Below are 102,774 nucleotides of genomic sequence, written 5' to 3'. Positions count from 1 at the left end.
TGGATAGAGTACTCGGCTACGAACCGAGCGGTCGGAGGTTCGAATCCTCCCGGATGCACCATCTTCTCCGAGATAACTCCCGGATGTACCATCTTCTCTCCTTTGAATCATTTCCACATACTCCCGGAACACCCCTTAATTCGCTGTCAGCGACAAAATCAATCAATTACGATAAAATAACGTCTGGTCATTCGGCTTGTGAGAAGACGATGTACGAACGTTATGCGGGTTTGATTTTTGATATGGATGGCACCATCCTGGATACCGAGCCAACGCACCGTAAGGCGTGGCATGAGGTATTGGGGCATTATGGGTTACGTTTTGATGAACAAGCCATGGTCGCCCTCAATGGCTCCCCAACGTGGCGTATTGCCCAGTCGGTAATTGAATTGAATCATGCCGATCTTGACCCTCATGCATTGGCGCGTGAAAAAACCGACAAGGTGAGAAGCATGCTGCTGGATAGCGTCCAGCCTTTGCCATTGGTTGACGTCGTGAAAGCCTGGCATGGTCGTCGTCCTATGTCGGTAGGTACGGGGAGTGAAAGCGCGATTGCGGAAGCTCTGCTCGCACACCTTGGGCTGCGTCGCTATTTTGATGCTGTAGTCGCAGCCGATCACGTACAACACCATAAACCTGCTCCTGATACGTTTTTGCTCTGTGCCGAACGTATGGGTGTTGCTCCGGCGCGCTGTGTCGTATTTGAAGATGCCGATTTTGGGCTTCAGGCGGCGCGTGCCGCAGGAATGGACGCGGTGGATGTCCGGTTATTGTGAGTGATGGACTATCGCTCCTGTCACTGTTTGCCAGCAGTTTTCTCAGCGCTACGCTATTACCCGGCAATTCTGAAGTTGTTTTAGTTGCTTTGCTGGTCTCTGGGATAAGTCATCCCTGGGTCTTAGTCTTAACAGCAACAATGGGTAATAGCCTTGGAGGGTTAACTAACGTTATCCTTGGGCGTTTCTTTCCATTGCGTAAAACATCGCGCTGGCAAGAAAAAGCCACTGGCTGGCTGCGGCGCTATGGCGCTGTCACACTATTATTAAGCTGGATGCCGGTTGTGGGTGATTTACTGTGCCTGTTAGCTGGATGGATGCGCATCTCGTGGGGTCCAGTACTTTTTTTCTTATGCCTTGGCAAGGCGCTGCGCTATGTAGTTGTCGCAGCGGTTACGACGCAAGGCATTATGTGGTGGCACTAATTGTGTTGTGAGATAGCCTTCAGGGTAACCAATACCATTATGCTAATTAAAACGATTTTGACAGGCGGGAGGTCAATTTGATCCCGGACGTATCACAGGCGCTGGCCTGGCTGGAAAACCATCCTCAGGCGTTAAAGGGGATTCAACGTGGGCTGGAGCGCGAAACGCTGCGCGTTAATGCAGATGGGTCATTAGCAACGACAGGCCATCCTGAGGTGTTAGGCTCAGCGCTAACGCATAAATGGATAACCACTGACTTTGCCGAAGCACTGCTGGAGTTTATTACGCCTCCAGGCGACGACATTGAGAAAATGCTCACGTTCATGCGCGACCTGCATCGGTATACCGCCAGGAACCTGGGCGACGAGCGTATGTGGCCGTTGAGCATGCCTTGCTATATTGCCGAAGGCCAGGATATCGAACTGGCGCAGTACGGTACGTCGAATACCGGTCGTCTGAAAACGCTGTACCGTGAAGGCCTCAAAAACCGTTACGGCGCGCTGATGCAGACTATCTCCGGCGTACACTACAATTTCTCATTGCCGATGGCTTTCTGGCAGGCGAAATGTGGCGTAACGGACGGCGAAGATGCTAAAGAGAAGATCTCCGCGGGTTACTTCCGTCTGATCCGCAACTACTACCGTTTTGGTTGGGTGATCCCGTATCTGTTTGGCGCCTCTCCGGCCATTTGTTCCTCTTTCCTGCAAGGAAAACCGACAACCCTGCCGTTTGAAAAAACCGACTGTGGGATGTATTACCTGCCGTATGCGACGTCGCTGCGTCTGAGTGATTTGGGCTATACCAATAAGTCGCAAAGCAATCTCGGAATTACGTTTAACGATTTGCATGAGTATGTGGCAGGATTAAAGCGCGCGATTAAAACCCCTTCCGAGGAGTACGCGGCGATCGGTCTGGAGAAGGACGGTAAGCGTCTGCAAATCAACAGCAACGTTCTGCAGATTGAAAATGAGCTGTATGCGCCTATTCGCCCGAAACGCGTCACTCGTCGTGGCGAAACGCCTTCTGACGCGCTTCTGCGTGGCGGTATTGAGTACATCGAAGTTCGCTCACTGGATATCAACCCGTTCTCACCGATCGGCGTGGACGAGCAGCAGGTGCGTTTCCTCGATCTGTTTATGGTCTGGTGTGCGCTGGCCGATGCCCCGGAAATGAGCAGCGATGAATTGCTGTGTACGCGTAAAAACTGGAATCGGGTGATTCTCGAAGGTCGTAAGCCTGGGCTGACGTTAGGTATTGGCTGTGAAACAGCCCAGTTCCCGCTGCCTAAGGTAGGGAAAGATCTGTTCCGCGATCTGAAACGCGTGGCACAAACGCTGGACAGCATCGATGGGGGAGAGGAGTATCAAAAGGTCTGTGATGAACTGGTTGCCTGTTTTGACAACCCAGAACTGACTTTCTCTGCCCGCATCCTACGGTCTATGATTGATGAAGGCATTGGCGGCACGGGTAAAGCGCTGGGTGAGGCTTACCGAAATCTGCTGCGTGAAGAGCCGTTAGAAATATTGCAGGAAGCGGAATTTATTGCTGAAACCGAGGCTTCAAAGCGTCGTCAGCAGGAGATCGAAGCGGCTGATACTGAGCCGTTTAGCGTGTGGCTGGAAAAGCACGCTTGATACAAAAGAAAAAGGCCACTCGGGAGTGGCCAAAATTTCATCTCTGAAAACAGGGATGATGATAACAAATGCGCGTCTTTCATATACTCAGACTCGCCCCGGAACAAAGAGTTCAGATTATTTTCAAAAAATTTATCGGAGGTGGCTAAATGCCGTTGTTAGATAGTTTTACTGTCGATCACACCCGGATGGAAGCTCCCGCGGTCCGGGTTGCAAAAACGATGAACACCCCGCATGGCGACGCAATCACCGTGTTTGATCTGCGTTTCTGCATTCCGAACAAAGAAGTGATGCCTGAGAAAGGTATCCACACGCTGGAACACCTGTTTGCAGGTTTTATGCGTAACCATCTCAACGGCAACGGCGTGGAGATTATCGATATCTCTCCGATGGGATGCCGCACTGGCTTTTACATGAGCCTGATTGGTACGCCAGACGAGCAGCGTGTTGCCGACGCGTGGAAAGCGGCGATGGCGGACGTGCTGAAAGTGCAGGATCAAAACCAGATCCCGGAGCTGAACGTTTACCAGTGTGGCACGTATCAGATGCACTCTCTTAGCGAAGCACAGGATATCGCACGTCATATTCTGGAGCATGATGTACGCGTTAACAGCAATGAAGAGCTGGCGCTGCCGAAAGAGAAACTGCAGGAACTGCATATTTAGTCATACTGATTAGTTGTTCCAGCATTTAAATTAACCTCGGCTTATAACCGGGGTTTTTTTATTGCCCCTCCCCCTAAACCACCTCCCTGGTAGGTAATGCCAGTCAGTTAAGCATTATGGAGAACATGTGATTTCGGCTCAGGGTTCCGTTCACCTCAGTGGCATCACTTTTCTGAAGCGCAGATACCCGTGAACGCGCAAGGGAGGCTCACCGCCGCCTCCCTTGCAACCCAGGCTCCCGGCGGGAAAATCGTCGCTGCGCGATTCATTCGTCTTATGCCGTCTGCCTGTCGGGTCGGGGCCGGGCCTGCGTCCCTGCAGGCCGTCCCCTCTGCCCGCATCCCTGCGGGCAGACCCGGTCAGCCGTCAACGCCTCATCGATTTTCCCGTCGGGAGCCGGGATTGTTAAGGGTACGGCGATAGTACCCTTAACACGTTCACAGGTCGTATTGCCTCAGAGAAGTGACAAACATAAGGTGAACGTAGCAATACGCCGGAGGCAACAGATTCATTACCTCTGTATGTGCCACTCATCCTCGTTAACTAACAAGCATTACTCCTAGGGGGCAATAAAAAAGGGATCCGCAGATCCCTTTTATCAGATATTTAGTGCGCGCCACCGCCGCCGCCGCCCGCACCGAAGGGTGGTTTGGCAAACCACACCAGGCCAAGCAAGACCAGGAAGATCCCCGCCGACATCCAGAAGATTTCGTTGGCGGAAATAATCAGCCCCTGATTGGTGATCTGCTGGGCTATCCAGCCTGACGCCTGCTGGTGCGTCATCCCTAAATCCTGCAGCTTATCGTACATTGCCTGCGCATTTGGATTGTAAGGATTAACGGATTCCGTTAACTGCGCATGGTGAAGTGACTCGCGGTTAGTCCACATCGTCGTCGTAATTGATGTGCCAATAGAGCCGGCCAGCGTTCGCGTAAAGTTCGACAAACTTGATGCCGCGGCCAGACGCTCAGGCGGTAAGCCGGACAGCGTGATAGTCGTCAGCGGCATAAAGAAGCAGGCTACCGCGAAACCCTGAATAAACTGTGGCCAGGCCGATGCGCCAAAGTCCATACCCGGTTCGAACGTCCACGCACGCCAGTAGAAACAGACGGCGTACATAATAAAACTGAACGTGACTAACCGACGCATATCAAGCTTGTGCGCGAAGCGGCCGATAATCGGCGATAAGATCACCGGAATCACCCCAACCGGCGCTGACGCCAGACCGGCCCAGGTTGCCGTATAGCCGTATACCTCCTGCAACAGCTGCGGCAGCAGGACGATTGCGCCGAAGTAGAGCATATAGGCCAGACTGATACACAGACAGCCGATGGTAAAGTTGCGCGACTTAAACAGTGAGAGGTCGACAATGGGGTGCTCGTCGGTAAGCTCCCAGACGATCAGGAAGCTGATGGCGACAACGGCGACCACCGTCAGGATGATAATCTCCTGAGAGGCGAACCAGTCCAGCTCTTTGCCGCGGTCGAGCATAATCTGCAAACTGCCGATACCAATGACCAGCAGGGCCAGACCAATGGCATCGATGCGCCGCTGCTCGGTTTTGGTTTCCCGACCGCGCAGGGTTTGCAGGGTCATCAATACCACCGCAGCACCGATTGGCACGTTGATGAAAAATATCCAGCCCCAGTGATAGTTGTCGCTGATATAGCCCCCAAGAATAGGGCCACATATCGGGGCAACAATCACCGTCATCGACCATAGCGCCAGGGCGATGGAACGCTTGGCGGGAGGATAGTTATTCAACAACAAGCTTTGTGACAGCGGAATTAATGGACCGGCGACAATCCCCTGGATTACGCGGAAGAAAATCAGCATGCTCAGGCTGGTGGACATCCCGCATGCCCATGACGCAATGACGAAGGCGATAGTTGACCACATGAATAGCCTTACTTCGCCAAAACGCTTTGCCAGCCAGCCGGTGATCGGAATCGAGATAGCGTTCGCCACCCCGAATGAGGTGATCACCCAGGTTCCCTGGCTCAGTGAAGAGCCGAGGTTCCCGGCGATAGTGGGGATCGCCACGTTAGCAATGGTGGAGTCCAGCACCTGCATGAATGTCGCCAGGGACAGCGCGATCGTCATAATGACGAGCTGCGCGCCTTCCAGCGGTTTTTGCTGTTGCATCACACGCACCTTTGAATTAGCCCGCGTTGGCCTGCACGATCTCTTCGATCATCTTATTGACCGGAGCAAGGTTGATTTCCCGTGCATTACTTTCTGATACCGGCGTGGTGCGAACCTGGCTTGCCAGAATTTGTCCGTCACGATTTGAGGTATCTACCGTAACCAGCGTAGATAAACCGATACGCAGCGGATGCTGCGCCAACTGCTGTGCATCCAGTTCAATACGCACTGGTAGACGCTGGACGACTTTGATCCAGTTACCCGTCGCGTTTTGTGCTGGCAGCAGGGAAAAGGCGCTGCCCGTACCCATATCCAGGCCGACAACCTTACCGGTATATTTCACGTCATCGCCGTAAATATCACTGATAACGGTCGCCGGTTGACCGATACGCATGTGCGCGAGCTGTGTTTCTTTGAAGTTGGCATCCACCCACAGGTTAGTGGCTGGAACGACCGCCATCAGCGGCGTGGTCGGGCTAATTTGCGCTCCCGGCTGCACGGAACGACGGGAAACATAGCCAGTCATTGGGCTGACGATTCTGGTTCGTTCCAGCGCCAGCCAGGCATTGCGCACTTCAGTGGCCGCCTGTTGCACGGCGGGCTGGTCTTCCAGCTTACTGCCGAGAATCATCGCCTGGTTGGCATTATATTGTTGGATAGCGACATCAAGCTGAGCCTGAGCGCTGGCGACGGCATCACGCGCATGTTGCAGCTCTTCGCGGCCAATCAGGTTGGCGTTGCCCAGCGGGACACGGCGATTAAAGTCGCTTTGTGCCTGCGCCAGCGCGGTTCTCTGCACTTCAATGCTTGCCTGCAACTGCTTGCTGTTGATCATCAACTGGTGCGTCTGACGCACGCTGGAAGCCAGCGCAGTTTTGGCTTTTTCAAATGCCTGCTTTGCGTCCGTCTGGTCGAGGGTGACCAGCACATCGCCTTGTTTTACAAAGTCAGTGTTATCAGCCCAGACTTTCGTCACGCTGCCTGATACCTGCGCCATGATTTGAACCTGGTTCCCTGCCACGTACGCATCGTCTGTCTCTTCGACATGACGCAGTACTAAAAACCAATAAATCCCATATGCCACGGCAATGATAATAAAGAGCAAGGTCAGAAGGAGCAGCATACTTTTACGTTTGCCATTCTTCTTGACCGGTTGCTGCGGGGTTTGAGTCTCCGCATTTGCGCTCATGTTGTTCTCCACGATCTTCTTTTTTTTTCACATCGGCTGAGCCGACCTGTTTATCAGACAGGCCAGCAGTATGCGTGCTGGCCTGTCGGTTTTTTCATTTATAAATCTGGATTTCTGAGCGAGTCGGCGCGTTAGCGCAACGCTTCTAATACCGCGCCATCCTGCTCCATCTGGTCAAGACGGGTCAGAAGTTTACGGGTAATTTGCTCAAGCTGATCTTTTTCGGTGGTGCTGAGAGATGACCAAAGCTGATGCAGGCAGTTATGCTGAGGCGGTAACACCTCTTGCAAAAATGCGTGGCCTTTCTCGGTCAATTGCAGATGCAGACAGCGGCGATCGTTATCGCTTTCGCGACGTTCGATCCAGCCACGTTTTTCTAACTCATCCGCAATGCGGGTTGCGTTAGTGCGTGACGAGCCAAGCGCGCAACTCAGTTCAGAAGGCTGAATACTGTGGTTTTCCTGAGACTCCAGCGTAATCAACGCCATAAACAATGTCTCGTTAATCCCTTGAGCTTTCAGCATCTTATTGCGGTTTTCCAGCAGCTTGCCCTGCATGTGCATGCATAGACGAGTCAGAAGCACTTCCTGATAAGGGAACTCTTCGTAGCGGCTGGCGCGAAATTTTAGCATTTGTTCAATGGGCGTAAACGAACTATCCATTTGGGTATAACCTCATTAATTTCAGCCGATATAGTAACGACAGTGACAAATAAAGTAAATGTATTATTTATTTAAAATGATTGTTTTTATCTATAAGACAATCAGCATTTTCCAGGCTAATCCATAGCCCAGAGCACTCAGTAAGGTTGGAATGATGATGCTGCGGGTCTTATAGAAGCTTGCGCCCAGTATGACAAACCCCACCAGCGTAGGCACGAACCGACGAGAGTCGTGCATCACTTCTGGCGCGGTAGACACCACCAACAGGGCGCAAATTGATGCAATGCCAATGGTGTCGAGTAATATGCCCGTCGCGCCGCGCTTCGTCGGGCGAACATTCCCCACTCCAAGACGGAGCGGCAAATAACGAAAACAGTAGTTAACGCAGCCGACCAGCAGGCCAAGCAGCAGGACCTCATAGCTCATCGGGACCTCCCTGCCAAAATGACTGGATAAGAGCCGTCAGGCATCCGCAGACAATGCCTGCAAGGATGGCGGCAGGAATGGAAAACAGCATGACGCCAGCCAGCGCGCCGGCCAGTGCTGCAGTTACACAAAGTGCTTGTTGACGCTGGAAAGAGGCGAGCAGGAAGCTCATGAACAGCGCCGGGAGCATGAAGCCCAACGCCGCTTCAACTGCCGGGTAATCCTTGAGTAAACCACTACCGGAAAACGCGCCGATCACCGTGCCAAACACCCAGGAGGCCCAGGAGCATAGCGCAATGCCGATCATCCAGTTTTCACTCCAGCGCCGGTTATCCCGTACCAGCTTCGCCGTGGCGGCGGCAAAGACTTCATCGGTGAGGCCAAAGGCCCACAGCGCGCTTTTGGGTTTGCTCAGTCGCTGGGCGATTCGGCTACGCAGGGAAGGTCCGTACAAAACATGGCGTACATCCATGGCCATGACGGTCAGTGCGGCGACCCACAAAGAACTGCCTGCGGCGAGCATTGTGGTGATGACAAACTGGCTGGCTCCCGCATAGATAATGCAGGAGAAAAACACGCTTTCAACCGGAGTAAAGCCAAGGCGAGTGGCATTGAGACCAAATGCAAAAGCGACCGGAATATAGCTGATGACTATTGGCAGGCTGTCTTTGAATCCTTCAGTTAGCGTCGCAGAACTGGGTTCAGACTGGGATATCGGGCTTTCCATAGGGTTATAGGTTTCATTACCGAAATTAATATAAATTGGTTCAATGAGTTATAACCTTAGCAGACTGATGGGCTCCTTAACACCCTGCGGAGCCCAATCAGCGGTAAACATACGCTATATGCTTAATTTACGGCTTCCTGACGGTGATATCCTCGCCACCAGACCAACAGGTTGAGTAGGGCAACTGTCGTACCGGCCAGACAAACGCCAGCCCAACCGGCATGCTGCCAGGCGGAGGCCGAAATCAGCGAACCTGCCGCCCCGCCAATAAAATAGCTGGTCATGTATCCGGCGGTCAGGCGATTACGCGCGTCCGGATGAATGCGATAGATAACCGTCTGGTTGGTGATATGCACACCCTGAACGGTGAGGTCCAGGACCAGGATACCGATAATCAGCATTGGTACGGAACTATGCCCTAACCAGATAGCCCACCAGGAGAGCAGCAGTAATAACAGACCTGTGGTCGTGGTGAGATGTGATTTTCCCTTATCGGCAAAACCACCTGCCGGACGCGCGCCTAACGCCCCTGCGGCCCCTGCCAGGCCAAACAGCCCGATCGTTCCTTCGGAGTAGTTAAACGGCGGCGCGGCGAGCAAAAACGCCATAGAGGTCCAGAGAATACTGAAATTGGCAAAGGTCAGGCAGCCCAACATCGCGCGGGTACGCAGCAATTTATCATGGATAAACAGGCTGAATACGGAGCCTAACAGTTGCGGATAGTTGAGATGAGTATCTGATTTCATCTTCGGCAGACCGCGCCACAGCGCAATCGCCATCAGCGCCATTAATATCGATGCGACCCAAAATACGGTGCGCCAGCCGCCAAGATTGGCCAGTAATCCCGCCACGGTGCGCGCCAGCAGGATACCCAGCAGCAGGCCGCTCATAATGGTGCCGACAACTTTACCGCGCTTATCCGGCGTGGCAAGCGTCGCCGCCAGCGGAACCAGAATCTGTGCCACTACCGAGAACAATCCGGTAAGGGCGGTGCCGAGGATCAGCATGCCCAGCGACTGGCTGCTGGCGGTAATAAGCATGCCGCCTGCCGCTAACAGCGTCATGGAGACGATCAGCATCCGACGTTCAAACATATCGCCAAGCGGTACTAAAAACAGCAGGCCGGCGGCATAGCCGAGCTGGGCCGCGGTGACGATAAAGCCAGCGGTGCTGGCCGATAGCGAAAAGTTACGTGCGATGGTGTCGAGCAGCGGCTGCGCGTAATAGTTACTGGCGACGGCGAGGCCGGTGGCGATAGACATTAACAGGATCAGCGAAGGGCTAAGTCCCTGAGTGGTTTTCGTCATGGTTTTCAACTGAAAAATGGGTTGCAGAAAACAATCATAACGTAAGTGATTAAATGTTGCTGATTTGTTGGGTGATGGATTGTGTGGTTGGGAGGAGGGCGTGTAGGCCGGATAAGGCGCATCGCGCCACCATCCAGCATTGGTGTGATGGCGCTACGCTTATCAGGCCTACGAGGGGGTTATTTCTGCGCAGCCAGCGCTTCTTTCACCCAGCCATCAAACTGTTGCTGGTGGGCTTTGATCCAGCCGTCAACGTGACCCTGTACGTCGGCTTCAGATGCTTTCCCGTCGTGCATCATCGCGTTCTGCGCGTTGATATCCGCCAGCGGCAGCTTCATGACGGCAAACAGTTTCGCCGCAGCCGGGTTTTTCTCCGCCCAGGCTTTGTTGGCGACGATATGCATAGTGTTCACCGGGAAGCCGTAGTTGGCGCCGTTTGGCAGCTTGGTATCAATGTCTTTCTGCTCGCCTGGCAGGGAAGAGAACGGCACCTGCAGCCAGACCACATCTTTACCCGGTTTCATAACGTCGCTCACCCAGTACGGTGTCCAGGTGTAGTAAAGAATGGGTTTGCCTTCTTTAAAGCGGGTAATGGTGTCAGCCATCATCGCCGCATAGTTACCGTGGCTGACCTCGACGGTTTTTTCCAGATCGAAGGCTTTGTTCTGGTGGTTGATCACCGCTTCGCAGCCCCAGCCCGGCGAGCAGCCCATCATGTCTGCTTTTCCGTCGCCGTTGGTGTCAAAGATTTTGGCGATCTTCGGATCTTTTAACTGGGCAATGTTGGTGATTTTATACTGCTCAGCGGTTTTTTTATCGATCAGATAACCTTGCGCGGCACCCGTAACGAATACCCCCTCGCGATAGAACTTTTTGTCTCCGCCCGCTGCGGCATACATATCATCATGCAGCGGCTGCCAGTTCACAGCGGTAAAAGTTGCATCGCCAGAGGCAATGGAGGTATAGCCGACGTTGTAGTCAACTTCGCTTGTTTTGTTAACGGTATAACCCAGTTTCTCCAGCGCACGGGCGACCAGTTGCGTCTGGAAGGATTCTTCAGAGATAGTGCTCTGGATTGGCTGTACAGTGATGCCTTTGCCTGGCAGATCGGCAGCGAAAGTGCTGGTGGAGACAAGGGTGGCAAACGCTGTGGCAATAATGACGTTCTGTCGCATCGTTGTTCCTTAATTATTGGAGGGACGTATAGGCCCGGTAAGCAATGCGCCACCGGGCAACGGGTGAATTACTTCGTGAATGGGCGAGTGATAAGCCCAACGGGACCGGTGGTGTACCAGCGACGGTTACCACGGCTACGGGCGTCGCGACCGACAGCCTGCGTCAGGCGGTCGAGAATGATGGCGAGGATCACGATCCCAACCCCGCCGACGGTGGCAAGCCCCATATCCAGACGACCGATTCCGCGCAGAACCATCTGACCCAGTCCGCCGACGGCGATCATCGACGCGATGACGACCATTGAGAGCGCCAGCATCAGCGTCTGGTTGACCCCGGCCATAATGGTAGGCATCGCCAGCGGGAGCTGGACTTTAAACAGCATCTGACGCGGGCTGGCGCCAAATGAGCGCGAGGCTTCAATCAAGTCGGCTGGCACCTGGTTAATCCCCAGAATGGTCAGACGCACGATTGGCGGCAGGGCGAAGATAATCGTCACCACCACGCCCGGGACGTTGCCGATACCAAACAGCATGACGATCGGCACCAGATAGACGAACGCCGGTGTGGTTTGCATGGCGTCCAGCAGCGGACGAACAATTTTTGCCGCCCGTGGACTGCGCGCCAACCAGATCCCCATGGGTAGACCGATCACCACGCAGAACAGCAGCGCGGTTAGTACCAGCGCCAGGGTGATCATGGCCTGCGACCACGCGCCGATGGCCCCGATTGCAATCAATGAAATCAGCGTAGCAACGCCCATTCCAACGCCGGAAATCTGCCAGGCAATCAGAGCGAACAGGATAATCGCCACCGGGGCTGGCATACCCAACAGAAGCTGCTGGAAGCCGTTGAGAATATAATCCACCGGGACTCGAATGCCCTGGAAGACCGGACGGAAATGGGTAACGACCCAGTCGATCCCTTCTGTGACCCAGCTATCCAGCGGGATCAGCGTTTTATGGAACGGATCCATAATATTGAAATGCTCTGGCGCCGGCGCGGGTGCGCTGGTCAGCCAGTCTGCGCCACCGCCGTCAGCTGGCGCGCCTGATGGCGTACTCCAGGCATCGGCGGTTTGTGCGGCACTGTCGGCCGCTGGTGTGGTATCCCACGGATTGGTTTGATCAGCCATTGTTTGCCCCCTCACGATCTAAAGCCTGTAACAGCATGCGTTTTGAAATAATGCCCACATACTGCTGTTCCTCATCAACAACCGGCACCGCGCACGGGGCCTGGCCGACATGAGAAAGCAACTCGCTGAGAGGAGTTTGTGCATCCACGGCTAGCGGCTCATCGATCAATGCCGCTTCAATACCTTGCGCCTGACTTAATGCTGTTTTTAAAGAGTCGATAGAGACAACGCCGACGAATTTATTGCCGCGCTCGATCACGTAACCATATTCGCGATCTTTGTCCTGCAATAATTGCAGCGCTGAACGTGGACCGACCCCGGGCGTTTTACGAATTAAACCTTCAGGGCTACGACGTGAAATATCCTTGGCACTAAAGACCTGGCTAATATCAACGCCGCGGAAGAAGGTGCGTACATAATCATTGGCCGGATTATTCAGGATTTCATCTGGCGTGCCGACCTGGACCACTTCACCGTTTTGCATAATGGCAATTCTGTCGCCAATACGCATAGCTTCGTCGAGATCGTGGGAAATAAAGACCACGGTACGTTGATGTTTCGCCTGTAGTTTTACCAGTTCATCCTGCATCTCGGTACGAATTAACGGATCGAGGGCAGAAAAGGCCTCATCCATTAATAAGATGTCAGGGTTAATGGCTAATGCACGGGCGAGGCCCACACGCTGGCGCATCCCTCCGGAAAGTTCATCCGGGTATCCGTGAGCATAATTCTCCAGACCAACCTGGCGTAGCGCATCTAACGCTTTTTCACGACGTTCATCCGCGCCAACACCGGCTAATTCCATGCCGAATGCCGTATTGTCCAGGACCGTCATGTGCGGCATCAGGGCAAAGGACTGGAAAACCATCGCAATCTTTTTTCTGCGCACCTCGCGAAGCTCAGCATCGGATATCCGGGCGATGTCTACGCCGTCAATCAATACTTGCCCGCGGGTGGGTTCAATCAGGCGATTGAGAAGGCGTACCATTGTGGATTTACCCGAACCGGATAATCCCATGATGACAAATATCTCGCCTTCTTCAATGGCCAGACTGGCGTTCTTAACGCCAAGCGATAGCCCTGTTTTATCCAGAATCTGCTCTTTTGAAAGTCCTTTTTCAATATATTTGAAGGCTCTCTGCGGATGCTCTCCAAATATCTTATAGAGATTTTTAACTTCTAATTTAATTGCCATGCAATAGAATGATTCCTGTTATTTGTTTATATCGATATATTACCTGATGGAAATAGTGACCTTTTTCTACCCTAACATACTGAGAATCTGAGACAACCCTGAATTTGTTTGTGGCACGAATATTGCCGAAGGCCATGTGGCGGGACTTCCCGTGATATAAGGGCTGAGCGCGAATGTGAATGGGGTAATATTTTTTGTAAATGGCAATGAAAAGTCGCCTGAATTGCTGAAATGCAGGCGAATAATGCGTCTGATATTGAGTGTAGATCACACAATTATATTTGCACGACAAAAGTGTGATCCTGTTAAAATATTTCCGCGAAAAATGTACGGTATTTCCCGCGGAAATGAGTGCTAGAAATTCCAGTCGTCGTCTTCGGTTTCGACAGCTTTTCCCATCACGTATGATGAGCCGGAACCCGAGAAGAAATCGTGGTTTTCGTCAGCGTTGGGCGACAGCGCAGCAAGGATTGCCGGGTTAACCTCCGCCATTTCTGGCGGGAATAATGCCTCATACCCCAAATTCATTAATGCCTTATTGGCGTTGTAGCAAAGGAAGGCTTTGACGTCATCCACCCAGCCGGTTTGTGCATACAATTCTTCCGTATAACGCGCTTCGTTATCATACAATTCCATCAGCAGATCGAGGGCAAAATTCTTTAACTCCTCGCGTGCGGATTCAGAAATGTGCTCCAGACCTTTTTGATATTTATAACCAATGTAATACCCGTGAACGGCTTCATCACGAATGATCAGACGAATGAGATCGGCGGTATTGGTCAGTTTTCCGCGGCTGGAGAAATACATTGGCAACCAGAAGCCGGAATAGAACAGGAAGGATTCCAGAAATACGCTGGCAATTTTTTTCTTCAACGGTTCGTCGCTGGCGTAATGTGTCAAAATGATCTGTGCCTTGCGCTGGAGTGGGGTATTTTCTTCACTCCACGCGTAAGCCGCATCCACGTCTTTGGTCTGGCAAAGAGTGGAGAAAATTGAGCTGTACGAACGGGCGTGCACCGCTTCCATAAAGCTGATATTCGATAGCACCGCCTCTTCATGCGGCGTTAACGAATCGGCCATCAATGCTGGCGCACCGGCTATGTTCTGAATAGTGTCGAGCAGCGTCAGCCCGGTAAAAACGCGGATAGTCAGCTGCTGTTCGGCGGCGTTCAACGTTTGCCAGGCCGGGATATCGTTGGAGAGCGGGACCTTTTCCGGTAGCCAGAAGTTACTGGTCAGGCGATTCCAAACCTCGAGATCTTTATCATCCTCAATCTTGTTCCAGTTGATGGCACTCACGCGGGATAATGTCATGTTGTCCTCCTTACAGCGCGCATGACACGCAACCTTCGATTTCGGTTCCTTCCAGCGCCAACTGGCGTAGTCGGATGTAATACAGCGATTTGATGCCCTTACGCCAGGCGTAAATCTGCGCTTTGTTGATATCGCGAGTGGTGGCGGTATCGGGGAAAAAGAGCGTCAGTGAAAGCCCCTGATCGACATGCCGCGTTGCTTCAGCGTAGGTATCAATGATTTTTTGTGGACCAATCTCGTAGGCATCCTGATACAAGGCCAGATTCTCATTGGTCATAAACGGGGCAGGGTAGTAAACGCGCCCGGTTTTGCCCTCTTTGCGAATCTCCACTTTTGACACGATCGGGTGAATGCTTGATGTCGCATGGTTGATGTAGGAGATAGAACCCGTTGGCGGAACCGCTTGTAAATTCTGGTTATAAATGCCGTAGCGCATGACATCTTCACGCAGCTGCGACCACATTTCGCGCGTTGGCAGCGTAATGCCGCTGGCGGCAAACAGTGTGCGAACCTTGGCAGTTTTTGGCTGCCAGTCGCCCTGCAGATACTGGTTAAAATACTCACCGCTGGCGTAGCGGGACTGCCTGAATCCGGCAAAGGTTTTGCCGCGTTCCCGGGCGAGCTTCATCGACGTATTCAGCGCATGCCAGGTGATGGTGTAGAAATAGAGATTGGTGAAATCCAGCCCTTCAGGTGAGCCGTAGGCGATACCTTCCCGTGCCAGATACCCGTGCAGGTTCATCTGCCCAAGACCGATGGCGTGCGATGCGCTGTTCCCGGCCTCAATTGAGGGTACGCTGCGGATATGGCTCATGTCCGAAACGGCCGTTAAACCGCGAACCGCCGTTTCCACGGTGCGCCCAAAGTCTGGCGAATCCATGGTATGAGCGATATTCAACGAGCCGAGGTTGCAGGAGATATCGTGCCCTGTTTGTGCGTAATTGAGGTTTTCATCGTAGGTGGAAGCGCTGTTAACCTGCAAAATCTCCGAGCACAGGTTGCTCATATTGATACGACCGGCAATCGGATTGGCGCGATTCACCGTGTCTTCAAACATGATGTAAGGGTAGCCGGACTCGAACTGGATCTCGGCCAGTCGCTGGAAGAAATCGCGGGCGTTAATGTATTTTTTGCGCACTCGTTTGTCGGCAACCAGTTCGTCATACCGTTCAGTTACGGCGATATCACCGAATGGTTTGCCGTAAATGCGTTCCACGTCATACGGTGAAAACAGCGCCATTTGGGCATTTTCTTTGGCTAACTGGAAGGTGACATCCGGGATCACCACACCAAGCGAGAGCGTTTTGATACGGATCTTCTCGTCGGCGTTTTCACGTTTGGTATCGAGAAAACGCAAAATATCCGGATGATGCGCGTGCAGATACACCGCGCCCGCACCCTGACGCGCCCCTAATTGATTCGCATAAGAAAACGCATCCTCCAGCATTTTCATTACCGGGATCACCCCAGAGGACTGGTTCTCAATGCGCTTAATGGGCGCACCTGCCTCACGCAGGTTAGAGAGCAAAAATGCCACGCCGCCGCCGCGTTTGGAGAGTTGCAGCGCCGAGTTGACCGCCCGTCCAATTGACTCCATGTTGTCTTCAATGCGTAACAGGAAGCAGGAAACCAGCTCGCCGCGTTGCTGTTTACCGCAGTTTAAAAAGGTTGGCGTGGCGGGTTGAAAACGCCCGGAGAGCATTTCATCGGTCAGTTGCAGAGCGAGCGCTTCATCGCCCTGCGCCAGCGTGAGCGCCACCATCGTTACGCGATCCTCAAAGTCTTCGAGATAGCGCTTCCCGTCGAACGTTTTCAGCGTATAGCTGGTGTAGAACTTCCATGCGCCGAGGAACGTCTGGAAACGGAATCCGCTGGCGTGGGCGTGGGCGAATAGCTTCAGCACAAACGCGCGATCGTAGCGGGCTAACACGCTGGCATCGTAATAGCCTTCATCCACCAACGTGTCCAGACGCGCCTGCTGGCTGGCAAACGCCACCGAGTTGGGGCGGACGTGGGCGGTAAAGAATGCTTCCACCGCCTGATGGTCTTTGTCGAACTGAATGCGCCCGGCCTTATCGTACAGATTCAGCATGGCGTTCAGGGCGTGATAATCCAGCGTCTGCTGTTCTACACGTTCTGCGGTTGTCGTTGCCAAAATTCGCTCACTCCTTTTTGCACGTTGTCGATATCGCTTTGGGTGCCCATCAGCTCAAAGCGATAGAGCCACGGCACGCCGCATTTTTGTGAGATGACATCACCCGCGCGACCGTAGGCATCCCCGAAATTGCGATTGCCGGAGGCGATCACTCCACGGATTAACGCCCGGTTGTGCGTATCGTTTAAAAAGCGGATCACCTGTCTCGGGACCGCGCCAGCTGTACCGCCGCCACCGTAGGAGGGCACGATTAAAATGTAAGGTTCGTCTACCCGGATCCGCTCGCGTTCGTTAAGCGGAATGCGGATGGCAGGCAGCCCCAGACGCTGCATGAAGCGGTGCGTATTTTCGGAGCTGCTGGAAAAGTAGACGAGCTGACTCATGCGCTGGCCACTTGAGGAGCCGGGCGCAGACGGTTGATCATGTCCGGGCGAAATCCTGACCAACTGGTTTCCCCTGCGACCACGACCGGTAACTGACGAAAGCCTTGATCGCGCAGGCGATCAGCCATATCGGGGTGTAAATCGACGTTTACCATCTCAAAGTCAAACCCGCGGCTTTCCATCGCCCGCTTAGTGGCGTGGCACTGAACACAGTTGTTACGAGTGTAAATAACAATGCGCATGATTCGTATTTCCATCTAAAAGTAAGAGAATGACGCGATAGAGGGCGTCAGGTTGTGTGTGTCTTGATAGAGAAGATACTAGATGTAGTTTTAAAAAGATTCAACCATACAAGATATGGTAATTTTAGATTGATGAGGGCATGGGTGATGAGCGTGACGGAGGAAGTTATAGGAACTATGGCAGGTTGCCGGATGGCGTTTATGTCGCCATCCGGCGGCGCAGAATCACATGCGCATCCCTACCGCCAGACGGTTAAAGCAGTTCATCAGGCTAATAGCAAACGTCAGATCGCTAATCTCTTTCGCGCTAAAATGGTTGAGCAGCGGCAGATAAACGTCATCTTCAGCATGGGTGCTGGCTATATGGGTGACGGATTCGGCCCACGCCAGCGCCGCACGCTCCTGCTCGCTGAAGTGATGACTCACCCGCCAGCCTGCCAGCGCGTCCAGTTTGGCCTGCGCAACACCGGATTTGCGCAGCGCCTTACTGTGCATTTCCAGGCAAAAGGCGCAGCCGTTGATTTGCGAGACTCGCAGGTAAATCAGTTCCGTCAGCGTAGGTTCCAGCGCGCAGTTTTCCAGCGCTTTGCTGGCCTGAACCAAAGCGTTATAGATTTCAGGACTGAGTTCATAATAGGGCTGGCGTAACATTGTCATGGTATTTCTCCTCGTTTGGATGACCCGCAATGTAGCACTATAATGGACTGCTACAGAGAGCCATATTGTTGCCAAAAAAGCAGACCATAAATGCCACGCTATCAGCAAATCGCCCGTCAGTTAAAAAACGCCATTGAGAAAGGTGAACTAAAGCCAGGCACAAGATTACCCTCCAGTCGGACCTGGGCCCAGGAGCTGGGGGTATCACGTTCGACGGTGGAAAATGCCTATGCAGATCTGGTGGCGCAGGGCTGGCTCGCGCGACGCGGGCAGGCAGGAACATTTGTCAGTGAGCAACTGCGACCGGAAAACGCACCTGTGTCTCCCGCCATCTTCGCCGGAGAAAACCCCAGGCCGCAGCCTTTTCAGATGGGATTACCCGCACTCGATCTCTTCCCGCGGGACGTCTGGGCGCGGGTGATGGGGCGGCGTTTACGCACCCAAACGCGTTTTGACCTGGCCGTGGGCGATGTTTGCGGCGAACGGGTTTTACGTCAGGCGATTGTCGATTACCTGCGCGTCTCACGCAGTATTGAGTGCCAGCCGGAGCAGATTTTTATTACTTCAGGCTACGCGGCATCAATGACGTTAATCCTGCGCGCTCTGTCTCAACCCGGTGAGGGGATGTGGGTCGAAGATCCTGGCTTTCCGTTGATTCACCCCGTGGTGGCTCAGGAACGCATTGAGCTGATGCCGGTGTCGGTTGATGCCGATGGCCTGGATGTCTGCGCTGGGATCCGTGACTACCCGCAGGCGCGTTTTGTGCTGCTCACACCCGCACACCAAAGTCCGCTGGGCGTCGCCCTGTCATTAGACCGTCGCCACCAACTGCTTGAATGGGCGACTCGGGCGCAGGCGTGTATCATTGAAGATGATTACGACAGTGAATTTCGCTACCACGGTAAACCGTTGCCGCCGCTAAAAAGTCTGGATGCGCCCCAGCGGGTGATTTATGCCGGAACGTTCAGCAAATCGATGTTTCCGGCTTTGCGCACGGCATGGCTGGTGGTACCCCTGACTCAGGTCGAACATTTTCGTCAGCAGGCGGCGCTAACGGCCTGTAGCGTTCCGGTTTTATGGCAGCAAACGCTGGCGGATTTTATGCAAGATGGCCACTTCTGGCGGCACTTAAAACGTATGCGCCAGAATTATGCCCTGCGACGTCAATGGATGGAAAACGCGCTGAGCGAACAAGGATTTAACGTCATTCCTCAGGAAGGAGGGATTCAGCTGGTGATAACTGTCGACGGAGATGATGTTGCGCTAGTGCGCAAAGCGAATCAGGCCGGGCTGGCGGTTCAGGCGTTAAGCCGCTGGCGAATAACTTCAGCAGGAAAGGGGGGAATATTGTTGTCGTTTACTAACATCAGCTCGGTGGAAATGGCGCAGCAGGCGGCGTATCAACTGCGGATGTCGCTGACATAATTCTGCGCGGTTCTTAAGATATTCGTCCCACCATCGCCACTCGTTTATGGACTTTTCTGAAAGCGTTGCTAATGCTGAATCAGGTAAGGTAAGCCCGCAGTAAAAAAGATAACGAGGAAAATATATGTATTTACGACCTGATGAGGTGGCGCGCGTACTTGAAAAAGTGGGCTTTACCGTCGATGTAGTGACGCAAAAAACGTACGGCTATCGTCGTGGCGAAAATTATGTGTACGTTAACCGTGAAGCACGTATGGGACGTACCGCATTAGTTATCCATCCCACGCTAAAAGAGCGCAGCTCTTCGCTGGCGGAACCTGCGACGGATATTAAAACCTGCGATCACTACCAGCAATTCCCGCTATATTTAGCCGGAGAGACTCACGAACATTATGGTATTCCGCACGGCTTCAGTTCGCGAATTGCGCTTGAGCGTTATCTGAGTGGGTTGTTTGGCGACGTTAGTTCAAACTAATAATGCGACTGGCAGGGCCAGTCGCGAAGAGATCTGTCAGGCTTTAGCCTGATGATAGCTGCTGACCTTAAACAGGCGGCGGCAATAATCAAGAAAGTAGCCATAGACCGCGCCCATTAGCATTGATACCACGATGTTCGAACTTACTGCAGCCGTAATCTGGTGCCAGTCGGCGCCAACCGTCAAAAGAATAATCACATACACTGGTGACTGGAAGGTAACATAAGCCAGCACGTCCGCCAGGTTTTTCCCCCATCCTGCTTGCGTGGCTTTACGCGCCGCGCGCATAAACAAATCGCGATACATGCCGTATGGCCACGCGATCAGGATGTTGACGGGGATAGCCACCAGTCTGGAGTACAGAGACTGTTCGAAGCTCATTCCTGAAAGGAATATTTCGATCAACATGTTCACGACAGAACAATAAACAACCATCGCGAACGTGTCTGCTACTGCATGACGCAAGCGTGACTGCGGAGAGAACATGTTAATGCTCCTTGTAAAAAGGGAAAAAAAGGTTTTGAATACCTTCTTGCTAGTGATTTGTCTTGCTGCTTTCGCGTTTGAATAGGATATCTGCCTGGATAATAACTAGCAACTAGCTTAAAATTTTTATTTATTACCTTTTTGTCGATAAAATGCTCTGCAATGGTTTGTTTTTTGTTCGTTTTGGTATTTTCGTTGCTGATTTAATTAAAGGCATTTTAGATCAATGGGTTATGGAAATTTGTTTTTCTGAATTTTTTGCGCTCCTTTTCTCAATGTTGACTAATGTGCAATATGTATACGCACCGGCTCCGCGTGATGTTGTGGCCTGTTTCTCGAGTGATACCCTGAGACTCCTTGCAGGTATATTTATAGCGACTAGCAGAGGAATAGAATATATCGCATAGGCGATATCAAAATGGATGCTATAAATACACGAATTAGCTTTTTTGATTAGTAATATGCGAATAAATTAGACTGGAAATATAATAAGCAGTTGCATACAATATTTAGTGTAATACCGTTTTTATGTTTTACGTTAAAGAGGTTTTGTTAATATGAGTTCAATGTTAAAAAACTTAAATAATATCCGCTCGTTGCGTGCAATGGCTCGTGAATTTTCCGTTGATGTGCTGGAAGATATGCTTGAAAAATTCAGGGTAGTGACCAAAGAACGCCGCGATGAAGAAGAACAACTACAGCGCCAACGTGCAGAACAGCAGGAAAAAATTAATACTTTGCTGGCGCTGATGCAGGCAGACGGGATCAATCCGGAAGAGCTGCTGAGCATGACGCCTGCGATGGCAGGTTCAGTTAAAAAACGTCAGCCGCGCCCGGCGAAATATCGTTTTACCGATCTCAATGGTGAAACAAAAACATGGACCGGACAGGGTCGCACACCGAAGCCAATTGCCCAGGCACTGGCTGCCGGTAAATCTCTTGATGACTTTTTGATCTGATTATTAATGCGGTGAGGGCGACCTCACCGCTTATTTTCAGCAAACGCCAAAATCACCCTCTTCGGTATATCGCGTCACGTCAGCTGCTTTTAGCGTGAATTTTTCGCCGCTTTCATTACTGGCGTGTACCGCCACAATGTGATCGCCATTGACTTCGACAACTTTCAGTTTAGGTCCACCCATGCGTGGTTGAACCAGATCGCCAGGTTTAAACATATTGCTCTCCTTTATTTATCGCAGAACTCACCATAGATCACGTCAATCAGCGGGTACAGCGCAGTTTCAATGATTACCGCTTAATGAGTACGTCGGTTCCAGGGCATGATATCCAGCAATCGCGCCATGCCGCAAAAGCCGGTCACGCCAGCGAGTATTAGCCCGGCGCCCACAAAACCGCTCAGCAGGAAGAAGGCGCTGCTAACGGTGTAGCCCAGAATGACGCCGAGTAAGGCAAGGCTGCCGGCGGCTATCTGCACCTGGCGCATCAGCGGTAACGGTTGTGAACGATCTTTTGCCACCGGAAAACCTGCGGCTTTCCAGCCGTCAATACCACCTTCCAACAACCAGACCTGCGCAGGCGCGGCAATAGCGTTCAGTTTTGTCGCCGCGTTTTGTGTACGTTTGCCTGACTGGCAGTGAAAAATCACCTGCCCGGCGCGTAAATTCGCAGGCAGCGATCCCTGCTCTAGCGTAGGTAATGGCGCCAGATGCGCCTCCGGAATATGCTCGTACTGATACTCGTCAGCATCGCGGATATCAATCAGTTTTGCGCCTTGTGCGACCAGCGTCTGCGCCTCGCGCGGGGAAATCGTCCCAATGGTCATGATGGCTCCTTATGGGCAATACAGTGTTTTTAATGTGGCGATCAGTGAATTCACGGCCGCATTTTTGATGGAGTACAGGATGCGCTGGGCATCGCGTTGGCTGTCTATCAGGCCCTCTTCACGCATACGCGCCAGATGCTGCGAAGTGGCGGAAGGACTCAGGCCGGTAACACGGGCTAATTCGCCCGCGCTGGTACCGGGTGAGCCGCAGAGCATGCACAAAATCAGCAACCTTTTCGGGTTACTCATCGCTTTTAGCAGGGCGGCAGCCTGCTCAGCGCTGGCCTGGAGTTGTTCAAGTTCAGTCATATGTATTTAAGCATTTTCTAAATTAAGATTATTCTAAAATAATCGGTCAACGTACGCCAGCGTAAAGAGCGTAAAGGAGGGTAAAACAGCAGGGGAAGGCTGGCAGAGTTAGGTACACTGACTATGCTTAGAGATAAAATCTCTTTTTAAACAATGAGTAACTTTTTGCTTGTATGGAGTGTGTATGGGTTTCTGGAGAATCGTTTTTACTATTATTCTGCCCCCGCTTGGCGTGCTGCTGGGGAAGGGGTTCGGCTGGGCATTTATCCTCAATATTGTTCTGACGCTGCTGGGCTACATCCCGGGTCTGATCCACGCCTTCTGGATACAAACGCGTAACTAATTACCCTTCTACTACGGCGCTTCTTTCTCCTCTGCTACACTTCCTGGTGTTGATTGTTAACTACCGAGGTGGATATGGGACTCTTTAATTTTGTAAAAGATGCGGGTGAAAAACTGTGGGATGCGGTTACAGGCAACCATGACACTGCCGATCTGGCAAAAAAGGTACAGGAACACCTGAACAAAACGGGCATCCCGGATGCGGATAAAGTGAACGTCCAAATTAACGAAGGTAAAGCCACCGTTTCTGGCGATGGATTAAGTCAGGAAGCGAAAGAAAAAATCCTGATTGCGATTGGCAATATCTCTGGTATTGCCAGCGTCGACGATCAGGTAAAAACTTCTGCGCCGGCGAGTGAAAGCCAGTTTTATACCGTAAAATCAGGAGATACCCTGAGCGCTATTGCCAAACAGGTATACGGTAACGCCAACCTGTATAACCAGATATTTGAAGCGAATAAACCGATGCTGAAAAGCCCGGATAAAATTTATCCGGGGCAGGTTTTGCGTATTCCAGAACAATAAGAATGTTCAGGCTTATTGCGTCAGCAATTTGCCGGACATCGCTTGTTGAATAATCGGAATGGGCGTCAGCAGGTGCTGGCGCATTAATTCGCTGGCACGTGTGGCATCGCGTGCCAGAATTGCTTCGGTCAGGGTTTGGTGCTGATCGTGTTTATCTTCCAACATCTCCACCGACAGCACCGTCTTTCGCAGCCAGATAAACCGGTAGCGCGCCGCCAAATCGAATAGCCGTTCGCGCATTTGCAGCAGATACTGTGAACCGCAGCCAGCGACAATTGCCGAGTGAAAAGCCTGATGGCGCTGATCCCACTCGTCGAGCATCTGTTCACTGGCGTCAACGGCTTCAAGCTTGCCGAGCATATGCGCCCGCGCCAGAATTTCAGCTTCCCAGGCGTCGTCGCCGCGTTCAATGGCCAGCGCGACCAGCATGGCTTCCATATTGGCGCGGGCATCGAAAATATCGAGCAACTCCTGTTCGGACATTGGGGCGACACGATACCCTTTCTGATTGACCACCGTGACCAGCCGCTCGGCAACCAACTGCGAAAGCGCTTCGCGTAGCGGTCCCACGCCAAGCTCATAGCGTGAGGTCAGCAGGCTCATACGCAGTTTTTCATCAGGCTGATACACACCGCGGATGATGTCGTTTTTCAGCCAGCGGTATCCATCAATGGCCGTCGGTTGGGGAATGGCGGTCATGGTCTTACTCCTGAACGGTTTTCCCGGCCTGCGCCGGGAAAAGGTTTAATGCGTATTTTGCAACGGTGCTTTTTGCCACGATAGCAGTTTTTTCCAGCGTGACATAATAGGCACGGTGCAAATAATTCCTATGGCTAACAACCCGGTAGAGATAACTTCCAGTTGTTGAGCCGGGCGAAAGAGCATCACCACCAACACAAAGATAATAAAGGCGATTACCAGCCAGGTAAGCCACGGATAGAGCCACATTTTCAGTTTAATTTCACCGCCTCGCGCCAGCAGGATTTTGCGCATCCGCAGTTGGGAAATTGCAATCACCAAATAAACCAGCAGGGCGATGGCACCGGAGCTGTCGATCAGGAATTTGAACACCTTGGCCGGGGCGTAATAGTTGACCACCACGGTGAGGAACGCGGCACCCGTAGACAGCAGCACCGCCACATAAGGCGTTTTACTCCGGTTCGTTTTACCCATAAAGGCGGGAGCATCGCCACGACGGCTCAGGGAGTAAAGCATACGCGAGGACGTATACAGCGCGGAGTTCAGACAACTGGTTACCGACAGTAATATGACACAGTCCATGATCAGCTTCGCGTGTGGAATATGCAGTAACTCCAGCACCGAGCGATAAGAGCCCACCTCTTTCAGTCCCGGCATGTTCCACGGAATCAGCGCGACGACCACGAAAATAGAGCACAGATAGAAGATGGAGATACGCCAGATAACCGAGTTGGTGGCGCGGACGATGTGCTTATCCGGGGTGTCGGACTCGGCGGCGGCGATGGTAACAATCTCTGCGCCCATAAAGGAGAACATGGTGATTAGCATCGCGCTGATCACCGCGCCAAAACCGTTGGGCATGAAGCCGCCCTGATCCCACAGGCGCGAAACTCCGCTGACCTCGGCATAGGGATAGAAACCGCTAATCGCCACCGCGCCGAGAGTGATAAACGCCAGAATGGCAATCACTTTGCACAGCGCCAGCCAGAACTCGAACTCACCGTAATTTTTGACGCTCAGCAAATTACTGCCGGTTAATGCCAACGTGATAACCAGAGAAAACAGCCAGATAGGAATGCCTGGAACCCAGGAGTGCAGAATGATGGCGGCGATATTCGCTTCCAGCGGGATAACCAACACCCAGAACCACCAGTACAGCCAGCCGATGGTATAACCCGCCCACGGCCCGATGGCCTTATCGGCGTAGGTGGAAAAGGAACCGGTATCCGGGGTGGCAACGGCCATTTCGGCCAGCATGCGCATAATCATCACCACCAGCAATCCGGCGAACAGATAGGCCAGTAATACTGCGGGACCGGCTTCTGCAATCGCCACGCTTGAACCCACAAACAAACTTGCGCCGATAACCCCGGCAATAGACAGCATGGTGACGTGGCGTGATTTCAGCCCGCCCCCTAAATCATGTGATTGTGACACTTGCCCCATCTTTTAAACCTCTCGAAAGTATTTCACTTGGGAGAGCACCCCGGCATTCCCGCGCCGGGGCACGCGTATTATTGTTATTGACCCTGTCTGCCGGATGGCGGCTCCGCCTTATCCGGCCTGTGGATTGCGTTTTTTATTGGTCGAATGCGGTGTTAACCCTGCTTCGCTTCGGCAAAACACTGAGCGATAATGTCCAGCCCCTGGCGGATTTGGGCATCTTCAATGGTCAGTGGGACAAGAATGCGCAGTACGTTGTAGTAAGGTCCGCAGGAGAGCAGGATCAGCCCTTTATCGCGCGCACGCGCGACGATTTCCGCGGTCAGTTTGGCGTCTGGTTTCGTGTGATCGCCGTCTTCAAACAGTTCGATTGCGATCATCGCTCCCAGCCCGCGTACATCGCCAATCTCGCGGTGGGTTTCCGCGATAGCCAGCAGGCCTTCGCGCAGGGTTTGCCCCAGCTCGTTGGCTTTTTGCAGCAGATTTTCCTGTTCGAAAATATTCAGTACCGCCAGTGCGGCGGCACAGGCAATCGGGTTACCGGCATAGGTACCGCCCAGACCGCCCGGTGGGATTGCGTCCATGACTTCGGCGCGTCCGGTCACTCCCGCCAGCGGGAAGCCACCGGCGATAGATTTGGCGAAGGTGGTGAGATCGGGCGCAACGCCCATCTGCTCCATAGCGAACAGCGTACCGGTACGGCCCGCGCCGCTCTGTACTTCATCGGCAATCAGCATGATGCCGTGCTCGTCACAAATGGCGCGCAGACGTTGCATAAAAGCAGGAGAGGCGGCGTAAAAACCACCTTCGCCCTGGACGGGCTCAATCACGATGGCGGCAACATCTTCCGGAGCGGCATCATTTTTGAAGATACGGTGAATGCTGGCGATAGCATCGTCTTCACTGATGCCGTGCAGCGGGCAAGGATAAAGCGCACGGTACACGTGGCCCGGCATCAGTCCCATTCCTGCAGAGTACGGGTTTACTTTCCCGGTCAGCGACAGGGTGTAGTGGGTTCGACCGTGGTAAGCGCCGCTGAAGGCGATAGTGCCGGTTCGTTTGGTGGCGGCGCGGGCGATTTTCACCGCGTTTTCCACCGCTTCCGAGCCGGTTGTCACCAGCAGGGTTTTTTTGGCGAAATCGCCCGGCACTTTCTTATTCATGATTTCGCACAGCTCCAGGTACGGCTCATAGGCCAGCACCTGGAAACAGGTATGGGACAGCTTTTTCAACTGTGCTTCTACCGCAGAGACGATCTGCGGGTGCAGGTGGCCGGTGTTCAGCACCGCAATACCGCCAGCAAAATCGAGGAATTCACGGCCTTCAACGTCCCAGACTCGACAGTTTTCTGCACGCTCGGCAAAAATAGGGTGGATTTGTCCTACGCCACGGGGAACGGCGTTGCTGCGACGTTGCATAAGTTCTTTGTTGGTGCTCATCAGGTGTTCTCCAGTATTTATTTTATTAAAGGCCGATGCACATATATTTGATTTCTAAGTAGTCTTCGATGCCGTATTTCGATCCTTCACGGCCAAGACCGGAGGCTTTGATTCCCCCAAACGGGGCGACTTCGTTGGAGATAATGCCGGTGTTAATCCCGACAATGCCGTATTCCAGCGCTTCGCCAACGCGAAAGACGCGGCTCAAATCACGGGCGTAGAAATAGGCGGCCAGACCAAACTCAGTGTCATTAGCCTGAGCGATGACGTCAGCCTCGTCCTTAAACCGGAACAGCGGAGCCAGCGGGCCGAACGTCTCTTCTTTGGCGACCTTCGCGTTGTCAGGCACATCCACCAAAATGGTGGGCTGGAAGAAGTTGCCGCCGAGTGCGTGAGGTTTGCCACCCGCGATAATGCGCGCGCCTTTATCCAGAGCATCGGCGATGTGTTCCTGCACTTTGGCTACCGCTTTCTCGTCGATCAGCGGTCCGGTAGTGACGTCAGGCTGCAGACCATCACCGAGGTGCAGTTTGCTCACTGCCTGCTGGAGTTTTTCGGCAAAACGGTCATACACGCCGTCCTGCACGTACAGGCGGTTGGCGCAGACACAGGTTTGGCCAGCGTTACGGAACTTCGATGCCAGTGCGCCTTCTACGGCTTTATCGAGATCGGCATCGTCAAAGACGATAAACGGCGCATTGCCGCCCAGCTCCAGCGACACTTTTTTGATGTCTTTGGCGCACTGCTGCATTAACTGACGGCCAATTTCGGTTGAGCCGGTAAATGACAGCTTGCGTACCAGCGGGTTGCCAGTTAGCTCGTTGCCGACCGCGCTCGCTGAACCGGTCACCACGCTGAAAACGCCTGCCGGGATCCCGGCGCGATTGGCAAGCTCTGCCAGCGCCAGTGCGGAGTAGGGAGTCTGGCTGGCCGGTTTAAGCACCATTGTGCAACCAGCCGCCAGCGCCGGACCGGCTTTGCGGGTAATCATCGCCGCGGGGAAGTTCCACGGCGTAATCGCGGCGGTAACGCCGATCGGCTGTTTGATGACGATTAGGCGTTTGTCGGCCTGGTGGCCGGGGATCGTATCGCCATAGATACGTTTGCCCTCTTCGGCAAACCACTCAATAAAGGAAGCGGCATAGGTGATTTCACCTTTGGCTTCTGCCAGCGGTTTACCCTGTTCCAGGGTCATCAGACGGGCGAGATCGTCCTGATGCTCAATCATCAGGTTGAACCAGCGGCGCAGGATGTTGGCCCGCTCTTTGGCGGTCAGCGCACGCCAGGCGGGCAGAGTGCGGTTAGCGGCGTTAATCGCTTCGCGGGTTTCATCCGCCCCCATTTTCGGTACGCTACCTAATTGCTGACCGTTGGCGGGGTTGGTCACCGCGATGGTCTCGCCGCTGTTGGCGTCACGCCAGTTGCCGTCGATCAGTGCTTGCTGGCGAAATAAGGTTGGATCGTTAAGTTGCATAATTGCGTCCTGTCTAAATCGTTTTAACGGGTGAATGCGGCGTGTAATGTTTCCACGCTACGTGCCGCACGCAGCGTGCGTCCGGGATTACTCTGGTTCTCCAGCAGCGCATGAACTTTGCTGACAATATGCGCGCCGATAGGGATCGCCGACGTTGCTGCCGGAGAAGGCGCGTTACAGGTGTGAATTGAGCGTGGCGTGGTGACAAACAGGAAATCGTCGATTAGCTTGCCGTCCGGCGACACAGCCTGTGCCCGCACGCCTGCAGGCCAGGGCTGCAGATCCTTGAGCGTCAGACTCGGGCAGTACTTTTGTACCAGCCGCAGATAACCGCTTTTGCACAGCGAATTCTTCATTTCGCCAAGTCCTGAGCGCAGGTTGTTTTGCAGCACGCGACGAATGCCGGAAGAGCTGAGGATCTCCAGCGTATCGCTGAGCGAGAAGTCGCGTTTACGGTAGCCTTCACGTTTAAATGCCAGTACCGCGTTGGGGCCCACGGTGACGCTGCCGTCAATCATCCGGGTCAGATGAACGCCGAGAAACGGCATCGCCGGGTCGGGGATGGGGTAGATCAGATGGTTGACTATCTGGTTATGTTCTGACGCCAGACGGAAATATTCGCCACGGAACGGACAAATGATAAAGCCGGGTTCAACGCCGAGCATTTTCACTAGTCGGTCCGCCATCAGGCCAGAGCAGCTAATCAGCGTCGCTCCCTCAAATTCCTGACCCTGACGGGTATGTACGACAACGCCCGTAGCGTGCTCTTTTAGCGCGCTGACCTCAGCGTTGTAGATAATCTCACCGCCTTTGGCCTGAAATATCTTCGCCATCGCGGCGGTGACTTCGCGGTAGCTGACGATCCCGCTCGACGGAACAAAAATACCGCCCAGCCCGGTGATGTTGGGTTCACGCTCGCGAAGCTCCTGCGCATTCAGCCATTCGCGCTCAAGGCCGTTAGCGGCGGTGCGAGCCCACAGCGCGCGCATGCGCTCCATTTCCAGTTCGGAGGTGGCAACCAGCATTTTTCCGCAGACGTCGTAGCGGATGCCGTTTTGGTCGCAAAAGGCTTTTGTGGCGCGATTTCCGGCCAGGCAAAACTGCGCCTTCAGGCTACCAGGGGTGTAATAGACCCCGGCATGAATTACGCCGCTGTTGTGGCCCGTCTGGTGACAGGCCGGGCCGGACTCTTTTTCCAGCAGCGCGATTCTGGCGTCCGGATAGACATCAATCAGCTGCATGGCGGTCGACATGCCGATAATGCCGCCGCCAATAATCACAAAATCATACATCCGCTTTATTCCTTCGCGCTTACTGATGGGTCTGGTAGTGGTTTGTCGCGTAAGCGAAATAACCACGCTGGCGCATCAGTTCGCGGCGCAGGTCAGGATGCGAGGTGAAGCGATCGCGACCGTGCAACCAGAACAGGTTGTTGATTAGCAGGAATTTACCGACTGAAACCGGAACGGAAATAATGGCCTTGCTGGTTTCCAACGCATCGGACAAATCGCTCAGCCAGACGCCTTCTTCATAATCTTTAGGCTGGACGAACTGGTCGATGTAGCGCATCACCGGGCGGCCCTGCTGGTCAACGTCAAACACCGGATGGAACACTTCCTGGCTGACGTTTTTGCTTGGCGGTGCGGCAAAGCGCATGGCGCGACGCGCCAGCGGGTGGGTAAAGTACTGATCCAGATGTTCCCAGTCGTCGAGGTGCAGCAGCAGCGAGTTACCGCCGGTCATGTTCTGCTCGTCAATCTTCATCATCAGCACATAGTCGGTGATTTCTTCGAGGTAGGTTCCGTCGTTATGCAGCTCCATTACACGGTGCGGCTGGCGCAGATAGCTGTCTGAGTTATCAACGTTTTTCACCACAAAACGGGCATAGTATTGACCGCTCATCGCATCAAAATTGGAGCGCCCGATAAGATGCGCTACCGCCGTCGCCAGCTTGACCATCTCTTCAGCCTGTGCCACATCATCCACGCCAACGGCGTTGATCAGTAGTGCGCCTTCGGCACGATCGAGCAACGTTTTCAGCAGCAAAGGCTGCAACTGATTACCGCACAGGTCGTCGAGGATCTTGCCCACTTTGAAGCGCAGGAAGGATTTGTATTCCAGTGCCTGCACCGGCCACTGCGCTACGGCTTTCAGAAATTGCTCAGTGGTCTCAGCGGAAAAAGTCAGCTCCAGCAGGCGTGGGGACTGGGCTGATGGTTTCAACGTGAAACCGCTGTAGTGCTGGGCTGGATCATCAGCGTTCGGTTTTACGGCAGTCAGTGCGTTCATCAAATCGTTCCTCTCAGTAGATTGTCAGGGAGATATGGCGCAGCTCGTTTCGTAGCCATAAATTAAAAATATCTACATTTTTGAAAAACGCGCACAGAATGGGCTTGTTTGTTTATTATTTGTGATCAAAAACAACAATTATTTAACATTATAAAAAGTGAGGTTAAGTGCGGGGAGGAGAAGGGAGGACAGGTAATGTTATTTTAAAACAAAGAGTTAATTATGCTGCCGCTGAGGGTAACTCAACGGCAGCAGCAAAGTCAGTAACCGACTTTATAAATGCGCCCGGTTTGGATGCCTTCCACGCTGCGGCGATAGGCGTTGGCAACGGTAGCGGCGGGGACGCTTTCAAAGCCAGGGAAGAAACCATCGTATGCTTCGGCGGATTCACTGAGTACGGTTGGGCTTATCAGGTTAATGCGCTGACCACGACCTAGCTCACAGGCAGCAGCGCGCACAAATCCTTCCAGTCCGGCATTGATCGTTGCCGCATTCGCCCCTTGTGCGATGGGTTCATCGGCGATAATGCCGCTAATTAGCGTAATCGAGCCGCCATCATTGAGGAAATGTTGCCCGGTTAATGCCAGACGTATCTGGCCTAACAGCTTATCCTGTAATCCCTGATTAAAGTCCTCGTCGGTCATTGTCGACAGCGGGCCAAAGAACAGGTTGCCGGTGGCGGAAACGATCGCATCTACCCGACCGACTTTTTCAAACAATGCCTCGACACTCTCCTGCGAGGTGATATCGACCTGGTAATCTCCCTGCGTGCGACCTACGCGGATCACCTCATGTTTACGGCTTAACGTTTCTGTGACTGCGCGCCCCACTGTACCGCTGGCACCAATAATGACGATTTTCATAACCACCTCCAGAATAGTGTGAGCCACTATTCTTTAATGAAAATGAAATCGGATAAACTGGCTATAAGTTAGATGATTGCTAACCAGAGGTTTGTAATATGGATAAGCTGCGCGGCATGGAAACGTTTATCGCCGTGGTGGAGAGCGGAAGCTTTACCTCCGCGGCAACAAGACTCGAGATGTCTGCGGTGATGGTGGGAAAATATATCACCCAACTGGAAGCACAGCTCGGCACGCGTCTGCTGGAGCGCAATACTCGCCGCCAGAGCCTGACCGATGCCGGGCGTGTCTATTTTGAAGAAGCCCGCCGCGTGCTGGAGCAGGTGTCGATAGCTGAGCGTTCGGTAGAGCGTCTGCGGCTGGCCCCTGCGGGGACGCTGCGCATTAGCGCGCCTACTTCTTTTGGCGCTTGCGTTATCTCGCCGCTGGCCGCTGCGTTTTTACAGGCCTGGCCTGAGGTGCGCATTGAGCTGGATCTGACCAACCGGATGGTTGATCTGGTGAATGAAGGCGTCGACCTGGCGATCCGTATTGGCGATATCCATCAGACTGATGTGGTGGCGAAATACCTGTGCCCTTACCGTATGGCGATCTGTGCATCAAAGGATTATCTTGCCCGTCATGGCACGCCCCTTACGCCAGCGGATCTGGTGGATCATCTGTGCCTGTCCCATACCGTGTGGACCGCTCGCAACGAATGGATACTGCCTGGCGTGACGGGCGAGGTCAGATGGAAGCGCGATGCGATCCTGCGCTGTAACGATGGTCATGGCCTGCGTATGGCGGCGGTAGCGGGGGCTGGACTGTTATTGCAACCGGAGGTGCTGCTGGCGCAAGAGCTGGCTACCGGGAAACTGATTCGGATACTGGAAAAGTTTACGCCGCAGCCGCGGCCGATTCATCTACTGTGGCGACAAGATTTGCGTCCGCTGCCCAAGCTGACGCGGTTTGTTGAGCACGTACTCAGTGCCGTTCAGGAATTAAGATGAAAATGCCGGATAAGGCGCGTCAGCGCCGCTATCCGGCATATTATTAGCTGATATCCACCTGCGGTTTGCTGTTACGTTTACGAATCAGGCGTAGCACTGGCGGGACCACGATAACCAGTACCGCCATCACCAGCAGCACTTTCGCCACGCCGCTGGCCCACAGAATATCCATATTACCGTTACTGATAGACAGCGCCCGACGCAGGTTCTGCTCCAGCATTTCCCCCAGAACGAAGCCTAAAATTAACGGCGACATCGGGAAGTGCATTTTGCGCAATATGTAGCCCAGCACGCCGAGGGCAACCATCAGCACCAGATCGAAAGTGGTGCTGTGGACGGCATACACGCCCACCGCGGAGACTGCCGCGATAGCCGGTACCAAAAACCACAAGGGGATGGTCAGCATACGGGTAAACAGGCCGATCAACGGGATGTTCATCACCAGCAGCATCACGTTAGCAATCAGCAGCGCCGCAATCAGCCCCCAAACGATATCCGGCTGTTCGGTGAACATGGCCGGACCCGGGGTGATATTGTACAGCGTCAGCGCGCCCATCATCACCGCCGTGGTGCCGGAGCCCGGTACGCCGAGCGTCAGCATCGGGATAAAGGAGCCACAGGCCGAGGCGTTGTTGGCGGCTTCGGGGGCCGCCACGCCGCGTATATCCCCTTTGCCGAAGCTGTCGCTATTGCCGCTGAGCTTTTTCTCGGTCATGTAGGTGATAGCGCTGGCAATGGTTGCGCCCGCGCCAGGCAGGACGCCGACGAAAAAGCCAATCACCGATGAACGCAGAGTTGCGCCAACGCACTGCGCACCTTCTTTGGCGTTAAATAACATGCGGCCCGTTTTACGCACCAGCGTCTGGCCACTGCTGGTATGTTCCAGCATTAACAGTATTTCAGAGACTGAGAACAGCCCAATCACTACCACGATAAACTGCACACCGTCGGAGAGATGAACGCTGTCAAAGGTAAAGCGATAAACCCCGGTATTGGCGTCTACGCCGACGGTCGCAAGGCCGAGACCGATAAGCGCTGCCAGAAATGATTTCAGCGGGTTTTGCGCCATCATGCTGCCAAGGCAGGCAATGGCGAAAACCATTAAGGCAAAGTATTCCGCCGGACCGAAGGCCAGCGACCATTGGGCTAACGCCGGGGCAAACAGAATGATGCCGCCGATAGCGATAAGCGAACCAATGAAAGAGCTGACCGCCGAGATAGAGAGCGCAACGCCGCCGCGGCCTTGCTGCGCCATCGGGTAGCCATCCAGCGCGGTCATAATCGCCGCCGCATCGCCGGGAACATTCAGCAGGATGGAGGAGATACGTCCGCCGTATTCACAACCTATGTAGACCGTAGCCAGCAGGATCAGCGCAGATTCTGCAGGCAGATGCAAAGCGAAAGCCAGAGGCAGCAGGATCGCCACGCCGTTAATGGGTCCAAGACCAGGCAACAGCCCGACAATGGTACCGACAAAACAGCCAATCAGGGCGATGACCAGGTTTTCCGGCGTCATGGCCACCGCGAAACCCTGAGAAAGATAAATCCAGGTATCCATCGTTTCTCCGTTAACCCAGCCAGGCGCCGAGTGGTAAGGTGACGTCAAGCAGTCGGTCAAAGGCATACCACAGCAGAATGCCGAGTACCGCGCCGGAAATCCCCGCAGCCGGAATGGTTGCGCCGAACAGCATGCCAATCACCACGGTGAGAATGGCGGTGGCGATGGGAAAACCGAGCCATTCGAAACCCCAGGCGTACATCAACAGAACAATCACCATCGTCAGCAGCTTTTGCAGCACGTGACGGCGGGGCCAACTGATGGTGTCGGGATGGCGCAACAGCAGCGCCACGGCGCATACCAGCATCAGGCTGATAATGCCAAGCGGAAAGGGACGCGGCCCAACCGGCTCATAGCTGTATTCGCTGGTGATTTGCCAGGCCACGAACAGCCCGGCTATACAGAGCAACAGCCAGATACCTGCAAAAATACGATCGCTCATCATCTTTGCCTCTGCGCTTATTTCGCCAGACCGAAGGCTTTCGCCTGCTCACGGTAATCCGTGACCTGCTTTTTCACGTATTCGTCGAGCTGCTTACCGCTCATGTTGAATTCAAACAGGCCGCGCAGATCGCGCTGCTTTTTAAACTCATCGGTCTGCTGGAGTTTGTTAAAGGCATCAACCCACCACTGATACTCGGCGTCGCTGACTTTTGGTCCAACGTAGAAGCCACGAATGATGGGCCACACGAGGTCATAACCCTGCTCTTTGGCGGTTGGCACGTTAGCTAACTGGCCTGGCAGACGTTCATCAGAGAACACGGCGAGCACGCGGATTTTGTCGCCGCTAAGATAAGGCACCATCTCGCTGAGATCGCCGGAAACCACCTGGACGTGATTCCCCATCAGCGCGGTGACCGGTTCGCCGCCGCCCTCAAAGGCCACATAGCGCATCTTGTGTGGATCGACATTGGCTTTTTGCGCCAGCAGCGCCGACTTCATCCAGTCCTGACTACCGATAGAGGCGCCTGCGCCAATGACCACGCTGTTAGGATCTTTCTCCATTGCCGTCAGCAGATCTTTCAGCGTTTTCCAGGGTGAGTCCTGGCGTACGGCAATCATGCCGTAGTCAGTGCCCACGCTTGCCAGCCAGCGGACATCATCAACGCCGTAGCGACCAAACTTCCCTTGTGACAGGTTCAGCAGCGAGCCGCCGGAGAATGCCACTACGGTACCCGCTTCAGCCGGACGTTGCGCGACGATCGCGTTATAGGCCACGGCGCCAACGCCACCGGGCATGTAGGTTACGCGCATTGGTTTTTCGATAGCGCCGGTTTCCATCATGCTCACTTGAATCAACTTACAGGTGAGATCGAAACCACCGCCAGGTTTAGCAGGGGCGATACATTCTGTGCGCGATGGCGCTTGTTCCGCCAGAACAGAGGTACTCATCAGTAAAATGCTTGCAGTAAGGGTACGAAGTAACTGTTTTTTCATTGTTTATCCTCACGCCGGAAAACCGGATTTTCGGGTACGGAAGAAGATTTTTGTGATTATGTGAGCCGATGTGTAGCGGTTCGGTTGCATGATTGTTAAAACATTAACCTTTCAATTCCCTTTCAATGCGGCAGAAACTTTACAGGATGTGATATGCGTCTCTTATTAGCGGAAGATAACCGTGAGTTAGCTCACTGGCTGGAGAAAGCGCTGGTGCAAAACGGTTTTGCCGTCGACTGCGTTTTTGATGGCCTGGCGGCCGACCATCTTTTACATAGCGAAACGTACGCGCTGGCGGTGCTGGATATCAATATGCCGGGACTGGATGGTCTTGACGTCGTTCAGCGCCTGCGCAAACGCGGGCAGACGCTTCCTGTGCTGCTGCTGACGGCGCGCAGCGCGGTGGCCGATCGGGTGAAAGGGTTGAACGTCGGGGCTGATGATTATCTGGCAAAACCGTTTGAAATCGAGGAGCTGGATGCCCGGCTGAGGGCTTTGCTACGCCGCAGCGCGGGGCAGGTGCAGGGCATACAGCAACTGGGCGAACTGGCGTTTCACGATGAGGGCTATTTTCTGTTGCAGGGGCAGCCGCTGGCGCTCACGCCGCGCGAACAGGCATTGCTGACGGTGCTGATGTACCGTCGATTGCGACCGGTTTCGCGTCAGCAGTTGTTTGAACAGGTCTTCAGTCTAAACGATGAGGTCAGCCCCGAAAGCATTGAGCTCTACATCCATCGTCTGCGTAAAAAGCTACAGGGAAGCGATGTGCGCATCGCCACGCTGCGCGGACTGGGCTATGTGCTGGAGCGTAGCGATGAAGTGGGTTAAACCCCAATCGTTGTACCTGCAACTGCTGATGTTTCTGGGTTTGCCGCTCATGTTGTTGTGGGGACTGTCGGCATTTAACAGCTATGTCAGCGCGCTACAGGCGGCGACGCAGGCGTATGACCGGACGCTGCTCTCGTCTGCCAGAACCGTCTCCGAGCGACTGGTGGTGCACAACAAACAGCTGGAAGTGAATGTGCCGTGGGTGGTGCTGGACAGCTTTGAGCTGAATATGAACGACAGGTTGTATTACAAGGTCGTCGATCCGGCGGGGAAGGTTATCTCAGGTTATGACGATTTACCTGCGATGCCGCCTGCGACATCGCGTACGCGGCTTTATCCGGCGCTGGCGTGGTTTTATCACACTGAATATCGCGGGGAGGCAATTCGCGTGGCGCGTCTGCTGCAGCCCGTCAACGAGGGCGGCATTATCGGCATGGCCGAGATTTATGTCGCCGAAACGCTGCAATCGCGACGTTACCTGGCGCGACAGCTGCTGTTTTCCTCGTGGGTTTCGCAAGGGCTGCTGGTGCTGCTCACGCTGGTGCTGGTCGGCTGGCTGCTGCGTCGGGTGTTACGCCCGATGCGCCAGCTGTCATCGCTGATGGTGCGTCGCGAGCCTGGGCTGCTGACGCCGCTGCCGGAGCTGCTGCCGTGGTCGGAAACCCGTCTGTTGATTGTGGCATTCAACCGTTATCTGGACCGACTTCGCGGCCTGATCTCTCGCCAGGAGCGCTTCAGCGCGGATGCTTCCCATCAGCTTAAAACGCCGCTGGCGGTGCTAAAAACTCAGGCGGCGGTGGCCCTCGCCAGCCAGCAGCCGCAGCAATGGTATGAGAGTCTGCAAGCCATGAGCTCCACGCTGGACAACACTATTCAACTGACGGAAAGGCTGTTACAGCTGTCGGCTGTGAAGCGCAAAGAGCAAGGAGAAAGGCACTTCTCGCCGGTTAATTTGTATGAGGTGGTGCAAAGCAGTTGTTTCACGCGACTGGCGCAGGCGCGCAGTAAAGGGATCGATCTGGGCTATGAAGGGGAACAGGATGCGGTGTGGATTGAGGGCGATGAAGTCCTGCTTGGCGAACTGTGCGGGAATCTGCTGGATAACGCACTGAAATACACGCCGCCGCATGGTGTGGTAACCGCCCGTCTGCTGCTAAAAGGAGAGGTGGTGGTGCTGGTGGTTGAAGATAGCGGGCCGGGCATCGATGAGCAGATGGTGCACCAGGCGCTGCTGCCGTTTCATCGCCTTGATAACGTCGGTAATGTCCCTGGCGCCGGGATAGGCCTGGCGCTGGTCAACGACATTGCTCGTCTGCACCGCACGCACCCTCAGCTATCACGGAGTGAAACATTAGGCGGGTTAAGCGTACGACTGCGGTTTTTATGCCTGGTGCGAGACGCGCAGGACGATCAGCATCGTCCTGCGCCTGTTATTTAAAGGTCACCGTCGCATTGACAGGGATACTAAATGTGCCGGGTTGGGGAGGATTCTTCAGCCAGAACAGGGTTGCCATGAACTCTTTGCGTCGGCTGTCGCTCTGGTTGGTAAACGCGCTGCTGGCAAAATCGATACGGTTGCCGCTGATAATGTCCCCGGAGCCGGGGTGTGCAGCATCCTGGAGCGTAACGCCGATATCTGGCGTCCCCTGACCGGTAAAAACTGCGCCGCTGTTGCTTGTGGTGCCGGTAAACGTTACCGCGTAGTTGATGCCGCGACATTCATGCTTCCCGGCGGCTTCTGCGGCAATAACGGCAAACTGTTTACTGTGGCTGTTATCTTTTCCCACTTTTGCTTCGGTAATGCTGATCCTGCCAAACTCGACGGTATCCGTTCCTTTGTCAGAGCTGATAGAGACGATCGGTTCGCAGTTGATATAACTGATGTTATTCAGGCCATTAAGCGCGGGGCCAAAGTTTTTTGCCGGATTGCTGGTGGAGCAATGCGAACCGCAGGCGTTAATGCTGCCAATACCGTCGACGACGAAAACTTTGTTGATGGTGCGACCGGCCAGCGCAGGCAAAGGATCCGGGAGTTTTCCGGTAGCGACCAGACTGAGGTTAAAGGTGAAAGAAAATGTTTGTGGGCGCGCCTGGCAGTCACTGGTATGGCTGTGGTTATTACTGCTGCAGTAGTTGTCTGAACGTGTTCGAGGCAACGTTGCCTGATATTGGGTGGTGACGGCCTGGGCGCTTTGATCGTAGGGGCGACCATCAATGCTCACCACCAGTTTCATATTGGTTCCCTGCAGAAAATGCGCAAACTCATGATCAGGGTCGATGTAGATTCTGGCGGCTTCGCCGTGGGGCATATAATCTGTGTCGCGGCAAGTGACGCTAACGGTTTGTGGATTGGACACCCAAACGGTGTCCCCAGCGGTGGTACTGTGGCTGATTTTAATGGGATCAACGTGTACGGAGACGCTGTTTGCTGTACAGGTAACCGCATAGCTTGCACTACTGAATATCGGCAAACAAAGCAGCACCACGAGTTTAACTATTTTTAACGGATTCATTGATTGCACCTTACGAGCCGACGCACTGGGCGGTAATTTGTGTATATCCGATTTTCTTCACCGGCTGGTTATGGTTATCCGGCATTTGAATAAAGCAGTGTTCATTTGCATGGGAGCCCCAGCGCACTTCCAGGCGAGAATTGTCCTCCACGCCGCTGGCATACAGTGCGCCATGCATACCGACCAGACCGTGGCTACGACCTTTGGTATCTCGTACGTTCGCGCCGACCGGGGGGGCAATGTTGCCGGGCATGACGGCATTGACCAGATAGTTGCGGCCGCTGAAGGTTTCAAACACCACTTTGCCGATGGCTTTCTCTGTTGGAACAATTTTTTTCTGTGCCTGCGGAATATCCAGCCCGGCACCAATATCAGCGGTATTCAGACTCACCACGTTGTAATGCCATGCGTCTGCTGCGGTAAGGACCGCATAGCCGTTACCGTCAATTGCCACGCCATTTTGTTGCTGAATATGGACACCGTCGGCATTTTTGGCCTCGACCAACACCATGGTATCGCCAGGAGAGTGCATGAGCGTCACGCCGCCTGCGTGCAGCATTGCCCCGCCGCTGATGCCCATATTCATATTCTGGTAGTTGCGTCCTGCGCTGTAGCCCCCCTGAACATTCATCTTGTCACCTTGCCAGGCGGCGTTAACCCCGGCAGAGGAATCCTGTCGATCGGTGGTACTGCCCTGAACGCCCCAGCTCAGACGATCGTCAAATGCTGTATTGCTGTAGCTGGTGGAGTAGCTGTCGCCATTCTGCTGGCTATGCATGATGTTGGTGGAGACAAAGCCGCGGCTATCCATGAAATCGAATGGAATGGAAAGCGTCAGGTTGATACTGCGGTCCTGGTAGTCGTACTGGTTACGGGTATCCTGTACATAAACGCTCCAGTTGATTTTCCCCAGTGTATCGTTGTAACCCAGCTGTATCGTGCGGTCGTGACTCCCGTTGTGCCAGTAGTTTTGCTGGCTGGCGCTGACGTAAAGAGAGGCGTTATCCCACAAACGCTGGTTAACAGAGACCTCAAAACGTTGGCGGCGATTATTGTAGTTAGTGGTGTAGTAATGCTTTTTGTTGTGCTCTTCGCCAGGAAAACGCAGCTGTTGATTCGGGTCGTCATAGGCGATGTCGTAATAGCCCGAGGACCAACTGTTATGCTCGTTAATGGTGTCGCTAAAGCTGTAATAACCGGAGGTATTGTAGCGGTAGCCAACCAGACGGAAATCCGTACCGTACTGGTTCAGCGATTTGGAGTATAAGAAACGGTAACTTTGTCCTGTGGACGCCTCTCCACTGGCAAGCTGCGCTCTGGCGGTAGTGATATCGAAAGAAATCGCGCCGAACTGGTGCAGATCCTGAGCGATCCCGGTGGCAATCGCATTATAGCTTTCTGCGGTCAGGAAACCACCGTACAACGTGGAGCCAAAGCTGAGACCATAACTCAATGTGCCTTGAACAAAGCGGGGCCGCCAGCCGCCGCTGTAACCGTCGCGGTATTCCCCTGCCGTAAACTGAAAGCGGTTGTTACCTGCACGCAGCATGTTCGGGACCGCCGAATAAGGCACAGTGAAATTACGCCGACTGCCATCGGCTTCAATAACGCTGACGTTCAGGTCGCCGCTTTGGTTGCTGGGGTTAATATCGTCGATGTCAAACGCGCCTGGCGCGACGTTTTTACTGTAAATCAGATAGCCATTTTGACGGATTTCGATTGTGGCATTGCTATTGGCGACGCCGCGAACGACTGGCGCAAAATCGCGTTGGCTATCAGGCAACATGTTTTCATCGCTGGTGAGCTGTGCCCCGGTAAACTGGATGCTGTCAAACACATCGTCGTCCGTATAGGTTTGCCCGAAGCGCAAGCGGCTACGCAGCGCAATAATATTACGTTCCACCCACGTGGAAACCGCTTGCCATTGACGACCTGAGCCGCTGGCATAGCTGAAAGTAGACTGGTTGCGAAAATGCCATCCCGCCAGGTTTATACCGTTGGCAAAACTGGCAAAAACAGAGTCATGATCCTGACCCTGTTCAATCAGGTGCGTCGTATTGGCGTTGTAGCCGACAAAAGCGGCATTAATCCCATCGTCATAGACCGATTCAGGCACGGCGTCATGCGCAGTCGAAAGCAGAAACGCTTCTGGTACTGAAATATCAATGCGCTGGTAGTTTGCATCTGCCGTCAGGCGACTGTTTGCGATCAGCGCCGTGAGCTCCACGCAGGTATCGGCGTTACCCTCGGGGATTTTAATCCCGTATTTGCGCAGATCGTCCGCGCTCAGGCAAGGTTGCGGCTTGCCTTGTGGTTGACGTCTTTTAAAGTCAACATTGCGCGTTTCGACGAAGCTATGGTCAAGATATATATCGTATTCAAACGTGCCTTCGCTAAGTCCGTCATTACGGGCTATTTGCACTACGGAGGTAATATTTTGCGTACCATGTACAAAACGGGTATTAAACTGCGGTGTGCTGCTGGCGTATGTAGGTATGCACACGGCCAGCGTTGACAGCGTAAAGAGGGTGTACCGTTGCGGGTGCTTATTTTTTTTCATCATGTGCAACCCTAACTTAATTGCAAGATACCGGGACGTTATTAACCGCGTTAGTGCCGCCGTAATCATCTACCCAGCTAAAACCGATATGGCTGACTTTTTGCTGTGACAACGCAAACGTGCGTTCGCCATGCGGATTAATCATGTCGGCATCGATGTTTTGGCCGTTAATATGTAATTGCGTCAGGGAGATATGTAACGGCGTCGCATTGACTGCCCGCAGAGTATGACCGTGGCACTGCCACTGTAATTTCTCAACGGCTTCAGGTAGCGTCATATTCAGCCCAACAGGGCGATAAAATAGTTTGATGCGAATACGCTGCGCCAGCTGTAAGGTATTTTCTTCATTCTCGATGGTGGGGATTTCCTGCACATTAATCCACACTACAGATTCAACATCCTCAGGAAAGCCGTTGCCCTGATAAATAGCTCGCAACACGGCTGATTTATGGCCGTCAAGTTTCAGGATCGGAGGCGTAATTAACATTGGCAGATTGGCTGGCGTCTCATCCGGATTACCATTATCCAGCCACGTCTGTACCATATATGGCTTGTCTGTATTATTGTTGACGTCAAACATCGCCGCTTTATCGTTCTCATTATAAATAACGCGTGTTTGACCCAAATTAATTGCGCTGTGAGCGGTGCTAACCACACACAGCAACAGGTAAAAGAATATTTTATTCATCAGGTGCACTTTCCAGGTTCAGGGAAGAGTGCCATCCATAGCAATCAACGTCCGTTATTTATAAATGACGGTGTAATTCATATCCGCAGTGATCGTGCCAGCCGCAGGCAGCGTTGCGCCAATTTGCTGATATTTGGCGACCAGATCGATTTGTGCATCGCCATTATGATCTGGTGTTAATATCACCTCATTACTACCTGAAGCGAAATTAAGGGCATGACCCGCTTGATCCACTTCGATGCCAACATCGGTGGCAGGAGTCGAACCACGAGTCGCTTGCAGAAGTGCTGCGTTACTGCCAGGGGTTTTACCAGTAAAGACCACCACATAGCCGCTTCCTCCAGTTACCCCACTACAGCCGCTAAATTGCAACGTAAACGGAGTATTACCGGTGCTAGAGCCCGCGCCGCTAAATAGCTGGTTGGTAACTTGTGGCAATGCCACTGTTTTACCTGGCTGGTTTGCTGTGCTCACCACGCAGGTACTGGCAACAATTTCACCGGTAAAATGGACCGTCGCGGTGGCTTTAGAACCTGTTGCGGCAGTGGTAACGTAATTCGCTGCTGCGCCAGCATTAGCGGCAAACAATGCGACCAGTACACTGCTGGTAAGTGCAGTTTTCATCATCATAACTCCGTTAAATTTATTATTTACTCAGAAAAGTACTTGTCAGAGGCACAGATTCAGCTGGAGTTCATCAACGTCAAAAAATGATGTAGGACTTCATTTGAAAGAAATGAATAACGTGCGTAAATTGCTCAACAAGTAATCCGGCGCGGATATTATTTATTTGCGAAAAATAAGTAAACAAAATTTTTTGGCATGATTGAATGGCTTTGGAAGGTGTTTTTATATATATCTTAACAAAAGTGTATACATTGTTATCAATAATTCGTTGGGGCGATTTACGCTGCTTTTAACAAAATTTTAATGCTGTCATTTATTCTCTTCTCTTTATTTTAAATTGATGTGTTGGTAAGCGCTGTAAACTCTGATGTTAAAGGTGTGTTCATGCAGAATGTTGACATTAGTAATATGTAACACGCATTTTCTCAATGATTGGCTATCGTTTTAATTGAAGTCATGCTTGCCGCTTCATCTCCTCGGATTTGCTACAATTATTTAAACTAAATTTTTTTTATTATTCGTTTTTTTTTGAATTTTGAGCGTGAAAATGAAAGCAATCGCATACTCTTCGTAAAATACCTTATTTATAATAAGGTTGCTAATCATTGCTTTGTAAATGTGTTACTAAGTTATTTTTATGGTGGGAATTATAAATAGACTTATTGATTTCTTCTGTCGCTCTCCAGGACTCTCATCACTGGCCGTAGCGCAACGAGGTTTGGACAAAGTATTGCTTTTTGTAAGGTTAAGCCGTTGTCAGGCGCTCATCATGTGATTCTAGCCGTGGTAGCTTATGAGTTGTGATCTGTCAATGACGTTTATGTTGCAATTAATCATGTTTTTTAAGGATGAAGTTAAAAAATATTACCAATAAATAATCATCTAAATCATTGGGTTGCATTTGTATGGTGCGAAACCCATCACATTGTATTACATTGTTTTTTACATTTAATGACGGTGTGCCATTGCGTTTTTAAGACTTGTGATATAATTAGCAACATAAATGAGGAAAAAAACAATTAAAAATCAATAAATAATGGGCTGAGATATGCTTAAAAAATCGCTAAAGATTAGCAGCCACGGATATCCAGTCTTTTTAAAGCTGGTCGATTTCATTGTAATCAATGCGACGTTAATTTTTAGCGCCCATCTGTTAGGTCTGGCGCCATTTAACACCATTGCCATTCTGAGTATTCTCTTCTCAGTCTTTTTCTTACTGTTTGCTGAATACATTAAAATGTATCAACAAAAGATTAAGACGATCGGTTTACGTAATCAAAAACGGTTGGTTTTTTGTACGCTGCTGGCGATTTTTCTGAACGAACTGGTCAGCATGACGGTGGCTGAACCCGAGTCTCTCGGCTACTTAGACAAACTGCCTTCCCCCTTTTATTCAGCGATTATTTACTGGTACTTCATCCCATTACCTTTTCTTTATTACATTCGCTTTTTCATTTTTAAATATTCAACGAAAAAGAGTATGCGCGTGGCGATTATTGGTCTGACCGACAATGGTCTGGCGGCAGAAAACGCGTTAATGGATGAATACGCTAATATCACATTGGATCTGGCTTTTTATGATGAGCGCGCCTTATCCCGCTGTGGCGATATCGTCGATAAGGTAAAAAGCCCCTTTCGTGGGCCGGTGATCAATCTGGTTGAGGAAGCCCGGCAGGGAAATATAGACGAAATCTACATCGCTTTACCGATGGTAGCTTTACAACGCATTCGTCATTTTTTGGCGATGATGTCAGACACCACCGTAGATACATATATAGTTCCTGACTTCTACACCTATAGTAACAACATGTCCAAGCTGCGCTCTATTCACAACCTGCAAACTATTGGCATTTTTAGTTCGCCGTTTGAAGGGGCGGGGTCGTTTATCAAGCGGGCGGAAGATTTGGTGCTTGGCAGCATCATTATGGTGATGATTTCTTCGCTAATGTTGGCCATTGCCATTGGAATCAAACTCACTTCCCGCGGGCCAGTCTTTTTCAAACAAGATCGGTATGGTCTTAGCGGGCAAAAAATTAAGGTCTGGAAGTTTCGCTCGATGCGCGTTATGGAGAACGCCGATACGGTTATTCAGGCCACTAAAAACGATCCGCGGGTAACCAAGTTTGGTAGTTTCTTACGCCGCACCTCACTGGATGAACTGCCGCAGTTTATCAATGTATTGCAGGGAAGTATGTCGATTGTCGGTCCCAGACCTCATGCGGTTACGCATAATGAGCAGTACCGTAAACAGGTCGAAAATTACATGATCCGCCATAAAGTTAAGCCTGGGATCACCGGGCTTGCGCAGATCAACGGTTTCCGCGGGGAAATCGATGCGCTTTATAAGATGGAAAAAAGGGTTCAGTACGATATTGAGTACATTCAAAACTGGTCTTTATGGTTGGATATAAAAATTATTATTAAAACTATTTTCAAAGGATTTATCGGTAAGAATGCATACTAAATTACTCGTGATTACCGGAATCGTGATATCGCAGCCCGTATGGGCTGATTTAACACCGAAATCACACATTGGCTTTGCGGGGATCGACTTCCAGGGCAAGGTCGCTGTGGACTATGGTTATAATGATAACGTGTCTTATCAGCCACATAGCAGAGATGCTATCGGTTCCTCGTTTCAGAGCGCAGCGCCCGTTTTGAGTATGATCGGAGAGCGCGGTCAGGATAAGTATTTACTGATGTACTCCGGTGATTATCGTAACTACTCAAGCGATTCCGCTGATAACTATAACGATCATTTTTTTCGTTTTAACGGTGCCTGGCGCTATGGGCTCAAGCACGGCTTAACACTCAATCTGGAGGATACGCTTGGGCACGAATCCCGCGGTCGAGGGATCACTGAGGGGTTTCTACCGGGTCAATTCGAGCAGTATGGGATTAAATCTCCGCTGACGACGAATTTTATTAACAGTGAATTGCGCTACAGCTTTGGCGCGCCGGATGGGCGCGGGAAAGCGGAACTGGCGTTGTTATACAAAAAACTGACGTTCGGCAATACGTCTGACGCCCAGGAGAGTAGTGAAGATTTCTACAATTACATTCAGGAACAGGAATGGCACGAAAATAGCCTGGTGGCAGAAATTTTTGACCAATACACATCCAGAACGCGTTTTCGCTATAGCTTTATTACTAACCAGCGTCACTATGATAACAACTCAGAAAAAGACACTAATGAGTATTATTTGCTGTATGGCCTGAAGTCGCAGTTGACGGGAAAAACCAATGTCGACATGAATATTTCATGGTTGTACAAGACATTTGAAAACAACGCAAACTCGCATGATTTTAATGGTCTAAACTGGGATATAAAAGGGGAGTGGAAGCCGTTACAGCAGTCTGTTTTCACGGTGCACTCAGCGCAAAGCATTAAAGACCCATCGGAAGTTGGGGGATATATTTTAGTCACCCAGTATGGTCTTTCTTACCAGCACTTCTGGTTAGGCAACCGTTTTTCTACCTTGCTGGATTACTCATACACTTCAGAAGACTATAAAAAACAGAATAAAGATCGGCATGATAAAGATGGGGTATTTAGCGTAACCATGAGCTATGACTACACGCCGTCGGTCAATTTTGAGATTAAATATCAAATAGATACGTTGAATTCGAATAAGGATACTGATTCGTTTTATATCGGTCCCAACGACAATCAGGAAGTCATCAGAACGTTGGGTTATGATAATTCTATGATTATGCTTAAAGCTAAGGTTCAGATCTAAAATGAAAATAATAGAACTGTGCGCGGTTTTGCTATTCAGTATCCTGATGGTCGGATGCACAACGTCCAGCCCGAGATTAATGGACGATCCTGCTACTGTTCAGCAGGATTACCGACTTGGGGCAGGGGATACTGTCAATATCGCTGTTCATGGTCAACCCGATATGACGATGCGGTTTATTTTGGATAAGAGTGGGGAGATTAATTTCCCGTTTGTTGGTGCTCTTATATTAAAAGATAAAACTGTTGAACAGGTGACTAACGAATTAACTCAACGCCTGACCGGAGATTATTTTACTACTCCGATGGTGACGGTGAGTATTGCCGAGTTCCGTAAATACTATGTTTCTGGCGAGGTGAAAAGTCCGAATGGATTCGCTTATGAGCCAGGACTTACCGTCGAGAAATCTATTGCGCAGGCGGGGGGGTTTACAGATCGTGCTGACCGTCAAGATATCAACATTCGCCTGTCAGGTAGCAATCAGCTGCTTGAGAATGTTGATTTAACGCACTCTGTTCATCCTGGGGATGTCGTGATTATTGGCATGGGGTTCTTCTGACGATGAAACTATCAATAGTGGAAAACGGCAAAAAACGAGAAAGCACTGTTGAATTCTCCCGCTTTGCCAAAGCGCTGAAAAAGAACGCCTGGAAAATCGCGCTGGCCGGTATCGTTGCCGGGGTCGTGGCTTATCCGTTAATCAGCATGATGTCCTCAAAGTATGTATCAACGGCGACGGTGCTGATTAAGGCGCAGGCCGATAACATTTCTCCGTTCCCACAGGTTGATGGTTTCGATTCAACGCGCAGTGGTTACTACGAAACGCAATATGCGTTGATGCATTCACGAATTGTGCTCGAGCAAGCCGTTCGCGATATGAAGCTGGATGAAAACCCGGCATTTACCGGGGAAAAAGCCGATGCTCAGGGCGCTGATAGCAGTGAAAGTCGGCAACTGAGAATGGAGCAGGCGCTGAAAACGTTGTCGAAAAACCTGAATGTCATCGGTATTCGGACAACGAACCTCGCCTCTATTACCTATGAATCGACTTCGCCCCAGGTTGCGGCTGATATCGCCAACGGCGTCGCGCAGGCTTTCATCAACTATACGCTGGAGCAAAAGCGTCAGAAAGTAGAGAAAGCCCGCGAACTGAATTATGAAAAAATGGAAGAGATTCAGAAGTCGATAGCGAAGCAAAAAGAAGAGATGGAAAGCTATCTGAAAAATGCCGGGCTGTTGACCTTTCGCGGTATCGATGGTTTTGAAACCGAGCAGTTAAGTATCGTGACCAATCGTCTGGCCGACGCGACCCAACGCCGTGTTGCCGCTGAATCCGTTTATAACGAGGTGAATGGAGCAGGGAAGTCCGCCGAGAGCGTTATCTCGCAGCCTTCGGTCTCTAACCATGCTCAGATTCAGGATCTGCGCATTGCGTTGATTCAGGCGCAGCGTACGTTGTCTGAACTGCGCAAAGTTTATGGGCCAAAAAACCCCGCCATTTTAAAAGCAGAGGCCGATGTTCAGTCGATCCAAAGCCAAACCGGACGGGTGTTGGGTGAGCTGAAAGTCGGCTTACGTCAGCAATATCTGGCGGCGCTGGCGGATGAAAAGAACTATCAGCAACAGGTGGAACAGCAGAAAGAGATCTTCCAGAAAATGGCGTCAAAACGGGATGCCTGGAACGGCCAAAAACTGTCGTTAGATAAAATGGAAGACCTGTATAAATCGCTCTATCAGCGTACTCAGGAGCTGTCGCTGTCCGGCGTGAATGCCGATGCGGTGTTATACGATCCCGCAGTTCCCGCATTAAAACCGGCGAAGCCGAATAAATCACTGCTGTTGGTGATGGTGGTCATGCTGGTGGTCGTGTTCAGCATCATGTATTTCATTGTCAAAGCGGCGATGGATAACTCAATCGCCAGCCTGAGTCGCATGAAAAAGCGCCTCAACGTTACCCCGCTGGGCGAAATCCGTCGTTTTAGTGGAACCTCAGGGCGTGCGCAAGTGCGGGACATGATCCTGAAGAACCCGCTGAATGCCGATATTGTGCACGGTATCCGTACCCGGATTATGCTGGATAATCGTCCATTACAGACGCTCGCCGTGGCATCGACGGAACACGGTGATGGGCGTTCTTTGTTGGCGAATCTGTTAGCGAACTCCTTTAGTTTTGACCAGAAAACGCTGCTTATTGATGCGGATTTCTTTAATACGGGCGGGCTTTCTTCTGAACTGGCATCACCTACATCCGCAGGCCTGGCTGAGCTGCTGCGCGGAGAGACTCAGCTGGAACAGGCGCGGATCACGCTCAGTGATAATCTCGACTTTATTGCGCACGGCAAGAGCACCATCTCTTCTTTACTGATGTTGTCGTCGGAGCATGTTGAACCCTTAATGCGCGAACTGAAATCGCATTATCAGCGCATCATTATTGATGTTGCTGCTGTGAATCAGAGTCAGGATGTTCAACTGATCAAACGTGCCGTCGATGGGGTTGTTTTCATTGTGAAAGCCGGGGTGGAGTCGGCGGGACACATCGCCAGCGCGCTGGATAAGATTGAGGAAAATAACGGCGTGGTGATTGGCGCGGTACTCAATGCGGTTGAAGAAAAAGATCTTGAAACCCAGGAGGGTCTGCGTTCACTTAACTTCAGTACCGATCAACTGATGACGACGCCAGGCCGGGTATGAGTCTACTGAAGAGCGCTTCCACGATAGCCGGTTCATCAGTCATCTCGCAGTTGATTGGTGCGCTGTCTATCTGGTTGATTTCGCACAAGTACGATATGGCTGAGGTGGGGCTTTATGCGCTCAATTACAGCATCGCCGTGGTGGGCGCGCAGGTGTGCACCTTTGCATCGCAGCTTTTAATTCCAAAACAGCACGACGACGAACTGGTACAGAACGTCGTTTTTTGCCTGATCCAAAGCACGATCATTGCCTTACCGTACGCCGTACTGACAGCGTGGCTGTTTCACCAGAACATCCTGTTCCTCTATTTGCTGACGCTGGCGACGGCGTGGGTTTTAATCTCGGAAAACCTGTCGCTGCGCACGGCCAATTTTCGTTTTCTGATTTTCCAGCGCATCTCTGTCTCTGTGGTGGTATTACTTTCGGTTCTGGTTACGCATCAGGTGCAACTGTTTTATTGGTCATGGGCCTGCGCGACGATGGTGCTGACCATAAGCTGTATTTTGCATTCATTTGATATTCGTTCCGTGGCGGCCAGACATTTGCGACCTGCCAGTAACTGGCATTTTTTCAAACAGAATATCCATCACATTACCAAAGTCGGTAGTGCGGAAGTGCTGGCGATGGCCAGCAGTAATTTGCCGATTATGTTGATTAACTTTTGGTTCTCGGCGCTGACGGCAGGTTATTTTTCCGTGGTTAGCCGCTTTTGCCTGGCGCCGGTGGTGATCATCGGCAACGCAGTGCGCAATACTATTTTTTCCAAGTGGTCTATCGACTTCAGAAATAATACCTTTAATTATCATGAATATACCAGGGTGCGGATGCTACTGTTGGTTCTGGGGGGTATCTGTACTCTCGGGGTGTTTATTTTCTATCCAATAGTGATGCGTCTGGGCTTTAGTGAAGACTGGATTAACTCCATTGAGACGTCGCGCTACATGTTGCCCTATTTATTCCCGGCGCTGGCGATAAGCCCTCTGACGGTGATTGAGCTTATTTTTGGTTCCCACCGCTATTTTCTGCGTATCCAACTGGAACAGCTGGCGATTGTGTTATTCGCATTTGTCGTCATTCCCTATTTTCATAAAGATTATGCTACGTCGGTTATCCTGTTTTCTTCACTGACATTTATTCGCTACGCCTTCATTTATCTGAAAATGAATAAGCGAGCCAATCTTCTGAAAGACAAGCCGGTGATACTATGACGCTGAATACCGGATACTATTTACAGGTTTTTAGCTTTGTCACGCTGATCCTGTGTGGCCTGGTGCAATACTTTACCGGCATGCAGTCGGTGCTATGGATCCCCTTTTTCCTGACCCTGTTGATGGTGGGATTATTGGTGATGCAGACGCGTGATGGCTCGCTGCAGCTGGATGCGCAGGAGACGATTGTCCTGGCGTTGTATTTTTCGTTCCTGATACTGGCCGGAACATCGACGCTGATTCAGGGCGGGATCACCGTCGCGATTGTGGCATTTAAAAATGAAATCGCATTGTCACTGGTGATGATCTGTTTGCTGCTGGGATTTTGCCGGGAGTCGCAGGTTTACCGTGCAACGCGCTATCTGTACTGGGTGTTTTACGCGCAAATCCCGGTAATGATTTATCAGGTTTTGCTGGTCGTTCCCCAGCGCGTTGCGGTGCGTGGCGAAGATGAGAAATGGGACTCCGTGGTTGGTACGTTTGGCGGTGACCCCATGGGGGGCGGTAACACTGCTGCGATGGGCCTGTTTTGCCTGTTGATTATGTTGTTAAAAGTCTCTGAGTATAAGCACGGGTTGACCTCGTTCAAGTCCATGGCGTTGCACATTGTTCTTGGGATCGGGCTATGTATTATTGGTGAAGTGAAGTTCGTCATTCTGCTGTCACCTCTGTTCCTCGCGTGGGTGTGGATCTCACCGAGCTACGTCAAAGACGTCAGTAAGGTTAATCTGAAAACGCTGTTGGTTATTGTGGCGGGCATGCTGCTGCTTATTAGCCTGTCGATAGTGATCCTCGCGTACTATTATTCTTCCGCGTTTGGCGGCGATCCGTCGAAAAGCTCGTTAAGCATTTTCATCGACTCCTTAAGCTATATCTTTGACCCGAACTACATTATGTCTACCGGGGAGTTAGGGCGCTTTACGACGTTCCTGTTCTGGTTGAAAAATAACGATCTGTGGGGGCTTTCAGGAACGTTATTTGGGTACGGGCTCAACGCCACAAACAGCGGGAGTACGGTGTCGCCGGGCTTTTTGAATATCATTTATAACTTAATTCTCGACTCGACTTCCCTGAGTATGCTGCTGTGGGAAGTCGGGGTGATCGGCACGTTACTTTTTATTAGCTTATTCATTTATATCCTGAAAGTTTGTCAGCCAAAGCCATTACTGACGCTTGAACAACTGGACCAGCAGGATCTTCAGTTGCTGAGCTTTGCACCGGCGTTTAACGCTTTTGCTATCAGTTGCTTAATTAGCTTACCTTACAGCCAGATACTGATGATTACACCGATGTTACAATTCCTGTTCTATTTATCACTAGGATCAAGTTTAGTGATTCGTCGAACCGTCCTTCGCTGTGTAGGGTAATTGTATGGACCAAAAACCGTTTATTTCAGTGAGTATTAAAACACTCAATGAATCTGAATGTATTGAGAAAACGATAGACAGTATCCGCAGACAGCTTATTGATTATCCACATAAAATTATAGTGGCAGATAGCCTGTCAACGGATAACACCCAACAGCTTGCGATCGATAAAGGGGTGACCGTGGTCTCTTTAACTGACCCAGGCGATCGCTGCTGCGGCGTCGGGCATCAGTTAGGTTATCTGTATAGTGAAGGGGAATATCTGTTGCTGATGGACGGCGACATGGAGCTGGAAGAGGGCTTTGTGGATCAGGCTGTCGCTTTTTTGCAGGCTGAGCCGGAATATGCAGGTGTCGCGGGAACCGTTGAAATGGACGATGCCGTTAACTATGAATTTAAATCGCGTAAGCAGCGTATTAGTAAAATCTATCCGCTTGGAGATAGCGACCATTTAGGCGGTGGTGGGTTATATCGCCGCTCTGCGATTGAGAAAATTGGTTATCTCACCAACCGTAATTTGCACGCTTATGAAGAAGCCGAACTTGGCCTGCGTTTGCTCGATGCGGGTTATAAACTACGCCGTCTGAATATTCCGTATTTTATTCATACTTCGCATACCATGCCGACCTTTCAGATGCTGAAGCACCGCTGGAAAAGTGGATACTATCAGGCACCGGGCGAGCTTTTACGTTGTGCATGGGGAAAACCTTATTTCGGCAAAGCGTTAAAAATGGTTAAGAACGAGGCGATTTTTTCTGTGTATCTGATTGCCTTGTTTATTGCGGCGGTGACCTTCAACCTCGAACTTTTCGATATTGCATTTCTACCCTTGCTTGCCTTTATTATCTTGAAAACCGTGCAGAATCGATCGTTATTGAACGGATTGCAGAGCGTAATGAACCTGGCCGTGCTTTCTGCGGGACTTGTTAAAGGGTTGACTAAACCAGTACGCGATCCGTTGACTCCGCCTGACAGTAAAATCATTCATGAATAACTAAGGCTGGCGCAATGAAAGTTTTATTAGTGAATAAGTTTTTTTTCATTAAAGGCGGCGCGGAAACCGTTTATTTTCAAGAGCGCGAGATGCTGAAACAGGCCGGAGTACAGGTTATTGATTTCTCGATGCAGCATGAGAACAATTTCCCTTCGGACTATGCGGATTATTTCGTCAGCAATGTGGACTACCACCAAGAGCGCAATCTGCTGGGCGGGCTCAAAACGGCGGTTAACTTTATTCATAATTCGCAGGCCTGCAAAAAGATGCTGGCGCTACTACAAAAAGAGCGTCCGGATATCGTCCACTTCCATAACATTTACCATCAGTTAACGCCGGCGTTGATTAAAGTGGCCCGCAATTTTGGCTGCAAAACGGTGCTGACCGCGCATGACTATAAAATCGTCTGTCCTGCCTATTCCATGCTGCGCGACGGTAAAGTGTGTGATTCCTGTATTACCGGGACGGTTTTCAATGCCTTCAGGTATCGTTGCCAGGAAGGCTCCGCTTCAAAAAGCCTCCTGCTCTCTTTAGAGGCGACCTGGCAGTATATTGCGCAAAATTACCAGGCGCTGGATGTGATCGTTTCGCCGAGCGTCTTTTTACGCGGCGTATTGTTGCGTACGCTGCCGAATTCGCGCATTGATGTCATCGTCAATGGCGTTGATGACAGCCGTCCTCTGGGGGAGTTAAGCGATGCGGGCTATATGCTGTACTTCGGTCGCCTGAGCCGTGAAAAGGGCGTGGCAACGTTATTGGCGGCGCATGAGAAAATGCAGAACAAAGCACCGCTGAAAATTGTGGGTCATGGTCCCCTGCACGATGAATTAGTCGCTCAATACCCGGACGTTGAGTTTTTAGGTTATGTGCAACAAGGGGAAGCTCTCGATAACCTTATTAAGCATGCGCGGGCAGTGATCCTTCCTTCAGAATGCTATGAAAACTGTTCTATGGCGATATTAGAGGCGATGTCCTTAGGCAAGCCGGTGATCGGATCGCGCATCGGCGGCATCCCGGAACAAATTCGTGATGGTATCGAAGGGATTTTATTCGAACCTGGCAATGCGCAGGAGTTAGCAAATGCGCTGGATGCACTGGCCGACTCGCCAGAGAAGGCGCGGGTCATGGGCTTACAGGGTCGTGCGCGATTGAGTGAAAAATATGCGCTGAGTAAACATATGGATACTCTACTGGCGCTCTATAAAGAACTGCTGAGCAGGCCATAGTATGAGTAAAAAAATAACGGTTTTTGGTACGCGTGGTATTCCCGATGTATTGGGCGGGGTGGAGACACACTGTCAGAATCTATATCCTGCCATTAAGCAGCAGTTGGACGTTGATATTTGCGTGATTGCACGCTCGCCGTATGTAAATTACAAACGATCGTTATATAAGAAAGTTGAAACCTACGCGCTGTGGGCACCCAAAAAGCGCTCGCTGGAAGCGATTGTCCATTCTGTTTTAGCGGCATTTAGGACAAGTATCGACCATTCGGATATTGTGCATGTCCATGCTATCGGGCCTGGGCTTGTGATCCCATTATTACGCATGTTAGGGAAGAAGGTGGTGTTCACCCACCATGGACCTGATTACGATCGTCAAAAATGGGGATTCGTTGCCAAAAAAATATTGCTGCTGGGTGAGCGTTGGGCAGTGAGATATGCCAACGAAGTGATTGTGATTTCTGAGGTTATTAATCAACTGATCCAGAAAAAACACGCTCGCTATGATGCGCATTTAATTCACAATGGCGTCAACGAGCCGCGGTCGTTATCTGCGCTGACCATCGACAATACGCTCTCCCGCTTTGGGCTGCAGCCGAAAAACTACCTCGTGGTGGTTGGGCGATTTGTGGAAGAAAAAGGGATGCATGATGCCATCGCCGCCTATCAGCGCAGCGGTTTAACTATGCCGTTAGTGTTAATTGGCGATGCGGATCATCCGACCGAATACAGCATTCGCCTCAAAAAGCTTGCCGCGGACACCCCTGGCGTTGTGATGACGGGGTTCTTGCGTGGTGATGAGCTTCAGGCGGTGTTTTCCCAGGCACAGCTGTTTGTGATGCCTTCATACCATGAAGGATTGCCCATTGCGCTGCTGGAAGCGATGTCATTTTCTCTTCCTGCCGTCGTCAGTGATATTCCGGCTAACCTCGAAGTTCAACTGCCGTCCGAGGCCTATTTTAAGGTGGGGGATGTGACCAGCCTGGCCGAAAAATTAACCGAGTGGGCGGCAACCAATAGCGTGGACTATCGTGTATATTTGCAAAACTATAACTGGCATGAAATCGCCAAAAAGACGATTAACGTCTATCACTCAATTGATAAAGATATAGGTTAATTTTGACCAGTCCTCAAAATCGTCCTCCCGTCATCGAACGATTTTATGCTCATCTTGACGAGCCGATTGCGCAAGAGTTGACCCCTGAACAAAAAGAAGGGGTGGAAAAAGCGATCCTGGCTTCGACTCTGACTTCTCGGCATCAGATCGATATTCGCCGAAGCTTTCCCTTTTTCAGTAAACGCTATTATCTGGTTTTTTTGTTTGGCAGAGATTTGCGTCGGCAGCATCGTCAGGAATCGACCCTGTCGAGAATATTGCTCACTTTTTTGCTGCTGATTGCCGTGTTGTTCGTTACCTGCTGCGTGTTGCTGACGCTGTATATGATCAAATCAGCATTAGGTATTGATGTGTTCCAAAATTTTCATGTGGGTATATGGGACTGGTGGTTAAGCCTGAAAAACCGCTAGCGTAAACAAACCTGTGGAGGGCGTCACTGCGATGAAGTGTAAATGGGTTTCTGCGCTGTTGTTGATGTCCTTTCCGTTGGCGGTTATGTCCGCATTAACGACCGTAACCCCCAAAGCATTAACGGGCCCGCTAACCAATCCGGGGATTGGCGTGGCAAGTTTCCATCAGGGGTACGGTGAAACGCTGGGTCTGGCGGACTATCCCAATACCGGATTTGAATACGAGCGATTTTACTGGCGAGAGCTGGAGCCTGTTGAAGGTCAGTATAATTTTGCGCTGGTGGATGATGCCTTCAAATACGCGGCAGCGCATCGTCCCGCGATGAATGTCGGGCTGCGGTTTATGGTGCTTGCCGATCCGGGGGATGGCACAAAAATTCCCGATTGGCTGATTAAAAAAGGCGTGAAAGGCAGCTGGACGCCCGATAATAAAACATTTATTCCGGATTTAAGCGACCCGCTGTTTATTGAGTACAGCCAGCGTCTGCTGAATGCATTTGGAAAACGCTACGACGGTAATGAGAATCTCGCTTTTGTGGATATCGGCATGGTGGGGGCCTGGGGGGAATGGCATAACAGCAATTTCCCTGATCTGAAACCACTGTTGGAGCAGTACACCACCGCGCAGTTAGACCGCTACGTCGCAATGCACTTTTCTGCCTTCCCTTCGACGCCGAAAATAATGTTGATGAGCGGTGGGCAAAGCCTGGCGAATGCGGTGGCGCGAGGGGCTGGATGGCGGGCGGATTGCTGGGGTGACCTGCGCGTATTTTCGGACTCCTGGAGCCATATGACCGATGATTACCCGCAGCGATTACTGGCAGCACAGCAGAGCTATTCAGGGTTTAACGATGCCTGGAAACGTGCGCCGGTCAGTCTGGAAATCTGTTCATATATGCAGGACTGGAAGAACACCTTCCACTATACGCGTGCCGAAGTGCAGGGCATTTTTGACTGGGCTGTCAAGCAGCACGCCAGCACGATCAACCTGAAATCGAGAGCGATACCCAGCGATTATCGACCGATTGTTGACGACGCGCTGACCAAACTGGGCTATCGGTTTCGCTTAGCGTCTTTGAGCCATGAGTCCGTGTGGGACGGCGGTCAAACGTTGAGGTTGAACAGTACCTGGTATAACGAAGGTATCGCACCGATTTATCTGCCCTACACGCTGGCATTTCGTGTGGTGGATAGCGCCAATCAGGTAGTGGCGCAGGGGAATGCGGCGGATGATATACGACGTTGGCTCCCGGGCGTTTATCAGGTTAGCTACGCATTGCCCATGCCGGGCCGACTGGCGAAAGGGCAATACGCCATTGAGGTTTCGATGCTGGATAAATCCGGGGCGGCAAGAATTAACTTTGCCAACGAAGGAATGCAGAGCAGCGGCTGGTATCGCGTATCAACGATAACGGCACGCTAACCCGTCATGGCAACGAGCCAGAGGCTCAGGCTCGTTGCCGGGTACATCAGATGTTATAACCATTCGGGTTGTTTTTTTGCCAGTTCCAGGTGTCACGCATCATTTCATCAAGGTTGTAGATGGCCTTCCAGCCTAACTCTTTGTATGCCAGTGACGGGTCAGACCAACATTCGGCAATGTCGCCGGGCCTTCTGTCGACAAACTGATAGCTTATTTTTTTCTGCGCCGCTTTTTCAAACGCCTCAATCAGATTAATCACGGAATAACCGACCCCGGTACCGAGATTAATCACCTTGTAGGCTGCGCCTTTGTTCTGGCTATCCAGCGCGGCTAAATGGCCGGTCGCCAAATCCATGACGTGGATATAATCACGAACGCCGGTGCCGTCGGGGGTTGGATAGTCATTACCGTACACCGACACGGTTTTCAGCTTACCAATCGCAACCTGGGAGATGTACGGCACCAGGTTATTGGGGATACCGTTGGGATCCTCACCAATCCGACCCGATGGATGGGCGCCGACTGGGTTAAAATAGCGCAGGCAGGTAATGCGGAAATCGGGCTGCGCGCGGGAGAAATCGGCCAGAATCTGTTCGACCATTAATTTAGAGGTACCGTACGGATTGGTGGTACCCCCCGTACGCGATTGCTCGCTCAGCGGCACGCTTTCCGGATTACCGTATACCGTAGCTGATGAGCTAAAAATGAATCGATTAACGCCTGCGGCCAGCATCTCATCCAGTAAAACCAGCGTTCCAGTGACGTTGTTTTCGTAGTAAGCAAGGGGTTCTTTTATCGACTCGGAAACCGATTTGAGGCCCGCAAAATGAATGACATCGGTGATGTTATGGTTGGCGAAAATGTTTTTTAATGCCTGCCTGTCGAGAACATCAGCGATATAGACAATGGGTTCCCTTCCTGTGAGTTCCGCGACCCTGACCAGCGAGATACGGCTGGCGTTTGCCAGATTATCGATGACAACGACATCATCGCCTCTTTCCAGTAGCGTTAAAACAGTATGTGAACCAATATAACCTGCACCACCAGTGACAAGAATAGCCATATGGACTCCAGAAAAATGCTAAAAACCCGAGCGATTTTCCACCAATACCACCCAAGGATCCAGGGGATCAGTTATTTTGCCGGGAAAGGTATACGTTTCTATATTTAATCATACACTTATATGATATTTTTTTAAAGATTGCCAACAGACTGAACTTATTTATTTTTGTATCATAGGCAATATAATTACTTGAGAAATTTAGCGTGTGAACGCCGTCACTGTGGTTGATCGACGAATTGATTTGTTCGATCAGATTCTCATCAAAATTAGCGTAATTCAGTGTGACTAATTCTTTGATGTAGATAGATTTTCCATATGTTTCAGGTGTGCATTCCTGGGTTAAGAAATACATTTTGTTATCGACAAGATAAGGCGCACCCGCTCCCCGATGATGATGATTGCTCACCTTCAATGCAGGAGTAATTCTCTGCCACTGTCCGTGGAGATGCTCGGCCGAATGAATAATTATTTTATTATCCATGGTGGTCGAAATAAGATAGCAGGTCTCATTCATTGAAAGAAAAATGTTATCTGTCACTTCGGTATCAGAGATTAGAACTTTAATTTTCTTCCAGCGTGTAGGAAACTCTACTGACTGAAACAGTATCACTTCTTTTCTTTCTGATGATTCAGGAATCATGAAGAGCTGATCGTTAATATTAATCAGGAAAGGAAATGACAAATGACACATCAGGTCGTCAAAACCTTCAAGTTTCACGTCATCAATTTCAACCAGTTCACGATCAAGAATACGGCATCGGAGCGTGCCTTTCGAGTTGCGAAAGCTAAAAGCTTCATAAAAGACAAACAGTTTATCATCTTTTTCAATAAGAAAAGGATCAGCCTGAAACGTATATTTCTTTTTTAACTGCTGTGCAGCGGATTTACTTAATATATCCAGTGTATTATTCGGGAATAAGTGTGTACCATGATCCTTAATAATCATGATATCCCATGATTCATGATAGAATAACATGTTTATCATTCGTTTTAATTTCGCTTGCATTTGCGTCAGCTCCTTTTTATCGCCTGCACCATTATCAGAATTGATATCGCTGCTAGATAATTTTGATAAAACACTCAGGTGAAAAGCTGTTTTAACTCTAAATTCATGCAATCTGTTGCAATACTGAATGGATGAGCTAAGGCCAATGCAAAAGCAAAACATCAACGGCTATTTAAAAACTAGCTGCAAGTGCGTTTTTTGTCTATAGCACAAAAGTAGGTAAAAGCTCTCCAGAGCATCCTTGCTCCAGTGGACGATTTACTCGAAATGCACCTGCGGGTTATCAGCAAGGGAAACGTAGGTTTTGCTGTTTTTATCCAGGGTACGGATTTCACCGCTTTCGATGTCATATACCCAGCCGTGCAGACGAAGCGCATTATTTCGCAGCCCAACCGCGACGCAAGGATGCGTTTTAATATTATTGAGCTGTGCGATAACGTTTTCTTCCACCATGGCGTTAACTTTATCGATTGGGTTATCCCAGGTTTTCTTCTCAACCACGGCTTTCGCGGCATCGGCATAGTGCAACCAGTGAGCCACAGCGGGCATCGGATCCAGAGGCTGGCTATCGGCAATGGCTTTCATCGCGCCGCAGTTGGAGTGTCCGCAGATGACGATATCCGTCACGCCAAGTGCGACAACCGCGTATTCAATCGTAGCAGATACGCCACCGGGTTCCGGTCCAAAAGACGGAACGATATTACCGGCGTTGCGGATAACGAAAAGCTGTCCGGGCTCTTGCTGAGTAACGAGTTCTGGCACCAGGCGGCTATCGGAACAGGAGATGAAAAGCGCTTTGGGATTCTGGCTGGATGCCAGGCTGCGAAAGAGTTCCTTACGTTGAGGGAAAATCTCTTTTTGGAAGTTGAGGAAGCCCTCAATGATATGTTGCATAGCAGTGTCTCTTTTCTCTGTTTAAGCAGGTTATGATGAAGATCACACTTTCCAGTTTAACACCAGCCGACAGAACGGAAAAACTTTATAGCAGTTCTGCAACATCTTTGTATAGTTTTGCCCCACCGTGGCGAGGCAAAGAGTGTGATGCGCGCTATGCGTTCTGTCGTTTTTGGTACGCCGCTTTCAGTCGGTTCATCGCTTCTACCAGTACCGAGCGCGGGCACCCAACGTTGAGTCTCATGTGACCCTCTCCGCCGGGGCCATATTGTGCGCCTGGTGACAGACCCAGTTTTGCTTCCTGCACAAAAAATGCGCTTAGCTGTTCATCGCTAAGATTCATTTTTTCCGCGTTCAGGAACAGAAGATACGATGCGCCGCCATACACAATGGAGATTAAGGGACAGTGCTTTTCAATTTCACTTTTAACAAACGCCACATTGTCGGCCAGGTAGGCTAATAATTTTTGGTGCCAGTCGCCACAATGGGTAAAGGCGCTGTAAATGGCCGCCTGCTGTAATGAATGTGTCTCGGCCAGGTAGCAGTTATCCAGGAAACCATAGAACTGATGGCGTAATTCATCATTTTTAATAATGGCAATTCCGCCCTGGATCGCCGCCGTATTGAAGGTTTTACTGATTGAGGTCAGCACGATTGACTGACTCCCTGTCGCTTCGTCTAAAGTAAAAAACGGCAGATGGCGCTTGCCTGGCAGGGTTAAATCACTATGCACTTCATCGGAGAGAATAATGACGCCAGCTTGCTGACAATAATGACTTACTTTTTCCAGCGTTTCCCGCGACCACACCATACCGCCCGGATTATGCGGCGAAGGGAAAAGAAACATTTTGCACTGCTTGAGTTTTTCGCTGAAATCATGCCAGTCAAATTCGTAATGACCATCTTTCTCAATGAGGCGCGTTTGAATCAAATTCCTGCCGCTGGTATTTACCAGATTAGGGTAGGGGTCATATATTGGCGTACAGGTTAAAATATTATCACCTGATCGGGTAAACACCATCAGAGAGAGCACAATAGTTTTTATGACGCCGGGAATAAAATGCAACCAGTGTGGCTTTATGTCGACATCATACTGTTGTGCATACCAATGAATAACGGACTCTTTCCATTGCGGATAATCCAGGTTGTAGCCTTGTACTGGCTGCGATACCACTGAACGCAGTGTGCTCATGATTGGCTCTGGCGTCACAAAATCCATATCTGCAATCCACAGCGGTAATACATCGGTGGTGCCGTACATCTGTTGTAATTGACCGTATTTACGGCAATTAACATCCCTTATGACAATATCATCAAACAAAGACATTGCTGACTCCTGGACAGTCTCTGAAAAATAGTTTAAGCAACGCAACAGTGAAGAATATTTCTGTATATCTAATCGATATATTAAATTTACCCTGGTGGTAGCCAATATTTAGCTATTTATTAGCCTATGATTTTTGCTCAACCATATGCTCTGTAGCTTCATTTGGTTCATATTTAGCAATACCAATACCGGTGGCCGCCCACAGCAGGGCAAAGATGATGCCGCTGTAGCAGAGGATTGCCCATGGCAAATAATCAAGCGTCGCCACGCCCAGCATCATGGCGCAATAAACGCCTGAGGCAGACCAGGGGATAATCGGTTCGACAACGGTTCCCGCATCTTCGGTAGTACGCGAGAGGTTCTTTGTCGCAAGCCCTCGTTTTTTATATTCTTCTTTAAAGGCATCGCCGCACAGCAGCAGTGGCAAGGTTCCATTTGCCGTACAGGCACAGATGGTGAACGTCGTCACAATCGTGGTGGCCACCAGGCGGAATGTGGATTTAACGCCTTTCGTGAGCGCGTTTATGACGGTGTGCAAAGAGCCTGTCGCACTCATTGCGCCGGCAAAGCTGAAGGCGCTGAAGACGGTGACGAAGCTGCTAAACATTGAAATGGCGCCGCCTCGTTCCAGTAAGCGCGAAACATCTGATGACAGTGTTGGCAGGTTATCTCCGGTGAGCATCGCGAGCTTAAAACCGCTAACCACGGATTCGCCAACCGATGATGCGGTAAATTGCTGAAAGGCTAATGCCAGAATCATCGAGACTATTGTGGATAAAAAGAGCATCGGGATTGGCGGTCTTTTTGACAGTGAGCCATACAAAACGATGATCGGTGGCAACAGTAGAAGAATGTTAAAGTGATAAATCTGGCCGATAGCGTTCATCAAGTTGGTGATATTGGCAGGCGCGCTGGATGAGGCATCAATGCCCATGCCCATATAGCTGTATACGACGCAGCAAATAATAAATCCCGGGCCGGTGGTCCACAGCAGATGGCCGATATGCGAGTACAGGTTTACACCGGCAGCCAGCGCCGCCATGTTGGTTGAGTCAGAAACCGGAGAAAGCTTATCACCAAACCAGCAGCCGGAGACAATAGCGCCAGCAGCAATGGGCAGCGAAACATTCAGACCAATCGCTACGCCAATCATGGCAATCCCGACGGTTCCGATGGACCCCCAGGAGGTGCCGGTACAGACTGAGATCAACGCTCCCAGCATAAATGCTGAAATATAGAAATACTGCGGGTTAATCCACTTCAGACCATAATAAATCATCATTGGAATAGTGCCTGACACCATCCATGCGCCAATTAAGAAACCGATACTGGCGACGATTAATATGACAGGAAGCGCTTCAGATATTTTATTGCAAATAGATTGTAGAATGTCATCCCACGTGTAGCCGTGAGCGATGGCGATAAACGAGGCGGTTGCGGTTCCCACGAGGATCATGGGTTCAGCTCGAATATTGAAGATAAAATATCCGATGCTAATGCCACCCAGCATGACTATCATGGGTAAAACTGACCAAAAGAAAGACAATGGCTTTCTATTGTTGGCGGTGCAGCTATTTAATTCCATAATTCCATCCCAATCGTTAATGGTTGAACACGTCAAATAAATACCTGCTACAGGTCACCCATAACTGAGTAACATAGTTGCCAGAGTTCATGTCTGAACCCTATTTTATTAACTGCTGCAGATTATCTATTTTGACCTGCTATTCTGATGCTTATATTTTGGTTGTAAGGTAAGAGTGAGTTTGACGAATAAATTACCCCTCGGCATAAGGTGAATGATTTCGGCGCTGTTGGCTCAGTTTGCGATACTGCTGCGGCGGCATGCCGACGTATTTATGAAATGAGCTATAAAAACGGCTGCTGGATCGGAAACCTGCAATTGTAGCGATATCCAGAATTGTTTTATCCGTATCGCTGAGCAAAGCCCGCACATGGTTGATGCGCATTGCGGTAATATACTGTTTCATGGTTAGTTGCATCACGCGATGAAAAATGCCCATCGCATAATTTGGGTTGAGCTTAACGTGTTCGGCAATTGCATCGACCGTAAGCTGTTTGTCGCAGTTTGCGGCAATAAACTCCAGCATCTGGCTGACGTAAAACTGTGAATGCCGTGAAATACTGTTTTTCTGGGTGCGCGATGTTTTGTTACCCAGCACTGGCCGCCAGCCAGCGAGGCTAAATCGCTTGAGCATCAGGGCAATCTCATCAATGGCTAATTGACGAATTTGCTCATTGTCGCTGTTGAGTTCACTCTGCCAACGCTGCACTTCAAAAGCGCTCAACTGCTGCGAGGCAAGCGACGTAATCACCATCCCATGCGTCACGTGGTTGATCAGTTCCCTGTCCAGCGGCCAGGACAAAAACAGATGCATCGGTAAGTTGAAGATGGCCATCTGTTTACAGTGCCCGGCATCCGTCAGCTGATGGGGTGTGCAGGCCCAGAACAGCGTGATAAAGCCCTGTTTGCTTTTCACTACTTCGTCATTGAAAAGGTACTCCACATCGCCATCAAACGGCACATTCACTTCAACCTGACCGTGCCAGTGGCTGTAGGTCATGGCCAGCGGAGCCCGCAGCTCGACGTCCATCCGCTGATACTCTGAGTAGAGCGCCAGCGGACTTCGCGACTTTTTTTCATAGCTGCGACACATATGTGGGTCGAGCGGCAGCTGCGGGGTACTTTTTGCCATTATGGGTGGGTTCCTGAATAGTGAATCTGACCATGGGTAGCGCCAAAGCATGAACATAGCTTAACCGAAAAAAAACGCCGTTTTCTCTCCATTTTCGCGAAGTTATTCCCAAAAACTCAGATCCTGTGCCTGTCGCTTGCCGATCTGAGTTAACGGGAATGGTGGTTTTTAATTTAAAAAACGGTCAATCAAAGCTGCTCACTTTGCAAAGCGACAGCGTTTTTCTGCCAATAAATCGGATTCATAGCGATAGCCAATATTCACGCAATACCATACATTTTGTATGTATCCATATCTTAAGGAATCATCATGTCCAGTCTCCGTACTTTAGCAACGGCTTTAGTTGCCGTTGCCGCGATGTCGATGTGCGCTATCCCCGTTTCGGCTAACCCCGGCAATGGCAACGGAAATGGTAATAGCGGCAACCATGGTAATAGTGGGAATAAGGGTAATAGCAGTCATAGCCAGAAAGGAAACCCAGGCCCAAAAAACAACTCGCAATCGGAACAGCGTAAAAATTATGGCAAGCCGGACCATGTTGATAGTGATATTAGCTATAACGTGGCCAGGCAGTACGCCGTCAGATATGGTTTGACGGGATATAAGTCACTGCCTCCGGGCATCGCCAAAAATCTGGCGCGAGGAAAACCACTTCCTCCGGGGATCGCTAAGAAAAGTGTCCCATCCTCGATGCTGAATCAACTGCCGTATTACCCAGGTTATGAATGGCAGGTTGTTGGCGACAATCTGGTGTTGATTGCACTGAGCACGGCAATTGTCACCGCGGTTATCAATGGTGTGTTTGATTAAGTATCCCTGTACTCAACCACCAAAAGCCCGCGCTACGCGGGCTTAATTGTTAAAAAAATGGGGCTCACAAACCATACAGTTTTATTTTTCGATAGAGCGTGGCAATACTGACTCCCAGTTCTGATGCAGCCTGTTTTTTGCCCTCCACGCTTGAACCAAATCGCTGAATGGCATTTTCGATAGCGTCCCTTTCCGCTTGTTTTCCTTGGTTCGCCAGCTGTCGGGGTTGTGCGGTCATCGTGGTTTTCCTGCTGTCCCCCGAGGAGAGTAAATAAGGAGGCAGATGGCTGGCGTTGATCCCGGCGGCTTCTCCGCGCATCACAAAAATGTATTCGATGACGTTGCGTAATTCACGAATGTTCCCCGGCCAGTGCCAGGCATAAAGGCGATTAATAACGTCATCGGGCAGTTTTTGCGGTGCACGTTGGTAACTGACCGAAAACTCATCGGCAAAGTATTGTGCGAGGACGGCGATATCAGCCCTGCGTTCACGCAGGGAAGGAAGCACCAGAGGGACGACATTCAGGCGATAGAAAAGGTCTTCGCGAAACTGATTATTCTCCACCATCGCGCTAATATTTTTGTTGGTCGCGGCAATAATGCGCACATCAATATTAATGATGTTATTAGAACCCACGCGGGTGATCGCTTTTTCCTGCAACACCCTGAGCAGCTTGGCCTGCAGGTGCAGCGGCATATCGCCGATCTCATCCAGAAACAAGCTGCCGCCGTTGGCCAGTTCAAATTTCCCCATTCGTCCTTTGGGATCTGCACCGCTAAATGCACCGCGTACATAGCCAAACAGTTCGCTTTCCAGTAGTTGCTCAGGGATTGCCGCGCAGTTGATTGTCACGAAAGGGGCGGCTTTACGGGGGCTGTTTTGGTGAATGGCAAATGCCACGACCTCTTTACCCGAGCCGCTTTCCCCGGTGATGAGCACGCTGGCGTAGCTGTTGGCAATTTTGCTAATGGTGCTTCTGAGCTGCTCCATTGAGGAAGAGTGACCAATCAGCCGCACCTGCGTGTCAGACTCGTAAGGGGATGGAGTAAGGTTACTCAGGTAGTCGTGCGCATCACGAAAGATGACCATCGTTAAGCGATCGTTATCCAGCGAGGAGAGCGAAATTTGTTTGCACAGTACATGGTGTTTCTGGCCTTCAAGCGTCAGCCATGCTTCTTCATCGCCATACAAACTGTCCCCGGTTGTTTCAATGGTCAGCGGTAATCCCTGAACTTCGCGGTTGAGAATGCGATCGGCTGAATGATTGGCATGCCAGATAAGACCATTGCCATCAATTGCTACAACGCCGCGGTCCATGGCATCGATCAGACGCCGAAATGCGCCGAGGGTTTCCTGCGCGCGTAAACGCTCCAGACATTCAAAGACCTTACTGGAGATCATCACCGCGATTTGCTCAATAAAAGTGACAAATTTATCAATCTGGCTCAATAACGCGTCACGCTGCGCCTGGGTTGAGCAAATAATTCCGATCACGCCAATCACACGATTGTTGAGAAAAATTGGTGCGTTCAAATCCAGCATTTCAGAACAGTAGTGGTGTTTTTCACATAACTGACACAGCGGATGTTCGCCGGGGTTTTTGATAAGAACCGTTTCTCGGACCTGCAAAACGTGGTGGTAGATGTAGCCATTTTTTGCCACGTTTTCATTGAGCATATGTCGGTATTTACCGGTGCCAGCGATGCGCATTAAGGATTCATCGATGATTTCAACATCCGTTCCGGTTATGCCAGAAATAGCGTCGGCATAATTGCAGATATCATCCTGGATATTGCTGAGTACTGAAATCATGGTACTTCTCCGGCAGCGAGTGGCGTTTCTCAAGGGAGATGATAAATATGCGAAGCAATGCAAAAATGATTTGCGAAAAATCAATCTACTGCTCTGTTTTTGGATGTTTTTTTTATTTTATCTTCCGCGATCACACTATTTATCAATTGTGAGAATTTATCAAACGAGGCGATAAACTAACGCTGTGGTATTTTTCAGTGCCCATCTCGTTTTCTTTTTAATTATTTGAAAATAAAGACTTTATTAAAATATTTATAAGGTTTTACTCGATTAATAAAAAACTGGTAAGCATTTTGCTCTATTGGCAATACCGATAGCGTAACTATCTCTGTATACGTCTATTACAGGGAGTGAAATACCAGAACAATGAGGTTTTATGATGCAGGAAAACTTATCATTTTTTATCAACCAGACGCCGTTTACCGAACATCCAAACGCGCCGCTGGCACCGTTTAGTCGCCAGGAACTGGTAAAAGCGTTGAATTTTCATCGGTCTATTCCGGGTTATGCGCCGACGCCGTTATATACGCTGCCGGCTCTTGCAAAAAAGCTGGGTGTTAAAAATATCTATCTCAAGGATGAGTCTCAGCGTTTTGGCCTGAAAGCCTTCAAAGCGTTGGGCGGCTCCTATGCGATGGCGTGCCATATCGCGGAATTAATCGGCAAGGATATCAGTGAACTGCCGTTTGACGTGATGACCAGCGAAGAGGTACGCCGCGATCTCCAAACCGTCACGTTTGCCACCACCACCGATGGCAACCACGGTCGCGGTGTGGCGTGGATGGCGCGCCAACTGAAGCAAAACGCCGTGGTTTATATGCCGAAGGGCTCTTCGCAGCAGCGTTTGGCCTCCATCCGTAATGAAGGCGCTACCGCTGAAATCGTCGATATGAACTATGACGATGCGGTTCGCATGACCGCGGAACAGGCACAAAAGCATGGCTGGATTGTGGTGCAGGATACCGCCTGGGAAGGGTATGAAAAAATCCCGCAGTGGATTATGCAGGGCTACGGCACGCTGATGCTGGAGGCGATAGACCAGCTGCATCAGGTTGCGCCGACGCATATTTTTGTTCAGGCAGGCGTTGGCTCGTTTGCCGGAATGGTGCAGGGAATGGTGGCGGCAGCCTGGGGTGAACACCGCCCGAAAGTGATCGTCGCTGAAGCGTTAATTGCCGATTGTCTTTACCGCTCTGCCCGCTCTAAAGAGGGGGATGCAATTGCGGTGGGCGGCGATTTGCAAACCGTGATGGCTGGTCTCGCCTGCGGTGAGGCGAACAGCATCGGCTGGAAACTGCTACGTGATTATGCCAACGCATTTGCCTCCTGCCCTGATGAAGTCGCAGCGCTGGGCATGCGCATGCTGGGTAATCCGTTGGCGGGCGATCCGCAGATCGTATCTGGTGAGTCCGGCGCGGTCACTTCCGGTCTGCTGGCGCTGCTGATGACCTCACCTGAACTGGCGCAAACGCGTGAACAACTGGGGCTGGATGAGCATTCCCGCGTGCTGTTGGTCAGTACCGAAGGCGACACCGACCCGCAACAATATCTGGATATTGTCTGGGGCGGTCAGTACCCGGGCATCAAATAACACATTTCCTGATTGAGAGAAATAACGGAGAAACCCATGTTATCTGCAAAACGTATTGATGAAGTCATTAAAAACTGTCAGGCGCTGATCCAACAAAAAAGTTATTCCGGTCAGGAAGGGGAAGTGGTTAATGCCATAAAAAAAATGATGCAGCATTACCAGTTCGATGACATCCACGTTGATAAGTACGGCAACATTGTGGGCGGCATTGTCGGCAATCAGCCGGGGAAAACGCTGGTTCTCGATGGACATATCGATACCGTGCCGGTCAACGAAGGGAAGTGGAGCCGCAACCCGTACGGCGGCGATATCGACGATGGCAAAATTTATGGTCGCGGTACAACCGATATGAAAGGTGCCGTGGCGGCGATGATTTCCGCCGTGGGTTTTTTCGGCCAGGACAATCAGCGTAATTTTGCCGGCAAAATCTACGTTGCCTGCATCGTGCATGAGGAGTGCTTTGAAGGTATTGCTGCCCGGCTGGTCAGCGAGCGCTATAAGCCGGACTACGTGATCATCGGTGAAGCTTCCGAGTTAAACCTGAAAATTGGTCAGCGTGGCCGCGCTGAAATTGTGGTCGAAACGTTTGGTAAACCCGCGCACTCCGCCAACCCGCAGGCAGGCATTAACGCGGTGTACAAAATGGCGCAATTGATCGACAAAATTCGCACAATCACTCCGCCAACGCACCCGGTACTGGGGCCTGGCATTCTGGAGCTTACCGACATTAAATCTTCGCCATACCCGGGAGCCTCGGTAGTGCCGGATTATTGTCGCGCAACCTACGATCGTCGTTTGCTGGTGGGTGAAACCAAAGAAAGTGTTATTGCCCCACTGGAAAATGCGCTTGCGGAACTTACCGCACAGGATCCGCAGTTTAAGGCCCGTGTCTCCTACGCGGTAGGTCAGGAGTCTTGCTATACCGGTGCCACGATTGAGGGCGAGCGCTTCTTCCCGGGCTGGGTGTATGACGAGTCTGACGAATTCGTGCAGGCCGCTCTGGCTGGCGTTCGCGAGGCCGGGTTTAATCCAACCATCACACAGTACTCATTTTGCACCAACGGCAGCCACTATGCGGGCGAAGCGGGAATTAAAACTATCGGCTTCGGACCTTCACGTGAAAACCTGGCCCACACCATCGATGAATATATCGAGATTGATCAGTTAACCGGCTCGGCCAGCGGCTATTACAGCATCATTCAGACACTCTATCGCCAATAAAAAGAAAGATAACAACCTCTTACCTTACAAGTGGTGTCGTGAAGCGACACCGCTATGGAGAATAACGATGAAAACCATTTTCAAAAACGGAAATGTAATCGATGGGACGGGCAGCAAAGGCAGAATTGCCGATGTGATGGTTGACGAAGGACGCATTGTCGCAATCGGACAAATTGACGTTGGCGTTAATGAGCAGGTTATTGACGCAACGGGAAAAATTATTTGTCCTGGTTTTATTGATACCCATACGCACTCTGACCTGTCGGCCATTATTAACCCCGCGCTGTCGGCAAAAATTCGTCAGGGTATTACCACCGAGCTGTTAGGGCAGGATGGTATCGCCCTGGCGCCGTTGCCTGAAGAATATATTCCGGCCTGGCGTAAAAATATCGCCGGACTGGATGGCGATACCGACAAAATAGACTGGAAATATAAAAACACAGACGGCTACCTCAATCTGCTGGCATCGCGTCATCCGGCGACAAACCTCGCGTATTTAGTTCCGCATGGCAACGTACGCATGGAAGCCATGGGCCTGGATGGGCGCCCCTCTACTCGTGAGGATGTGGCGAAGATGTGCGAAATCCTTGAGCGGGAGTTACAAGCGGGGGCGTTTGGTCTTTCCACTGGGCTCATCTACATGCCTTGCGCCTTTGGCGATACCGCCGAAATGATTGAACTGTGCAAAGTGACGGCGAAATATGACGGGATCTTTGTAGTGCATCAGCGCAGTGAAGCAGACGATATTATCAACTCAACGCAGGAACTGATTGATATCGCCACCGCCACCGGTGTCTGGTTGCATATTTCACATATGAAGGTTTGCGGTAAGAAAAACTGGGGGCTGATTGACCAGATGCTGGGCATGTTGGAACAGGCGCAGGAAGAGGGGATTCGTATCTCTTTCGACCAGTATCCGTATGTGGCGGGCAGCACGATGCTCGGCGTGATCCTGCCGCCGTGGGTCCACTCCGGTGGCACTGACAAATTACTTGAGCGGCTGGCCTCGCCTGAACTGCGGGCCAAAATGATCGACGATATTCAGCAGGGCATTCCTGGCTGGGATAACTTTATCGATTTTGCCGGGCTGGACCAGATTTTTGTCACCAGCGTGAAAACGACAAAAAACCAGGATGCCGTCGGTCTGAACCTCGTTCAGTTGGGCGAGCTACGCGGAAAAGATCCGTACAACGCCACCTTCGATCTGCTGTTTGAAGAAGAAAACGCCGTTGGGATGGTCGACTTTTACGGTACTGAAGAGCATGTGATTAAGTTCCTTTGCCGTCCTGAGCAAAACGTCTGTACCGACGGTTTAATGGGGGCTGGCAAACCGCACCCGCGCGTGTTTGGCGCATTCCCTCGTGTGCTCGGTAAATATGTGCGTGAAGAGGGATGTCTGAGCTGGGAAGCGGCAATCCGTAAGATGACTGGCAAACCCGCTGAGGTATTAGGCCTGCAGGATCGTGGGCTGCTGAAAGTGGGTTATGCGGCGGATATTGTGATGTTCGATCCGAACACCATTGCCGATAAGGGCACTTTTGTTGAACCCAATCAATATCCGGAAGGGATTGAAATTGTCATGGTTAATGGGCGCATTGCCTTAATCAATGGCACTGAAAGTTATGCCTGTAGCGGTACGGTTATTAGAAAACAATATTAATAAATAACGCTAAACACGCATTGATTTATCGCGACCATTTATGGCCGCGGTAGATCACTACACCCTAAGGACATCACAATGAACCTACAAACGTCTTTACCTTCAGGTAAACCAAAGACCTGGAAAGCAAGGTATACCGTCCTGACATTGATCTGGCTGGCGTGGCTGCTCTCTTTTCTCGACAGAATGGTGATGAGCGTTTCTCTCCCTTATATCGGCAAAGATTTAAATCTGGATACAACCCAACAAGGGTTAATTATTAGCGCCTTTTTTATTGGTTATGCCGCATTTCAAATTCCCGGCGGTTTACTGGCGGATAAGTTTGGTTCGCGCAAAATCATGGCCATCGGTATTGCCTGGTGGTCTGTTTTCACCAGCTTAACCGGCGCCGTGTTGACGCTGCCGCTAATGCTTGCCGTTCGCTTCTTCTTTGGTGTTGGTGAAGGTTGTTTCCCGTCGGCTTCCTGGAAGATGATATCAACCTATTTCCCGTCGAAAGAACGTGGCCGCGCCACGGCGATTCAGTCAACGGTAAACACCTTAGGCCCGGCGCTGGCGGTAGTGGTAGCCGCAAGCATAATCGGGGCCTTTGGCTGGCACATGGTCTTTATCGTGCTAGGTATTCCGGGTCTGTTTATCGCGGCGGGGATCTACTTATTTACCCGTGACAATCCGAAAGATCACCCCGCAATTACGCAGCAGGATCTGGCGGAACTGGCTGCTGACGAGCAGGGAAGCCTGCAAAACACCAGCGGTATCGCGTTTAAAGACGTCCTCAAAATGCCGGTGCTCTGGCAAATGGCAAGTATCTGGTTTTTGTTTGATATCACCTTCTGGGGCTTTTCAACCTGGCTGCCAAGCTACCTGATCACCGTTCGTGAGTTTTCTCTGGCAAAAACCGGCGTCATGGCGGCCATTCCCTTCCTGTTTGGCGCAGGCGGAACGTTGTTAGGCGGCTATTGCTCAGATAAATTTAAACCCCAGCGTAAAACGTTGTATGTCGTGACCTCCGTTATTGCCGCGGGTTTCCTGTATCTGACCTTCAGCGTGAGCAGTGCAGATATGGCGGTGGTTTATCAGTGTATTTCAGCCCTGTTCATGTTCTTCGCCATGGCGACATTCTGGGGCATTCTGATGGACACCATTCCCAGCAACATCATGGGGCGGGCATCCGGGATCGTTAACTTTGGCGGTCAGATGGCGGGAGTCGTTTCTGCACCTATCATCGGCTGGCTGATTCAAAGCAGTGGTGGAAGTTATAACAGCGCCTTTATCTTTATGATTGCCGCGCTGTTGTGTTCTGCCGTCGTTACGCTGACCGTGAAAAGCTCCCATGCTATTGGGGCGTTGCCCAGTAAAGCCTGATTCATGACTGACTCCTGTGGCTCTGTTGTTTCCTGAGCCACAGGGCGTTTTACTATCAAATCAGCAGGTTTATTATCTTTTTCTCCAGATTTGACCTGGTATAAAAATGATTCTTAGATAGCTATTCTGCATATACACCTTTGCCGTTGTGATGAAAACTCCCCCTGGTTATATGACCCCGGCCATTAAGAATGAATCATAATAAATGAGAGATTTATCCTACGCGTGTAGGAATATTCCTTTTGGTTGTGTTAATGGTTTGATATTTAGATAGGCTCAAGGTTTAAAATTTGTAAAATACAGTGTTGCATTTATGCCTTATTCTTCGTTTTTATAAAAAACTAATAAATATACGTGTGAATGTGTTAGGATTTACCTGATAACGCCTTATTTTTATAAATTATAATGCTTAAGGCTCACCTGCTCGATAGCCATCGCCTCTCTTTATTTATCGGGATTCTTATACGCAATGAACGCGATAATCGTTGATGATCACCCATTAGCTCGCATAGCCATCCGCAACTTACTCGATACTAATGGTATTACCGTAACCACCGAGCTCGACAGCGGAGAGCATGTGGTCCAAACCGTTGAAAAAACTAAGCCGGAGCTACTGATTATTGATGTGGATATTCCGGGCATCAGCGGCATCGAAGTGCTGGAGCAACTGCGAAAGCGGCACTATGCTGGTGTAATCATTATCATTTCAGCCAAAAATGAATTTTTTTACGGCAAACGTAGCGCCGAATATGGTGCCAATGGATTTGTGAGTAAAAAAGAGGGTATGAATAATATTCTTGCCGCAATCGAAGCTGCAAAAAATGGGTATAGCTATTTTCCCTTTTCCCTTGAGCATTTTACTGGCTCATCTGTCAGCGAACAGGATAAGCTTGATACGTTGTCGACCCAGGAAATGAGAGTGTTGCGTTATATTCTTAACGGTATGGATTACAGCACTATTGCCAGCAAAATGAACATCAGTAATAAAACGGTAAGCACCTATAAAAGCCGTTTGATGGAGAAGTTAGATTGCTCGTCATTAATGGAAATTTATGATTATGCGCAAAGAAATAAAATAGGATAGAGTAATGCTGGAACGCTTGTTTATTTTTTTGATGGTCATATTTACCATCGGGTTTTCTACGGGTGTAAGCTCAGCCCGGCAAGTTGAGCTAAAAAGTAACTATAATACCTCAGTACAACATATCGGCCTGAACAGGGAAGAAACAAACTGGTTAGCGCATAAAAAAACCTTGGTTGTTGGCACCTGGTTACCGGAAGTCTCCCCCATTGTTTATCAAAATAGCGGTGAATATTATCGGGGCGTCAACGCGGATTATCTTGCGCTAATGCAAAAGAATCTCAATATAAAAATTGTTATAAAGCAGTATGATAATGAGCAAGAAGCGCTGACCGCACTTGCCAGTAACGATGTAGATACATTGATAACTCAGCTGTCCCGGCGACAAGATGTCGGCGGCCATTTATTGCGCACTTCGGCATTACTGACGACGTGGCCGACGCTTGTGACCTCGCTAAAAAACACCATGCTGCCGCTGACCTCGGAGCATCCGGTTAGCGTCGCGTGTGTGCGAGATTGTCCTTTTCTTGATGTTATCCAGGATGCTTTTCCTGAAGCTAAAGTCTCATTTTTCGACGACGAGTATCAGGCCATGGCATCGGTAGTGAATGGTGATAACCAATATTATATTGGGAACAATATCACCAGCAGTCATTGTGTCTCCCGATATTTTTCGCAATCACTGGTTATTACGCACTACTTTGATAAACAAGAGCAATATAATTATTTTGTGGTGAAGGACGACCAGCCGGTATTAAGAAATATTCTTGATGGTTTCATTACGTCAATCAGTAATGAAATTCATATGCAGGTCATGCAGAACTGGCTGAACCGCGGTAACCTTGCTTTTCTGAATGCGCCTATTCCTTTTACCGATCAGGAAAAAGCGTGGCTGAAGAAGAAACATACTATTCGCATTCTTATCAATCCAGATTATCCGCCTTACACGCTTGTCGATCGCAGCGATGAGTTACGTGGAATTCTTGGCGATTTGCTGAATATTATTCATCTGCAAACGGGGGTTGATTTTGAGCCGGTTTTGGCCAACACCAAAAGTGAACAGACCAAACAAATAAGCGGCGAACGATGGGATATGTATCCCACTATCACCCTGACAAATCAAAATCAGCACAATTCGACCTTTAGCGATCCGCTGATGAATGTGGCATTTGTGATTATCACTTCCCGTGATGAAACGGCCGATTCGTTACTGAATACACCGATCCGTATTGCGTTGCCCGCCGGGCATGTTTTGGAAAGTGACCTGAAACAACGCTACCCGCAGGCCACCTGGGTGGATGCTGATACTGGCAGCGTCGCGATGACTATGCTCAGGGATGGCAAGGTTGACGCGGCAATTGCTACCGAATTGTCGGCAAGGTTCATGGTCGATCATGACTACCAGAAAAACATGCACTTTTTTAGGCTACCAGATATGCCTGGTGCGTCGGTGAGCTTTGCGATTTCTCCCCACGAGCCCATGTTGAAGTCCGTAATGGATAAAGCGCTGCAGGCGATACCGCCGCGTGAGATTTTGCAGATGACGGAGAAGTGGTCGAAAATTTCTAATACGCGGGTCGATCTCTGGAGTCGGTATAGCAAACAGTTCTATCAACTGGTGGTGTTTGCGCTGTTGCTGATAGCAATTAGCCTGATCTGGGGGATCTCACTCTCCCGTGAGGTCAATAAAAGAAAACAATCGCAGCGGCAGCTGGAAGAGCAGCTTCATCTCAAAGAGGCATTATCTCAAGAACTGGAAACCGAAAAAAATAAAGCGATTGAAGCAACCAAGGCCAAAAGTCGCTTTCTTGCGAGCATGAGCCATGAATTACGTACCCCTGTCAGCTCGATTGTGGGCTTTCTGGAATTACTGTCGAGCTCAGACCTCAGCCCGGCACAGCGAAAAGAGGCGATTGCTCTTACCGCAGCGACAGCCCAGTCATTGCTTGGGCTGATCGGTAAGATTCTGGACGTTGATAAGATTGAGTCTGGTAAATATCAGGTTGTTCCTCAATGGACGGATCTCTCGCAGCTCATTGAATTACAGTGTCACTCTTTTGATGCCTTAGCCAGACAGAAAGGCGTTACGCTTGCTTGCGTAAGCCAGTTGCCGGCAAACGAGCGGGTGTTTGTCGATCAACAAGCTTTGCGGCAAATTCTCACCAACCTGGTGGGCAATGCGCTCAAGTTTACCGAGCAGGGTAGCATTCATGTGATGGCCCGTTTAACACCTGACGGGGAGAATCACGGTACCCTGACCATCGCCATTAGCGACACCGGTTGCGGGATTAGCGAAGAGGAGCAGGCCGGGCTGTTTCGTCGCTACGCTCAGGGGCGCTGTGGGCGTCAACAAACGGGGTCTGGTCTGGGATTATTTATCTGCAAAGAGCTGGTGACGCTGATGGGGGGTACGCTGGAGTTGATGAGCGTCCCGGCGCAAGGAACCACGTTTACCATAACGCTGCCGGTTGAGACTGCCCGCCAGTCAATTGTACCGGATAGCAACACGCCAGGTGCGCTGTTGCCGCTGCCGTGTCTGTCTATTTTGATAGCAGATGACAACCCGACCAATCGCCTGCTGCTTAAGCGACAGTTGAACGCCATTGGTTACAGCGTGGATGAAGCGTGTGATGGTGAGGAAGCCGAAGCCAAACTGGCTAAAAAATCATACGACCTGTTGATAACCGATGTGAATATGCCGAAGAAGGACGGGTTTGATCTTGCGGCTTCGTTACGTCGTCAGCAGCCTCATTTACAAATATGGGGACTGACGGCCAGCGCGCTCCCACAGTCACGTGACAGGTGTCTGCAAAACGGCATGAATTTGTGTCTGTTTAAGCCCGTGTCGATTCAGACACTGACGCATGAATTAAGCAAAATCGAAACCGGTTATTCGTCTCCATGTGCAATCCGGCATTTGAAATTCAATGTCTTGACGGAAAATACCGGCGGCGATCGCGCATTAATGAACGAGATACTCGAAACATTCCGCGAGGCAACGTTTAGCGATTTACAGGCGGCTGAGAAAGCCGTTGAGCAAGACGAACCCCAGCTGTTTTTGCGAGCCCTTCACCGGTTGCATGGTTCGGCGCAAATTCTGGGCATTACTGCTCTTCAGACGCTATGCGAACCTTTTGAATCGATGCGACATGACGATCTTCCTCTGGCAGTACGCCAGGAAGCATTACAGAAGATTGTTGCCGTCATGCGGGAAATTGAGATTGAGATTAACAGTCTGATTAGCCATTAACCCCCCTGATCGGGTTGCCGTAGCAACCCGATCAGGAGAGAAAGTCCTGGTTCAACACTCCGTAGTGCTGAGTATTACTGGCCTGCGCCCAGCATCTCGCTATCGATCACAATGCCTTCTTCAGCACCCTTTAACACAAGGTTTGCTTCATAGTATTTACCTGAAGACAGCAGTTTTTGAGCGCTGGCAACGGCTTTACGCGTCTGATTCAGGGGCATCAGGTATTGGGTCTGAAGCACGCTGATACCCGCCAGTTGCAAGGTATCCACAGCACCTTTCCAGTCGCCTTTAGCCATTTTGCCATTCGCTGTATTGATAGCGGATTCTTTAGCTGGGGTGGCAATATAGTCTTCTGACAGCGCAATCGTAGCGTTAATAATCACGTACTGATCGTCAATCATCTTGGCTTTAGGCGCAGCTTTTACAAATTTCGCCCAGTCGTGGCTGTCACCTGCAAGCAGGGAAGCGGCGTCATCGGTTAACTTTTTAGCACTGTCAGGCTGTCCATGAAACAGGGCCAGACGGGCAAGCTGAATATCACGCATCGCGTTTGCACCTTGTACTGCGACCTGCATAATATCGGCAGCTTCTTTTTGTACATTGGCGGTAGCAGTTTGTGCCGGCGTGGTAGTGGTAGCTGCCAGTACCGGGGCTGAGCCCATCATGGTTGCAAGCAGACCTGCAAGAATAATCTTTTTCATTACTTTCTCCTGAATAAATTTGGTATATCTCACCAAACGAAATAAGCATATTAAATAACTTCGAAGAGTAGAATCAGAGCCAGGATAGAATAATGAGCGTTTAATCTTACAGGTGTCAGACGTCTGACACGTGTAGGATTATACGGATAATGACATTCCTTTATTCTTATATACGAATTCGGAGTGAAAGTCTTATCATCCCATTGTAAGTGATATGTATTAAGTGAATATTACTCTTTTATTAGTAGGTTACATTGCGTTTCTATGTAACGGAGGATGTATGTTTGTTTTTAATCAGCAAAGCCTGAAAGCATTTAATGAAAAAACACTATTTCATTATAAAAGACACGCCACAATCATGGCCGTGCTGTTGTTGGTTTGCGGCATCTGCTGCTTAATCTATCCAATCGCTGCAGGTATTTACTTAAGCTATGCAACAGGTTTTATGTTCCTGGTGTGCGGCTTCTATTCTATTTACAGCCTGTTTTCCTCGGGTAAAAAGCAGTTGAAAGCCAAATTTACCTATGCCTTTTTTGCTATCGCATGGTTGCTGCTGGGATACTGTTTCCTCGAAAATCCTGTGATAGGTATGAATTCATTGGCAATGGTTTTTTGCTGCCTGTTTATTCTTGGCGGGATTTTTCGTGTTGCTTCCGGCGTCAAAATGTTCCGCAGTCCGGGCTATGGATGGAATATTTTTATCGGTATTTTTGACCTGCTTATTGCAGCCGTATGGCTGAATATGGATCCCGACCGTTCTTATGTGTTTACCTCCATCTTTATAGGCGTTGAGATGATTTTTAGTTCTTTGGCTTTTATCAGTCTGCGCAGAAATGCGTCGTTGGTACAAACTGAAAAACTCGCCGATAAAAATTAATGCTACTTCTGGAGCGCATTGTGAATATTAAATTGATTGTCTCTGCAGCTATTCTTATGACCTCTGTTATGGCGCCGATGAGCCGTGCTTTTGCTACACAGGCAACGGAAGCGGCGCCACAAGATATGACCTGTAAAGAATTCGTTGATATGAGTCGGCAATACATGACAGCAATTGCCTTTGTGATTGTTAATAAAAATTCGGACTTTAAAGGCGATGATTATGTTCCCCTGCATGAGGTGGAAACTGTCGCTGTACCGAAGATGATTAAAATGTGTCATCGACACCCTGATACTAAATTGGGCGAACTGGCCGTAAATCTGAAGGGTTCCGGTCTGCACTATTGATTACCCGTTTTGATAGCCTGGCATGAGTCAGAATTGACAACCTCTGTACCTACCTTAGTTGTTACCCTACAAGAAAAAATCCCCGTAATGTTTACCCTGCTATCCACGAGAAATTCGCTGGATAGCAGGGTCCGCTAACAACCGTAGACCTGATACGCGAAGCGCCACCGGGCATTGATTACCCGCAGAGCAGAGGGACTCAAGTGTGGTGGAGAATGCCACTCTTAACGTAGTCACAGTATCGTCACTGTAATGAAATGAAGAACTTAAAGTGAACGGAACCCTTTCTCTGAGAGAGCATTGAGAATCCCTGGGATTTAATAAACTTATCCCAGGGATAATCACGTACGAGGGCAGGGAATCAGCGCCGTGTTTTGAATCGCGCCAGCATGTTTTCTACGAGAACAAAGAACAGCGGAACAAAGTAGATCGCCAGCACTGTTGCGGCCAGCATCCCACCAATAACACCCGTACCGACGGCATTTTGCGCGCCAGAGCCCGCGCCGTTGCTTATTGCCAGAGGGATAACCCCTAAGATAAAGGCCAGTGACGTCATCAAAATAGGGCGTAAGCGCATTTGCGCGGCCTCTACTGCGGCTTCAAGCGGCGTTTTTCCTTCCTTTTGCATGATCTCGACGGCGAACTCGACGATCAGAATGGCGTTTTTAGCCGAGAGCCCCATGGTGGTGAGCAGGCCTACCTGGAAGTAAACATCATTGCTCAGGCCGCGCAAGTCGGTCGCCAGCAAAGCGCCGACCACCCCGATTGGCACAACCAGCATTACCGAGAACGGTATCGACCAGCTTTCATACAGTGCCGCCAGTGCCAGAAACACGACGATCAGCGAAATGCCGTACAGCATTGGTGCCTGGTTTGTGGACAGCGCCTCCTGATAAGACAGACCGGTCCAGGCATAGCCGACGCCCGCAGGCAGTTTATTTATCAGCGATGCCATAAATTTCATCGCATCGCCGCTGCTTTTCCCTTCGACCGGCTGGCCCAGAATTTCCATTGCAGGCTGACCGTTGTAGCGTTCAAGGCGGGGAGAACCGTAGGTCCACTCGGTGGATGAGTAGGCCGAAAGCGGCGTCATAGCGCCGGAGGCATTACGTACGTACCAGTGATTAATATTATCCGGCAACATACGGAACGGCGTATCGGCCTGGACATACACTTTTTTAACGCGTCCCTGATTCAGGAAATCATTGACATAGCGACTACCGAACGCCGTAGAGATGGTCTGATTGATATCCGATAATGCAACGCCCATGGCTTCTGCCTTCGTGGCGTTGACATGAATGCGGAACATCGGTGTATCTTCCAGACCATTCGGGCGCACCCCGTCGACCTCACCGGACGACTGGTTGGCCAGCGCCAGAAGCTCGTTTCGGGCCTGCATCATTTTTTCATGCCCAAGGTTACCGTTATCCAGCAGCTCCATGTCAAACCCTGAAGCCGTTCCCAGTTCTGCAACAGCGGGTAAATTAAACGGATAAACGACGGCATTATTGATGGTGCTTAAGGCCATCATCGCCCGTCGAATAATGGCGGTAACTGAGTTTTCTTCACCAACGCGTTCTGACCACGGTTTCAGGCTGATAAACGCCAGACCGTTGTTTTGCCCCTGGCCGCTGAAACCAAATCCGCCTACGGTGAAAACCGAAGCGACATTTTTCTGTTCTTTCGTCAGGTAGTAATCCGTTATTTCCCCGAGCACTTTGCTGGTGTTCACCATCGTCGAGCCCGAAGGCAATTGCGCGGTGGTCATGAACACCCCCTGGTCTTCTTCAGGCAAAAAGGAGGTCGGGGTACGTAGAAACAGCACAATCATGCCCGCGCCAATCACTAAGTACACGACCATATAACGGCCTGTGCAACGTAGCAGTTTACGGGTGCTGTCCGTGTAGTGCTGAGTACATTTCTCCATAAAGTGATTGAAACGGGTAAACAGAATATGTGTGTTTGCTTTTTCTCCCTCGTGGGATTTCAACAGCATGGCGCAGAGTGCTGGCGTCAGGCTCATCGCCACAAACACCGACAGCAGCATGGAGGAGATTAAAGTGATAGAAAACTGACGGAAAATTTCACCGGTTGCTCCGCTCATAAATGCCATCGGCATAAATACGGCGGATAACACAACGGCAATACCGACCAGCGCTCTCTGCAACTGGCCCATCGCTTTGTGGGTCGCCGCTTTTGGTGACAAGTGTTCTTCGGCAATAATGCGTTCTACGTTCTCAACCACCACGATGGCATCATCGACTAACAACCCTATCGCCAGCACCATGCCAAACATCGTGAGCGTATTAATCGAAAAACCCGCGACGTCGAGTATCGCAAAGGTGCCAAGGATCACTACCGGAACGGCGATTGTGGGAATAAGCGTTGCGCGGAAACTTTGCAAAAACAGATACATGACGAGGAATACCAGAATGATTGCCTCGATCAAAGTATGAAAAACCCCCTGAATCGAAATTTCGATAAACGGAGTGGTGTCATAGGGATAAACGGTTTTCATGCTGGCCGGAAACCAGGCCGATAATCTGTTCAGCTCCTGTTTGACTGCCTGGGATGTTTCCAGGGCATTCGCGCCAGCGGCAAGTTTAATTGCAATCCCGGCGGCGGGTTTTCCGTTGTAACGTGCAACCGTTGCATAATTTTCCGCACCCAGCTCAATTCGCGCGACATCGCGCAGCAGAACCTGGGAGCCATCTTGCTGAACTTTAAGGAAGATCTTGCCAAATTCATCAGTAGTTTGCAGGCGCGTCTGGACGATTATCGACGCATTTAGCTGCTGATCGGCTGACTGAGGCATGCCTCCCAACTGCCCACCCGATATCTGATTGTTCTGAACTTTGAGTTGGGTAATGACGTCCTGAGGTGTGAGGTTATACTTGTCGAGCTTTTGCGGATCCAGCCAGATACGCATGGCGTATTGCGAACCGAATAACTGTACGCTCCCCACCCCGGCAGTGCGGCTTATTGGGTCTTTGATGTTCGAGGCCACATAGTCGGCAATATCATATTGGCTCAGGCTGTTATTATCAGAGATAAAGCCGGCGACCATCAAAATATTGCTGCTGGATTTATCAACACTGATCCCTTGCTGCTGTACTTCCTGCGGTAAAGAAGGCATCGCCAGCTGCAGTTTATTCTGTACCTGAACCTGCGCAATATCGGGTGACGTGCCCGTTTTGAAAGTCAGGATAATCGACGCATTACCTGCCGCATCGCTGGTGGATGACATATACATCAGGCCATCAAGACCATTCATATTCTGTTCAATCACCTGAGTTACGGAGTCTTCAACGGTCTTTGCGTCTGCCCCTGGGTAGGCAGCGCTGATGGTAATGGTTGGGGGAGCAATTTGTGGATACTGGGCGATCGGCAGGTTCATTATCGCGATACCGCCCGTAAACATCATGATAATGGCGAGCACCCAGGCGAAAACCGGGCGCTCAATAAAAAAGTTGGCCATGAAGAAAGTGTCCTTAATACCTGAAATATTACTGTTCAGTTCCCGCGTCAGGAGTGTTCAGTTTTGAAGGGAGGACCCGGGCTTTGATTCCCGGACGAATTCTTTGTAATCCGGACACAATGACCCGATCGCCGGGGCGTAATCCTGCGGTCACCAGCCATTGATTGCCAACAGCCTTCACGGCGTTTATTTCGCGCAGTTGCACCACGTTTTGCTGGTCAAGGATCAGCGCGGTGGCTTTTCCTTGTTCGTTATGCGTAATCCCTTGTTGGGGGACCATCAAAACGTTCTGCTGGCTGCCTTCGTCCAGCAACGCCGTGACATACATGCCGGGTAAAATTTCACCTTCAGGATTGGGGAACACGGCGCGCAAAGTCACCGATCCGGTGGTCTCATCGACGGCGGGATCGGAAAACTCAAGCGTACCGGTATGGCGATAAGGTTTGCCGTTTTCCAGCATCAGCTCAACTGGAATTTTGCCTTGTTGCTGGGCAATTTTGCCGTTGGCTTTCTCTTCTTTCAGGCGTAAGAAATCTTGTACTGACTGTGTTAAATCAACATAAATCGGATCCAGCCGCTGAACGGTGACCAGCGCGTTTTCCTGATTTGCGGTGACCAGGGCACCTACGGTTACGGAGGATTTACCGCTGATGCCATCAATCGGTGAGGTGACATTAGCGTAATGAAGGTTGATGGTGGCCTGCTCAAGATCCGCTTTGGCGACGGCGACATTGGCTTCTGCTTCATTAAGCTGTGAGCGTGTCGTGTCGTAGTCCTGGCGGCTGACGTAATTGGATTTTATTAACGCTGACTGCCGATTTAATGTCAGACGCACATTATTGGCCGTCGCCAGTGCCTTTGCCAGCGCGCCTTTGGCTGAATCCAGTCGTGCCTGCAGCGGGGCTGGATCAATTTGATACAGTGACTCTCCTTTGCTGACTTTATCACCTTCAATAAAGTTGCGTTTTATGATGATCCCACCAACCTGAGGGCGGATTTCGGCGATCTCGAATGAAACCGCGCGACCTGGAAGTTCACTTTTAATATTCACTGAAGAGGGCGCTAAGGTAACAACGCCGACCTCGGGCTCCATCGCGGTGGTTTTTACTGCAGGTTTATTATCGCAGGCGGTGATGATGACGCTACTAAAAAATAATGGTATCAACAGTAAGCATTTTCTGTTCATAGTAATCCCTGAATAAATCGTAAACACCAATGTTCTTTTATTACAGGCAGGGTGGAAGAGTTATCGGTAAATAACAAAAGATGCTCAGGCATGAGATGGCTAAAGCCCATTTTTTCGCTCAAGTGTTAGCGGGTAAAATTATATGTAACAGGAAGAATGCGTGCTAAGCGAAGGATCTCATAAAGCAGGATGGCGCAATAAGGTCAACGCGGGGTGATGTGCTGGGCGTTTGTCAGTACCCGACTCCGGTATATATTCGCGCCATCTTACTACAGAGATTATTTCACTAGCTCCGGAGTTACCTGAGTTACTGTATTAGCGTAGTAGGGGGCGCCCCACATGGGTTCAGGCCAGAATGAGCCATAGCCGTAATCCCACATATTATAGGTGGTGTTGACTGACTCTGTTAAATGCCAAACCTGAATACCTTGTAAATCAACTTTAACAAAGTTGTACGGGACTTTGTTGATGAATCCTGGTTCATCTCCTTGAATTGTCCCCAAAATAGTAACGAAATGGTTTCTGTAGTTTACCGGATCGAGAAAACCTTTCTGCTGGGCAAGAATACGCCCCTGATAGCTCGCGTCTATTTGCGGTTTAGCATAGTTGTTCAGTGGCAGAACGGCGATTTCCAGTAATGTATCCGTTTTGCTGTTAATCACATTGATGACTTTACCCCCAAAGCGGGCCTGCTGACCGGTATATAATCCCGGTTGGTTATGCACGGAGATAAAGTTTTTTTGTATATCTGGTTGATTATTACCTTTGATATTCTCAGGAATTGAAGCGCATGACGCCAGGGTGAAAGCAAGGGCAACAATTATCAACCCTTTTGTTTTTTTCATTTTACTTTCCTGCTAAAAAAAAGACAGGCCTATAGTAACCCTTTGCTCATTATTGTCAGCAAACGTGCCGTTGATTATCTAAAATTAATATTATTGTAGCTTATGGTAATAATGGACTGTATTTTATTTGGTCGCTGGATGAGGGCGAAAGTGTGTGGCGACAGGGAAAGCGATTTACTGTCGCCACACGTGGAGTCAGGTCCAATGCGTTACCGTGGCCCTGCTCTGGTTTAGCCTGGCGGGTAGGCAATCCTGGATTACGGCTTATTACTACGATTTACTAACGCAGACGTTCGTTGGCGAAAAGGTATTGCCTAACAGGTAGGCATTATCAATTTTATATATTTGCGCACGCTTACTGGGTGTGAACGGGTCATAGATATTATGGATAAACATCTCATCCGACACGTTATCCAGACTGTGTTTACTCATTTTCACGTCTTGCAGAAAAACGATGCCTTTATCTTTTATCCGATAATTAAAACTGACGGAGCGTTGCAGGATAAGGCGACGTCCTGGGCGGTTGTCTGCCAGTGGGGTTGTGGTAATAATCCCTGAGAAATCAATGACGCCAGTGTTATCTGTTTGCAACTGGATCATCAGGCTACCATCGTATTTCCCACCCCCGGGCAGTTCGGGTAGTGAAAGTGTGGAGACGCAATGCACGCTTATTCCCTGATTGACTGGAATGAGGGTGATTCCATTCGCGCTTAACAAGGCGCTGACAGCGACCAGAACGGCCGCTCCTGCAAGTAATATCTTGGTTTTATATTTAGTATTCATGGATATAAAGGTCCTTGCATCCAGCAAACTTTGTTTTTTCTGCATTATTGAAAGTACAGCGGGATAAAAATATGCGACCTTTTTCGCCGTAGACGTACAGATCGTCAGGCTGGAAAATAAACAATGCGCCAGCCAGACACTTCAGGTGTAAATCAGCCATTTTTTTGGCTTTTTCAAGTTTCGCAGTTGCCACTTCTCGTGAGCTTTCAAAAACGGTATAGACCGGACAGAGATCGATATTGCCAAGTTTATACAACTGCACGACGGGAAGGTTGTTTTGAGTGCTGTTAAACAATGTGTTGACTGGGTAAAGAAGCATGAATAACGAGACGCCCCCAGCTGCAAGCAGCATCATTTTTACGCGTTTTGACAGGGAAGGTGTGGCTTTTGCGGGAGTGAGGGACGCCGCGGAAACCAAAGGCGGTTCCTCTATGGTGGTTACCAATCCTTCAGCGATGAAAAAGCCGACCCGTGGTACGGTTTGAATAATCTCGTGTTCACAACCGAGCTCCTGTAATCCTTTACGAATCAAAGAAATATATTGGCTTAATGAGTTGTTTGAGGCTTGCAGACCATTTTTGTCCCAGACATTCGTAAACATCTCTTCTCTCGAGACTACTTTCCCTTCCTGCTCGAGGAGATAGGTGAAGATCCTGTTTGCGGTAATAGACAGGGTGAGTGAGTTGTCCGACGGACTCAGACTCGCCAAAACGCCATCATCAGTCCTAAATGTAACTTCATTGTTAATTAGATATTTCATTTTTTCATCATTAACAGGGTATTACGTAATTATAAACCATAGTGGTATTTCTTCTTCACTACAGTATCGTGAGAGGTGACAGGGCCGATGCAGGAGGAGGGGGCATTTGAGCATTGTAAAATATCCCCTCTGGCATAAAAAACTATGAAATTGTTCATTTTAAGTATAAATACCTACTTCACTCTGATTAAATTATAAGAGTGCTACTATTTTCAGATAGACCATTATAATCATTCGCCGGTTTGAGAACTGCGTAATTCTGAGCCTCTGGTTGATTTACAAATTGTCAGTAACTTTAGTAAGTGGCATTTTTTATAATGAGTAAACGAAAAGTTACTTAAGTAAAATAATCGAAAAATAGTATGGTATCAAGCATCTTAAAAAATAATTAGAAAGGCTTTGATATTTTTCACTTATTACAATCAACCCCTGGCGGTACAGCTGGCCGCGGAACTTGCTTATCGCGAGGTGTGTTTTCGACTGACTGAAATCCCTGTTTCTCGCAGTTATAATTTAAGTAACTCAAATGGGTTATGTTTTTCAATATAACCCATGCAATAAGATTTCTCTTATAAGTTGTTAGTTGTTTAAGAGCTGTTATTATAAATTTTTTACGAGATATGAAATAAATTAATATGCGTTTTATTTAATTTGAAATGTTTGTTTATTGTGTAGAAAATTAGGTCATCATATTACATTGTTTATGCAATTCATTAACAGTTGCTTATGTGTTCCTGTAATGATGTCGATATTTAAATCTATAATTAATTATCTTTTTAGATAAAGCATCTATAAATTGCAAATTTATCAGTATAAATAGATTGATTGTTGATGCGCTAATACCATTCGTCATGTACAGATCGCTCAATGTTTCAGCGGAAAAAAACTCCAGAGAAGAGGTATCTGACCGCGGGGTAACTATGAGCATCCCATAATGCTATGTGACCACGAATTTTTCCCAGGAAGGGTATTCGTGGAATTATTCGGAATGGTAATGATGAACAAGATTTTTAAAGTGGTATGGAGTGTTTCGCACTCTTGCGCGGTTGTTGTTTCTGAACTGGCAAAACGTTGTGGTGCTTCTGTGGAAACCAATAGTTCTGCCCGCATTGAATCTGGAACGCATAAATTCAATATTTCAAGAATTGCGCTAAGTATAATAGGTGCCGTACTGGCTACGCATTCAATATATGCTTTTGCCGCTGACTACGTCTTGCCTGATTACTTACCGTCGACTAACGCTAATGGCGCAGGGCAACTTGTTGTCGGTGACGGTGAAACCATGAATATTATCACCGGTACTAAAGGATATGGCAGCATCGCCTCTGGTGCATCGGGCTTTAAAACGATGACTATTCAGCAGGCAATGGATAATGGTTATATTTCGTCAGGAAGTGAAAATATAAATCTGACGCAGACGACTTTAGGTGGTCGTACCCACAGCATTCAATACGTTGACCCCATCACCGGGGCTTCGCGTACAGTCCAGGTGTATGACAGCGATAATTTTGCTTCTACCAGCGTTGGCGATCTGACGACTTATCTGGGGGTCAGCGTCGGTGATGGGCAGTATGTGAATATGAAGTTGGCGACAGTGACATCAGGCGGCACGCTTGATGTGAATGTTGGTTCAACGGGAAGCGACTGGGCATCAAACTCGGCAAATATCTTCAATGCTGTCACCAAGGTCTCTGGAGTTTATAACGTTGAGAGCAGCGCCAGTGACACCAAAGACGCGGTACTGAATTACAACGCCAAAACCATCGTGCAAAGCGGTAGCGTTGGTAATGTCGCGAAAAATACCGGTAAAGATTATAACTTTGATACCGCAACCTATAACGGCACCTTCTCCAGCGCGCTTGGCGAGTATACGGTTAATAATCTTGATGATTTAAAAAACTACAATGATGCTCTGGTGAAAGCCGTAGAGGCTGGGCAACTTTCGCCCACGGACTACGAAGCTGAGCTTCATAAAGCCTATACCACGGAACAGAAAAACATTCACTTCGACACCAATATCCCGGATGGCGATGCGGTGTTGCAGGCTGCGAATCGTGATGTGAACAGTTTTATTAAAGCTTCCGGTGCGCGCTCTGTCGTCAATATTTCTGCTGATGCCAATATTCAGGCGGTTTTTAGCGATACCTCCGTGGTGACGCTGACCGACGGAGCCACCCTCAATAACAACGGCACACTGGGGGTTGCCGCCGGTGCAGCCGGTGGTGATTATGTCGTTTCAGCGCGTGATAGCATCGTAAATAACAATGGAATTATTGATGCGGGTACCAGTCTTGATGTGAAAAATGCGTGGGTTGGCGCCCATACCGGGATTCTCGCGACCGGGACGACAAAGGTACAGAACGACGGCGTCATCAACCTTGCCTCGCATCAGGATATCTATAACGCCTATGGCGTGCTGATGAATGACACGGCGACCTTTATTAATAACGGAGTAATGAATATTGCCACCGGAGGTGAGCCTGCGAAATCTTCCGATGGTGTCTATACCTACGGCGTGTTTGTTCAACGTAATGCAGTGGCTACTAATAACGGGACGCTCTACATCGGACGAACTGCACAAGCGGTAAAAGATGAGGCGACCAGTGAAGTCCAGGTCACTCTTCCAGCCATTGGTATGTTTGTGAAGAGTGGAACCATCAATAACACCGGGAACATCACGATCGGAGAAAAAGTCGAGAATGCTGTTGCCATTCAGGCAAACGGCAGTGCGTCTCCTGGTGCAATCAACGTTACCCAGGACGGCGTCATTGACATCAATGGCATCGGCTCAGCGCAAAATATTGGCCTGATGGGGATTAACGGTGCAAAAGGGCTGGTAAACAGCGGCACGATTAACCTCAATGGGTACAGCGCCAGCGGTATTGAACTGCAGGGAGGGAGTCAGGCGCTTCACTCGGGCACGATAAATATCACCAATGGCAGTACCACGGATAATACATTAAAAAATATTGGTGCCTGGGTCGAAGGGACCGGGTCTCAACTCACGATGAGTGGGAGTGTGAATCTTGCTGCTGATAACGCCATTGGTCTGCACGTTCGTGACGGCGGTGTTATCGATATTACCGATACGGGCAAAGTCTCATTTACCAGTGGCAAAAACCAGATTGGCTATTTTATTTATGGTGAAGGTTCAAAAGTAAACGCCTCCTCTACCAATACGCAAGATGTCTCGACTGAAGGGTCAACATTATATCGCATAGAAGGTGGTGCGACTTTTGATGGCAGCGGGTCGTCTGGTACGACAATGACGGCATCAGGTACCGACAGCACTATTCTGCAGGTGACCGGGACGGGGAGTCATTTTGATTCCGGCTCGCAATCGCTGAGTATCACGGGTGACGGCGCGACCGGGATTCGGGTTGAAGGCGGAGCGGATGGGGTTATCACCAAAGACGCGGTGATCGTGAAACTTTCCGGTAAAGACACCACCGCCGGGATTGTGGACGGTAATTATTATGACTTGTCCGGGAATGTCGATGAAAATCAGAAAGGTGACTCAACCCTGACCAGTTACGCCACGCTGAATACCAGCAATACGGCGGATGGTGCTTTCGGCTACATCGCCCGAAACGGCGGTACGCTCAACCATAAAGGCAGCATCGACTTTGGCCAGGCGGGCAGCACAGGCGTGCTGGTTTCCGGTGGTACGTTGAATAACGACGGCGACATCAAGGTAAATGGCGTGGCGGTCAGCATCGAAGGCGCTGATTCCGTTGTGAACAACAATGCGACGGTTACCGCGACGGATGGCACCGCAGCCTATCTCGTGGGCAATGATGCGTCATTAAGTTTGACGGGTTCGGGAGAAACCAAAGCATCGGGAGACGCGCACGGTATCTTGTTGGCCGCCGGTGCGAAAGGTCTGCTGGTCGATGGAGCCATCATCACGATGGACAGTACGGGTAAAGGAAGCGCGATTGAAAACGTCGCCAACATTGCGGGTATCCAGCTAAAAGATACAACTATCAGTGTGGGGAATGGAATCGGTATTCATACCGGAGCATCCCTGGCGCAGACCAACTCCGGAACGGTTAATGTTACGGGGAGCGGTACGGGGATCCTGTTTGAAAATATCGACGGCAGCGAAACGAATCAAACGCTGGATATGTCTGACTCGCGCGATCTGGTTATCAATGTTGAGCAGGCTGCGGGTAAAGGGATCGTCACCAATGCGTCAACCGACCTGAAAACGGGCGTCAGCGTTAACGTACTCGACGCTAACGGTGGTGAAGCGTTGATTGTCGGTGGCACGACCAAAAATGTTGAACAGGCTGGTGAGTTGGCATCGAAATCGACCAGCCACGCGGTGGTGAATGTTGATAACGGTTCTCTGGAAACGTTTATCAATAAAGGCGTTATTAAAGCGCTGGATGCGTCGCAAAAAGCGGTAGAAATGCTCTCGGGGGCAGGCGTCGCGTTTACTAACGCGGCGGGAGCCAGCATTGTTGGTCAGGTTAACCTGATGAGCGGTGATAACACCGTTATGCTGGAGTCTGGCAGTACCGCAACCGACATCAAGACGGGCAGCGGTAACGATCTGTACCTACTGAAAGATGTCAAAGAGACAGAAACCTCACTGTTTACCAGCCTCAATGGTGGTGATGGGGAGGATACACTTCAGTTGAATAACGCACAGTACATCCTCAATCACGCCGATGCTATTACCGGCATGGAGCATATCGATCTGACTGCTGGTTCAGTATTTACCGTTAATAATGTTGATTTTGCGTTGGGTGATAACCAAAACGATGTGACCGGTACGGGTTACAACATTGATACGACCAGCACCTTGTCGCTGAATTCTGAAGCTGCGCTGGCTTTTAATAGCCATCTGGCGGGAACCGGAACTGTCGCCGTTGATGCCAGCGGTAATGCGTTTGATTTTACCAGCAACAATGCGGCAGATGGATTCAACGGTACGCTGGCGCTAACGAACAGCACTTTTGAGCTGGCTGGATTAAATACTCAGGCGCTGAGCCAGGCAACATTAAATGTAGGCGAGGGGAACGTCACCCACGTGGGGTCCGGTGAGCAAAATATCGGAGGCCTGGCGTTTAACGGCGGCACCGTCAGCTTTGACGGGGTGACGCCGGGGCAGAGCAGTTCCGAAGGAACAATTCATGCTGGCGCGATGGATCTCTCCGGACGTGGAACCGTGCAGGTTGATACCGGCACGATTACGAACGATCGTCCGCTGGCTGATACCACGCTATCTCTTCTTGAGCAGGACGATGCGCAGTCCCTGATTCAACTGGCAACATCTGATTCTTCCGTCACCGGCGGTGCGGGCAATCTGACGCTGACCGATAGCAATGGCAATATCATCAGCGATGGGGTTGAAGCCGGTATCAGCCAAAATGGCGAGATTGTTGCGAATGGAACCTATGATTATCGCCTCACCGGAGGGGATAACGATGATGGACTGTACATTAGCTATGGTCTGACACAAGTCGAACTGCTCGCATCCGGAGACAATGCACTGGTCCTGGATGCGAACGGAAAAACCGGTAATGCCGCAGATCTGAGCGCTCGCGTGACTGGCAGTGGCGATCTGGCGTTTGACAGCGCCAAAGGCCAGACGGTATCGCTGTCGAATATGGATAACGATTACACCGGTATCACCGATGTGCGCAGCGGCAACCTGCTGATGAAAAACGATAATGTTCTGGGACAGACCGGTGAACTACGTCTGGCCGCCGATACCGGTTTTGACATGAATGGTCATAGCCAGACTGTCGGTAAGCTGACGGCGGGGGCTGACTCACTGCTGAACATCAATGGCGGTAGCCTGACCCTGGAGCAGGGCGGAACAGCCGATGGAATATTGACCGGAAGCGGCGCGCTAAACATCAATGGCGATACGCTGACCATCACCGGTGAAAACAGCACGCTGACGGCAAAAACGACCATTGCAGAAGGCGCACGCGTGCTGATGAACACGACGCTGGGTCTCGGCACGGGCGATATTGTGGCGGCGGGAACGCTGACGATGAATAAGGCGGCAGGTGTACTTTACAACAGCATCAGCGATGCCGGACGGATTGAACTTACCGAAAGCGATGTCGCGCTGGTGGGCAATAATAGTGCCTTTACGGGACAATTTGCTATTGATGCGGATTCCCGGCTCACCGCGTTCACCGCAGAAAATCTGGGCAGCGCAGAGGTGCACAATAGCGGTTCACTGGTGCTGGACAGTCATACCGACTGGCAGCTTAATAACGACGTTTATGGTAGCGGCGACGTGACCAAGCTGGGAGCCGGATCCATTACTGTCGGTGATAACGCCGCCTGGACGGGGAAAACGGATATTGAGCAGGGCGGCCTGGTTCTGGGGGACGGCACATCTCCCGTCACGCTTGCCAGTACCGAGGTCAACATAGCTACGGCGGGGATGCTCTCGGGTGTAGGGGGCGTCGCAGGTAATGTGAATAACGCCGGTGTGCTGCAGGTGGGTACCGGGACCGGTGACAACCTCCTGTTCACTGTAGAGGGAGACCTGGTTAACAGCGGTATCCTCGCAACCGGTGTGAATGGTCAGCAGGCCGGTAATCAACTGGTGGTCAATGGCAATTACACGGGTAATGATGGTCATCTTTCCTTAAACACCGCGCTGGGGGATGACAATTCCGTTACGGATAAGCTGGTGGTGAAAGGTGATACCAGTGGCACTACTTCTGTCAGCGTCACTAACGCCGGTGGGAAAGGTGCCGCAACGATTGATGGTATCGAAGTTATCCATGTTGATGGCGTATCGGATGGTGAGTTTATTCAGGCTGGCCGTATTGTGGCGGGGGCATATGACTACAGCCTTGGACGTGGTCAGGATGAAAACAGCGGCAACTGGTATCTGACCAGCGGTAAAACCAACCCCGATCCGCAGCCAAACCCGGATCCGGATCCCGATAAAGATCTGCGTCCGGAAGGCGGCAGCTACACGGCTAACCTGGCGGCAGCCAACAACATGTTCGTCACCCGTTTGCACGATCGTCTGGGCGAAACGCAGTATATCGATGCCCTGACCGGCGAGCAGAAAGTCACCAGCATGTGGATGCGCCACGTCGGTGGGCACAACAACTGGCGTGACGGTAGCGGCCAGTTGAAAACCCAGAGCAACCGTTACGTATTGCAACTGGGGGGCGACATTGCGCAATGGAGCCAGAGTGGGCTTGATCGCTGGCACCTTGGCGTGATGGCGGGCTACGGTAACGATCACAGCAATACCCAGTCTTCACGCACGGGCTATCGTTCAAAAGGCTCAGTGAATGGCTACAGCACCGGTGTTTATGCCACGTGGTATGCCAATGATGCGTCGCATAACGGCGCCTGGCTGGACAGCTGGGCTCAGTACAGCTGGTTTGATAACAATGTTAAAGGCGATGACCTGCAAGGCGAATCGTACAAATCGAAAGGGGTTACCGCTTCGCTGGAAATGGGATATGCCCAAAAAATGGGCGAGTTTGCCGGCAGTCACGGAACGCTGAACGAATGGTACATACAACCTCAGGCGCAGGCAGTCTGGATGGGGGTGAAGGCGAACGACCATCGTGAAAGTAACGGTACCCGTATCACCAGCAACGGTAATGGTAATGTGCAGACCAGACTGGGCCTGAAAACCTGGATTAAGAGCCATCACCAGATGGATAACGCTAAAGAGCGTGAATTCCAGCCGTTTGCCGAGCTGAACTGGCTGCACAATTCACGCGATTTCAGTACGACCATGGATGGCGTGAATGTGCGCCAGGATGGAGCGAAAAATATTGCCGAGGTAAAAGTGGGTGTGGAGGGACAGGTGAGTCCTCGTCTTAATCTGTGGGGCAATATCGGGGTTCAGGCTGGCGACAAAGGGTATAACGACAGCGCTGCGATGGTAGGCGTGAAATGGAACTTCTAAGCTGATTCTACCGGGCAAGTTCAGCCAGACTGGCGCATGTCAGTCTGGCCATTTCCTCCTGAAATAATCTCAAAAAGCGTCCTTCGGGGCGCTCTGTTCAACAACACGAGTTAATCATGTCTGTAACCAAGAAAATCACACCCATCATGCTGGTGTTGCTTTTTCTTCTGGCCGGTGTGCTGACGTCATGGCAGCAATGGGATAGAGAGGGACAACTTGTCAGAGAACACGCGATAAATAGCCTGGTCGAAGAAATCGATACGATATTTGACGACGTAAATACACTGGCTGTGTTAGCCAGCGCACATATACAAGAGAATTGCACTGACGATCTGCTACGAAAATTGCGTCTTCTTACGGCGTCTGGCGAGAAGATTCGTTCAGTCAGTATCATCAGGAACGGTGAGTGGAACTGCTCTTCTCTTGAAGGTCGAGAATCGCCGGGGATTATTTCCAATGGAACGACCACACACTCACTGATGATTGAACAGATTTATCGGCTGAACACGGAGATGTATATAATCTATTTTCCGTTTCAGGGGCAGGTGGTAGCTGTTGCAGTATATAAAGCGGCGATCGATAAAATTCTTATGGATTTTGCCCGTAAAGAAAAAATTGATGTGCATTTTTTATTGTATCCAGAAAAACATCCTTTCGTGCAGATGGCCTCGCAAAACTATCCTTTCTGGATTGTGACGGATTCACAGGATGGCATTGCGGATTATGTGCGGGATAATCATTATCTTCTTATTTTATTTGTGGTTCTGTCTTTGCTGTTATATTTCCACTTACGCCGGGCACAGCGGATATCACCGATAAAAATACTGCAGCGTGCGATTAATAATGATGAATTTATTCCGTTTTATCAGCCCGTCGTTGAACTCGCTTGCGGAAAAATCGTCGGGGCTGAAGTGCTTGTTCGCTGGAATCACCCTGAGCAGGGAATTATTCCCCCTAACGAATTTATCCACACGGCTGAACATAGCGGCTTGATCAATGCGCTGACGCTGAAATTGTTGACGCAGGTAGAGGTTGATATGCGGTGCCTTAGGGCTCAGTGTGATATACCATTTCATATCGGTATTAACGTACCTCCACTTTCACTGGAGGATAATGAATTTACCGATGCCACTATCGCTTTTATTCAGCGGATGAACTTGTTTCATATTGGCGTAATGCTGGAAATCACCGAACGGCAGCAGAATCTGATCCGTGAAAGTGTTCTGAGGCGCTTGAAAGAGGCAGGCGCTGCGCTAGCCTTGGATGACTTTGGGACCGGATATTCTAACTATGCTGCGCTGCAACGTATTTCGCCGCGGTTCTTGAAAGTTGATAAGATGTTTATCGACTCACTGGGTAAAGGCGGCGTGAGTGATACTATCATCAGCAATATTGTTCACCTGTCTGAACTGGCCAGGATCCCACTGGTGGCGGAAGGAATAGAAAGTGAAGAACAGATGGAGAGGCTGCGACGGATTAACGTTAGCTTTGGGCAGGGGTATCTGTTCAGTAAACCAATACCCTTTAATGCGTTTCTACGTTTATTATAAGGATTGCTAATAATAAAAAACCGCGAAAGCGGTTTTTTATTATTGAATGGCTGGAAGATTACTCGCTGACTTTTTTCTCAACGGAGGCAGCACCTTCTTTGGTCTTATTCCAGCCTTTCTCGGTACCTTCTTTTGTTGCATTCCAACCTTTTTCAGTACCTTCTTTGGTTGTATTCCAGGCTTTTTGTGAGCCTTCACTCACTTTACTGCTCAGGTCATCTTGTTTACCTTCAGCAGCATGTTTTGCTTTTAACTGTTGCTCTTCGCCCTGATTCTGCGCCTGATGCAGTTTTTCTTTTGCGGTATTGGCATTTTCGTGTGCGGCGGCTACATCATTATCAGTTGCGTGTGTCGTCGCGGCAATAACGGGAGAAGCCAGCAGAATTGCAGATAATGCGATAATTGTCTTTTTCATAATATCCTCGCTTAGCGTTATAAGTTATTAGCGTGATTAAGCATGGCACACGAACGAAGCGCTGGCTTTAGGAAAAAACTGTAAGTGCTGATGACGGTATTTATCCATTTTGTGCAGCTGTGAGCGATCAATACGGTAATTTTGTGGTGGGTCAAAAAGCCGCATTCAGTGTTAGGTTAAATAATAAGTGGTTGTCGTTATTAAGCATGGACATATTAAGTATGTGTAAGTCTCCCCGCAAAACGAACCATCAACTTTTAGAGCGTCTCTGGCATACAGCGGACAGGCTAACTGGGCTAAAGGTCTTCTATGAGGTGTGAGTTCAACGGGTTGATGCAACGCTATCCTTAATCCAGGGGGAAGTTCAACTTAAGCGTGTACGCTTACTTTGTACTAAGATACTTATCGAACAGATGCTTTAAGATTTTGTCTCAGAATCAAGATGGATTTATCAACATGACCAGAACAGAAAGGCTTCTCGAACTACTACAGATATTAAGGGCGCAAAGATATCCGATCACTGCATCCACTCTCTCTGAAAAATTAGGAATAAGTGTGCGCTCCCTTTACAGAGATATAAAAACGCTACAGCATCAAGGCGTGTGCATTGAAGGTGGTGCTGGAATTGGTTATATCATTAAGTCTGACTTTCATTTGCCACCCTTAAACCTTTCTCATGAAGAAATCAATGCTATTACGCTTGGGTTAAATTGGGTATCTCATAATACGGATTATGATTTTAAAAATACCGCAAGGAATGCACTTGCCAAAATCCACGCTGTCATTCCCGGTGAATTAAAAAATCTTATTGAGAGTCAATCTTATCTGATCGGTCCTTCAGAAAATAATGAGGTGTTTTTTGAAGACATCCGCAATGCTATTAAAAATCGCAAGAGAATCAAAATAAAGTATTGTGACAAGAAAGATACTTACTCTTCTCGAGCCATATGGCCCATCGGATTGGTATATATGGAGTCATGCTGGCTTTTGGTTGCATGGTGTGAGATGAGAAATGATTTTCGTCATTTTAGAACTGACAAGATTGAAGAGATAGTACAACTGGGTTCCATATATAGAGAAAGCAGGACAGTTTTATTGAAAAAATGGAGAATAAAAGAAGGAATCAGCGAGGAGAAAGAGTACTGACAAAAACTGTCACAGCTAATTTGTATACTAACCCAGATGAAAGACTCAATTCGACTTCATAGGGTGAATTATGAATTTCCAGAATAAAGTTGCTGTCATAACAGGAAGTACTGCAGGTATAGGTGAGGCAGTCGCAGAGCAATTACACAAACATGGAGCTAAGGTCGTTATTGTCTCCCGCTCGTCAGAGCAGGCTAAACAAAAAGCGAAACGATTATCTTCACAGGGACAACAAGCGCTGGGGATCGGATGTGATGTGTCTCAGCCCGAACAAGTACGGCAAATGATAGATGAAGTTATCAAAAATTTCGGCAGACTTGATTGTGCTGTAAATAACGCAGGCTTAACAGGTGAACATGGTAAAAACATAACCGAGCAGACGGTTGAAAACTGGGATAAGGTCATTGCCACCTCATTGAGCGGCGTTTTTTACTGCCTAAAATATGAAATACCTGAGATGATGAAATTTGGTGGCTCTATAGTTAATTTATCTGCAGTAAATGGTCTGGTTGGCATTCCTGGATTAGCACCTTACACCGTGGCTAAGCATGGTATAATCGGTTTAACCAAAACCGCAGCGCTAGAGTTTGCATGTCAAGGCATTCGAATCAATGCAGTCGCTCCGGGCTATGTCCAAACCCCACGAATGAGTGAATTTCCAGAAAATATCGTACGTAGTTTCGCAAATAGCCACCCTATGAAAAGGATGGCAAAAATGCAAGAAATAGCAGACTTCATTCTGTTTTTGCTGTCAGACAATTCAGGGTTCTGTAACGGAGGAGTATATCCAATCGATGGTGGTTATTTAGCAGAGTAAAATTCCTCTATAGCGTCAGAATATAGAGTTAACTCTTGTGTTGTAGGGCTAGTGATAACAATATTTCCAGTCTGGATTAACAAAAGTATAGATGATCGGCTCTCCATTGGTCCATTCATCATGCTATTAATAACTTCCGCTGCTGGCACGTAGTGGCCGGTCCGTTACGTGAGGGTCACCTCGGAGATTGTCACGCTGATTCTGCCAGTTGTCGCTGCAGGAGCTGCAGGCTGGTTCCCTCCCATGCTGCAGCCGAGCCGACCACATACAGGTTTTTCTTGGCGCGTGAGGCGGCTACATTGATTATGTTTGGCAGATTCGATTTCCTTAACGGAGAGAGGTTTAGTTTGTCTTGCCATTGTCGGGTTTCCATAGTTTTAGGCACCTCAAAAACAATAAAGCTTTATGAGGTGCCTAACAAGGTGCCTAAAAGGTTCGGATTTAATTAGTTGGCATCAGATTTCGTGGGACAAATTGAGGGCACAAAAAAGCCCGCAGGGCTTGCGCCGTGCGGGCTCTTAGGACTTCATCGGATGACTCTGGTAATCACCGATGGAGAATTTTGGGCTGGCGGAGTCTGAATAAATTACTCAATGCTTTAAATATAAAGGATTTTTCCGTATTCAACTTTCAGTTGTGTACCTAAACGTGTACCAATTAAAGGATCTCAGGTTCAGCAACCTTGCTCCAGCGGAGACGGCTAATGGACTTGAATTTTGCTATGCCTAGTTGATTTCGCTCATTTCTAGACTTTGACCCCGGAGCTTGAAGAGCTGCGACTACTACATCTCGTGATGCTTCATACATGGCAAAAGCATCATAATTTTCATCAAGCAAAACTAAAAGAACAGAATCAAATGGCTTAGATATATCAATAGCACCAATTCTCGCAGAGACTTTTTTAGGATCAGGCATATATCGACCTTTGATTTGAACTCTATATTCTTTCCCGTCCAAAATCTCAGTCGCATCGTATCCGGACTGACGTGCTGAACATAGTGACAACCCGAGAAGAGTTGCAGCTTCATGTTCAGCTATTTCTCCAGTGATTCCGAGAGGCTTATTGGTTAATTTGTAATACCTTAGCGCCACATCTTTAGCTTCATTTAGTATGTTTAAAATTTTTTCATGGTTTTCTTGAAGCAAAGTAGTCCCCATAAAATTCCCTTTTGCTTAACACGTTACGAATTAACGTGCTGTCTTGGTGAGGCTTTCAGCTAACTTGGATCTTTCCATAAAGTATGGAGAGCTACATCATACTCAAAAAAAGTTTTTTTGCATTTAACTGTTCACACTGTTCACCATGCTTATTTTCTATTTTAAATCATAAAGATAAATGGTGATGAGTTGGTGAAGAGTGAACAGTCGACTCTTCACCTTTGTGTTTTTTCTCGCTCTGGATGCGCCCGGTCAGGCGATGTGGTGGAGGGATAAAAAGTTTTTTCAGGTTTTACTGTTCACACTGTTCACCTCTGGTTTTTTATCAATAATTTCATGGTGATACAGGGTGAATATACGGTGAAGGGTGAACAGTGGATTGTTCACCCTGTGGCAATGGTCAGAAAGGAAAAGACCGGCTGATGCCGGTCTGAGTGAGGTTATGTTGCTGTGGGGTCATCGCACTTCGGCAACCAGTCTCCGTAGCTTTCCTCTTTCAGCGACAGATTGGTTTGTATCCCCTGCTTGGTGTGCCGCTTCTCATAATTCAGGCCGTACTCTTTCAGCATCATGGGCAGCCCCAGCCCGAACATTTTCAGGCTGAGCACGTTCCTGTAGCCGTTAGCCTCCATATAGGCCAGATACGCGTGATAGAGATATTTACGATAATTACGCGGGATGATGCTGGCATTCCCCATAAACATCCCGTTGGTCTGCGGCAGCATTTCCAGATAGCCGCAAAAATCAAACGTCGGGTCAGCATCGCGCTTGATGCTGAGTGCCTCGTCGGAGTTCTGCTGCGACTGGAGCAGTGCGCACGCGGTCATCGGGTCGCTGAATTTCTGCATAAGCTGGCGCACAATGACGGCCAGCTCGCGCGCAATTTTATCCCTGAGCTGCGGGTCGCGTTCCTCCGGGGCAATCTGCTCCGGGAAGTGAATAATCACCCGGCGACGCGACACGCCGCCGCTGCGGTCGGTGAAGCGCATCGGGTTGTTGTTCACGGCCAGAATTACAGCCGGAATATGCGTGGAATAGGGGTTCTGGTATTTCGGGTCAACCGAGACCGCATCGCCGCCGGTGATTGCCTTGAGTCCTGCGCCGTCACCGCTCCATTTTTCCTGGTCAGGCAGACGGATTAGCGAGAAGCCAATCAGGGATGCTCGCTTGCGCGGGTCTTCCAGCGTGTCGATGTCGGCCGACGTGGCGTTATCCTCTCCGGCGAGCAGGGTCGCGATTTCGGCCAGAATACTTTTGCCACTCCCGCCGGGACCGGTCACTTCGAGAAAGAGCTGCCAGTCGTAACGGTTCGCCAGCACCATAAAAAGCGCGGCCAGAATCACGTCGCGTTTTTGTGGATTTTTACCGGCTGCACGGTCGAGCCAGCGCCAGAAGTTCGGCGCGTGAGTCTCCAGCGTTTCCCCGTCCACCGGCGGGGTAAAATCCACGTCGCACAGCGTGCGCAGCCAGTGCGATTTATGGTGCGGGCTGAATACGCCGCTTTGGGTATCGAGTACCCCGTTGCGAAAGCCAATCAGACGACGTGCCGGTGTATCCTGCTGCGGAATAATCAGTTTCAGGGTCTCCACTACCGAGGCAATTTTCCCGGACGAGAACGGGGCGCGCAGACGCTGGAATAAGTCAGCCACATTCCGTGAGAAAGTGGCGGCAGGGATATTTTTCCAGATGCCGTTTTCATAGCGGGACAGGAGCTGGCCGTTCGCATCCACCGCCAGCGCTTCGCCGTAATGCTCATGCACCCGCAAGGCCTTGTCGCTGGCGCTCATGGCGGTAAATTCCGCTTCGCTCATGGTATCAAACGGACTTTGCGCCGGTGGCCGGATGGCGTCATAAATGGCTTTCCGCGTGGCCTCTTCACCTTTCTGCATAAACGCATCATTCCAGTCACCGAACACCGGCGGCAGGGCAACAATGCCCTCACAGGCATCTGCGGCCGCAGCGGCTTTGCTCTGGCCGTCGCCGTTCAGGTCACGGTCAGCGGCCAGCACAATCTGACAGGCCGGGGACTTCTGACGGGTAAGGCTCGCCAGAGAAAGGAGGTTCACGGAGGACAGCGCCACCATGACGGTTTCCCCGGTCAGGTGATGCACGGTGAGCGCGGTCGCATAACCCTCCGCAATCCACAGGCGTTTTCCCGCCTGTTTTTGCCCTTCAATGGTATGGCATGCACCTTTGACCTGACCGCCTTTCAGGGTGCGTTTGAGGCCGTCTGAATTGATAAGCTGAAGGTTAACCAGTGCACCGGTATCCTCATACAGCGGGACAACCACATCACCGGCGCGGAACGTCACGCCGCCGGTTTTATGCATGACGGTGAGCGTCAGACATTCCCGGTCGGGGAAACCCTTGCGGGTGAGGTAGGCATTGCCGGTGGCCGGTCGGGTTTTCTCCATGAGCCTGACGGCCAGCGCGGCCGCCGCTTTGCGGTCGGCCACAGTTTCGGCCTCTGCGGCCGCAATCACTTCCGGGGCAACCGGCGACAGATTGCCGGTCACGGCGTTCACCTTCCCGGCAGCTTCTGACGGGGTCACGCCAAACACTTTCTCTACCAGCTTAAGCCCGTCACCTGCGCCACACTGATTGCAGAACCACGTCCCGCGCCCTTCTTTATCGTCAAAGCGGAAACGGTCAGAGCCACCGCACACCGGGCAGGACTGATGGCGGTTTTTAATCACCTTCACACCCAGCGCAGGGAGAATGCGCGGCCAGTGGCCGCACGCCTGTTTTACCGTTTCTGTTACGTTCATTTTCATGGTTGTTTTCTCCCTCAGTGCAGTACCGGTGCGGTGATATGACGGGCGCAAAGCTCATCCATCACGGCCAGCCCGAGAAAGGACAGCGACGGGGCGGCTTTGAGTGGTCCGGCTTCCATTAAATCTTCCAGCAGGGCACAGGCAATCTGGCGGCCTTTTTCCTCGCCGTGCTGGCGCAGGTAGAAGCCCTCCAGCTCGGCGGCAATGGCGCTTTCCAGCGCGTCGAGGGTGAGGTGCGGGTAGCGGTGCTGGCGTTCGCACAGGGTCAGCCAGGCACAGGCCACGGCACGACGATAGAGTGCGGCGCGTAATACAGGCGGTAATGAGTTTTTCATACATTGCCCTCCCCGGTCAGCCACTGCTGATTGCAGCGTTCGACCACGCCGTCGAGCTGGGCGGTCATGAGGTAAATCACGGAGGTGAGCTGTAACTGCTGCGTCGGGTCACGACGAACGGTGGCGCAGTCCTGCACCTGCATCAGGTTGCCGACGAGCTGGCCGACGTTGCGCATATGCTCCAGACATTCGAGGTCACGGGCGGTAATGGTGGTGTGTCTCATGCGCGCACCTCCAGAACCGGCAAACGGCCAGCGAACGAGAGGATGTAATCGCGAACGAGGGAAAGGCGTGCGGCGTGCTCGTCACCGGCAACAGTGCGAAGCATACAAATACGGGGTTTACGGTCTGCGCGACGAACGGCAGCAAACACAAAGACAAACTGCGGGTGTGACGGGGTGAGGGTAGTAGCCATGATGGCAGCCTCCTTGAAGTAGTTTGAAAAACTACCACCGGAAACGCCAATTTCACTGGTGGCAGCCCGAACGGGGTTGGCGTAACCGGCCTTCAAGGAAACCGGCCAGCCCGAAGGCTGCCCCGCCCGGACTACCATTATCAGAAAAGGGCTCGGGTGCACGAATAAACACCACAGCCCTGAAAATGGGTGTGCCTGAGCAACGACATAAAAAAACACGCATGGCGCGTGTCGTGTCGCCTTGAAGTTATTCGGAACGCCAATTCCGGCTGCCGATTTTGCGACAGCGGGAAAACTATACCTGGAAACGGCGAAAAGAAGCAAGCCAGAAAAAGGGGCTGT

The 102,774-nt window shown here is 50.3% G+C and carries 88 protein-coding genes; 36 read left to right on the top strand and 52 right to left on the bottom strand.

Features of this window, described 5'->3' with window-relative positions; all coding sequences use genetic code 11:
* Positions 1 to 209: 209 nt before the first annotated feature.
* The 4 genes from yqaB to luxS all read left to right on the top strand — a co-directional run bounded on the left by yqaB (position 210) and on the right by luxS (position 3,500).
* On the top strand, positions 210 to 776 hold the full coding sequence (gene yqaB / locus N0B36_RS12410; protein ID WP_049270940.1) for a fructose-1-phosphate/6-phosphogluconate phosphatase: 567 nt from the start codon (positions 210 to 212) through the stop codon (positions 774 to 776).
* Positions 773 to 1,201 carry a YqaA family protein gene (locus N0B36_RS12405; RefSeq protein ID WP_003839664.1) on the top strand — a complete coding sequence of 143 codons (429 nt, stop codon included), beginning with the start codon at positions 773 to 775 and terminating at the stop codon, positions 1,199 to 1,201. Before yqaB ends, N0B36_RS12405 begins: the two co-directional genes overlap by 4 nt.
* Before the next feature lie 77 nt (positions 1,202 to 1,278).
* Positions 1,279 to 2,835 (top strand): glutamate--cysteine ligase, encoded by a 1,557-nt coding sequence (gene gshA, locus N0B36_RS12400; protein ID WP_016154161.1) that lies wholly within the window; start codon positions 1,279 to 1,281, stop codon positions 2,833 to 2,835.
* A gap of 149 nt (positions 2,836 to 2,984) precedes the next feature.
* On the top strand, positions 2,985 to 3,500 hold the full coding sequence (gene luxS / locus N0B36_RS12395; RefSeq protein ID WP_016154160.1) for an S-ribosylhomocysteine lyase: 516 nt from the start codon (positions 2,985 to 2,987) through the stop codon (positions 3,498 to 3,500).
* A 606-nt stretch (positions 3,501 to 4,106) separates the two neighbouring features.
* Here the strand turns inward: luxS and emrB are convergent.
* The 14 genes from emrB to N0B36_RS12325 all read right to left on the bottom strand — a co-directional run bounded on the left by emrB (position 4,107) and on the right by N0B36_RS12325 (position 18,210).
* Entirely contained in the window at positions 4,107 to 5,645 is a 1,539-nt protein-coding gene (gene emrB, locus N0B36_RS12390) for a multidrug efflux MFS transporter permease subunit EmrB (protein ID WP_047499457.1), read from the bottom strand.
* Positions 5,646 to 5,661: 16 nt separating this feature from the next.
* Entirely contained in the window at positions 5,662 to 6,834 is a 1,173-nt protein-coding gene (emrA, locus tag N0B36_RS12385) for a multidrug efflux MFS transporter periplasmic adaptor subunit EmrA (RefSeq protein ID WP_049282740.1), read from the bottom strand.
* A gap of 131 nt (positions 6,835 to 6,965) precedes the next feature.
* A complete protein-coding gene (gene emrR / locus N0B36_RS12380) occupies positions 6,966 to 7,496 on the bottom strand; it encodes a multidrug efflux transporter EmrAB transcriptional repressor EmrR (protein WP_003037300.1) in 531 nt (176 codons plus the stop codon).
* Positions 7,497 to 7,586: 90 nt separating this feature from the next.
* A complete protein-coding gene (ygaH, locus tag N0B36_RS12375) occupies positions 7,587 to 7,922 on the bottom strand; it encodes an L-valine transporter subunit YgaH (RefSeq protein WP_016154157.1) in 336 nt (111 codons plus the stop codon).
* On the bottom strand, positions 7,912 to 8,649 hold the full coding sequence (locus N0B36_RS12370; protein ID WP_019077531.1) for an AzlC family ABC transporter permease: 738 nt from the start codon (positions 8,647 to 8,649) through the stop codon (positions 7,912 to 7,914). The genes ygaH and N0B36_RS12370 overlap by 11 nt, the downstream gene beginning before the upstream one ends.
* Positions 8,650 to 8,771: 122 nt before the next feature.
* On the bottom strand, positions 8,772 to 9,956 hold the full coding sequence (locus tag N0B36_RS12365) for an MFS transporter (RefSeq protein ID WP_047358817.1): 1,185 nt from the start codon (positions 9,954 to 9,956) through the stop codon (positions 8,772 to 8,774).
* A 179-nt stretch (positions 9,957 to 10,135) separates the two neighbouring features.
* Entirely contained in the window at positions 10,136 to 11,131 is a 996-nt protein-coding gene (gene proX, locus N0B36_RS12360; protein WP_016154154.1) for a glycine betaine/L-proline ABC transporter substrate-binding protein ProX, read from the bottom strand.
* A gap of 68 nt (positions 11,132 to 11,199) precedes the next feature.
* The gene (gene proW, locus N0B36_RS12355; protein WP_016157302.1) at positions 11,200 to 12,264 is read right to left on the bottom strand and encodes a glycine betaine/L-proline ABC transporter permease ProW; all 1,065 of its coding nucleotides are present in this window, start codon (positions 12,262 to 12,264) and stop codon (positions 11,200 to 11,202) included.
* Positions 12,257 to 13,459, bottom strand: coding sequence for a glycine betaine/L-proline ABC transporter ATP-binding protein ProV (gene proV / locus N0B36_RS12350; RefSeq protein WP_016157301.1), 1,203 nt, complete (start codon positions 13,457 to 13,459; stop codon positions 12,257 to 12,259). Before proV ends, proW begins: the two co-directional genes overlap by 8 nt.
* 354 nt (positions 13,460 to 13,813) lie before the next feature.
* On the bottom strand, positions 13,814 to 14,773 hold the full coding sequence (gene nrdF, locus N0B36_RS12345; RefSeq protein ID WP_047499461.1) for a class 1b ribonucleoside-diphosphate reductase subunit beta: 960 nt from the start codon (positions 14,771 to 14,773) through the stop codon (positions 13,814 to 13,816).
* A 10-nt stretch (positions 14,774 to 14,783) separates the two neighbouring features.
* Complete coding sequence (gene nrdE / locus N0B36_RS12340) at positions 14,784 to 16,928, bottom strand: class 1b ribonucleoside-diphosphate reductase subunit alpha (RefSeq protein ID WP_047358818.1); 2,145 nt, start codon at positions 16,926 to 16,928, stop codon at positions 14,784 to 14,786.
* Positions 16,901 to 17,311, bottom strand: a complete 411-nt coding sequence (gene nrdI / locus N0B36_RS12335) for a class Ib ribonucleoside-diphosphate reductase assembly flavoprotein NrdI (protein ID WP_016157298.1) — start codon at positions 17,309 to 17,311, stop codon at positions 16,901 to 16,903. Before nrdI ends, nrdE begins: the two co-directional genes overlap by 28 nt.
* On the bottom strand, positions 17,308 to 17,553 hold the full coding sequence (gene nrdH, locus N0B36_RS12330; protein ID WP_016157297.1) for a glutaredoxin-like protein NrdH: 246 nt from the start codon (positions 17,551 to 17,553) through the stop codon (positions 17,308 to 17,310). Before nrdH ends, nrdI begins: the two co-directional genes overlap by 4 nt.
* Positions 17,554 to 17,778: 225 nt before the next feature.
* Entirely contained in the window at positions 17,779 to 18,210 is a 432-nt protein-coding gene (locus N0B36_RS12325) for a carboxymuconolactone decarboxylase family protein (protein WP_131346641.1), read from the bottom strand.
* A 90-nt stretch (positions 18,211 to 18,300) separates the two neighbouring features.
* Between N0B36_RS12325 and N0B36_RS12320 the strand changes: the two genes are divergently transcribed.
* Positions 18,301 to 19,635: a PLP-dependent aminotransferase family protein gene (locus N0B36_RS12320; RefSeq protein WP_259688201.1), complete on the top strand. Its 1,335-nt coding sequence runs from the start codon at positions 18,301 to 18,303 to the stop codon at positions 19,633 to 19,635.
* A 124-nt stretch (positions 19,636 to 19,759) separates the two neighbouring features.
* Entirely contained in the window at positions 19,760 to 20,110 is a 351-nt protein-coding gene (locus tag N0B36_RS12315; protein ID WP_016154145.1) for a DUF2002 family protein, read from the top strand.
* Between the two features lie 36 nt (positions 20,111 to 20,146).
* Here N0B36_RS12315 and alaE read toward each other — a convergent pair whose 3' ends face one another.
* Positions 20,147 to 20,596 (bottom strand): L-alanine exporter AlaE, encoded by a 450-nt coding sequence (gene alaE, locus N0B36_RS12310; RefSeq protein ID WP_016154144.1) that lies wholly within the window; start codon positions 20,594 to 20,596, stop codon positions 20,147 to 20,149.
* A 557-nt stretch (positions 20,597 to 21,153) separates the two neighbouring features.
* Between alaE and stpA the strand changes: the two genes are divergently transcribed.
* The gene (gene stpA, locus N0B36_RS12305; protein ID WP_153690102.1) at positions 21,154 to 21,555 is read left to right on the top strand and encodes a DNA-binding protein StpA; all 402 of its coding nucleotides are present in this window, start codon (positions 21,154 to 21,156) and stop codon (positions 21,553 to 21,555) included.
* Positions 21,556 to 21,591: 36 nt separating this feature from the next.
* On the opposite strand, the gene N0B36_RS12300 is transcribed toward stpA, so the two are convergent.
* From N0B36_RS12300 to N0B36_RS12290, 3 genes are all read right to left on the bottom strand, one after another.
* Positions 21,592 to 21,771, bottom strand: a complete 180-nt coding sequence (locus tag N0B36_RS12300; RefSeq protein ID WP_016154141.1) for a hypothetical protein — start codon at positions 21,769 to 21,771, stop codon at positions 21,592 to 21,594.
* Between the two features lie 80 nt (positions 21,772 to 21,851).
* On the bottom strand, positions 21,852 to 22,379 hold the full coding sequence (locus tag N0B36_RS12295) for a rhodanese family protein (RefSeq protein WP_200108253.1): 528 nt from the start codon (positions 22,377 to 22,379) through the stop codon (positions 21,852 to 21,854).
* A gap of 9 nt (positions 22,380 to 22,388) precedes the next feature.
* A complete protein-coding gene (locus N0B36_RS12290; RefSeq protein ID WP_016154139.1) occupies positions 22,389 to 22,688 on the bottom strand; it encodes a helix-turn-helix transcriptional regulator in 300 nt (99 codons plus the stop codon).
* A gap of 184 nt (positions 22,689 to 22,872) precedes the next feature.
* On the opposite strand from N0B36_RS12290, the gene N0B36_RS12285 reads away from it, so the two are divergent.
* On the top strand, positions 22,873 to 23,031 hold the full coding sequence (locus N0B36_RS12285) for a YqaE/Pmp3 family membrane protein (RefSeq protein ID WP_003037242.1): 159 nt from the start codon (positions 22,873 to 22,875) through the stop codon (positions 23,029 to 23,031).
* 74 nt (positions 23,032 to 23,105) lie between these two features.
* On the top strand, positions 23,106 to 23,555 hold the full coding sequence (lysM, locus tag N0B36_RS12280) for a peptidoglycan-binding protein LysM (RefSeq protein ID WP_016154138.1): 450 nt from the start codon (positions 23,106 to 23,108) through the stop codon (positions 23,553 to 23,555).
* 12 nt (positions 23,556 to 23,567) lie between these two features.
* On the opposite strand, the gene csiR is transcribed toward lysM, so the two are convergent.
* From csiR to N0B36_RS12245, 7 genes are all read right to left on the bottom strand, one after another.
* On the bottom strand, positions 23,568 to 24,254 hold the full coding sequence (csiR, locus tag N0B36_RS12275; protein WP_259688200.1) for a DNA-binding transcriptional regulator CsiR: 687 nt from the start codon (positions 24,252 to 24,254) through the stop codon (positions 23,568 to 23,570).
* Between the two features lie 45 nt (positions 24,255 to 24,299).
* The gene (gene gabP / locus N0B36_RS12270) at positions 24,300 to 25,700 is read right to left on the bottom strand and encodes a GABA permease (RefSeq protein ID WP_016154136.1); all 1,401 of its coding nucleotides are present in this window, start codon (positions 25,698 to 25,700) and stop codon (positions 24,300 to 24,302) included.
* Positions 25,701 to 25,852: 152 nt separating this feature from the next.
* On the bottom strand, positions 25,853 to 27,136 hold the full coding sequence (gabT, locus tag N0B36_RS12265; protein WP_101700153.1) for a 4-aminobutyrate--2-oxoglutarate transaminase: 1,284 nt from the start codon (positions 27,134 to 27,136) through the stop codon (positions 25,853 to 25,855).
* A gap of 25 nt (positions 27,137 to 27,161) precedes the next feature.
* The gene (gene gabD / locus N0B36_RS12260; protein ID WP_259688199.1) at positions 27,162 to 28,610 is read right to left on the bottom strand and encodes an NADP-dependent succinate-semialdehyde dehydrogenase; all 1,449 of its coding nucleotides are present in this window, start codon (positions 28,608 to 28,610) and stop codon (positions 27,162 to 27,164) included.
* 23 nt (positions 28,611 to 28,633) lie between these two features.
* Positions 28,634 to 29,902 carry an L-2-hydroxyglutarate oxidase gene (gene lhgO / locus N0B36_RS12255; RefSeq protein WP_259688198.1) on the bottom strand — a complete coding sequence of 423 codons (1,269 nt, stop codon included), beginning with the start codon at positions 29,900 to 29,902 and terminating at the stop codon, positions 28,634 to 28,636.
* Between the two features lie 19 nt (positions 29,903 to 29,921).
* Positions 29,922 to 30,899: a glutarate dioxygenase GlaH gene (gene glaH, locus N0B36_RS12250; protein ID WP_016154132.1), complete on the bottom strand. Its 978-nt coding sequence runs from the start codon at positions 30,897 to 30,899 to the stop codon at positions 29,922 to 29,924.
* Between the two features lie 260 nt (positions 30,900 to 31,159).
* Positions 31,160 to 31,762, bottom strand: coding sequence for a short chain dehydrogenase (locus N0B36_RS12245; protein WP_047499476.1), 603 nt, complete (start codon positions 31,760 to 31,762; stop codon positions 31,160 to 31,162).
* Positions 31,763 to 31,860: 98 nt separating this feature from the next.
* On the opposite strand from N0B36_RS12245, the gene N0B36_RS12240 reads away from it, so the two are divergent.
* Positions 31,861 to 32,751, top strand: coding sequence for a LysR family transcriptional regulator (locus N0B36_RS12240; protein WP_016157283.1), 891 nt, complete (start codon positions 31,861 to 31,863; stop codon positions 32,749 to 32,751).
* Between the two features lie 43 nt (positions 32,752 to 32,794).
* On the opposite strand, the gene N0B36_RS12235 is transcribed toward N0B36_RS12240, so the two are convergent.
* From N0B36_RS12235 to N0B36_RS12225, 3 genes are read right to left on the bottom strand one after another with little or no spacing between them, the layout of a single operon-like run.
* Positions 32,795 to 34,309, bottom strand: a complete 1,515-nt coding sequence (locus tag N0B36_RS12235; RefSeq protein ID WP_016154129.1) for a tripartite tricarboxylate transporter permease — start codon at positions 34,307 to 34,309, stop codon at positions 32,795 to 32,797.
* A 10-nt stretch (positions 34,310 to 34,319) separates the two neighbouring features.
* Positions 34,320 to 34,754 (bottom strand): tripartite tricarboxylate transporter TctB family protein, encoded by a 435-nt coding sequence (locus tag N0B36_RS12230; RefSeq protein ID WP_087050849.1) that lies wholly within the window; start codon positions 34,752 to 34,754, stop codon positions 34,320 to 34,322.
* A 14-nt stretch (positions 34,755 to 34,768) separates the two neighbouring features.
* Entirely contained in the window at positions 34,769 to 35,746 is a 978-nt protein-coding gene (locus tag N0B36_RS12225; protein WP_080859118.1) for a tripartite tricarboxylate transporter substrate binding protein, read from the bottom strand.
* A gap of 153 nt (positions 35,747 to 35,899) precedes the next feature.
* Here N0B36_RS12225 and tctD point away from each other — a divergent pair, with 153 nt between their 5' ends.
* A complete protein-coding gene (gene tctD / locus N0B36_RS12220; protein ID WP_016157281.1) occupies positions 35,900 to 36,574 on the top strand; it encodes a transcriptional regulator TctD in 675 nt (224 codons plus the stop codon).
* Positions 36,561 to 38,012 (top strand): sensor histidine kinase, encoded by a 1,452-nt coding sequence (locus N0B36_RS12215; RefSeq protein ID WP_049282754.1) that lies wholly within the window; start codon positions 36,561 to 36,563, stop codon positions 38,010 to 38,012. Before tctD ends, N0B36_RS12215 begins: the two co-directional genes overlap by 14 nt.
* Here the strand turns inward: N0B36_RS12215 and N0B36_RS12210 are convergent.
* The 4 genes from N0B36_RS12210 to N0B36_RS12195 are packed head-to-tail and all read right to left on the bottom strand — an operon-like array spanning position 38,005 to position 42,962.
* The gene (locus N0B36_RS12210; RefSeq protein ID WP_049282755.1) at positions 38,005 to 39,087 is read right to left on the bottom strand and encodes a fimbrial protein; all 1,083 of its coding nucleotides are present in this window, start codon (positions 39,085 to 39,087) and stop codon (positions 38,005 to 38,007) included. The two genes, N0B36_RS12215 and N0B36_RS12210, sit on opposite strands and share 8 nt — an antisense overlap.
* 10 nt (positions 39,088 to 39,097) lie before the next feature.
* Positions 39,098 to 41,650: a fimbria/pilus outer membrane usher protein gene (locus tag N0B36_RS12205; protein WP_259688197.1), complete on the bottom strand. Its 2,553-nt coding sequence runs from the start codon at positions 41,648 to 41,650 to the stop codon at positions 39,098 to 39,100.
* A 13-nt stretch (positions 41,651 to 41,663) separates the two neighbouring features.
* Positions 41,664 to 42,335 (bottom strand): molecular chaperone, encoded by a 672-nt coding sequence (locus N0B36_RS12200; RefSeq protein WP_047499484.1) that lies wholly within the window; start codon positions 42,333 to 42,335, stop codon positions 41,664 to 41,666.
* A gap of 54 nt (positions 42,336 to 42,389) precedes the next feature.
* Positions 42,390 to 42,962: a fimbrial protein gene (locus N0B36_RS12195; RefSeq protein ID WP_141875720.1), complete on the bottom strand. Its 573-nt coding sequence runs from the start codon at positions 42,960 to 42,962 to the stop codon at positions 42,390 to 42,392.
* Positions 42,963 to 44,010: 1,048 nt separating this feature from the next.
* Between N0B36_RS12195 and N0B36_RS12190 the strand changes: the two genes are divergently transcribed.
* Genes N0B36_RS12190 through N0B36_RS12140 form a run of 11 tightly spaced genes read left to right on the top strand, consistent with a single transcriptional unit; the run spans position 44,011 to position 57,135 of the window.
* A complete protein-coding gene (locus N0B36_RS12190) occupies positions 44,011 to 45,426 on the top strand; it encodes an undecaprenyl-phosphate glucose phosphotransferase (protein WP_259688196.1) in 1,416 nt (471 codons plus the stop codon).
* Positions 45,416 to 46,702 (top strand): outer membrane beta-barrel protein, encoded by a 1,287-nt coding sequence (locus N0B36_RS12185; RefSeq protein WP_019077511.1) that lies wholly within the window; start codon positions 45,416 to 45,418, stop codon positions 46,700 to 46,702. Before N0B36_RS12190 ends, N0B36_RS12185 begins: the two co-directional genes overlap by 11 nt.
* Before the next feature lies 1 nt (position 46,703).
* On the top strand, positions 46,704 to 47,261 hold the full coding sequence (locus N0B36_RS12180; RefSeq protein WP_016154118.1) for a polysaccharide biosynthesis/export family protein: 558 nt from the start codon (positions 46,704 to 46,706) through the stop codon (positions 47,259 to 47,261).
* Positions 47,262 to 47,263: 2 nt separating this feature from the next.
* The gene (locus tag N0B36_RS12175) at positions 47,264 to 49,393 is read left to right on the top strand and encodes a tyrosine-protein kinase domain-containing protein (protein ID WP_103847965.1); all 2,130 of its coding nucleotides are present in this window, start codon (positions 47,264 to 47,266) and stop codon (positions 49,391 to 49,393) included.
* The gene (locus N0B36_RS12170) at positions 49,390 to 50,601 is read left to right on the top strand and encodes a lipopolysaccharide biosynthesis protein (RefSeq protein WP_200079748.1); all 1,212 of its coding nucleotides are present in this window, start codon (positions 49,390 to 49,392) and stop codon (positions 50,599 to 50,601) included. Before N0B36_RS12175 ends, N0B36_RS12170 begins: the two co-directional genes overlap by 4 nt.
* The gene (locus N0B36_RS12165) at positions 50,598 to 51,968 is read left to right on the top strand and encodes a hypothetical protein (protein ID WP_047499493.1); all 1,371 of its coding nucleotides are present in this window, start codon (positions 50,598 to 50,600) and stop codon (positions 51,966 to 51,968) included. Before N0B36_RS12170 ends, N0B36_RS12165 begins: the two co-directional genes overlap by 4 nt.
* Before the next feature lie 4 nt (positions 51,969 to 51,972).
* Positions 51,973 to 52,962 carry a glycosyltransferase family 2 protein gene (locus N0B36_RS12160; RefSeq protein ID WP_049282762.1) on the top strand — a complete coding sequence of 330 codons (990 nt, stop codon included), beginning with the start codon at positions 51,973 to 51,975 and terminating at the stop codon, positions 52,960 to 52,962.
* Positions 52,963 to 52,976: 14 nt separating this feature from the next.
* Positions 52,977 to 54,188 carry a glycosyltransferase family 4 protein gene (locus tag N0B36_RS12155; RefSeq protein ID WP_259688195.1) on the top strand — a complete coding sequence of 404 codons (1,212 nt, stop codon included), beginning with the start codon at positions 52,977 to 52,979 and terminating at the stop codon, positions 54,186 to 54,188.
* Position 54,189: 1 nt separating this feature from the next.
* The gene (locus tag N0B36_RS12150; RefSeq protein WP_016157268.1) at positions 54,190 to 55,302 is read left to right on the top strand and encodes a glycosyltransferase family 4 protein; all 1,113 of its coding nucleotides are present in this window, start codon (positions 54,190 to 54,192) and stop codon (positions 55,300 to 55,302) included.
* A gap of 2 nt (positions 55,303 to 55,304) precedes the next feature.
* Positions 55,305 to 55,712 carry a hypothetical protein gene (locus tag N0B36_RS12145; RefSeq protein WP_047358835.1) on the top strand — a complete coding sequence of 136 codons (408 nt, stop codon included), beginning with the start codon at positions 55,305 to 55,307 and terminating at the stop codon, positions 55,710 to 55,712.
* A gap of 31 nt (positions 55,713 to 55,743) precedes the next feature.
* Positions 55,744 to 57,135 (top strand): DUF4832 domain-containing protein, encoded by a 1,392-nt coding sequence (locus N0B36_RS12140; RefSeq protein ID WP_259688194.1) that lies wholly within the window; start codon positions 55,744 to 55,746, stop codon positions 57,133 to 57,135.
* Between the two features lie 46 nt (positions 57,136 to 57,181).
* On the opposite strand, the gene galE is transcribed toward N0B36_RS12140, so the two are convergent.
* From galE to melR, 6 genes are all read right to left on the bottom strand, one after another.
* The gene (gene galE, locus N0B36_RS12135) at positions 57,182 to 58,198 is read right to left on the bottom strand and encodes a UDP-glucose 4-epimerase GalE (RefSeq protein WP_259688193.1); all 1,017 of its coding nucleotides are present in this window, start codon (positions 58,196 to 58,198) and stop codon (positions 57,182 to 57,184) included.
* A gap of 67 nt (positions 58,199 to 58,265) precedes the next feature.
* On the bottom strand, positions 58,266 to 59,204 hold the full coding sequence (locus tag N0B36_RS12130) for a hypothetical protein (protein WP_259688192.1): 939 nt from the start codon (positions 59,202 to 59,204) through the stop codon (positions 58,266 to 58,268).
* A 258-nt stretch (positions 59,205 to 59,462) separates the two neighbouring features.
* Complete coding sequence (locus N0B36_RS12125) at positions 59,463 to 60,098, bottom strand: carbonic anhydrase (RefSeq protein WP_016154107.1); 636 nt, start codon at positions 60,096 to 60,098, stop codon at positions 59,463 to 59,465.
* 154 nt (positions 60,099 to 60,252) lie between these two features.
* Positions 60,253 to 61,425 (bottom strand): MalY/PatB family protein, encoded by a 1,173-nt coding sequence (locus tag N0B36_RS12120; RefSeq protein WP_259688191.1) that lies wholly within the window; start codon positions 61,423 to 61,425, stop codon positions 60,253 to 60,255.
* Positions 61,426 to 61,549: 124 nt separating this feature from the next.
* Positions 61,550 to 63,010 (bottom strand): Na+/H+ antiporter NhaC, encoded by a 1,461-nt coding sequence (gene nhaC, locus N0B36_RS12115; RefSeq protein WP_259688190.1) that lies wholly within the window; start codon positions 63,008 to 63,010, stop codon positions 61,550 to 61,552.
* A gap of 193 nt (positions 63,011 to 63,203) precedes the next feature.
* On the bottom strand, positions 63,204 to 64,142 hold the full coding sequence (gene melR, locus N0B36_RS12110; protein WP_016154104.1) for a transcriptional regulator MelR: 939 nt from the start codon (positions 64,140 to 64,142) through the stop codon (positions 63,204 to 63,206).
* A gap of 309 nt (positions 64,143 to 64,451) precedes the next feature.
* Here melR and N0B36_RS12105 point away from each other — a divergent pair, with 309 nt between their 5' ends.
* A complete protein-coding gene (locus N0B36_RS12105) occupies positions 64,452 to 64,952 on the top strand; it encodes an anti-virulence regulator CigR family protein (RefSeq protein ID WP_181627051.1) in 501 nt (166 codons plus the stop codon).
* Positions 64,953 to 65,016: 64 nt separating this feature from the next.
* On the opposite strand, the gene N0B36_RS12100 is transcribed toward N0B36_RS12105, so the two are convergent.
* The gene (locus tag N0B36_RS12100; protein WP_047499506.1) at positions 65,017 to 66,765 is read right to left on the bottom strand and encodes a sigma-54-dependent Fis family transcriptional regulator; all 1,749 of its coding nucleotides are present in this window, start codon (positions 66,763 to 66,765) and stop codon (positions 65,017 to 65,019) included.
* Between the two features lie 379 nt (positions 66,766 to 67,144).
* Between N0B36_RS12100 and dpaL the strand changes: the two genes are divergently transcribed.
* From dpaL to N0B36_RS12070, 6 genes are all read left to right on the top strand, one after another.
* Positions 67,145 to 68,356 carry a diaminopropionate ammonia-lyase gene (gene dpaL, locus N0B36_RS12095; RefSeq protein WP_259688203.1) on the top strand — a complete coding sequence of 404 codons (1,212 nt, stop codon included), beginning with the start codon at positions 67,145 to 67,147 and terminating at the stop codon, positions 68,354 to 68,356.
* A gap of 36 nt (positions 68,357 to 68,392) precedes the next feature.
* Positions 68,393 to 69,577, top strand: a complete 1,185-nt coding sequence (locus N0B36_RS12090) for a YgeY family selenium metabolism-linked hydrolase (RefSeq protein WP_259688189.1) — start codon at positions 68,393 to 68,395, stop codon at positions 69,575 to 69,577.
* Between the two features lie 67 nt (positions 69,578 to 69,644).
* A complete protein-coding gene (locus N0B36_RS12085) occupies positions 69,645 to 71,237 on the top strand; it encodes an amidohydrolase family protein (RefSeq protein WP_259688188.1) in 1,593 nt (530 codons plus the stop codon).
* A 78-nt stretch (positions 71,238 to 71,315) separates the two neighbouring features.
* Positions 71,316 to 72,602 (top strand): MFS transporter, encoded by a 1,287-nt coding sequence (locus N0B36_RS12080; protein WP_047358943.1) that lies wholly within the window; start codon positions 71,316 to 71,318, stop codon positions 72,600 to 72,602.
* Positions 72,603 to 73,071: 469 nt separating this feature from the next.
* Positions 73,072 to 73,686: an acid-sensing system DNA-binding response regulator EvgA gene (evgA, locus tag N0B36_RS12075; protein ID WP_016157256.1), complete on the top strand. Its 615-nt coding sequence runs from the start codon at positions 73,072 to 73,074 to the stop codon at positions 73,684 to 73,686.
* 4 nt (positions 73,687 to 73,690) lie between these two features.
* Positions 73,691 to 76,933: an ATP-binding protein gene (locus tag N0B36_RS12070; RefSeq protein WP_259688187.1), complete on the top strand. Its 3,243-nt coding sequence runs from the start codon at positions 73,691 to 73,693 to the stop codon at positions 76,931 to 76,933.
* Positions 76,934 to 77,007: 74 nt separating this feature from the next.
* Here N0B36_RS12070 and N0B36_RS12065 read toward each other — a convergent pair whose 3' ends face one another.
* Positions 77,008 to 77,634 carry a YfdX family protein gene (locus N0B36_RS12065; protein ID WP_016154099.1) on the bottom strand — a complete coding sequence of 209 codons (627 nt, stop codon included), beginning with the start codon at positions 77,632 to 77,634 and terminating at the stop codon, positions 77,008 to 77,010.
* Positions 77,635 to 77,914: 280 nt separating this feature from the next.
* On the opposite strand from N0B36_RS12065, the gene N0B36_RS12060 reads away from it, so the two are divergent.
* Positions 77,915 to 78,511 carry a DUF308 domain-containing protein gene (locus tag N0B36_RS12060; RefSeq protein WP_259688186.1) on the top strand — a complete coding sequence of 199 codons (597 nt, stop codon included), beginning with the start codon at positions 77,915 to 77,917 and terminating at the stop codon, positions 78,509 to 78,511.
* Positions 78,511 to 78,858, top strand: coding sequence for an HdeA/HdeB family chaperone (locus N0B36_RS12055; protein WP_047358941.1), 348 nt, complete (start codon positions 78,511 to 78,513; stop codon positions 78,856 to 78,858). Before N0B36_RS12060 ends, N0B36_RS12055 begins: the two co-directional genes overlap by 1 nt.
* Positions 78,859 to 79,219: 361 nt before the next feature.
* Here N0B36_RS12055 and N0B36_RS12050 read toward each other — a convergent pair whose 3' ends face one another.
* The 5 genes from N0B36_RS12050 to N0B36_RS12030 all read right to left on the bottom strand — a co-directional run bounded on the left by N0B36_RS12050 (position 79,220) and on the right by N0B36_RS12030 (position 85,910).
* Entirely contained in the window at positions 79,220 to 82,336 is a 3,117-nt protein-coding gene (locus N0B36_RS12050) for an efflux RND transporter permease subunit (RefSeq protein ID WP_049282768.1), read from the bottom strand.
* Positions 82,337 to 82,364: 28 nt separating this feature from the next.
* A complete protein-coding gene (locus tag N0B36_RS12045) occupies positions 82,365 to 83,522 on the bottom strand; it encodes an efflux RND transporter periplasmic adaptor subunit (protein WP_259688185.1) in 1,158 nt (385 codons plus the stop codon).
* A 278-nt stretch (positions 83,523 to 83,800) separates the two neighbouring features.
* Positions 83,801 to 84,367 carry a Slp family lipoprotein gene (locus N0B36_RS12040; RefSeq protein ID WP_259688184.1) on the bottom strand — a complete coding sequence of 189 codons (567 nt, stop codon included), beginning with the start codon at positions 84,365 to 84,367 and terminating at the stop codon, positions 83,801 to 83,803.
* 270 nt (positions 84,368 to 84,637) lie between these two features.
* Positions 84,638 to 85,150, bottom strand: coding sequence for a hypothetical protein (locus tag N0B36_RS12035; RefSeq protein WP_103847958.1), 513 nt, complete (start codon positions 85,148 to 85,150; stop codon positions 84,638 to 84,640).
* The gene (locus tag N0B36_RS12030; RefSeq protein WP_200102793.1) at positions 85,140 to 85,910 is read right to left on the bottom strand and encodes a winged helix-turn-helix domain-containing protein; all 771 of its coding nucleotides are present in this window, start codon (positions 85,908 to 85,910) and stop codon (positions 85,140 to 85,142) included. The genes N0B36_RS12035 and N0B36_RS12030 overlap by 11 nt, the downstream gene beginning before the upstream one ends.
* 997 nt (positions 85,911 to 86,907) lie before the next feature.
* Between N0B36_RS12030 and N0B36_RS12025 the strand changes: the two genes are divergently transcribed.
* A complete protein-coding gene (locus N0B36_RS12025) occupies positions 86,908 to 93,822 on the top strand; it encodes an autotransporter outer membrane beta-barrel domain-containing protein (RefSeq protein ID WP_259688202.1) in 6,915 nt (2,304 codons plus the stop codon).
* 116 nt (positions 93,823 to 93,938) lie between these two features.
* Positions 93,939 to 95,372 (top strand): EAL domain-containing protein, encoded by a 1,434-nt coding sequence (locus N0B36_RS12020; RefSeq protein WP_181633352.1) that lies wholly within the window; start codon positions 93,939 to 93,941, stop codon positions 95,370 to 95,372.
* A 58-nt stretch (positions 95,373 to 95,430) separates the two neighbouring features.
* Here the strand turns inward: N0B36_RS12020 and N0B36_RS12015 are convergent, their stop codons facing one another.
* On the bottom strand, positions 95,431 to 95,787 hold the full coding sequence (locus N0B36_RS12015) for a hypothetical protein (RefSeq protein ID WP_016157245.1): 357 nt from the start codon (positions 95,785 to 95,787) through the stop codon (positions 95,431 to 95,433).
* Between the two features lie 456 nt (positions 95,788 to 96,243).
* Between N0B36_RS12015 and N0B36_RS12010 the strand changes: the two genes are divergently transcribed.
* Positions 96,244 to 96,933, top strand: a complete 690-nt coding sequence (locus N0B36_RS12010) for a YafY family protein (protein ID WP_200079740.1) — start codon at positions 96,244 to 96,246, stop codon at positions 96,931 to 96,933.
* Positions 96,934 to 97,003: 70 nt separating this feature from the next.
* A complete protein-coding gene (locus N0B36_RS12005; RefSeq protein WP_259688183.1) occupies positions 97,004 to 97,750 on the top strand; it encodes an SDR family NAD(P)-dependent oxidoreductase in 747 nt (248 codons plus the stop codon).
* A 190-nt stretch (positions 97,751 to 97,940) separates the two neighbouring features.
* On the opposite strand, the gene N0B36_RS12000 is transcribed toward N0B36_RS12005, so the two are convergent.
* From N0B36_RS12000 to N0B36_RS11975, 6 genes are all read right to left on the bottom strand, one after another.
* Positions 97,941 to 98,123, bottom strand: coding sequence for a hypothetical protein (locus N0B36_RS12000; RefSeq protein ID WP_259688182.1), 183 nt, complete (start codon positions 98,121 to 98,123; stop codon positions 97,941 to 97,943).
* Between the two features lie 284 nt (positions 98,124 to 98,407).
* Entirely contained in the window at positions 98,408 to 98,908 is a 501-nt protein-coding gene (locus tag N0B36_RS11995; RefSeq protein ID WP_001592532.1) for a DUF6998 domain-containing protein, read from the bottom strand.
* Positions 98,909 to 99,348: 440 nt separating this feature from the next.
* Positions 99,349 to 101,682, bottom strand: a complete 2,334-nt coding sequence (locus N0B36_RS11990; protein WP_259688181.1) for a primase-helicase zinc-binding domain-containing protein — start codon at positions 101,680 to 101,682, stop codon at positions 99,349 to 99,351.
* A 14-nt stretch (positions 101,683 to 101,696) separates the two neighbouring features.
* Complete coding sequence (locus N0B36_RS11985; protein WP_103004392.1) at positions 101,697 to 102,017, bottom strand: DUF5375 domain-containing protein; 321 nt, start codon at positions 102,015 to 102,017, stop codon at positions 101,697 to 101,699.
* Positions 102,014 to 102,241, bottom strand: a complete 228-nt coding sequence (locus tag N0B36_RS11980) for a hypothetical protein (RefSeq protein WP_102649993.1) — start codon at positions 102,239 to 102,241, stop codon at positions 102,014 to 102,016. The genes N0B36_RS11985 and N0B36_RS11980 overlap by 4 nt, the downstream gene beginning before the upstream one ends.
* A partial coding sequence (locus N0B36_RS11975; RefSeq protein WP_259688180.1) for a host cell division inhibitor Icd-like protein occupies positions 102,238 to 102,774 on the bottom strand: 537 nt, incomplete at its 5' end. The genes N0B36_RS11975 and N0B36_RS11980, both read right to left, overlap by 4 nt.

Source organism: Citrobacter sp. XY323, from assembly GCF_025106035.1.
Taxonomy (GTDB): domain Bacteria; phylum Pseudomonadota; class Gammaproteobacteria; order Enterobacterales; family Enterobacteriaceae; genus Citrobacter; species Citrobacter braakii.
The sequence above is the reverse complement of the archived record's forward strand: the minus strand, read 5'-3'. Positions and strand labels throughout refer to the sequence as shown.

Excerpts from the sequence above, each read along its gene's own strand:
- yqaB (WP_049270940.1), top strand. The coding sequence starts at position 210 with ATGTACGAACGTTATGCGGGTTTGATTTTTGATATGGATGGCACCATC.
- luxS (WP_016154160.1), top strand. The coding sequence starts at position 2,985 with ATGCCGTTGTTAGATAGTTTTACTGTCGATCACACCCGGATGGAAGCT.
- emrB (WP_047499457.1), bottom strand. The coding sequence starts at position 5,645 with ATGCAACAGCAAAAACCGCTGGAAGGCGCGCAGCTCGTCATTATGACG.
- emrA (WP_049282740.1), bottom strand. The coding sequence starts at position 6,834 with ATGAGCGCAAATGCGGAGACTCAAACCCCGCAGCAACCGGTCAAGAAG.
- emrR (WP_003037300.1), bottom strand. The coding sequence starts at position 7,496 with ATGGATAGTTCGTTTACGCCCATTGAACAAATGCTAAAATTTCGCGCC.
- ygaH (WP_016154157.1), bottom strand. The coding sequence starts at position 7,922 with ATGAGCTATGAGGTCCTGCTGCTTGGCCTGCTGGTCGGCTGCGTTAAC.
- N0B36_RS12370 (WP_019077531.1), bottom strand. The coding sequence starts at position 8,649 with ATGGAAAGCCCGATATCCCAGTCTGAACCCAGTTCTGCGACGCTAACT.
- N0B36_RS12365 (WP_047358817.1), bottom strand. The coding sequence starts at position 9,956 with ATGACGAAAACCACTCAGGGACTTAGCCCTTCGCTGATCCTGTTAATG.
- proX (WP_016154154.1), bottom strand. The coding sequence starts at position 11,131 with ATGCGACAGAACGTCATTATTGCCACAGCGTTTGCCACCCTTGTCTCC.
- proW (WP_016157302.1), bottom strand. The coding sequence starts at position 12,264 with ATGGCTGATCAAACCAATCCGTGGGATACCACACCAGCGGCCGACAGT.
- proV (WP_016157301.1), bottom strand. The coding sequence starts at position 13,459 with ATGGCAATTAAATTAGAAGTTAAAAATCTCTATAAGATATTTGGAGAG.
- nrdF (WP_047499461.1), bottom strand. The coding sequence starts at position 14,773 with ATGACATTATCCCGCGTGAGTGCCATCAACTGGAACAAGATTGAGGAT.
- nrdI (WP_016157298.1), bottom strand. The coding sequence starts at position 17,311 with ATGAGTCAGCTCGTCTACTTTTCCAGCAGCTCCGAAAATACGCACCGC.
- nrdH (WP_016157297.1), bottom strand. The coding sequence starts at position 17,553 with ATGCGCATTGTTATTTACACTCGTAACAACTGTGTTCAGTGCCACGCC.
- N0B36_RS12325 (WP_131346641.1), bottom strand. The coding sequence starts at position 18,210 with ATGACAATGTTACGCCAGCCCTATTATGAACTCAGTCCTGAAATCTAT.
- N0B36_RS12320 (WP_259688201.1), top strand. The coding sequence starts at position 18,301 with ATGCCACGCTATCAGCAAATCGCCCGTCAGTTAAAAAACGCCATTGAG.
- N0B36_RS12315 (WP_016154145.1), top strand. The coding sequence starts at position 19,760 with ATGTATTTACGACCTGATGAGGTGGCGCGCGTACTTGAAAAAGTGGGC.
- alaE (WP_016154144.1), bottom strand. The coding sequence starts at position 20,596 with ATGTTCTCTCCGCAGTCACGCTTGCGTCATGCAGTAGCAGACACGTTC.
- stpA (WP_153690102.1), top strand. The coding sequence starts at position 21,154 with ATGAGTTCAATGTTAAAAAACTTAAATAATATCCGCTCGTTGCGTGCA.
- N0B36_RS12300 (WP_016154141.1), bottom strand. The coding sequence starts at position 21,771 with ATGTTTAAACCTGGCGATCTGGTTCAACCACGCATGGGTGGACCTAAA.
- N0B36_RS12295 (WP_200108253.1), bottom strand. The coding sequence starts at position 22,379 with ATGACCATTGGGACGATTTCCCCGCGCGAGGCGCAGACGCTGGTCGCA.
- N0B36_RS12290 (WP_016154139.1), bottom strand. The coding sequence starts at position 22,688 with ATGACTGAACTTGAACAACTCCAGGCCAGCGCTGAGCAGGCTGCCGCC.
- N0B36_RS12285 (WP_003037242.1), top strand. The coding sequence starts at position 22,873 with ATGGGTTTCTGGAGAATCGTTTTTACTATTATTCTGCCCCCGCTTGGC.
- lysM (WP_016154138.1), top strand. The coding sequence starts at position 23,106 with ATGGGACTCTTTAATTTTGTAAAAGATGCGGGTGAAAAACTGTGGGAT.
- csiR (WP_259688200.1), bottom strand. The coding sequence starts at position 24,254 with ATGACCGCCATTCCCCAACCGACGGCCATTGATGGATACCGCTGGCTG.
- gabP (WP_016154136.1), bottom strand. The coding sequence starts at position 25,700 with ATGGGGCAAGTGTCACAATCACATGATTTAGGGGGCGGGCTGAAATCA.
- gabT (WP_101700153.1), bottom strand. The coding sequence starts at position 27,136 with ATGAGCACCAACAAAGAACTTATGCAACGTCGCAGCAACGCCGTTCCC.
- gabD (WP_259688199.1), bottom strand. The coding sequence starts at position 28,610 with ATGCAACTTAACGATCCAACCTTATTTCGCCAGCAAGCACTGATCGAC.
- lhgO (WP_259688198.1), bottom strand. The coding sequence starts at position 29,902 with ATGTATGATTTTGTGATTATTGGCGGCGGCATTATCGGCATGTCGACC.
- glaH (WP_016154132.1), bottom strand. The coding sequence starts at position 30,899 with ATGAACGCACTGACTGCCGTAAAACCGAACGCTGATGATCCAGCCCAG.
- N0B36_RS12245 (WP_047499476.1), bottom strand. The coding sequence starts at position 31,762 with ATGAAAATCGTCATTATTGGTGCCAGCGGTACAGTGGGGCGCGCAGTC.
- N0B36_RS12240 (WP_016157283.1), top strand. The coding sequence starts at position 31,861 with ATGGATAAGCTGCGCGGCATGGAAACGTTTATCGCCGTGGTGGAGAGC.
- N0B36_RS12235 (WP_016154129.1), bottom strand. The coding sequence starts at position 34,309 with ATGGATACCTGGATTTATCTTTCTCAGGGTTTCGCGGTGGCCATGACG.
- N0B36_RS12230 (WP_087050849.1), bottom strand. The coding sequence starts at position 34,754 with ATGATGAGCGATCGTATTTTTGCAGGTATCTGGCTGTTGCTCTGTATA.
- N0B36_RS12225 (WP_080859118.1), bottom strand. The coding sequence starts at position 35,746 with ATGAAAAAACAGTTACTTCGTACCCTTACTGCAAGCATTTTACTGATG.
- tctD (WP_016157281.1), top strand. The coding sequence starts at position 35,900 with ATGCGTCTCTTATTAGCGGAAGATAACCGTGAGTTAGCTCACTGGCTG.
- N0B36_RS12215 (WP_049282754.1), top strand. The coding sequence starts at position 36,561 with ATGAAGTGGGTTAAACCCCAATCGTTGTACCTGCAACTGCTGATGTTT.
- N0B36_RS12210 (WP_049282755.1), bottom strand. The coding sequence starts at position 39,087 with ATGAATCCGTTAAAAATAGTTAAACTCGTGGTGCTGCTTTGTTTGCCG.
- N0B36_RS12205 (WP_259688197.1), bottom strand. The coding sequence starts at position 41,650 with ATGATGAAAAAAAATAAGCACCCGCAACGGTACACCCTCTTTACGCTG.
- N0B36_RS12200 (WP_047499484.1), bottom strand. The coding sequence starts at position 42,335 with ATGAATAAAATATTCTTTTACCTGTTGCTGTGTGTGGTTAGCACCGCT.
- N0B36_RS12195 (WP_141875720.1), bottom strand. The coding sequence starts at position 42,962 with ATGATGAAAACTGCACTTACCAGCAGTGTACTGGTCGCATTGTTTGCC.
- N0B36_RS12190 (WP_259688196.1), top strand. The coding sequence starts at position 44,011 with ATGCTTAAAAAATCGCTAAAGATTAGCAGCCACGGATATCCAGTCTTT.
- N0B36_RS12185 (WP_019077511.1), top strand. The coding sequence starts at position 45,416 with ATGCATACTAAATTACTCGTGATTACCGGAATCGTGATATCGCAGCCC.
- N0B36_RS12180 (WP_016154118.1), top strand. The coding sequence starts at position 46,704 with ATGAAAATAATAGAACTGTGCGCGGTTTTGCTATTCAGTATCCTGATG.
- N0B36_RS12175 (WP_103847965.1), top strand. The coding sequence starts at position 47,264 with ATGAAACTATCAATAGTGGAAAACGGCAAAAAACGAGAAAGCACTGTT.
- N0B36_RS12170 (WP_200079748.1), top strand. The coding sequence starts at position 49,390 with ATGAGTCTACTGAAGAGCGCTTCCACGATAGCCGGTTCATCAGTCATC.
- N0B36_RS12165 (WP_047499493.1), top strand. The coding sequence starts at position 50,598 with ATGACGCTGAATACCGGATACTATTTACAGGTTTTTAGCTTTGTCACG.
- N0B36_RS12160 (WP_049282762.1), top strand. The coding sequence starts at position 51,973 with ATGGACCAAAAACCGTTTATTTCAGTGAGTATTAAAACACTCAATGAA.
- N0B36_RS12155 (WP_259688195.1), top strand. The coding sequence starts at position 52,977 with ATGAAAGTTTTATTAGTGAATAAGTTTTTTTTCATTAAAGGCGGCGCG.
- N0B36_RS12150 (WP_016157268.1), top strand. The coding sequence starts at position 54,190 with ATGAGTAAAAAAATAACGGTTTTTGGTACGCGTGGTATTCCCGATGTA.
- N0B36_RS12140 (WP_259688194.1), top strand. The coding sequence starts at position 55,744 with ATGAAGTGTAAATGGGTTTCTGCGCTGTTGTTGATGTCCTTTCCGTTG.
- galE (WP_259688193.1), bottom strand. The coding sequence starts at position 58,198 with ATGGCTATTCTTGTCACTGGTGGTGCAGGTTATATTGGTTCACATACT.
- N0B36_RS12130 (WP_259688192.1), bottom strand. The coding sequence starts at position 59,204 with ATGCAAGCGAAATTAAAACGAATGATAAACATGTTATTCTATCATGAA.
- N0B36_RS12125 (WP_016154107.1), bottom strand. The coding sequence starts at position 60,098 with ATGCAACATATCATTGAGGGCTTCCTCAACTTCCAAAAAGAGATTTTC.
- N0B36_RS12120 (WP_259688191.1), bottom strand. The coding sequence starts at position 61,425 with ATGTCTTTGTTTGATGATATTGTCATAAGGGATGTTAATTGCCGTAAA.
- nhaC (WP_259688190.1), bottom strand. The coding sequence starts at position 63,010 with ATGGAATTAAATAGCTGCACCGCCAACAATAGAAAGCCATTGTCTTTC.
- melR (WP_016154104.1), bottom strand. The coding sequence starts at position 64,142 with ATGGCAAAAAGTACCCCGCAGCTGCCGCTCGACCCACATATGTGTCGC.
- N0B36_RS12105 (WP_181627051.1), top strand. The coding sequence starts at position 64,452 with ATGTCCAGTCTCCGTACTTTAGCAACGGCTTTAGTTGCCGTTGCCGCG.
- N0B36_RS12100 (WP_047499506.1), bottom strand. The coding sequence starts at position 66,765 with ATGATTTCAGTACTCAGCAATATCCAGGATGATATCTGCAATTATGCC.
- dpaL (WP_259688203.1), top strand. The coding sequence starts at position 67,145 with ATGCAGGAAAACTTATCATTTTTTATCAACCAGACGCCGTTTACCGAA.
- N0B36_RS12090 (WP_259688189.1), top strand. The coding sequence starts at position 68,393 with ATGTTATCTGCAAAACGTATTGATGAAGTCATTAAAAACTGTCAGGCG.
- N0B36_RS12085 (WP_259688188.1), top strand. The coding sequence starts at position 69,645 with ATGAAAACCATTTTCAAAAACGGAAATGTAATCGATGGGACGGGCAGC.
- N0B36_RS12080 (WP_047358943.1), top strand. The coding sequence starts at position 71,316 with ATGAACCTACAAACGTCTTTACCTTCAGGTAAACCAAAGACCTGGAAA.
- evgA (WP_016157256.1), top strand. The coding sequence starts at position 73,072 with ATGAACGCGATAATCGTTGATGATCACCCATTAGCTCGCATAGCCATC.
- N0B36_RS12070 (WP_259688187.1), top strand. The coding sequence starts at position 73,691 with ATGCTGGAACGCTTGTTTATTTTTTTGATGGTCATATTTACCATCGGG.
- N0B36_RS12065 (WP_016154099.1), bottom strand. The coding sequence starts at position 77,634 with ATGAAAAAGATTATTCTTGCAGGTCTGCTTGCAACCATGATGGGCTCA.
- N0B36_RS12060 (WP_259688186.1), top strand. The coding sequence starts at position 77,915 with ATGTTTGTTTTTAATCAGCAAAGCCTGAAAGCATTTAATGAAAAAACA.
- N0B36_RS12055 (WP_047358941.1), top strand. The coding sequence starts at position 78,511 with ATGCTACTTCTGGAGCGCATTGTGAATATTAAATTGATTGTCTCTGCA.
- N0B36_RS12050 (WP_049282768.1), bottom strand. The coding sequence starts at position 82,336 with ATGGCCAACTTTTTTATTGAGCGCCCGGTTTTCGCCTGGGTGCTCGCC.
- N0B36_RS12045 (WP_259688185.1), bottom strand. The coding sequence starts at position 83,522 with ATGAACAGAAAATGCTTACTGTTGATACCATTATTTTTTAGTAGCGTC.
- N0B36_RS12040 (WP_259688184.1), bottom strand. The coding sequence starts at position 84,367 with ATGAAAAAAACAAAAGGGTTGATAATTGTTGCCCTTGCTTTCACCCTG.
- N0B36_RS12035 (WP_103847958.1), bottom strand. The coding sequence starts at position 85,150 with ATGAATACTAAATATAAAACCAAGATATTACTTGCAGGAGCGGCCGTT.
- N0B36_RS12030 (WP_200102793.1), bottom strand. The coding sequence starts at position 85,910 with ATGAAATATCTAATTAACAATGAAGTTACATTTAGGACTGATGATGGC.
- N0B36_RS12025 (WP_259688202.1), top strand. The coding sequence starts at position 86,908 with ATGAACAAGATTTTTAAAGTGGTATGGAGTGTTTCGCACTCTTGCGCG.
- N0B36_RS12020 (WP_181633352.1), top strand. The coding sequence starts at position 93,939 with ATGTCTGTAACCAAGAAAATCACACCCATCATGCTGGTGTTGCTTTTT.
- N0B36_RS12015 (WP_016157245.1), bottom strand. The coding sequence starts at position 95,787 with ATGAAAAAGACAATTATCGCATTATCTGCAATTCTGCTGGCTTCTCCC.
- N0B36_RS12010 (WP_200079740.1), top strand. The coding sequence starts at position 96,244 with ATGACCAGAACAGAAAGGCTTCTCGAACTACTACAGATATTAAGGGCG.
- N0B36_RS12005 (WP_259688183.1), top strand. The coding sequence starts at position 97,004 with ATGAATTTCCAGAATAAAGTTGCTGTCATAACAGGAAGTACTGCAGGT.
- N0B36_RS12000 (WP_259688182.1), bottom strand. The coding sequence starts at position 98,123 with ATGGAAACCCGACAATGGCAAGACAAACTAAACCTCTCTCCGTTAAGG.
- N0B36_RS11995 (WP_001592532.1), bottom strand. The coding sequence starts at position 98,908 with ATGGGGACTACTTTGCTTCAAGAAAACCATGAAAAAATTTTAAACATA.
- N0B36_RS11990 (WP_259688181.1), bottom strand. The coding sequence starts at position 101,682 with ATGAAAATGAACGTAACAGAAACGGTAAAACAGGCGTGCGGCCACTGG.
- N0B36_RS11985 (WP_103004392.1), bottom strand. The coding sequence starts at position 102,017 with ATGAAAAACTCATTACCGCCTGTATTACGCGCCGCACTCTATCGTCGT.
- N0B36_RS11980 (WP_102649993.1), bottom strand. The coding sequence starts at position 102,241 with ATGAGACACACCACCATTACCGCCCGTGACCTCGAATGTCTGGAGCAT.